The sequence below is a fragment of the Mesorhizobium sp. W067 genome, from assembly GCF_054719525.1.
On the sequence record NZ_JBTTII010000001.1, the window covers coordinates 1,692,196 to 1,804,754 of the forward strand.

112 protein-coding genes and 2 pseudogenes (2 of these 114 only partly in view) are annotated in these 112,559 nt (G+C 61.6%); 54 read left to right on the top strand and 60 right to left on the bottom strand.

Features of this window, described 5'->3' with window-relative positions:
- The 10 genes from frr to lpxB all read left to right on the top strand — a co-directional run.
- Nucleotides 1–275: the end of a ribosome recycling factor gene (gene frr, locus ACYG97_RS08330; protein ID WP_023671027.1), read on the top strand. 280 nt of this gene lie to the left of the window's left edge; the window shows 275 of its 555 coding nt (coding positions 281–555); its start codon lies beyond the left edge, outside the window; it ends in the stop codon at nt 273–275.
- Between the two features lie 31 nt (nt 276–306).
- Entirely contained in the window at nt 307–1,029 is a 723-nt protein-coding gene (locus ACYG97_RS08335) for an isoprenyl transferase (protein ID WP_023748403.1), read from the top strand.
- Nucleotides 1,030–1,040: 11 nt separating this feature from the next.
- On the top strand, nt 1,041–1,856 hold the full coding sequence (locus tag ACYG97_RS08340; protein ID WP_023696555.1) for a phosphatidate cytidylyltransferase: 816 nt from the start codon (nt 1,041–1,043) through the stop codon (nt 1,854–1,856).
- A 103-nt stretch (nt 1,857–1,959) separates the two neighbouring features.
- Nucleotides 1,960–3,102 carry an RIP metalloprotease RseP gene (gene rseP / locus ACYG97_RS08345; RefSeq protein WP_023734355.1) on the top strand — a complete coding sequence of 381 codons (1,143 nt, stop codon included), beginning with the start codon at nt 1,960–1,962 and terminating at the stop codon, nt 3,100–3,102.
- Nucleotides 3,103–3,319: 217 nt separating this feature from the next.
- Nucleotides 3,320–5,686, top strand: a complete 2,367-nt coding sequence (gene bamA, locus ACYG97_RS08350) for an outer membrane protein assembly factor BamA (RefSeq protein ID WP_023734356.1) — start codon at nt 3,320–3,322, stop codon at nt 5,684–5,686.
- 77 nt (nt 5,687–5,763) lie between these two features.
- Complete coding sequence (gene lpxD / locus ACYG97_RS08355) at nt 5,764–6,822, top strand: UDP-3-O-(3-hydroxymyristoyl)glucosamine N-acyltransferase (RefSeq protein ID WP_023671032.1); 1,059 nt, start codon at nt 5,764–5,766, stop codon at nt 6,820–6,822.
- A 1-nt stretch (nt 6,823) separates the two neighbouring features.
- Nucleotides 6,824–7,276, top strand: coding sequence for a 3-hydroxyacyl-ACP dehydratase FabZ (gene fabZ, locus ACYG97_RS08360; RefSeq protein ID WP_023671033.1), 453 nt, complete (start codon nt 6,824–6,826; stop codon nt 7,274–7,276).
- A gap of 15 nt (nt 7,277–7,291) precedes the next feature.
- Nucleotides 7,292–8,125, top strand: a complete 834-nt coding sequence (gene lpxA / locus ACYG97_RS08365; protein ID WP_023734357.1) for an acyl-ACP--UDP-N-acetylglucosamine O-acyltransferase — start codon at nt 7,292–7,294, stop codon at nt 8,123–8,125.
- Nucleotides 8,112–9,014, top strand: a complete 903-nt coding sequence (locus ACYG97_RS08370) for an LpxI family protein (RefSeq protein ID WP_023700726.1) — start codon at nt 8,112–8,114, stop codon at nt 9,012–9,014. Before lpxA ends, ACYG97_RS08370 begins: the two co-directional genes overlap by 14 nt.
- Nucleotides 9,004–10,182 carry a lipid-A-disaccharide synthase gene (gene lpxB, locus ACYG97_RS08375; protein WP_023700725.1) on the top strand — a complete coding sequence of 393 codons (1,179 nt, stop codon included), beginning with the start codon at nt 9,004–9,006 and terminating at the stop codon, nt 10,180–10,182. The genes ACYG97_RS08370 and lpxB overlap by 11 nt, the downstream gene beginning before the upstream one ends.
- A gap of 171 nt (nt 10,183–10,353) precedes the next feature.
- Here the strand turns inward: lpxB and gltA are convergent, their stop codons facing one another.
- Together gltA and gltX are read right to left on the bottom strand one after the other, a co-directional pair.
- A complete protein-coding gene (gltA, locus tag ACYG97_RS08380) occupies nt 10,354–11,685 on the bottom strand; it encodes a citrate synthase (protein ID WP_023671037.1) in 1,332 nt (443 codons plus the stop codon).
- 181 nt (nt 11,686–11,866) lie between these two features.
- Complete coding sequence (gltX, locus tag ACYG97_RS08385; protein ID WP_023734358.1) at nt 11,867–13,291, bottom strand: glutamate--tRNA ligase; 1,425 nt, start codon at nt 13,289–13,291, stop codon at nt 11,867–11,869.
- Between the two features lie 462 nt (nt 13,292–13,753).
- Here gltX and arr point away from each other — a divergent pair, with 462 nt between their 5' ends.
- Entirely contained in the window at nt 13,754–14,170 is a 417-nt protein-coding gene (gene arr, locus ACYG97_RS08390) for an NAD(+)--rifampin ADP-ribosyltransferase (RefSeq protein WP_023696562.1), read from the top strand.
- A 112-nt stretch (nt 14,171–14,282) separates the two neighbouring features.
- Nucleotides 14,283–16,739 carry a ComEC/Rec2 family competence protein gene (locus tag ACYG97_RS08395; RefSeq protein ID WP_023734359.1) on the top strand — a complete coding sequence of 819 codons (2,457 nt, stop codon included), beginning with the start codon at nt 14,283–14,285 and terminating at the stop codon, nt 16,737–16,739.
- On the opposite strand, the gene lexA is transcribed toward ACYG97_RS08395, so the two are convergent.
- Both lexA and ACYG97_RS08405 read right to left on the bottom strand, forming a co-directional pair.
- Nucleotides 16,733–17,515, bottom strand: coding sequence for a transcriptional repressor LexA (gene lexA, locus ACYG97_RS08400; RefSeq protein WP_023715817.1), 783 nt, complete (start codon nt 17,513–17,515; stop codon nt 16,733–16,735). The genes ACYG97_RS08395 and lexA overlap by 7 nt on opposite strands.
- A gap of 205 nt (nt 17,516–17,720) precedes the next feature.
- A complete protein-coding gene (locus ACYG97_RS08405; protein WP_023734360.1) occupies nt 17,721–18,485 on the bottom strand; it encodes a GntR family transcriptional regulator in 765 nt (254 codons plus the stop codon).
- 166 nt (nt 18,486–18,651) lie between these two features.
- Between ACYG97_RS08405 and kynU the strand changes: the two genes are divergently transcribed.
- Complete coding sequence (gene kynU / locus ACYG97_RS08410; RefSeq protein ID WP_023734361.1) at nt 18,652–19,896, top strand: kynureninase; 1,245 nt, start codon at nt 18,652–18,654, stop codon at nt 19,894–19,896.
- Nucleotides 19,897–20,001: 105 nt separating this feature from the next.
- Here kynU and kynA read toward each other — a convergent pair whose 3' ends face one another.
- Together kynA and ACYG97_RS08420 are read right to left on the bottom strand one after the other, a co-directional pair.
- Nucleotides 20,002–20,838 carry a tryptophan 2,3-dioxygenase gene (gene kynA / locus ACYG97_RS08415; RefSeq protein ID WP_031262369.1) on the bottom strand — a complete coding sequence of 279 codons (837 nt, stop codon included), beginning with the start codon at nt 20,836–20,838 and terminating at the stop codon, nt 20,002–20,004.
- Nucleotides 20,835–22,460 (bottom strand): AMP-binding protein, encoded by a 1,626-nt coding sequence (locus ACYG97_RS08420; RefSeq protein ID WP_023734362.1) that lies wholly within the window; start codon nt 22,458–22,460, stop codon nt 20,835–20,837. The genes kynA and ACYG97_RS08420 overlap by 4 nt, the downstream gene beginning before the upstream one ends.
- 166 nt (nt 22,461–22,626) lie before the next feature.
- Here ACYG97_RS08420 and ACYG97_RS08425 point away from each other — a divergent pair, with 166 nt between their 5' ends.
- Nucleotides 22,627–23,457 carry an alpha/beta hydrolase gene (locus ACYG97_RS08425; RefSeq protein ID WP_023734363.1) on the top strand — a complete coding sequence of 277 codons (831 nt, stop codon included), beginning with the start codon at nt 22,627–22,629 and terminating at the stop codon, nt 23,455–23,457.
- 45 nt (nt 23,458–23,502) lie between these two features.
- Here ACYG97_RS08425 and ACYG97_RS08430 read toward each other — a convergent pair whose 3' ends face one another.
- From ACYG97_RS08430 to ACYG97_RS08450, 5 genes are read right to left on the bottom strand one after another with little or no spacing between them, the layout of a single operon-like run.
- Nucleotides 23,503–24,708 carry a molybdopterin molybdotransferase MoeA gene (locus tag ACYG97_RS08430; protein WP_023693454.1) on the bottom strand — a complete coding sequence of 402 codons (1,206 nt, stop codon included), beginning with the start codon at nt 24,706–24,708 and terminating at the stop codon, nt 23,503–23,505.
- Entirely contained in the window at nt 24,709–25,191 is a 483-nt protein-coding gene (moaC, locus tag ACYG97_RS08435; protein WP_023684710.1) for a cyclic pyranopterin monophosphate synthase MoaC, read from the bottom strand.
- A gap of 2 nt (nt 25,192–25,193) precedes the next feature.
- Nucleotides 25,194–26,006 (bottom strand): indole-3-glycerol phosphate synthase TrpC, encoded by an 813-nt coding sequence (gene trpC / locus ACYG97_RS08440; RefSeq protein ID WP_023684711.1) that lies wholly within the window; start codon nt 26,004–26,006, stop codon nt 25,194–25,196.
- A 3-nt stretch (nt 26,007–26,009) separates the two neighbouring features.
- Nucleotides 26,010–27,020, bottom strand: coding sequence for an anthranilate phosphoribosyltransferase (gene trpD, locus ACYG97_RS08445; RefSeq protein ID WP_023706241.1), 1,011 nt, complete (start codon nt 27,018–27,020; stop codon nt 26,010–26,012).
- A 31-nt stretch (nt 27,021–27,051) separates the two neighbouring features.
- Nucleotides 27,052–28,947 carry a peptidylprolyl isomerase gene (locus ACYG97_RS08450; RefSeq protein ID WP_023688560.1) on the bottom strand — a complete coding sequence of 632 codons (1,896 nt, stop codon included), beginning with the start codon at nt 28,945–28,947 and terminating at the stop codon, nt 27,052–27,054.
- 147 nt (nt 28,948–29,094) lie between these two features.
- Here ACYG97_RS08450 and tpiA point away from each other — a divergent pair, with 147 nt between their 5' ends.
- The 5 genes from tpiA to ACYG97_RS08475 all read left to right on the top strand — a co-directional run bounded on the left by tpiA (nt 29,095) and on the right by ACYG97_RS08475 (nt 34,223).
- On the top strand, nt 29,095–29,865 hold the full coding sequence (gene tpiA / locus ACYG97_RS08455) for a triose-phosphate isomerase (protein WP_023688559.1): 771 nt from the start codon (nt 29,095–29,097) through the stop codon (nt 29,863–29,865).
- A gap of 196 nt (nt 29,866–30,061) precedes the next feature.
- On the top strand, nt 30,062–30,550 hold the full coding sequence (secG, locus tag ACYG97_RS08460; RefSeq protein ID WP_023693455.1) for a preprotein translocase subunit SecG: 489 nt from the start codon (nt 30,062–30,064) through the stop codon (nt 30,548–30,550).
- A gap of 201 nt (nt 30,551–30,751) precedes the next feature.
- On the top strand, nt 30,752–31,870 hold the full coding sequence (locus ACYG97_RS08465) for a L,D-transpeptidase (protein ID WP_023724398.1): 1,119 nt from the start codon (nt 30,752–30,754) through the stop codon (nt 31,868–31,870).
- Nucleotides 31,871–32,024: 154 nt separating this feature from the next.
- A complete protein-coding gene (locus ACYG97_RS08470; protein ID WP_081725397.1) occupies nt 32,025–33,662 on the top strand; it encodes a CTP synthase in 1,638 nt (545 codons plus the stop codon).
- Between the two features lie 24 nt (nt 33,663–33,686).
- A complete protein-coding gene (locus tag ACYG97_RS08475; protein WP_023702848.1) occupies nt 33,687–34,223 on the top strand; it encodes a DUF1697 domain-containing protein in 537 nt (178 codons plus the stop codon).
- A gap of 116 nt (nt 34,224–34,339) precedes the next feature.
- Here ACYG97_RS08475 and ACYG97_RS08480 read toward each other — a convergent pair whose 3' ends face one another.
- The 5 genes from ACYG97_RS08480 to ACYG97_RS08500 all read right to left on the bottom strand — a co-directional run bounded on the left by ACYG97_RS08480 (nt 34,340) and on the right by ACYG97_RS08500 (nt 41,976).
- Nucleotides 34,340–35,797: an NCS1 family nucleobase:cation symporter-1 gene (locus tag ACYG97_RS08480; protein ID WP_023693457.1), complete on the bottom strand. Its 1,458-nt coding sequence runs from the start codon at nt 35,795–35,797 to the stop codon at nt 34,340–34,342.
- 200 nt (nt 35,798–35,997) lie between these two features.
- The gene (gene otsB / locus ACYG97_RS08485; protein ID WP_023672690.1) at nt 35,998–36,786 is read right to left on the bottom strand and encodes a trehalose-phosphatase; all 789 of its coding nucleotides are present in this window, start codon (nt 36,784–36,786) and stop codon (nt 35,998–36,000) included.
- The gene (locus tag ACYG97_RS08490; RefSeq protein ID WP_023734364.1) at nt 36,783–38,564 is read right to left on the bottom strand and encodes an alpha,alpha-trehalose-phosphate synthase (UDP-forming); all 1,782 of its coding nucleotides are present in this window, start codon (nt 38,562–38,564) and stop codon (nt 36,783–36,785) included. The genes otsB and ACYG97_RS08490 overlap by 4 nt, the downstream gene beginning before the upstream one ends.
- Nucleotides 38,565–38,708: 144 nt before the next feature.
- Nucleotides 38,709–40,871: an amylo-alpha-1,6-glucosidase gene (locus ACYG97_RS08495; protein ID WP_023688553.1), complete on the bottom strand. Its 2,163-nt coding sequence runs from the start codon at nt 40,869–40,871 to the stop codon at nt 38,709–38,711.
- A gap of 43 nt (nt 40,872–40,914) precedes the next feature.
- Nucleotides 40,915–41,976, bottom strand: a complete 1,062-nt coding sequence (locus ACYG97_RS08500) for a glycosyltransferase family 4 protein (protein WP_023672687.1) — start codon at nt 41,974–41,976, stop codon at nt 40,915–40,917.
- Nucleotides 41,977–42,165: 189 nt separating this feature from the next.
- On the opposite strand from ACYG97_RS08500, the gene ACYG97_RS08505 reads away from it, so the two are divergent.
- Nucleotides 42,166–42,468, top strand: a complete 303-nt coding sequence (locus ACYG97_RS08505) for a DUF982 domain-containing protein (RefSeq protein ID WP_023688551.1) — start codon at nt 42,166–42,168, stop codon at nt 42,466–42,468.
- A gap of 185 nt (nt 42,469–42,653) precedes the next feature.
- Nucleotides 42,654–42,812 carry a hypothetical protein gene (locus tag ACYG97_RS08510; protein ID WP_023672685.1) on the top strand — a complete coding sequence of 53 codons (159 nt, stop codon included), beginning with the start codon at nt 42,654–42,656 and terminating at the stop codon, nt 42,810–42,812.
- A gap of 601 nt (nt 42,813–43,413) precedes the next feature.
- Here the strand turns inward: ACYG97_RS08510 and ACYG97_RS08515 are convergent.
- From ACYG97_RS08515 to ACYG97_RS08535, 5 genes are all read right to left on the bottom strand, one after another.
- Nucleotides 43,414–43,614 carry a hypothetical protein gene (locus ACYG97_RS08515; protein ID WP_081726098.1) on the bottom strand — a complete coding sequence of 67 codons (201 nt, stop codon included), beginning with the start codon at nt 43,612–43,614 and terminating at the stop codon, nt 43,414–43,416.
- Between the two features lie 2 nt (nt 43,615–43,616).
- Nucleotides 43,617–43,802, bottom strand: coding sequence for a hypothetical protein (locus tag ACYG97_RS08520; protein WP_023682450.1), 186 nt, complete (start codon nt 43,800–43,802; stop codon nt 43,617–43,619).
- 657 nt (nt 43,803–44,459) lie between these two features.
- A complete protein-coding gene (locus tag ACYG97_RS08525; RefSeq protein WP_023734365.1) occupies nt 44,460–45,974 on the bottom strand; it encodes a protein adenylyltransferase SelO in 1,515 nt (504 codons plus the stop codon).
- Nucleotides 45,975–46,217: 243 nt separating this feature from the next.
- On the bottom strand, nt 46,218–47,594 hold the full coding sequence (locus ACYG97_RS08530) for an NAD(P)/FAD-dependent oxidoreductase (protein WP_023734366.1): 1,377 nt from the start codon (nt 47,592–47,594) through the stop codon (nt 46,218–46,220).
- 30 nt (nt 47,595–47,624) lie between these two features.
- The gene (locus tag ACYG97_RS08535) at nt 47,625–48,452 is read right to left on the bottom strand and encodes a DUF2243 domain-containing protein (RefSeq protein ID WP_023734367.1); all 828 of its coding nucleotides are present in this window, start codon (nt 48,450–48,452) and stop codon (nt 47,625–47,627) included.
- A 311-nt stretch (nt 48,453–48,763) separates the two neighbouring features.
- Between ACYG97_RS08535 and ctaD the strand changes: the two genes are divergently transcribed.
- Nucleotides 48,764–50,422 (top strand): cytochrome c oxidase subunit I, encoded by a 1,659-nt coding sequence (gene ctaD / locus ACYG97_RS08540; protein ID WP_023734368.1) that lies wholly within the window; start codon nt 48,764–48,766, stop codon nt 50,420–50,422.
- 103 nt (nt 50,423–50,525) lie between these two features.
- On the opposite strand, the gene sdhD is transcribed toward ctaD, so the two are convergent.
- Complete coding sequence (gene sdhD, locus ACYG97_RS08545; protein ID WP_027050929.1) at nt 50,526–50,915, bottom strand: succinate dehydrogenase, hydrophobic membrane anchor protein; 390 nt, start codon at nt 50,913–50,915, stop codon at nt 50,526–50,528.
- A 658-nt stretch (nt 50,916–51,573) separates the two neighbouring features.
- Here sdhD and cphA point away from each other — a divergent pair.
- Genes cphA through ACYG97_RS08560 form a run of 3 tightly spaced genes read left to right on the top strand, consistent with a single transcriptional unit; the run spans nt 51,574 to nt 56,071 of the window.
- Nucleotides 51,574–54,351, top strand: coding sequence for a cyanophycin synthetase (gene cphA / locus ACYG97_RS08550; protein ID WP_050586853.1), 2,778 nt, complete (start codon nt 51,574–51,576; stop codon nt 54,349–54,351).
- The gene (locus ACYG97_RS08555) at nt 54,351–55,250 is read left to right on the top strand and encodes an isoaspartyl peptidase/L-asparaginase family protein (RefSeq protein ID WP_023734369.1); all 900 of its coding nucleotides are present in this window, start codon (nt 54,351–54,353) and stop codon (nt 55,248–55,250) included. The genes cphA and ACYG97_RS08555 overlap by 1 nt, the downstream gene beginning before the upstream one ends.
- On the top strand, nt 55,247–56,071 hold the full coding sequence (locus tag ACYG97_RS08560; RefSeq protein WP_023682457.1) for a cyanophycinase: 825 nt from the start codon (nt 55,247–55,249) through the stop codon (nt 56,069–56,071). Before ACYG97_RS08555 ends, ACYG97_RS08560 begins: the two co-directional genes overlap by 4 nt.
- A 197-nt stretch (nt 56,072–56,268) precedes the next feature.
- On the opposite strand, the gene ACYG97_RS08565 is transcribed toward ACYG97_RS08560, so the two are convergent.
- The gene (locus ACYG97_RS08565; protein WP_023682458.1) at nt 56,269–56,766 is read right to left on the bottom strand and encodes a hydrolase; all 498 of its coding nucleotides are present in this window, start codon (nt 56,764–56,766) and stop codon (nt 56,269–56,271) included.
- Between the two features lie 39 nt (nt 56,767–56,805).
- Nucleotides 56,806–56,976, bottom strand: a complete 171-nt coding sequence (locus ACYG97_RS08570; protein ID WP_023672674.1) for a hypothetical protein — start codon at nt 56,974–56,976, stop codon at nt 56,806–56,808.
- A 935-nt stretch (nt 56,977–57,911) separates the two neighbouring features.
- On the opposite strand from ACYG97_RS08570, the gene ACYG97_RS08575 reads away from it, so the two are divergent.
- Complete coding sequence (locus tag ACYG97_RS08575) at nt 57,912–58,736, top strand: SIR2 family NAD-dependent protein deacylase (RefSeq protein ID WP_023682459.1); 825 nt, start codon at nt 57,912–57,914, stop codon at nt 58,734–58,736.
- Nucleotides 58,737–58,865: 129 nt separating this feature from the next.
- On the opposite strand, the gene ACYG97_RS08580 is transcribed toward ACYG97_RS08575, so the two are convergent.
- The 3 genes from ACYG97_RS08580 to ACYG97_RS08590 all read right to left on the bottom strand — a co-directional run bounded on the left by ACYG97_RS08580 (nt 58,866) and on the right by ACYG97_RS08590 (nt 61,089).
- Nucleotides 58,866–59,933, bottom strand: a complete 1,068-nt coding sequence (locus ACYG97_RS08580; protein WP_023682460.1) for a M42 family metallopeptidase — start codon at nt 59,931–59,933, stop codon at nt 58,866–58,868.
- Nucleotides 59,934–59,979: 46 nt separating this feature from the next.
- Nucleotides 59,980–60,408, bottom strand: a complete 429-nt coding sequence (locus ACYG97_RS08585) for a GFA family protein (protein ID WP_050485925.1) — start codon at nt 60,406–60,408, stop codon at nt 59,980–59,982.
- Between the two features lie 69 nt (nt 60,409–60,477).
- On the bottom strand, nt 60,478–61,089 hold the full coding sequence (locus tag ACYG97_RS08590) for an ATP-dependent Clp protease proteolytic subunit (RefSeq protein ID WP_023682462.1): 612 nt from the start codon (nt 61,087–61,089) through the stop codon (nt 60,478–60,480).
- Between the two features lie 481 nt (nt 61,090–61,570).
- On the opposite strand from ACYG97_RS08590, the gene ACYG97_RS08595 reads away from it, so the two are divergent.
- Nucleotides 61,571–62,935 (top strand): Do family serine endopeptidase, encoded by a 1,365-nt coding sequence (locus ACYG97_RS08595; protein WP_245260862.1) that lies wholly within the window; start codon nt 61,571–61,573, stop codon nt 62,933–62,935.
- A 193-nt stretch (nt 62,936–63,128) separates the two neighbouring features.
- Here ACYG97_RS08595 and ACYG97_RS08600 read toward each other — a convergent pair whose 3' ends face one another.
- The 6 genes from ACYG97_RS08600 to ACYG97_RS08625 all read right to left on the bottom strand — a co-directional run bounded on the left by ACYG97_RS08600 (nt 63,129) and on the right by ACYG97_RS08625 (nt 70,154).
- On the bottom strand, nt 63,129–64,094 hold the full coding sequence (locus tag ACYG97_RS08600; RefSeq protein ID WP_023672667.1) for an ABC transporter permease: 966 nt from the start codon (nt 64,092–64,094) through the stop codon (nt 63,129–63,131).
- Nucleotides 64,095–64,097: 3 nt separating this feature from the next.
- Nucleotides 64,098–65,102: an ABC transporter permease gene (locus tag ACYG97_RS08605; RefSeq protein WP_023726632.1), complete on the bottom strand. Its 1,005-nt coding sequence runs from the start codon at nt 65,100–65,102 to the stop codon at nt 64,098–64,100.
- On the bottom strand, nt 65,099–66,643 hold the full coding sequence (locus ACYG97_RS08610; RefSeq protein ID WP_023734371.1) for a sugar ABC transporter ATP-binding protein: 1,545 nt from the start codon (nt 66,641–66,643) through the stop codon (nt 65,099–65,101). The genes ACYG97_RS08605 and ACYG97_RS08610 overlap by 4 nt, the downstream gene beginning before the upstream one ends.
- A gap of 60 nt (nt 66,644–66,703) precedes the next feature.
- Complete coding sequence (locus ACYG97_RS08615; RefSeq protein WP_023672664.1) at nt 66,704–67,684, bottom strand: ABC transporter substrate-binding protein; 981 nt, start codon at nt 67,682–67,684, stop codon at nt 66,704–66,706.
- Nucleotides 67,685–67,788: 104 nt separating this feature from the next.
- Nucleotides 67,789–69,408 carry a GMC family oxidoreductase gene (locus ACYG97_RS08620; protein WP_023714229.1) on the bottom strand — a complete coding sequence of 540 codons (1,620 nt, stop codon included), beginning with the start codon at nt 69,406–69,408 and terminating at the stop codon, nt 67,789–67,791.
- Complete coding sequence (locus ACYG97_RS08625) at nt 69,405–70,154, bottom strand: FCD domain-containing protein (RefSeq protein ID WP_023682469.1); 750 nt, start codon at nt 70,152–70,154, stop codon at nt 69,405–69,407. The genes ACYG97_RS08620 and ACYG97_RS08625 overlap by 4 nt, the downstream gene beginning before the upstream one ends.
- Nucleotides 70,155–70,342: 188 nt before the next feature.
- Between ACYG97_RS08625 and ACYG97_RS08630 the strand changes: the two genes are divergently transcribed.
- The gene (locus tag ACYG97_RS08630; RefSeq protein ID WP_023734372.1) at nt 70,343–71,437 is read left to right on the top strand and encodes a mandelate racemase/muconate lactonizing enzyme family protein; all 1,095 of its coding nucleotides are present in this window, start codon (nt 70,343–70,345) and stop codon (nt 71,435–71,437) included.
- A gap of 293 nt (nt 71,438–71,730) precedes the next feature.
- Nucleotides 71,731–72,141, top strand: a complete 411-nt coding sequence (locus tag ACYG97_RS08635) for a hypothetical protein (RefSeq protein WP_023734373.1) — start codon at nt 71,731–71,733, stop codon at nt 72,139–72,141.
- Nucleotides 72,142–72,760: 619 nt separating this feature from the next.
- Here the strand turns inward: ACYG97_RS08635 and ACYG97_RS08640 are convergent.
- From ACYG97_RS08640 to ACYG97_RS08660, 5 genes are all read right to left on the bottom strand, one after another.
- Entirely contained in the window at nt 72,761–73,498 is a 738-nt protein-coding gene (locus ACYG97_RS08640) for an SDR family oxidoreductase (protein WP_245260863.1), read from the bottom strand.
- Nucleotides 73,499–73,568: 70 nt separating this feature from the next.
- The gene (locus ACYG97_RS08645) at nt 73,569–74,066 is read right to left on the bottom strand and encodes a 2,4'-dihydroxyacetophenone dioxygenase family protein (protein ID WP_155923557.1); all 498 of its coding nucleotides are present in this window, start codon (nt 74,064–74,066) and stop codon (nt 73,569–73,571) included.
- A gap of 204 nt (nt 74,067–74,270) precedes the next feature.
- Nucleotides 74,271–74,909, bottom strand: coding sequence for an NADH dehydrogenase ubiquinone Fe-S protein 4 (locus tag ACYG97_RS08650; protein WP_348528162.1), 639 nt, complete (start codon nt 74,907–74,909; stop codon nt 74,271–74,273).
- Between the two features lie 202 nt (nt 74,910–75,111).
- Nucleotides 75,112–75,621 carry an Hsp20/alpha crystallin family protein gene (locus tag ACYG97_RS08655; protein WP_023682476.1) on the bottom strand — a complete coding sequence of 170 codons (510 nt, stop codon included), beginning with the start codon at nt 75,619–75,621 and terminating at the stop codon, nt 75,112–75,114.
- Nucleotides 75,622–75,695: 74 nt separating this feature from the next.
- Nucleotides 75,696–76,166, bottom strand: coding sequence for an Hsp20 family protein (locus ACYG97_RS08660; RefSeq protein WP_023734376.1), 471 nt, complete (start codon nt 76,164–76,166; stop codon nt 75,696–75,698).
- Between the two features lie 2,095 nt (nt 76,167–78,261).
- Between ACYG97_RS08660 and ACYG97_RS08665 the strand changes: the two genes are divergently transcribed.
- The gene (locus tag ACYG97_RS08665) at nt 78,262–78,435 is read left to right on the top strand and encodes a hypothetical protein (RefSeq protein WP_023672650.1); all 174 of its coding nucleotides are present in this window, start codon (nt 78,262–78,264) and stop codon (nt 78,433–78,435) included.
- A 57-nt stretch (nt 78,436–78,492) separates the two neighbouring features.
- On the opposite strand, the gene ACYG97_RS08670 is transcribed toward ACYG97_RS08665, so the two are convergent.
- The 5 genes from ACYG97_RS08670 to ACYG97_RS08690 all read right to left on the bottom strand — a co-directional run bounded on the left by ACYG97_RS08670 (nt 78,493) and on the right by ACYG97_RS08690 (nt 82,225).
- Nucleotides 78,493–78,924, bottom strand: a complete 432-nt coding sequence (locus tag ACYG97_RS08670) for a hypothetical protein (protein ID WP_198029725.1) — start codon at nt 78,922–78,924, stop codon at nt 78,493–78,495.
- A gap of 261 nt (nt 78,925–79,185) precedes the next feature.
- Nucleotides 79,186–80,382 carry an IS256 family transposase gene (locus tag ACYG97_RS08675; RefSeq protein WP_286456782.1) on the bottom strand — a complete coding sequence of 399 codons (1,197 nt, stop codon included), beginning with the start codon at nt 80,380–80,382 and terminating at the stop codon, nt 79,186–79,188.
- 302 nt (nt 80,383–80,684) lie between these two features.
- Nucleotides 80,685–80,933, bottom strand: coding sequence for a hypothetical protein (locus ACYG97_RS08680; RefSeq protein ID WP_023672647.1), 249 nt, complete (start codon nt 80,931–80,933; stop codon nt 80,685–80,687).
- Nucleotides 80,934–81,173: 240 nt separating this feature from the next.
- Nucleotides 81,174–81,707, bottom strand: coding sequence for a J domain-containing protein (locus tag ACYG97_RS08685; protein WP_023672646.1), 534 nt, complete (start codon nt 81,705–81,707; stop codon nt 81,174–81,176).
- 284 nt (nt 81,708–81,991) lie between these two features.
- Nucleotides 81,992–82,225 carry a hypothetical protein gene (locus ACYG97_RS08690; protein WP_032894393.1) on the bottom strand — a complete coding sequence of 78 codons (234 nt, stop codon included), beginning with the start codon at nt 82,223–82,225 and terminating at the stop codon, nt 81,992–81,994.
- An 80-nt stretch (nt 82,226–82,305) separates the two neighbouring features.
- Between ACYG97_RS08690 and ACYG97_RS08695 the strand changes: the two genes are divergently transcribed.
- Entirely contained in the window at nt 82,306–82,518 is a 213-nt protein-coding gene (locus tag ACYG97_RS08695; protein WP_023672644.1) for a hypothetical protein, read from the top strand.
- An 11-nt stretch (nt 82,519–82,529) separates the two neighbouring features.
- Here ACYG97_RS08695 and ACYG97_RS08700 read toward each other — a convergent pair whose 3' ends face one another.
- Entirely contained in the window at nt 82,530–82,793 is a 264-nt protein-coding gene (locus ACYG97_RS08700) for a hypothetical protein (protein WP_031262500.1), read from the bottom strand.
- Between the two features lie 73 nt (nt 82,794–82,866).
- On the opposite strand from ACYG97_RS08700, the gene ACYG97_RS08705 reads away from it, so the two are divergent.
- Both ACYG97_RS08705 and ACYG97_RS08710 read left to right on the top strand, forming a co-directional pair.
- Nucleotides 82,867–83,052, top strand: coding sequence for a DUF768 domain-containing protein (locus tag ACYG97_RS08705; RefSeq protein WP_023734666.1), 186 nt, complete (start codon nt 82,867–82,869; stop codon nt 83,050–83,052).
- Between the two features lie 105 nt (nt 83,053–83,157).
- Nucleotides 83,158–83,388 (top strand): hypothetical protein, encoded by a 231-nt coding sequence (locus tag ACYG97_RS08710; protein ID WP_156937237.1) that lies wholly within the window; start codon nt 83,158–83,160, stop codon nt 83,386–83,388.
- A gap of 199 nt (nt 83,389–83,587) precedes the next feature.
- On the opposite strand, the gene ACYG97_RS08715 is transcribed toward ACYG97_RS08710, so the two are convergent.
- Both ACYG97_RS08715 and ACYG97_RS08720 read right to left on the bottom strand, forming a co-directional pair.
- A complete protein-coding gene (locus ACYG97_RS08715) occupies nt 83,588–83,770 on the bottom strand; it encodes a DUF3606 domain-containing protein (RefSeq protein ID WP_023734668.1) in 183 nt (60 codons plus the stop codon).
- An 845-nt stretch (nt 83,771–84,615) separates the two neighbouring features.
- The gene (locus ACYG97_RS08720; RefSeq protein WP_023734669.1) at nt 84,616–84,957 is read right to left on the bottom strand and encodes a hypothetical protein; all 342 of its coding nucleotides are present in this window, start codon (nt 84,955–84,957) and stop codon (nt 84,616–84,618) included.
- Nucleotides 84,958–85,043: 86 nt separating this feature from the next.
- Here ACYG97_RS08720 and ACYG97_RS08725 point away from each other — a divergent pair, with 86 nt between their 5' ends.
- Nucleotides 85,044–85,241, top strand: a complete 198-nt coding sequence (locus tag ACYG97_RS08725; protein ID WP_023707506.1) for a hypothetical protein — start codon at nt 85,044–85,046, stop codon at nt 85,239–85,241.
- A gap of 189 nt (nt 85,242–85,430) precedes the next feature.
- On the opposite strand, the gene ACYG97_RS08730 is transcribed toward ACYG97_RS08725, so the two are convergent.
- Nucleotides 85,431–85,835 (bottom strand): hypothetical protein, encoded by a 405-nt coding sequence (locus ACYG97_RS08730; RefSeq protein ID WP_156937238.1) that lies wholly within the window; start codon nt 85,833–85,835, stop codon nt 85,431–85,433.
- 1,018 nt (nt 85,836–86,853) lie between these two features.
- On the opposite strand from ACYG97_RS08730, the gene ACYG97_RS08735 reads away from it, so the two are divergent.
- On the top strand, nt 86,854–87,408 hold the full coding sequence (locus ACYG97_RS08735; protein WP_156937239.1) for a hypothetical protein: 555 nt from the start codon (nt 86,854–86,856) through the stop codon (nt 87,406–87,408).
- Nucleotides 87,409–87,678: 270 nt separating this feature from the next.
- On the opposite strand, the gene ACYG97_RS08740 is transcribed toward ACYG97_RS08735, so the two are convergent.
- Nucleotides 87,679–87,897 carry a hypothetical protein gene (locus tag ACYG97_RS08740; RefSeq protein WP_156937240.1) on the bottom strand — a complete coding sequence of 73 codons (219 nt, stop codon included), beginning with the start codon at nt 87,895–87,897 and terminating at the stop codon, nt 87,679–87,681.
- An 887-nt stretch (nt 87,898–88,784) separates the two neighbouring features.
- On the opposite strand from ACYG97_RS08740, the gene ACYG97_RS08745 reads away from it, so the two are divergent.
- Together ACYG97_RS08745 and ACYG97_RS08750 are read left to right on the top strand one after the other, a co-directional pair.
- Complete coding sequence (locus tag ACYG97_RS08745; RefSeq protein ID WP_023738764.1) at nt 88,785–88,919, top strand: DUF768 domain-containing protein; 135 nt, start codon at nt 88,785–88,787, stop codon at nt 88,917–88,919.
- Nucleotides 88,920–89,005: 86 nt separating this feature from the next.
- Complete coding sequence (locus ACYG97_RS08750) at nt 89,006–89,311, top strand: hypothetical protein (RefSeq protein WP_156937241.1); 306 nt, start codon at nt 89,006–89,008, stop codon at nt 89,309–89,311.
- Between the two features lie 25 nt (nt 89,312–89,336).
- Here ACYG97_RS08750 and ACYG97_RS08755 read toward each other — a convergent pair whose 3' ends face one another.
- Nucleotides 89,337–89,576, bottom strand: coding sequence for a hypothetical protein (locus ACYG97_RS08755; RefSeq protein ID WP_023734678.1), 240 nt, complete (start codon nt 89,574–89,576; stop codon nt 89,337–89,339).
- Nucleotides 89,577–90,429: 853 nt separating this feature from the next.
- Between ACYG97_RS08755 and ACYG97_RS08760 the strand changes: the two are divergent.
- Nucleotides 90,430–90,642, top strand: a pseudogene (locus ACYG97_RS08760) (winged helix-turn-helix domain-containing protein); the annotation flags it as partial.
- A 277-nt stretch (nt 90,643–90,919) separates the two neighbouring features.
- Here the strand turns inward: ACYG97_RS08760 and ACYG97_RS08765 are convergent.
- The 5 genes from ACYG97_RS08765 to ACYG97_RS08785 are packed head-to-tail and all read right to left on the bottom strand — an operon-like array spanning nt 90,920 to nt 95,388.
- Nucleotides 90,920–91,459, bottom strand: a complete 540-nt coding sequence (locus ACYG97_RS08765) for a prepilin peptidase (RefSeq protein WP_023734680.1) — start codon at nt 91,457–91,459, stop codon at nt 90,920–90,922.
- Between the two features lie 9 nt (nt 91,460–91,468).
- On the bottom strand, nt 91,469–92,008 hold the full coding sequence (locus ACYG97_RS08770; protein WP_023734681.1) for a tetratricopeptide repeat protein: 540 nt from the start codon (nt 92,006–92,008) through the stop codon (nt 91,469–91,471).
- Between the two features lie 53 nt (nt 92,009–92,061).
- Nucleotides 92,062–93,012 carry a type II secretion system F family protein gene (locus tag ACYG97_RS08775; protein WP_023734682.1) on the bottom strand — a complete coding sequence of 317 codons (951 nt, stop codon included), beginning with the start codon at nt 93,010–93,012 and terminating at the stop codon, nt 92,062–92,064.
- A 19-nt stretch (nt 93,013–93,031) separates the two neighbouring features.
- Nucleotides 93,032–94,000: a type II secretion system F family protein gene (locus ACYG97_RS08780; RefSeq protein WP_023734683.1), complete on the bottom strand. Its 969-nt coding sequence runs from the start codon at nt 93,998–94,000 to the stop codon at nt 93,032–93,034.
- Nucleotides 94,000–95,388 carry a CpaF family protein gene (locus tag ACYG97_RS08785; RefSeq protein WP_023734684.1) on the bottom strand — a complete coding sequence of 463 codons (1,389 nt, stop codon included), beginning with the start codon at nt 95,386–95,388 and terminating at the stop codon, nt 94,000–94,002. The genes ACYG97_RS08780 and ACYG97_RS08785 overlap by 1 nt, the downstream gene beginning before the upstream one ends.
- Before the next feature lie 529 nt (nt 95,389–95,917).
- Here ACYG97_RS08785 and ACYG97_RS08790 point away from each other — a divergent pair.
- The 10 genes from ACYG97_RS08790 to ACYG97_RS08835 all read left to right on the top strand — a co-directional run bounded on the left by ACYG97_RS08790 (nt 95,918) and on the right by ACYG97_RS08835 (nt 104,094).
- Entirely contained in the window at nt 95,918–96,136 is a 219-nt protein-coding gene (locus ACYG97_RS08790) for a Flp family type IVb pilin (RefSeq protein ID WP_023734685.1), read from the top strand.
- A gap of 95 nt (nt 96,137–96,231) precedes the next feature.
- Nucleotides 96,232–97,266 carry a Flp pilus assembly protein CpaB gene (gene cpaB / locus ACYG97_RS08795; protein ID WP_023734686.1) on the top strand — a complete coding sequence of 345 codons (1,035 nt, stop codon included), beginning with the start codon at nt 96,232–96,234 and terminating at the stop codon, nt 97,264–97,266.
- A 52-nt stretch (nt 97,267–97,318) separates the two neighbouring features.
- Complete coding sequence (locus tag ACYG97_RS08800) at nt 97,319–98,764, top strand: type II and III secretion system protein family protein (protein ID WP_023734687.1); 1,446 nt, start codon at nt 97,319–97,321, stop codon at nt 98,762–98,764.
- 4 nt (nt 98,765–98,768) lie between these two features.
- On the top strand, nt 98,769–99,050 hold the full coding sequence (locus ACYG97_RS08805) for a hypothetical protein (protein ID WP_245260893.1): 282 nt from the start codon (nt 98,769–98,771) through the stop codon (nt 99,048–99,050).
- 72 nt (nt 99,051–99,122) lie between these two features.
- Nucleotides 99,123–100,583 (top strand): pilus assembly protein TadG-related protein, encoded by a 1,461-nt coding sequence (locus tag ACYG97_RS08810; protein WP_023734689.1) that lies wholly within the window; start codon nt 99,123–99,125, stop codon nt 100,581–100,583.
- Nucleotides 100,584–100,587: 4 nt separating this feature from the next.
- A complete protein-coding gene (locus ACYG97_RS08815; protein ID WP_023734690.1) occupies nt 100,588–101,115 on the top strand; it encodes a TadE/TadG family type IV pilus assembly protein in 528 nt (175 codons plus the stop codon).
- A gap of 1 nt (nt 101,116) precedes the next feature.
- Complete coding sequence (locus tag ACYG97_RS08820) at nt 101,117–101,761, top strand: TadE/TadG family type IV pilus assembly protein (protein WP_023734691.1); 645 nt, start codon at nt 101,117–101,119, stop codon at nt 101,759–101,761.
- Nucleotides 101,758–102,921, top strand: coding sequence for an AAA family ATPase (locus ACYG97_RS08825; RefSeq protein ID WP_023734692.1), 1,164 nt, complete (start codon nt 101,758–101,760; stop codon nt 102,919–102,921). The genes ACYG97_RS08820 and ACYG97_RS08825 overlap by 4 nt, the downstream gene beginning before the upstream one ends.
- The gene (locus ACYG97_RS08830; protein ID WP_023734693.1) at nt 102,905–103,504 is read left to right on the top strand and encodes a L,D-transpeptidase; all 600 of its coding nucleotides are present in this window, start codon (nt 102,905–102,907) and stop codon (nt 103,502–103,504) included. The genes ACYG97_RS08825 and ACYG97_RS08830 overlap by 17 nt, the downstream gene beginning before the upstream one ends.
- Complete coding sequence (locus ACYG97_RS08835) at nt 103,501–104,094, top strand: hypothetical protein (protein WP_023734694.1); 594 nt, start codon at nt 103,501–103,503, stop codon at nt 104,092–104,094. Before ACYG97_RS08830 ends, ACYG97_RS08835 begins: the two co-directional genes overlap by 4 nt.
- A 23-nt stretch (nt 104,095–104,117) precedes the next feature.
- On the opposite strand, the gene ACYG97_RS08840 is transcribed toward ACYG97_RS08835, so the two are convergent.
- From ACYG97_RS08840 to ACYG97_RS08850, 3 genes are all read right to left on the bottom strand, one after another.
- Nucleotides 104,118–104,657, bottom strand: a complete 540-nt coding sequence (locus ACYG97_RS08840) for a hypothetical protein (protein ID WP_023714719.1) — start codon at nt 104,655–104,657, stop codon at nt 104,118–104,120.
- Between the two features lie 129 nt (nt 104,658–104,786).
- Nucleotides 104,787–104,975: a hypothetical protein gene (locus ACYG97_RS08845; protein WP_156931615.1), complete on the bottom strand. Its 189-nt coding sequence runs from the start codon at nt 104,973–104,975 to the stop codon at nt 104,787–104,789.
- A 365-nt stretch (nt 104,976–105,340) separates the two neighbouring features.
- Nucleotides 105,341–105,688 (bottom strand): DUF1294 domain-containing protein, encoded by a 348-nt coding sequence (locus tag ACYG97_RS08850; RefSeq protein ID WP_023734695.1) that lies wholly within the window; start codon nt 105,686–105,688, stop codon nt 105,341–105,343.
- Nucleotides 105,689–105,780: 92 nt separating this feature from the next.
- Between ACYG97_RS08850 and ACYG97_RS08855 the strand changes: the two genes are divergently transcribed.
- Together ACYG97_RS08855 and dusA are read left to right on the top strand one after the other, a co-directional pair.
- Complete coding sequence (locus ACYG97_RS08855; protein ID WP_156937242.1) at nt 105,781–106,212, top strand: hypothetical protein; 432 nt, start codon at nt 105,781–105,783, stop codon at nt 106,210–106,212.
- 249 nt (nt 106,213–106,461) lie between these two features.
- On the top strand, nt 106,462–107,457 hold the full coding sequence (gene dusA / locus ACYG97_RS08860) for a tRNA dihydrouridine(20/20a) synthase DusA (protein ID WP_023734697.1): 996 nt from the start codon (nt 106,462–106,464) through the stop codon (nt 107,455–107,457).
- Nucleotides 107,458–107,462: 5 nt separating this feature from the next.
- Here the strand turns inward: dusA and ACYG97_RS08865 are convergent, their stop codons facing one another.
- Together ACYG97_RS08865 and ACYG97_RS08870 are read right to left on the bottom strand one after the other, a co-directional pair.
- Nucleotides 107,463–108,167: a TIGR02281 family clan AA aspartic protease gene (locus tag ACYG97_RS08865; protein WP_023734698.1), complete on the bottom strand. Its 705-nt coding sequence runs from the start codon at nt 108,165–108,167 to the stop codon at nt 107,463–107,465.
- A gap of 13 nt (nt 108,168–108,180) precedes the next feature.
- Nucleotides 108,181–108,414 carry a DUF1289 domain-containing protein gene (locus ACYG97_RS08870; protein ID WP_023824914.1) on the bottom strand — a complete coding sequence of 78 codons (234 nt, stop codon included), beginning with the start codon at nt 108,412–108,414 and terminating at the stop codon, nt 108,181–108,183.
- A 187-nt stretch (nt 108,415–108,601) separates the two neighbouring features.
- Here ACYG97_RS08870 and ACYG97_RS08875 point away from each other — a divergent pair, with 187 nt between their 5' ends.
- The gene (locus tag ACYG97_RS08875) at nt 108,602–109,600 is read left to right on the top strand and encodes a nicotinate-nucleotide--dimethylbenzimidazole phosphoribosyltransferase (protein WP_023690731.1); all 999 of its coding nucleotides are present in this window, start codon (nt 108,602–108,604) and stop codon (nt 109,598–109,600) included.
- Between the two features lie 9 nt (nt 109,601–109,609).
- Here the strand turns inward: ACYG97_RS08875 and ACYG97_RS08880 are convergent, their stop codons facing one another.
- Nucleotides 109,610–111,133: a sensor histidine kinase gene (locus ACYG97_RS08880; RefSeq protein ID WP_023734699.1), complete on the bottom strand. Its 1,524-nt coding sequence runs from the start codon at nt 111,131–111,133 to the stop codon at nt 109,610–109,612.
- A gap of 75 nt (nt 111,134–111,208) precedes the next feature.
- Between ACYG97_RS08880 and ACYG97_RS08885 the strand changes: the two are divergent.
- From ACYG97_RS08885 to ACYG97_RS08895, 3 genes and pseudogenes are all read left to right on the top strand, one after another.
- Nucleotides 111,209–111,831, top strand: a pseudogene (locus ACYG97_RS08885) (thermonuclease family protein).
- Nucleotides 111,832–111,869: 38 nt separating this feature from the next.
- Complete coding sequence (locus ACYG97_RS08890) at nt 111,870–112,481, top strand: glutathione S-transferase (protein WP_023708349.1); 612 nt, start codon at nt 111,870–111,872, stop codon at nt 112,479–112,481.
- Nucleotides 112,481–112,559, top strand: partial view of a uracil-DNA glycosylase family protein gene (locus tag ACYG97_RS08895; protein WP_023688514.1) — the start only. The gene runs 539 nt beyond the window's last position; only the first 79 of its 618 coding nucleotides appear in the window; its start codon is at nt 112,481–112,483; its stop codon lies off the right edge, out of view. The genes ACYG97_RS08890 and ACYG97_RS08895 overlap by 1 nt, the downstream gene beginning before the upstream one ends.

Genomic DNA, 112,559 nt, shown 5'->3' on the forward strand with positions numbered 1-112,559 from the left:
GCACCAATCTCAGAATTCCGCTGCCCGAGCTCAACGAGCAGCGCCGCAAGGAACTGGTCAAGATTTCGCATGGCTACGCCGAGAACGCCCGCGTTGCGGTGCGCCATGTCCGTCGCGACGGCATGGACTTCTTGAAGAAGGCGGAAAAGGACGGCGACATCAGCGAGGACGATCAGCGCAAGCGCTCCGATCAGGTCCAGAAGCTGACCGACGAAACGATCAGCACCATCGATCACCTGCTTTCCGATAAGGAAGCTGAAATCATGCAGGTCTAGGGTCGGCCCACACCGGCCCGAAAGCGAGACAATGGCAACGCCCGCGCATGTCGCGATCATCATGGATGGAAACGGACGCTGGGCCAAAGCGCGCGGCATGCCGCGGCTTGCCGGCCATCGCGCCGGCGTCGAAGCGCTGCGCAAGACGGTGCGCGCCGCGCCCGGTCTCGGCATTTCCTTCCTGACCGTCTACGCCTTTTCGTCGGAAAACTGGTCGCGGCCCAAGGCCGAAGTGAGCGACCTGATGGGGCTTTTGAAGCTGTTCATCCGCCGCGATCTGGCCGAACTGCACCAGAACGGCGTGCGCGTCAGGATCATCGGTGACAGGGCGGGGCTGCAGCCGGACATCAGGGGCCTGCTCGAAGAGGCCGAATCGCTGACTGCGCGCAATGAATCGCTGACCTTGGTCATCGCCTTCAACTATGGCGGGCGCGACGAGATCGTGCGCACGGCACGCAAGCTCGCAGCCGCAGTGGCGCGCGGCGAGATCGACGCAGAGGCGATCACGGCAGACACTTTTGCCGGCGCCCTCGACACCGCAGGCATTCCCGATCCGGAGCTGGTCATCCGCACCAGTGGCGAGCTTCGGCTGTCGAACTTCCTTCTGTGGCAGGCAGCCTACAGCGAACTGGTTTTTCTGCCTTGCTACTGGCCTGACTTCAGCCGCGAACACCTGGCCGACGCATTGCGCGATTTTGCTGGCCGCGAGCGCCGTTTTGGCGGGCTTGCCGCTCAAGATGTCGCTGCCTCGTGATCGGCGGCGGGATGAACAATCTTCAGCTTCGCATCGTCTCGGCGCTGGTGCTGGCCGCAATAGCGCTTGGCCTGACCTGGTTGGGAGGGCTGTGGTTCCGCCTGCTTTGCGCCGGGATATCGGCGGTCATCTTCTATGAATGGGCGCGCATGTCGCGCCCCTTGGCCGGTGCGACCCTCGGCTTCATTCCCGAAGCGCTGCTTCTGGTTTTCGTCGTCGCCCTGGTTGCAGGCGTGCCGGCATCGTGGCTTCTGTCTCTTGTCCTGGCCATGGTTGTGGTCGCTGCTGTCGGCGCCCGTATGCGTGGAGCGGCGCAATGGGATGCAGCCGGTCTTGCCTACGCGGCTTTGTCCGGCTTATCGCTGGCGCTGCTGCGCGGCGGCGACCATCCCGGCCTGGTCGCAATCCTGTTTCTGTTCGCCGTGGTCTGGGCGACCGACATCTTCGCCTATTTCGTCGGCCGCTCCGTCGGTGGGCCCAAGCTCGCGCCATCTATATCCCCCGGCAAGACGCAGAGCGGCGCGCTTGGCGGCGCTGTCGGCGGCGTGGCCGCCGGCGTGCTTCTGGCTGCCGCCGCCGGGGCCGGCAATCTTGGCGTCCTCGCCTTGGTTGCGCTGGTGCTGTCGATTGTTGCCCAGGCTGGCGATCTCTTCGAATCCTGGGTCAAGCGCCGCCACGGCCGCAAGGATTCAAGCGCGTTGATACCCGGGCATGGCGGTGTCATGGACAGGGTGGACGGGCTTGTCGCGGCGGCTTTTGCCCTATACGTGATCGGCTGGATTTCGGCGGGCGCCGATCATCCAGCGCAGGGGCTGTTTCCGGCTTGAGTGATATTTCACGGCGAAGAAATGGCGCACGCCACGGATTCGCCTGGATTGATGTCACAGTCGCGGCGACACCTTTTGCCGCGGGTGAATTTGAGGGCACGACTTGAACGAAATTCTTCACGCGTTTTTCAGCACGGAAGGCTTTGTCCTCGGCACGCTGGTGCCGTTTCTGTTCGTGCTGACCGTGGTCGTCTTCATTCACGAAATGGGACATTACCTGGTCGGCCGCTGGTGCGGCATTGGCGTGAAGGCCTTTTCGATCGGCTTCGGCCCCGAACTTCTCGGCTTCAACGACAGCCACGGCACGCGCTGGAAGCTCTGCGCCATACCGCTCGGCGGTTATGTCAAATTCGTCGGCGACATGAGCGCCACGTCGAGCCAGCCGAGTTCGGAAGATCTGGAAACGCTGACTGACGCTGAACGCAAGGTCGCCTTCCACACGCAGCCGATCTGGAAACGCGCCGCCACGGTGGTGGCCGGACCGCTGTTCAACTTCCTTTTGACCATTGCCGTCTTTGCCGTGCTGTTTTCCCTCTATGGCCGCCCTGTGTTTGAGCCGATGGTGGCGGCGGTCACCGCCGGCAGTCCAGCCGAAAGGGCCGGCATTTTGCCAGGCGACCGATTCGTCGCCGTCGACGGCAGCAAGGTTGAGACCTTCGCCGACGTCCAACGCCTGGTCTCAGGCCGCGGCGGCGACGCCATCACCTTCACCATGTTGCGCGACGGCAAGGAGGTCACGGTCGTCGCGACGCCGGAGCCGATTGAGCAGCTGGACGCACTGGGCAACAAGGTCAAGGTGGCCGTCATCGGCGTCGTCAACAACAAGGATGTCGGCCAGCCCAGGCTGATCACCTACAGCCCTGTCGGAGCAGTCGGCGCCGCGGTCGAGGAGACGGGGCACGTCATTCAGCGCACCGGCCAATTCCTGCAGCGATTCGTTGTCGGCCGCGAAGACAAATGCCAGCTGGGCGGCCCGATCAAGATCGCCAAGATGTCGGGGCAGGCGGCAAAGCTGGGCTTCCTATGGCTGGTGCAACTCGTCGCCGGCCTGTCGGTCGGGATCGGAATTCTGAACCTTTTGCCGATTCCCCCCCTCGACGGCGGCCATCTCCTGTTCTACGCACTCGAAGCCGTTTTCCGGCGTCCGGTATCGGAGCGGATGATGGAAATGGGATACCGGGCCGGCCTCTTTCTGGTGCTGGGATTTATGGGCTTCGTCTTCTGGAACGATCTGTTTGGGTGCTGAAATCATGAAGAAATTTGGCTTCAGCACCGGCAATGTTGAGACGCCGTTTACCATGCACGGGGGTATGCGTGACGCGAAAGCCACGCATCAGGGTTAAGTAATTACAAATTAACCAGAAGCCTTGCGTGTAGGGAAAATCCGGTTAATACGGTAGGAGAAATTACCGCACGTCCGGTTTTCTCGCCGTGGGGACTTCGAGAAAAGGTACAAAAGCCCGATGAAGGCAGCATCCAAATTTTTGAGCGCCGCGTCCGCGGTGGCTATGTCCGCCGCTCTGGTTGTACCAGGTGCGCTCGCCGTGCAGTTCGTTGCCACATCTGCGGCGCAGGCAGCCGTTGTCTCGAGAGTCGAGGTCAGCGGCAACCAGCGTGTCGACGACGACACCATCCGCAACTACATCACGATCAAGCCGGGCAAGGCGTTTTCCAGCGCCGATATCGACGATGCGGTCAAGGCGCTGTTCGGCACCGGGCTGTTCTCGGACGTGCAGATCAATCAGGTCGGTTCGACGCTGGTAGTCAAGGTTGCCGAATACCAGGTCGTCAACCAGGTTCTGTTCCAGGGCAACAAGAAGCTCAAGGACAACGCGCTGGCAGTCGCCGTGCAGTTGAAGCCGCGCGGGACGTTCTCGCAGGCAACGCTGGACTCCGATGTCGAGGCGGTAAAGGCTGCCTACAGGCGAATTGGCCGGGATGACGCCGCTGTCACGACGCAGATCATGGATCTCGGCGACAACCGCGTGAACGTGGTCTTCAACATCAACGAAGGCGGCCGCACCAAGATCGCCGCTGTCAATTTCGTCGGCAACAGCGCCTATTCGAGCCGCCGCCTGTCCGACGTCATCGCAACCAAGCGCTCGAGCTTCTTGTCCTTCGTGCTGCGTGACGACGTCTATGACGAGGACAAGCTCCGCGCCGACCAGGAATCGCTGCGCCGCTTCTATTACAATCACGGCTATGCCGACTTCCAGGTGGTCTCAGCCGTCGGCGAGCTCGACGACACGACCAACCAGTACACCGTTACCATTACCGTGCAGGAAGGCGACCGCTATACGTTCGGCGACGTCAGCGTCGAGAGCACCATTCCCGAAGTCGACTCGAAGGCGCTGGAATCGGTGGTTCAGACCCACAAGGGCGACGTCTACAACGCCAAGGATGTCGAAGACACCATCATCGCGCTGACCGAAAAGGTCGCGGGTTCGGGCTATGCCTTCGCCCAGGTGACGCCGCGCGGCGATCGCAACTTCGAGAACCACACCATTTCGGTCGTCTATACGATCGACCAGGGCACCAAGGCCTATATCGAGCGCATCGAAATCCGCGGCAACGACCGCACGCGCGACTATGTCATTCGTCGTGAGTTCGATGTGAGCGAAGGCGACGCCTTCAACCAGGTTCTCATCCAGCGCGCGAAGAAGCGGCTGGAAAAGCTGGATTACTTTGAGAAAGTCGACGTTTCGACTGTCCCGGGTTCTGAGCCAGACCAGGTCGTGCTCGTGGTTGACGTAGTCGAGAAATCGACCGGCGAGTTCTCGGTTGGCGCAGGATATTCGACCGGTGGCGACACTGCCGGTCCGTCCGTCGAAGGTTCGGTCGCGGAGCGCAACTTCCTCGGTCGTGGCCAGTACATCAAGGTTTCGGCCGGTGGCGGCAAGAATTCGCGCGACTACAGCCTGTCCTTCACCGAACCCTATTTCCTCGGGCGCCGTATCGCTGCCGGCTTCGACATCTTCCAGCAGACGCGCAACTACGACCACTATGACAGCGAGACGCTGGGTGCGACGGTGCGCTTCGGCCTGCCGATCACCGACAATATCTCGACGCAGCTGGCGTATAATATCGCCCAGGAGAAGTACAAGTTCGACGACGACTGCGATGACAACGACGACGGCACGCTGGGCGATTGCGACGTCTCGGAAGCGATTAAGCAAGGTATTGCGGAGAGCCCGTGGATCAAGTCGTCCGTCAGTCTTGGCTTGGTCTACAACACCATCGACGACATGAAGAGCCCGCATGAAGGCATTTACGCCACCACGACTGTGGAAGTGGCCGGCCTTGGTGGTGATGCCAAATTCGTCAAGGTTACCGGTCGTGGCACTGTCTATCAGACCTTGTCCGAACAGTTGGATCTGGTCGGCCTGATCTCGGGCGGCGCCGGCCACATCCAGGGCTTCGGCGGTGACGGCTTGCGTATCTTCGATCAGTTCCAGAGCAGCGACCGCATGATCCGCGGCTTCGAGTATGGTGGCATTGGCCCTGTGGACCTCAACACAGGTGACCACCTCGGCGGAACCACCTATTTCAATGCGTCGGCGGAAGCCCAGTTCCCGATACCGGTCATTCCGGAAAGCTTTGGTGTGCGCGGCGCCGTGTTTGCCGATGCCGCAACGCTGTATGGCAGCAAGATTAACACTCCTTTGGTCAATCAGGGGTCAGTCGACTTGGAACTGCGCGCTTCGGTTGGTGTCGGCTTGTTGTGGTCATCGCCTTTTGGCCCGATCCGCATTGACTACGCGATGCCCGTCAAGAAGGAAAAGACCGACGACGTGCAGGAATTCAACTTCGGCATGTCGAGCCGCTTCTGATCTTGCGGTAACGATGCTTCCGGGCCGTTGGGGTCCGGAAGAGAATTGATCCGACCTAGCTGGATATTGCTTCTGGAATGACCGATCCGGTGTTCTTCGCGCCATCACGCCGGTATACGGCCGGCGAAGTCGCGAATCTGACCGGCGCATCGCTCGTCGATTCCGATCTTGCCCACATATCGATCGACGCTTTGGCGCCAGCCAATGAAGGCGGCGAGGGTGCGCTCGTCTTCGTCGACGGCAAGCGCAATTTCGCGCTGATGCAGTCGCTGAAGGCGGCGGCCGTGTTTTGTCCCGCCGAGTTCGCCGGCAAGGCGCCGGCCGGCATTGCGGTTCTGGTGCATCCGCGCCCGCAGCAGGCCTTCGCCATGATCGGCCGGCTGCTGTTCCCGACGGCGGCGACGCCGGGACCGATGACCAGCGAAACCGGGGTCTCGCCGCAAGCTCATGTCGATACCACGGCGCATATCGAGGCAGGCGCGATCATCGAGGCCGGAGCCGTCGTCGGCCCGCGTGCTTCCATCGGCAGCGGAACGGTCATTGCCCCCCACGCCGTTATCGGTCCGTCATGCCAGATCGGCCGCGACGGCTATATCGGACCAGGTGTCAGCGTCCAGTACGCGCTGATCGGCAACCGCGTCATCATTCATGGCGGCGCCAGGATCGGCCAGGACGGCTTCGGCTTTGTCGGCGGCGCCAAAGGCCCTGAGCGTGTGCCGCAGGTCGGCCGCGTTATCATTCAGGACGATGTCGAAATCGGCTCGAACACGACCGTCGATCGCGGCGCCATGTCGGATACGGTCATCGGTCAGGGGACCAAGATCGACAATCTGGTGCAGATCGCCCATAACGTTCGCATCGGCCGCAATTGCATTATTGCCGGGCTCTCTGGTATTTCCGGCTCCGTCACCGTCGGCGACGGTGTCACCATGGGGGGCGGCGTTGGCCTTGCCGATCATTTGACCATCGGATCAGGGGCCAAGCTTGCTGCAAGAAGCGGGTTCATGAGCAACGTGCCGGCGGGCGAGATCTGGGGAGGCTATCCGGCGCAGCCGATGGCGGAAGCCATGCGTGAGATCGCCATGCTGAGGAAGCTTGCCAGGACGCGCAAGCAGGGCGAAGGGGGAAGTAGCTGAGATGGTGCCGGCGACGCTCGAAGCGGTCGATATATTGGGGTTGATGAAGCTTTTGCCGCATCGCTATCCCTTCCTGATGATCGACCGCATCATCGATATCGACGGCAATGATTCTGCCATCGGCATCAAGAACGTGACCATCAATGAGCCGCATTTCCAGGGCCATTTCCCGGATCAGCCGGTGATGCCGGGCGTGCTCATCGTCGAGGCTATGGCGCAGACGGCCGGCGCGATCTGCATCCGTAACCTCAACACGGAAAAGCCGTCGCTGGTCTATTTCCTGACCATCGACAACGCGAAATTCCGCAAACCGGTCGTCCCGGGCGACCAGTTGAAGATCCACGTCAAGAAAATCAAGATGCGCGGCAACCTGCTCAAATTCGCCTGCGAGGCCATGGTGGAGGGCACAAAGGCCGCCGAAGCCGAGATCTCGGCAATGATGGTTACCGGCTGACGGTTCGAAATGCTCATGAAAATACAGACTTCAATCCACCCCTCGGCCGTCATCGAGGCCGGCGCGCAGATCGGCGAAGGCGCCTCCATAGGACCTTTCTGCTACGTCGGCGCTGACGCCGTGATCGGTGACCGCGTCGAACTGGTCAGCCATGTCTCGGTGCTGGGCGCGACAACCATTGGCGCCGCGACCAAGGTCTATCCGATGGCGACACTGGGCGGACCGCCGCAGAACACCAAGCACAAGGGCGGCCGCACCACTTTGGTCATCGGCCAGAACTGCACGATCCGCGAAGGCGTGACCATGCATCTCGGCACCGATTCCAGCCGCGGCGAGACGACCGTCGGCGACAACGGCAATTTCCTTGCCTATGCCCACATTGCCCATGATTGCGTCGTCGGTAAAAACGCCACCTTCGCCAATGGCGCGACCCTGGGCGGCCATTGCGAGGTCGGTGACAGCGTTTATATTGGCGGCCTCAGCGCCGTTCATCAGTTCGTGCGTGTTGGTGACAACGCCTTTCTCGGCGGCTGCTCGGCTTTCGTCGGCGATGTCATTCCCTACGCCATTGCGGTGGGCAATCGCGCCAGCCTGCGTGGACTCAACATCATCGGCCTGAAGCGCGCCGGGTTGCCGCGCGCCGAAATCTACCTGCTGCGCAAGGCTTACAAGACCATCTTCGACCGCTCCCGCACTGTCGGCGAGAACATCGAATTCGCCAAGGCCGAGTTTGCGTCGTCGCCGACGGCCATGAAAATCATCGATTTCATCACCAGTCGCGGCAAGCGGCATTTTGCCGTCCCGTCGCTTAAGGGTGGCGACGGCGACGATGCCGATGACGAAGGCTGAGGCCACTTCAACGGGCCTCGATCTTGCGCCGGACGCCAGGGTCGGCATCATTGCCGGCGGCGGTAGCTTGCCGGTCGAAGTTGCCGCCGGCCTGGCGGAGGCCGGACATCCGCCCGTCATCATCCTGGTCGAAGGTCAGGCCGACCGTCAGTCCGACCTCACAATCTATGAGCATGAAAGCCTTGCGCTGGAAGACATCGGCTCGCTGGTTGCGTTGCTGAGGCGCCGGCGGATCACCCATCTTGTGCTTGCCGGCGAGATCAGGCGCAGGCCGCGGTTGGTCGACATGCGTCCGAACCTTGGGCTACTGGCACTTATACCCTCGCTCGCCATGGCGCTTGCCCGCGGCGATGACGGGCTGTTGAAGATATTGACCCGCGGCCTGGAGGCACGGGGCGTCAAGGTTGTCGGTGCGCATGAAGTCGTGCCCCGGCTCGTCGCGGCCGAAGGGCCGCTGACCAAAGCAGTGCCGCGAAAGTCCGACTGGCGCGATATCGAGGCGGCACATGCGGCGGCAAAGGCCATCGGCGCGCTCGACATTGGTCAGGCGGCAATTGCCATCGGTGGCCGCACTGTTGCCCTGGAAGGCGTCGAGGGCACCCACGGACTGCTCGAGCGGACGCAGCAGTTGCGCGGCCATGGCAGGCTGGCCGGCAAGACGCGCGGTGTCCTGGTCAAATGCGCCAAGCCTGGCCAGGAATTGCGTGCCGATCTGCCATCTATCGGCCCCCGGACCGTCGAGGCGGCGCATGCCGCGGGGCTCGCCGGCATTGCCGTCGAAGCCGGCCGTTCGCTCATCCTCGAAGGCCCCGCCGTTGTCGCGCGCGCCAATGCGCTCGGCCTGTTCGTGTTCGGCCTGCCGGCTGCGGAGTCTGTCCATGGCAGCTGAGAAGCCGCTGAAGATTGCCATCGTCGCCGGCGAAGAATCCGGCGACCTGCTGGGCGCCGACATCGTGCAGGCGCTAAAGCGCATAACCGGGCGCGAGGTGCAACTCGTCGGCACTGGCGGGCGGCATCTGCAGGCGCTCGGACTGGCGCCGCTGTTCGACGGCGCCGAGATCGCGCTGATGGGGCTCAGCGCCATCCTGCGTGACTTGCCGCGCCTGATGCGGCGGATCAGCCAGACGGCAAGTGCTGTCGCCGCCGAAAAACCCGACTGTCTGATCACCATCGACAGCCCCGATTTCTCGCTGCGCGTCGCCAAAAAGATCCGCGCCGCCGATCCGTCGATCCCGATCGTCCATTATGTCTGCCCGAGCGTCTGGGCGTGGCGGCCGGGTAGGGCGGCCGCGATGAAGCCCTATGTCGACCACATACTGTGCATCCTGCCTTTCGAGGTAAAGGAGCTCAGCCGTCTCGGCGGCCCGCCCGGCACTTACGTCGGACATCGCCTCACGCATGATCCAGGCGTGCAGGGCGCGGCCAGGGCGCAAGCCCAGCCACGCGATCTCTCTGCCGATCACGTCAAGACGCTGCTCGTCCTGCCAGGGTCGCGGCGCGGCGAGGTGAGCCGGCTTATCGGTCCGTTCGGCGAGACGGTGTCGGCGCTGCGCGCGCGTGGCCACCGGCTGCGGCTGTTGCTGCCGACGGTGCCGCATGTCGCCGAACTGGTCAAAACATCGGTGGCGCGCTGGGATCAGGAGCCGGAAATTATCCTCGATCCCGAGCGCAAATGGCAGGCCTTCGGCAAGGCCGATGCGGCGCTGATCGCGTCTGGAACGGTGTCACTGGAACTGGCGATGTCGGGTGTACCGATGGTCTCTTGCTACAAGTTCGATCCGATCATGCTGATGGCGCAGAGCCTGATCACGGTGTGGAGCGCTGCTTTGCCCAACCTTATTGCCGACCGGCCGGTCGTGCCGGAAAGCTACAACCAGTATGTGCGGCCGCACTATCTGGCGCGGCAGCTCGAGGCACTGTTCTCAGACACCGCCTACCGCGCTTGGCAAAAGGACGGCTTTGGCGAGGTTGCCAGACGCATGGCCACCGACAGGCCCTCCGGCGACATCGCCGCCGATGTCGTTCTTCGCCACATCGGGAGAGCGAATAGGGCTTAGTAAGGAGTGAACGATGAATAGTGAATAGCGAATAGTGAATAGCGAATAGCGAATAGTGAATAGTGAATAGTGAATAGTGATTAATGCGCTCTCGCTATAATCAAGCTGCTACTTACTACCTGCTACTTACTACATGCTATTCACTACTTACCATTCACCATTCACTCTCTTTCACCTTTTCGCAATCGGCACGTAGTCGCGTTCCGGGGCGCCGGTATAGAGCTGGCGCGGGCGGCCGATCTTCTGGTGCGGGTCCTCGATCATTTCCTTCCACTGCGCGATCCAGCCGACGGTGCGGGCGACCGCGAACAGCACGGTGAACATGGTGGTGGGGAAGCCCAGCGCCTTCAGCGTGATGCCGGAATAGAAATCGACGTTCGGATAGAGCTTCTTTTCGATGAAGTAGGAATCGGTCAGCGCGATCTTTTCCAGCTCCATGGCGATGTCGAGTAGCGGATCGTCCTTGATGCCGAGTTCGCCGAGTACCTCATGCGCCGTCTTCTGCATGATTTTCGCACGAGGATCGTAGTTCTTGTAGACGCGATGGCCGAAGCCCATCAGCCGGAACGGATCGTTCTTGTCCTTGGCGCGGGCGATGAATTCCGGGATGTGGTCGACATGGCCGATTTCTCCCAACATGTTGAGCGCCGCCTCATTGGCGCCGCCATGCGCCGGGCCCCACAGGCAGGCGATGCCGGCGGCGATGCAGGCGAACGGATTGGCGCCCGACGAGCCTGCAAGCCGCACGGTCGAGGTCGAGGCGTTCTGCTCGTGGTCGGCATGCAGGATGAAGATCCGCTCCATGGCGCGCGCCAGCACCGGATTGATCTTGTATTCCTCGCACGGAACCGCAAAGCACATATGCAGGAAGTTGGCGGCGAAGTTCAGCTCGTTCTTCGGGTAAATGAAGGGCTGGCCGATATGGTATTTGTAGGCCATGGCCGCAATCGTCGGCATCTTGGCGATCAGCCGCATCGAGGCGACCATGCGCTGATACGGGTCCGAAATGTCGGTGGAGTCGTGATAGAAGGCCGACAGCGCGCCGACCACGCCGCACATCACAGCCATCGGATGCGCGTCGCGGCGGAAGCCGGTGAAGAAGCGCGACATCTGCTCGTGCACCATGGTGTGGCGCGTCACCCGGTAGTCGAAATCGTCCTTCTGTGCCTTGGTCGGCAGTTCGCCGTAGAGCAGGAGGTAGCAGACTTCGAGGAAGTCGCCATGCTCGGCCAGCTGGTCGATGGGATAGCCGCGGTGAAGCAGGATGCCGGCATCGCCGTCGATGAAGGTTATCGCCGACTCGCAGCTCGCCGTCGAAGTGAAGCCGGGATCGTAGGTGAAGGCGCCGGTGGTGTTGTAGAGCGCACCGATGTCGATGACGTCGGGCCCGACCGACCCGCTTCGCACCTTGAATTCATGCGTCTTGCCGGCCAGTTCGAGCGTGGCAGTCGACGGGTGCGTCGTCTTGCTGCCGGTTTCCAGTCTCGTCGCAGCTTCGCTCATTCTCAAACTCCTTCATGTTCCTCATGCCGGCAAGGCAATTCCTGCAAACGACACGTCGAAATCACCGGAATGCGCGAACTCGCCACCGCATTTTGGGAGGTGCGTGCCTGATTGGGCCAAGGCCTAATGTTGCACTGCGAAACCCGCCTTTCAATGCCAATCTTTTTGGGCCAGCTCGCTCCTAATCGATTTGATCCGCAATCCGCGCCAGGCTTTCCTCGCGGCCAAGCACGGCAAGCACGTCGAACACGCCGGGCGAGGTGCTACGGCCGGTAAGGGCCGCCCGGAGCGGTTGGGCCACGGCGCCGAGCTTGTGGCCGCCGGCCGCTGCGAACTCGCGCACTGCGGCTTCAGCCGCGGCAGCCGACCAATCGCCCGAAACAGTCTGCAAAGCGGCATGTGCGCCGCGCAGGATCGCGCGCGCGTCGGCACTGAGCAGTGCTGCCGCCTTCTCGTCGATCGGCAGCGGCCGCTCGACGAACAGGAAGGCCGCGCCATCGGCCAGTTCCACCAGCGTCTTGGCGCGCTCTTTCAGGCCCGGCAAGGCGGCCAGCAGCTGCGCCTTCCTGGCGTCGTCGAGACGGGCGGCGATAGCAGATCCGCCTTCGAGGTATGGCAGAGTGGCGACGAAAATGTCGAACAGCTCGGTATCGGCCATCTTGCGCATATGCGCGCCGTTGATTGACTCGAGCTTGGCGAAGTCGAAACGCGCCGCACCCTTGTTGACATCGCCGATGTCGAACCACGAAATCATGTCCTTGATCGACATGATCTCGTCGTCGCCATGGCTCCAGCCGAGCCGCGCCAGATAGTTGAGCAGTGCCTCGGGCAGATAGCCCATGGCGCGATAAGCCTCGACACCGAGTGCGCCGTGCCGCTTCGACAGCTTGGCGCCGTCGGCGCCGTGGATCAGCGGGATATGCGACATCGACGGGACGTCCCAGCCCATCGCGTTGTAGATCACCGTCTGGCGCGCGGCGTTGGTCAGATGGTCGTCGCCACGGATGATGTGGGTGACGCCCATGTCATGGTCGTCGACGACGACGGCATGCATGTAGGTCGGATTGCCGTCCGAGCGCAGGATGATGAAATCGTCGAGGTCCTTGTTGGGGAAGCGCACCTCGCCCTGCACACGGTCGTGCACCACGGTTTCGCCCTCGGTCGGCGCCTTGATGCGGATGGCGCCCTTGACGCCGGGAGGCGCCTCCGAGGGGGCACGATCGCGCCACGCGCCATTGTAGCGCGGCGGCAAGCCCTTGGCGCGTGCGGCCTCGCGCATCGCCTCGAGCTCGGCAGGGGTCTCGTAGCTGTAATAGGCCTTGCCCAGGCGCACCAGCTCCTCGGCCACCTCACGGTGGCGTGGCGCGCGCTCGAACTGCGATATGGCCTCACCGTCCCAGGAAAGGCCGAGCCAGGTCAGCCCATCCAGAATGGCCTGTGTCGCCGCCTCGTTGAAGCGTTCGCGGTCGGTGTCCTCGATGCGCAGCACCATCGTGCCGCCGGTGTGCTTGGCGTACAGCCAGTTGAACAGTGCGGTGCGCGCGCCGCCTATATGCAGATAGCCGGTGGGCGAGGGGGCAAAACGGGTGACGACCGTGTAGGACATGGAACTCTCGGGAACCTTGGAAAGCGGGGCGTGATCGCGCGGGCTTTCGCGCTTTGCGCGTTCATGTAGCATAGGAGGTCTGGGGCGCAAGGGGCAGACCCGATGGCTGGATGAGGCCGGGGCACGTCGCCAATTATCGGTTGCGTCAACGGGCGCCGGAGCCTTGTAGCACAAAATCTGTTCGCACCTCCGCGCAACCTCATTTGGCAGCAGCGTCAATGTCTGGGTTTCATTCGGCTGCAGCGTCCGTCACAGTGCCTGGAACATCGCTGCGACGGTGGTAGTCTCCTCTGACGAGCGGACATTTCTTCACGGAGGCGGCACTGCCCGACTACAAAGCCGCCGTGACAGCGTTGGCTTGGTCACGCATATTGACCTTTCTGCAATCATTATCGTGAACACCGCAACTGTGTGCAGTCCGGTCTCGCCACTAAGGAAGCATGATTGAAAGAAGGACTACCGATGACCAGAAACGCTGACCATACGGAGGGTGATCCGTTCTACCATGGCACCCGGGCGGATTTGAAACCCGGGGATCTGCTGAGCGTCGGCCACCCTTCCAATTTCAGAGGTAAACCACTGTCATGGATCTATTTCACCCAGACACTGGAAGCCGCCATCTGGGGAGCAGAGCTTGCAACGGGTGACGGTCGTCAAAGGATTTACATCGTAAAGCCGACGGGGTTTTTCATGGATGACCCTAACCTGACCGATAAAAAATTTCCCGGTAATCCGACGAAATCCTACCGCTCCCGTGATCCGTTACTCATCCTGGGGGAGCTCGCTGAATGGCAGGGTCATACACCCGAACAATTGAAGGCAATGCACGATGGGCTTGCTCGCCTGAGGGCGGAGGGCCGGGATATGATTGAGGATTGAGCGTCCTTGGCGAGTGATGGTCAATTCCGGCGCGGTGGACGCGACCGCACGGACTTTCGCGCTTTGCGCGTTCATGTAGCATAGGAGGTCTGGGGCGCAAGGGGCAGACCCGATGGCTGGACGTGGCCGGGGCACGAAGGAAGGCGAAGGCGCCGAGGCAAGCGTCAGCGAACGCTCGCTGTTTGCCGATAGTCCCTATGCCGAGCCGCTGCCCCTCGCGCTGCCTGAGCCGCATCCCGGCGTCGCGCCTGCGCTGCCCGGTCACGCCTTGCCGGCGCAAGTCACAGCGCCCGGATCTATCGCCCGCCTGCGCAGACGGCTTCGCCGTCCGTCATGGCCCGCGCTCCGCCGCAGCCTTGCCGCGGCCGCCAACACGGAGCTCGACCGGGGCGTCGCCTTCCTGCTGGTGCCGGTTTTCCTGGCGGCCGGCGTCATCATTTATTTCTCGCTGGCCGGCGAGCCCGGCTTTGCGCAGCCAATCGCCATTGTGGTGCTGGCGACATGTTGCGCTGTCGCCACGCGACCTCGGCCGAGGACGCATCTGTTCTGCATGGCCGCGATGCTGTGCGCGCTCGGCGTCGTCGCCGCCAAGGTCGAGACCTGGCGCGCCGGAACGCAGATGCTCGGCTCCGAGATCCAGACACGGCTGACCGGCCGCGTCGTCAGTCTCGAACAGATGGAGAGCGGGCGCATCAGGCTGACGCTTGACGTGGTTTCGACCGCTTACCCCGAGTTGCGCTACGCCCCGAAGCGGGTCAGGCTCTCGGCGCGGACCGTTCCCGCCGATATGACCGCCGGCTCCCTGATCACCGGCTATGCCAGGCTGTTGCCGCCGACCGGTCCGGTGCGGCCGGAGAGCTACGATTTCTCCTTCGACAGCTATTTCACCGGTATCGGCGGCAGCGGCTTCTTTCTCGGCAATCCGAAAACCATTGCTACGCAGGGACCGCCGCCGCTGGCCGCGCGGCTCTCCTCGGCAATCGAGAACGCGCGCGAAAACATTGCCGACCATATCAGGGGCAAGATCGGCGGCGCCGAAGGCGAGATTGCCGCGGCGTTGATTGTCGGGGTGCGCGCCGGCATCCCGGACGAGGTCAACGAAGCGATGCGGCGCACCGGCATCTACCACATCATCTCCATCTCCGGCCTGCACATGGCGCTGGTTGCCGGCACCATCATGGCGTTGCTGCGTGGCGCCTTTGCGCTGTTTCCCGATTTCTCATCGCGCCGGCCGGTGAAGAAATATGCGGCCGCGGCAGCGCTTGTCTCGATCGCCGCCTATCTCGTTATTTCAGGCGTCGTGGTTGCCGCCGAGCGCAGCTTCATCATGCTGGCGGTCATGCTTGTCGCCGTGCTGTTTGATCGCGCCGCACTCACCATGCGCAATCTGGCGATCTCCGCCATTGCCGTCATCCTGGTGTCGCCGCACGAGGTGGTCGGTCCCAGCTTCCAGATGTCGTTTGCCGCCACCGCCGCCCTTGTCGGCGCCTATGCCGGCTGGGCCGATTACCGCGCCGACAAGGTGAGAACGCCGCCGGCAAAGCGCTCCTTCGTCGGCTTCCTGTCGCGAAAATTCGCGCTGGCCATGGGCGGCCTCGCCATGACCTCGATCATCGCCGGCAGTGCAACCTTGCTGTTCGCCATTTGGCATTTTCAGCGTGTGTCGCCGCTCAGCCTGATCGCCAATCTGGCCGTGATGCCGATTGTTTCGTTGATCGTCATGCCCTTTGCCGTGCTCAGCGCACTGGCGATGCCGTTCGGCGCCGACGGGCCGTTCCTCTATGTGATGGGCAAGGGTCTGATGGCGATGATCGCTATATCGGCCTGGATTTCCGAGCGCTCGCCGGTCGACGCCGTCGGGCTGATCTCCATCCGCTCGGTGCTGTTGGTGGCGGTCGCCCTCGTCATCGCCACCATGGCCACCACCTGGCTCAGGCTGGCGGCCGTGCCTTTCGCGCTGGCCGGCCTGTTGACGGTGCCGCAGGTGCTTACGCCCGACGTGCTCATATCCGAGGATGCGCATCTGGTGGCCATGCCGATCGGTGGCGGCGAACTCGCCCTCAACCGCGAAGGCTCCAACGAATTCACCACGGACAATTGGAAACGGGCGCTGCGGGCCGAAACCATTATCCCGCCCGAGATTTTCGAGGCAACAGATACGCGGTTCGATCTCGATCCGCTCGATCTGCCGCCCGGGTCGCCCTTCTATTGCATGGGCGATCTCTGTATCGCCCGACACCCTTCCGGAGCCATTGTAGCCCTTGCCAAAGACCGCAAGACGGCGCGGCCGGCCTGTGCCTTCGCTAGCCTGATCGTCATCGATGACGCCACGGCCTACAATCCGTGCCGCGACCCGCTGGTGCTGGTCGTGACGAAGAAACAGCTGGCCCGCGACGGCAGCGCCGCCGTCTTCTTCGATCCGCAATCGGCAGCTGCAGCGCCAACCATCCGCTTCGCCGTCGACAAGCCGTATCGCCCCTGGCACGAGCAGCGCCGCTTCTCCCGCGAAGCGCGCGGCCTGCCGCCTTACAACCAGCGTGAAAAGTACAAACCCAAGCCGGCTCAGTAGCGCCGGATCAATCCGACAAGCTTGCCCTGCACCTTCACCCTGTCCGGTCCAAAAATGCGGGTCTCGTAGGCCGGGTTGGCGGCTTCCAGGGCGATCGAGGCGCCCTTGCGGCGGAAGCGTTTCAGGGTCGCTTCCTCATCGTCGACCAGCGCCACCACGATCTCGCCGGGGCTGGCTGTGTCGGCATTGCGGATGATGACCGTGTCGCCATCGAAAATGCCGGCCTCGATCATCGAATCGCCCTTGACCTCGAGCGCGTAGTGTTCGCCGCCCATGATCATGTCGGGCGGCACCGAGATCGAATGGGTCTGATGCTGGATGGCGTCGATCGGCACGCCGGCGGCGATGCGTCCCATCACCGGGATTGAAATCGAGGAAACGGCATCGTCATTGCCGGCAGACATCGAACGCGACGGCGAGCCCGGCTTGATCTGGCGGCCGAGACCGCCTTGGCCCATCCCGCCTTGTCCCTGGCCGCCTTGCCCTTGGCCGGCTTGACCAAGACTGCCCTGAATGACGCTCGGCGAAAACTTCCTCGCCGCGTTGAGGCCTGGTGCGATCGAGTCGGGTAGCCGCAGCACTTCCAGCGCGCGCGCCCGGTTCGGCAGCCGGCGAATGAAACCGCGCTCCTCAAGCGCTGTGATCAGTCGGTGGATGCCGGACTTGGAGGCGAGGTCGAGCGCTTCCTTCATCTCGTCGAAGGACGGCGGGATTCCGCTCTCCTTCAGGCGTTCATGGATGAACATCAGAAGCTCATGTTGTTTGCGCGTCAGCATCGCGGCCCCCAAGGGTTCTGAAACCAGAATCGGAAAAAACAAACCCAGAACAAACACTATCTGTTCCAGTTGTGTTCCGCAACCTTTTAAAGTTTAATGAATGTGTTGACGTTATGTTCAGCGTAACGTTCGGCGCTGCGAGCGCCGCCTGCGCCCAGTTGCCAGCAACGGGGTGAAACGAAGACAAAGTGCCCTGCGTCGTCGGTTACGATCGCCGCTTCCCTTTCGGACGGGGCTGCGCAGCATCCGCGCCGGGTTCGCTCTGGGCATAGACCTGCAGCGTGGAGCCGATGTGAGCGGTCATCAGAGTTTTCGCACGTTCGACGTCGCGATCGAGGGCCGCTTCCATCAGGGCGGTATGGTGTTCGATCGCCACGGCGTCGCGCAGGGCCGCCACGGCCTTCCGGTGCCCATCCGTGCGGCCGGCGGCGGCGCGCAGCGTGGGGGCCAGACCCAGAAAGCGGTGATGGCGATGCAATTGGTCGGAAATCGTTGCATTGAAGCGCAGCAGCCAGCTGGATGTCGCGGCACTGAGCAGCGCCGCATGGAAGGCATCGTGTTTTTCGTACCACGCGTCGACCGCATCATCCGATGGATCGTCGAGAACAGACCCGCACCGTGAGAGACGATAGTGGGCGGCAACGACCGCGTCTTCCCACTCGCGGTCGCCCTTCTCGACCGATTCCACCAGCAGGGGCAGTTCGACCACGAGCCGCGCACGCGCCAAATCCTCGAGCTCCGCCAGAGAGACGGGAGCGACCGCAAACCCGCGGTTGCTGATGGCGGTCACAAGCCGTTCCGCCTCCAGCCGCGACAGCGCCTCGCGCAACGGCGTCCAGCCGATGCCGTAGGTGTTGCGCAGCGTGCTCAGCTTCAACGGCGCGGCAGGCGCCAGCCGGGTCGCAAGAATATCGCGCCTGAGCAGGCGATAGGCCACTTCCGTCTTCGAGGTCTGCTCGTCATCCAGCATCGTGATCCATCAGACAAAACGCTCGGCTGAGCATTATATATCAAAGCCTTTCAATGGGTGAATTATATATAATGTTGACAGTTCAAGGGCGACCACTCAAAGTCGACGGCATGTTTGGGCGGGCAGGCTCCGCCGCGCGCGTTTGTCCATGGAGGGGCGCCGGATCATGATGACACCCGATCTCGCTGCAATCGAAGCAATGGATGCCGCCGATCCGCTGCGCCCCATGCGCGAACGCTTTGTCTTGCCGCAAGGCGTGATTTATCTCGACGGCAATTCCCTGGGCGCCGCGTCAGCGGTCGTCTTCAGCGAACTGCAGCAGGCCGCCACGCAGGAATGGGCGCACGACCTCATTCGCGCCTGGAACACCGCCGGCTGGTTCAACATGCCGGTGGAACTCGGAGATCAGCTCGGGCGACTGATCGGCGCGGCTGATGGGCAGACGGTGGTCTGCGACACAACCTCTATCAACATCTACAAGCTGCTGCACGCAGCGCTCGGCATGCGGCCGGATCGGTCGGTCATCGTTGCCGAGGGCGACAGTTTCCCGACCGACCTCTACATGGCCGAAGGCGTCGCCTCGACCCGGCCGGGAACGCGGCTGCGGCTGGAGGGCGTCGACGCGGCCGCAATCGAGGACCTGATCGACGACAGCGTTGCCGTCATCCTGGTCAACCATGTCAACTACAAATCCGGCCAGTTGCGCGACATGGCGGCGCTGACGCGCAAGGCACATGACGCCGGCGCGCTGATCATCTGGGATCTCTGCCACACCGCCGGTGCCTTGCCGGTCGAACTCGACCGTGCCAATGCCGATTTCGCTGTCGGCTGCACCTACAAATACCTCAATGGCGGCCCGGGCTCGCCGGCCTTCATCTACGCGGCCGAGCGCCACCATGGAGATATCAGCCAGCCGCTCAGCGGCTGGTGGGGCCATGCGCGGCCGTTTGCCTTCGAGCAGGGCTTTGCCGTTGGCAGCGGGATCCGCCGCTTCCTGTGCGGAACGCAGCCGGTGCTGTCGATGCGGGCGCTCAAAGGCGCGCTCGATATCTGGAACGACGTCGACATGGCGGCGGTGCGCAGAAAAAGCATCGCGCTGACCGACCTGTTTATCCAGCTCGTCGAAGCCAGATGCGGCGCCTACGGGCTTGAACTGGAAAGTCCTCGCGACGGCAGCCAGCGCGGCAGCCAGGTGTCGTTCCTCCATCCGCATGGCTATCAGGTGATGCGCGCGCTGATCGAGCGCGGCGTGATCGGCGATTTCCGGGCGCCGTCGACCATCCGTTTCGGCTTCACGCCGCTCTATGTCGGTTATGGCGATGTCTGGCAGGCGGTCGAAGCGCTGGAGGATATTTTGCGCACCGGCGCCTGGCAGGACGCCCGCTTCGCGGTGAAGACCGCGGTTACGTGAGAAACTAGAGCAATTTCAGGAAAAGTGTGAAGCGGTTTTCCGTCCGAAATTGCGTCAATCAAAGAGCTAGAGCATTTCGCCGTTTACGTTAAACGGTGAAATGGTCTAGAGCCGGGTGCGGACCGTCCAGAGCTCCGGAAACAGCACGACCTCCAGCATCTTCTTCAGATAGGAGGCGCCTGAGGTGCCGCCCGTGCCGCGCTTCAAGCCGATGATGCGCTCGACCGTGGTGACGTGGTTGAAGCGCCAGCGGCGGAAATAATCCTCGAAGTCGACCAGCTTCTCGGCCAGTTCGTAGAGCATCCAGTAGCGCTGCGGGTCGCGGTAGACGGTTTGCCAGGCAGCCAGCACTTCTTCGTTCTCGACGCGCGTCTCGCGCCAGTCCGTGCGACTGGCGTCGGCGCCGATGTCGAAGCCATTGCGCGCCAAAAGCAGAAGCGCCTCATCATAGAGCGACGGCGTGGCCAGGATGGCTTCCAGCCTGTCCGTAAGGTCGGGCCGGTGCTTGTGCGGCCCGAGCATGGCAAGGTTGCGGTTGCCGGCCATGAACTCGATGGCGCGGTATTGCCAGGACTGGAAGCCCGAGGATTGGCCGAGCGCGTCGCGAAACTCGGTGTATTCGCTTGGCGTCATCGTGCGCAGCACGTCCCAGGCATTGTTGAGCTGCTCGAAGATGCGCGCGACGCGAGACAGCATCTTAAAGCTCGGTTCGAGGCGGTCGGCGCGGATCGAGCGGATCGCGGCGCCGATCTCGTGGAGGGCCAGTTTCATCCACAATTCGGATGTCTGATGCTGGATGATGAACAGCATCTCGTCATGGGCAGAAGACAGCGGCGCCTGCGCATCGAGCACCTTGTCCAGCTGCAGATAGTCGCTGTAGGACATCCGCTCCTTGAACGACATCTGCGCGCCATCGGACGCTGGATCGTTCGGCTTAATCAATTGATCTTCTCCGCGCGCAACCGGAAGCGCTGGATCTTGCCGGTCTGGGTTTTGGGCAGGGCGTCGATGAACTTCACCGAACGCGGATATTTGTAGGGCGCGATCGTTGCCTTGACGTGGTCCTGCAGGCGTTTGACGGTCAATGCGTCCGGCGAAACACCTTGCACAAGCACGATATGCGCCTCGACGATCTGGCCGCGTTCACCGTCCTCGGCGCCGGTCACCGCGCATTCGGCGACGTCGGGATGCGAGAGCAGCGCCGCTTCGACCTCGGGGCCGGCGATGTTGTAGCCGGCGCTGACGATCATGTCGTCGGAACGCGCGGCGAAGTGGAAGAAGCCATCCTCGTCCTGCGTGAACGTATCGCCGGTGAGATTCCAGCCGTCGCGGACATAGTCCTTTTGCCTGGCATTGGCCATGTAGCGGCAGCCGGTCGGGCCGCGCACCGCCAGCCGGCCAGTAGAGCCGCGCGGCAACTCCCGCATCTCGTCATCGACGATGCGTGCCTGATAGCCGCCGACGGGTTTGCCGGTGGAGGCCGGCTTCATGTCGTCGAAGCGGTTGGAGATGAAGATATGCAGCATCTCGGTGGCGCCGATCCCATCGAGGATCGGCTTGCCGGTCTTCTCAGTCCATTCCTCGAAGACAGGCGCCGGCAGCGTCTCGCCCGCCGAAACCGCGACGCGCAGCGAGGACAAGTCAGCGCCTTGATCCATGGCCTTGAGCATGGCCCGATAGGCGGTTGGAGCGGTGAAGGAAATGGTCGCTTTGTAGGTCTCGATGATGTGGATCATGTTGGGTGGCGTCGCCTGTTCCAGCAGCGTCGCCGCGGCGCCGAAGCGCAGCGGGAAGATGGCGAGCCCGCCAAGACCGAAGGTAAAGGCAAGGGGCGGGGAGCCGACGAAGATGTCGTCGGGCGTCACCTCCAGGATTTCGCGGGCATAGGCGTCGGCGATGATCAGCAGGTCGCGGTGGAAATGCATCGTCGCCTTCGGCACGCCGGTGGTGCCGGAGGTGAAGCCGAGCAGGGCGACATCGTCGCGGCCGGTGTTGACGGCAGTGAAGGTGACCGGCTTGTCGAGGGCGGCGCGGTCGAGTTCCGCGTCATGGTTGGCCGTGCCGTCGAAGCCAATGACCTGCTTGAGATACGCACTGCCCTTGGCGCAGGCGGTCATCTCGTCCATCAGCCTTGTATCGCAAAGCGCAACCGTGATTTCCGCCTTGTCGACGATCTTGGCGAGTTCGCCGGCGCGCAGCATCGGCATGGTGTTGACGACCACCGCGCCAACCTTGGTGGCGGCCAGCCAGCAGGCGACCATGGCCGGGTTGTTGGCCGAGCGGATCAGCACCCGGTTGCCCGGCTTGACGCCATAATTCTCGACCAGGGCATGGGCGAGCCTGTTGGTCCAGTCGGACAGTTCCTTGTAGGTGCGGCGGCGGCCATTGCCGATCAGCGCGGTGTGGTCGCCGAACCCTTTTTCGACCAGCCTGTCGGTCAATTCGACGCCGGCATTTATGTGGTCGGGATAGTCGAAGCCGTCGAGCAAAAACTCCGGCCATTGCTCCGGCGGCGGCAGGTTGTCGCGCGTGAATGTGTCGATATGCGCTGATGGCCCAAGCATTTTCGGCTGCCCCTGTCTGCCTCGCGCCCATGGCTGAACAAGGCGCAGGATCGCACCAGTCGAAATTTGTTTCAAGCCTAAAATGTTTTTAGATCGCAGCATTGACGCCGCCCTGTTCGGCGGCCATTCCTGCCGACTGAACTGAAGCCATCCGGGAGGGATGCAGATGCTCGAACATCGTGTTGACGATTGGGACAATGCCTACGCCAACGGCGACAACATTGCCGGCAGCAATCGCTGGCCGGCCGCGTGGGACACACCGGCACAGGCTTTTCGCGACACAATGTCGGCGTCCGGTCGGGCCAAGCTCGACATCGCCTATGGCGACAGCCCGCGCAACAGGCTCGATCTGTTCCTTCCCGATGTCATGCCCAAAGGGCTCGTCGTCTTCATCCATGGCGGTTACTGGAAGGCGTTCGACAACAAGCCATGGTCGCATCTGGCCAACGGCGCGGTTGCCAATGGCTTTGCCGTGGCAATGCCGACTTACACGCTTTGTCCCGACATACGCATTTCCGGCATCGTCAGGGAAATCGCGGCGGCGATCGGCAAGGCGGCGACGATGGTCGGCGGGCCGGTGATCCTGACCGGGCATTCCGCCGGCGGCCATCTCGCCTCCAGGATGGTGACGACAACGACGCCTCTGGCCGCCGATGTGGCCGGCCGCATACGCAATGTCGTCTCGATCTCCGGGGTTCATGATCTGCGGCCGATCATGCGGACGGGGATGAACGCGACACTGGCCATCGATGAAGCGGAAGCACTGGCCGAAAGCCCGGTTCTGCTGCGCCCCATGCAGGGCGCGCGCATCACCTGCTGGGCCGGCGGCGGCGAGCGGGCGGAGTTCCTGCGCCAGAATGCGCTGCTTGCCAACATCTGGATCGGCCTCGGCGCCACGACCAGCACAGTGGTCGAGCCGGACCGGCATCATTTCAGCATCGTCGACGGGCTTGCCGATCCGACACATCCGCTGACGCGGACATTGCTGGCGGAGTAACAACCAGTCTTATCTCTTGGAATTAACGGCTTGGATCCGCGACCTTCAGCGCAACATCAGAACGCTGCAAGCAGCGCCTGCTTCTGCCGCCGGAGCGAAGGGCTCGCGCACGATCAGGCCGGTGGCGTCGGCCAGCATTCTCAGCATCGAGGAATCCTGGATGCCGAACGGCGTCGCCACCAATGCGCCGGCTTCTTCCCGGACCACGGCGCGCACATAGTCTTGCCTTAGATCATTGGCCGGCATCGCGGCGCCAAGCTGAGCCTGGCGGATGTCCTGCCGGTGGGGACGGCCGCCGAGCTGCGCCAATAACGGCTTCAGGAACAATTGCGAGCAGACCAGGCTCGCCACCGGATTGCCGGGCAGGCCGATGCACCTGATATCGCCCAGCCGCCCGAACATCAGCGGCTTGCCCGGGCGCATGGCGAGCTTCCAGAAGTCGAGGTTCATGCCTTCGCCGGTCAGCACGTCATGGACGAGATCATGGTCGCCGACCGAGGCGCCGCCGAGCGTGACGATGACGTCGGCTTTCGCATCGACCGCCTTTTTCACCAGCGCCGCGATCGCTTCCTTGCGATCGGCCGCTATACCGAGATCGAGCGCGCGAGCGCCGACCGACTGCGCCACAGCAGCGACGCCATAGGCGTTGGACGAGATGATCTGGTCGGGGCCAGGTTCGCTACCCGGTGGCAGCAATTCGTCGCCGGTGGCGATGATGGCGACCAGCGGCCGTTGCACCACGTTCAACCGGGGATGATTGGCCGACGCCGCCAGCGACAATGCAGCCGGATCGAGCACGCGGCCTTTCTCCAGCAGCACGTCGCCTTGGGCAAAATCCAGTCCAAGGCGGCGGATGTTACGGTTCTTCGCCGTCGGTTCGGTGACCTCGATCCGGCCACCGCCGAGATCGCGGACATTCTCCTGGATGACGATGGTGTCTGCGCCTTCCGGCAGCGGCGCGCCGGTGAAGATGCGCACAGCTTCCGCCTTACCTACAGCGCCGTCAAAGCCTCGCCCTGCAGGCGCCTTGCCGATCACCGAAAGCCTCGCCGGGAGGGTCGCCACATCCCGCGCCCGTGCGGCATAGCCGTCCATGGCAGATGCATTGAAAGGCGGCTGGGTACGCAGCGCCACGACCGGCTCCGCCAGCACCCGGCCGGCCGAATCCGCCAGCGCGACGCTTTCACCGGGCAACGCCACAGCGCCGTCGAGTAGGCGTTGAAGCGCCTCGGCGACCGGAACCAGCGCCATTTACGAACCCGCCTTGTAGTCGCCGGACTTGCCGCCGGTCTTTTCCACCAGCTTTATACCGGAAATCACCATGGCGCGGTCGACCGCCTTGGCCATGTCGTAAATGGTCAGGCACGCGACAGATGCCGCGGTCAGCGCCTCCATCTCGACCCCGGTCTTGCCGGTGACGCGGGCGAGCGCGGTGACCCTGAGGCCGGGCAGCGTGGTGTCCGGTTCGATGTCGACCGACACCTTGGTCAAAAGCAGCGGATGGCAGAGTGGGATCAGCTCATGCGTTTTCTTGGCAGCCATGATGCCGGCAATGCGCGCGGTACCCAGCACATCGCCCTTCTTGGCGTCGCCGTCGAGGATCATCTTCAGGGTTTCGGCCCGCATCGAGACAAAGCCCTCGGCGACCGCCGTGCGCGTCGTCTCCGCCTTCTCGCCGACATCGACCATGTTGGCCTCGCCCTTGGCGCCGAGATGGGTGAGGGCGGCTGCCATCCTCAGATGGCCTCTGCTTTCGCCTTGCCTGTCAAAAGCAGCCGCGTTGCCGCAGCGACATCCTCTTGCCGCATCAGGCTCTCGCCGACGAGGAAGGTGCTGATGCCGGTCTTTTGCATCCTGAAGCAATCGTCGTGGGTGAAAATTCCGCTCTCGCTGACCAGCAATCGGCCGCCCGGCACCATCGATGCCAGCCGTTCCGAGGTCTCGAGGCTGGTCTCGAATGTTCTGAGATTGCGGTTGTTGATGCCGATCAGCTGCGACGAGAGTTTTACCGCGCGCTGCGTCTCGGCCTCGTCATGCACCTCGATCAGCGCGTCCATGCCGAGTTCGAACGCGGTCGCTTCCAATTCGCTCGCCAAGGCATCATCGACGCTGGCCATGATGATCAGGATGGCATCGGCGCCCCATGCGCGAGCCTCGTAGACCTGGTAAGGGTCGAACAGGAAATCCTTGCGCAGCGCGGGCAGGGACACTGCCTTCCGTGCATTGGTGAGAAATTCCGGCGCGCCCTGGAAGGATGGCGCATCGGTCAGCACCGAAAGACAGGCGGCACCGCCTTTCTCATAGGCCTGCGCCAGTGCGGGCGGGTCGAAATCGGCACGGATCAAGCCTTTGGATGGGCTTGCCTTTTTGATCTCGGCGATCAGGCCGAAGCTGCCCGATCTGCGCTTCGCCTCAAGCGCCCTCCGAAAGCCACGCGGTGCGTCGGCATCCTTGGCTCGCGCCTTGATCTCGGCCAACGGTATCCGCGCCTTCGCCGCCGCGATCTCGTCGCGCTTGTAGGCCTCGATCTTGCGCAGAATGTCAGCCACGGCTCATCCGTTCGAAATCTCGACCAGCCTGTCGAGCACGCCCAGCGCCCGGCCGCTGTCGATGGCCTGTGTGGCCGCGGCCATGCCGTCGGCAAGCGTCGTCGCCTTGCCGGCCACCACCATGCCGGCGCCGGCGTTCATCAGCACCGTATCGCGATAGGCCCCGGCAGCACCTCTCAGCATGTCGCGCAACGCCGTGGCATTGTAGGCGGCGTCGCCGCCGCGCAACTCGTCCTTGGTGTGGCGCTGCAGGCCGACGGCTTCCGGGGTGAGCCTGAAATGGCGGATCTCGCCGCCGGCCAGTTCCGCCACCTGCGTTTCGCCGGTGGTGGTGATTTCGTCATAGCCATCCCCATGGACCACCCAGGCATGCTCGGTGCCCAACGCCTTCAATGTCTCGGCCACCGGCACGATCCATTCCGGCAGGAACACGCCGACCATCTGCCTGCTGACGCCAGCCGGATTGGACAGCGGTCCGAGCAGGTTGAAGATGGTACGCGTGCCGAGCTCGACGCGGGTCGGGCCGACATGCTTCATCGCAGGGTGGTGCGCCGGCGCGAACATGAAGCCGACGCCGGCCTCCTGGATGCAGCGGCCGATCACCTCTGGCAGGATATCGATCTTGACGCCGAGCGCGACCAGCACATCGGCAGCGCCCGTCAGCGACGACAGGCCGCGATTGCCGTGCTTGGCGACCGGCACGCCGCAGCCGGCAATGACGAAGGCCGAAGCGGTCGAGATGTTGACTGAATGCGAATTGTCGCCGCCCGTGCCGACAATGTCGATGGCGCCCTCAGGAGCTTCGACGCGCAGCATCTTGGCACGCATGGTGGCGACGGCGCCGGAAATCTCGCTCACGGTCTCCCCGCGCACGCGCAACGCCATCAGGAAGCCGCCGATCTGGCCCGGCGTCGCGTCGCCAGACATGATGATGTCGAAAGCTTCGCGCGCTTCCTCGAAGGTAAGCCCGGTTCCCGTGGCGACCTTGGCGATATGGGTCTTCAGGGCGCTCATTGGGCCAAGACGTTCATTGGGCTAAGGCCATTCATTGGGCGAGGGCTTGGGAAACGGCGGCCTGGTCGACGCTGACGGCGTACTGCGTCTGCAACTGCGCCACCAGCTGGTCGAGCAGATCGTCGGACATGCCTTGCGTGAAGGATTTTTGCGCATCGTCGGGTACCGAGCTGGCGTCGGCTCCGGCCGGCTCGAACACTTCGGCGACCTTGAACAGGATCTGGCCGTCGCCGGTGGGCGAGGGGATCAGCCCGGTGCCGCCTTCGCCGACCCCGAACATCGCAGCAGCACCCTCCTTGCCGAAATCGACATCGTCGGCCTCGCGCTTCACGCCGCGCTTGGTCTGCTTTTCAAGCTTCAGTTCGCCGGCGATGACGTCGAGTGTGGTGCCAGCCTTGAGGCGCTTGTCGAGTTCGTCTGCTTTCGCGGTCAGCCGCTTGGTCGTTTCCTCTGTCGTCCAGTCCGCCACCACGCGCTGGCGGACTTCGTCCAGCGTGCGGTCGCGAGCCGGCGTGATCGATGTCAGTTCATAGAACACGAAGCCGTTGTTAGGCGTGGTCAGGGCTTGATTCTCGGTGTTGGGCTCGGCCTCGAACACCGCCTTGATCAGGTCCGGCGATGCCGGCAGGTCCTTGATGATGGTGCCGTCCGGCTTGAGGCCGGTGCGGTCTATGGCCTCGACGGTGACGTCCTTGAGCTTCAGTTTGGCGGCGGCTTCGGCCAGCGTGCTGCCGGCGGCGCGGGTGTCTTCGTAGTTGTCGTGCACGTCGAGCAGGATGCGGCTTGCTTCGCCGAGCGCCAGATCCTTTCGGATCTGGTCTGACACTTCCGCCAGCGGCTTCACCGTTTCCGGTTTGATCTCGGTGACGCGCAAAAGCACCGGACCGAACGCGCCCTGGACGACCGGGCTGACTTCGTTGACGGCAAGCGCGAATGCGGCATCGGCGACCGCCTTGTCGGTGATCTTATCCTTGGAGAGCGTGCCGAGCAGCGTGTCGGCCGGGGTCTTGCCCTGCGCGGTGACGATCTTGTCGAAAGTGGCGCCCGTCTTCAGCGAATCGGATGCCGCCTTGGCGGCGTCCGCGGAAGGGAACACCAGCTGTTCGATGGTGCGCATTTCCGGCGTGGTGTAGCGGCCCTTGTTCTTGTTGTAGTCGTCGCTGACCTGCTGGTCCGTTACGGCGCTGACATCCATGATGTCTTCGGGCTCGAGCCGGACATAGGAGAATTTGCGGTATTCTGGCGCCGCGTAGGTTTTCTTGTTGGCCTCGAAATAAGCCTGAAGCACGCTGTCGGATGGCGCCTCGATGGGCTCCACCAACGCCTTTGGCAAGATCAGATAGTCGATGGTGCGGTCTTCGCCCCGATAGAGCGCAACTGCCTTGAAGAAGGTGTCCGGAGCCTTGAGGCCGTCCGAAACCGCTTCGACGATCTGCTGGCGCACCGCCACCTGAGCCCGGTTCTTCAGATAATCCTCCGGCCGCATTCCCAGTTCGCGCAGCCGGGATTCGAACAGCCGGCGGTCGAACTGGCCATTCGGGCCTTGGAAGGCGGGTTCCTGCCGCGTCAGTTCGGCCAGCCTGTCCTTGGAGAAGCCAAGCCCGAGCTTGCGCGCCTGTTCGTCAAGGACGGCGCCGGACACCAACTGAGCCAGCACCTGGTTGTCGATGCCATAGGCCTTGGCCTGGTCGCGGCTGATGCGCTGGCCGATCTGCTGCTGCAGCATGGCGATCTGGCGATCGTAGGCGAGGCGGTACTCGGTGATCGACACGGTGGTGCTGCCGGCGGTGATCACCGCATGATGGCCAGCCAGGAAGCCGCCCGTCATCCGCGTGGTGACGCCCCAGGCAAGGAAACTCAACACCAGCAGCGACAGCAGGGCTTTCGCGACCCAGGTCCCTGCCGCGCTTCTCAATATACCAAGCATTGTTACTTCCGATTTTTGCGCAGTTTTGCGTGCGCCCGAGTCTGAAACAAGCGCAATAGCGCCCTTCCGGCTCACTGTCGATTGCTTTGTGGCCTGATTTTGATAGGGAGGGCGAGACCCCAATGTCGCCCGGAGAACCAGATCCCCATGACGCCAGGAATTCGACCGCTCGTTGCCGGCAACTGGAAAATGAACGGCACCAGCGCTTCGCTGAACGAGCTCAGGATGATCGGCAACGGCTTCATGAGCGGGCTCGACGCAGAGACCGAAGCATTGGTCTGCGTGCCGGCGACCTTACTGTCGCGCGCCGTCGAAATCCTGTCGCGCACGCCGGTGCGGGCCGGTGGCGAGGACTGCCACATCAAGGAAAGCGGCGCCTTCACCGGCTGCGTCTCAGCCGAGATGCTGAAGGATGCGGGCGCCAGCCACGTCATTGTCGGCCATTCCGAGTGCCGCGAACAGCGCAGCGAGGACGATGCCATCGTCCTCGCCAAGGCCTCGGCGGCGTGGCGGGCAGGGCTCGTCGCCATCATCTGCATCGGCGAGACCAAGGCCGAGCGCGAAGCGGGCACAGCACTCGACGTGTTATCGCGCCAGGTCGCCGGCTCGGTGCCACCGAGCGCAACGCCCGCCAACACCGTTATCGCCTACGAGCCGGTATGGGCTATCGGCACCGGCCTGACGCCGACCGCCGAAGACGTGGCGGAGGCGCACGCGCATATCCGCCAAAAACTGGCGGAAGCGCTCGGCGCAGCCGTGGCCGGCAAGATGCGCATCCTCTATGGCGGCTCGGTCAAGGCGTCCAACGCTGTCGAACTGCTAGGCGTCAAAAACGTCGATGGCGCGCTGGTTGGCGGCGCCAGCCTGAAGGCGTCCGACTTTCTCGCCATCGCCGAGGCATACCAGAATATCTCGTAGGCCCCGGAATTTCGTTGCCGACCAGTTCGGTCATAGACTTATGAACGCAGCAGTTCGGCGGAAATCGTTGCAAAGGGCGCATTGCTTCCCATATTCCGGCCACGGGCTTGGAAATGCCGTTAAAGCATTGTATGGAGCCGCCTCCAAATCACCGGCCCTGATCGCCAGGGAGCGGCAGGGCTTGCCAGGATAAAATATGGAAACCGTACTGATCGTCATCCACCTCATGGTCGTGCTCGCCCTTGTCGGCGTGGTGCTGCTGCAACGCTCCGAAGGCGGTGGTCTCGGCATTGGCGGCGGTTCCGGTTTCATGACCGCGCGTGGCGCCGCCAATGCGCTGACGCGGGCGACGGCGATCCTGGCCGCGGCCTTCTTCGTGACGTCGCTGACACTCTCGATCGTTGCCCGCTATGGCGAAAAACCGATCGACATTCTCGACCGCGTGCCGGCCGACAGCGGCAACGGCGTGCTCAATCAGTTGCCCGGCACGACGGCGCCGACGCCGCCTTCGGGCAACACCGCACCGGCCGCGCCCGCGGCCAACGGCGCCGCCACCACGCCGCCCGCCACCACGGCCCCGGCGACGGCTCCATCTCCGGCGACGCCACCTGCAACCGATTCGGCTACGCCGCCGGCTACCAATGGCGTTACCTTGCCGGTCACGCCGCAGGTTCCGAACCAGTAGTCGGTAGGGTCGGATGCCGCGATCTGTTGTTGTTTCAACACAGTCGCGGCAAATGGCACACGATCACGAAGATTCGACCGCACCCCGTGCTTGAGGCCCGTACGCCACTTCGATTATAGATTGCCGGCGGCACTTTCTGCGCCCTTGGGGGGCGCCGGGCGACGCCGTGGGCAACAAGCATTGAACGATCGGATCTTCGCCATGCAGCTTCGCAGCTTCATTTTCATGGGGTTTTGTGCCGTATTCGGCATGAGCTCCGCGGCCTTCGCCGGCACTCCGGCAATGACCTCACCGCAGGCGGTTGGCAAAACCGCTGTCATCAACGTCGCCGCCAAGAGCGATGCGACGCAGCTGAAGCTTCTCAAGAAGAAGAAAAACCCGAGCCCGGACGATCTGGCTCAGATCAGCAAGCTCGAAGACAAGATCGCCGCCGACAGGGATCTCGCCCGCGTCAAGGCGCTCGAGGCCCGCAAGCTGGCGATGCGCGATGCGGCGAAAGCCAGGGCCGATGCCCAGCGCCAGGCGTTCCTGGCCAGCAAGGGCAAGCCGGTGGTGATCGCTGACGCCAAGCCAGGCAAGAAGATCACCAAGATCATCGCTCCGGTTGACCCGATCGCGCCGGTCGAGCCGATCGAATCGGCTGAACCGCTTCCGGCCGAAGCGATGAATATCGCGCTGACCGGCAACAATGGCGAATTGCGCAGCGAGGCCCCGGGCCAGAAGCCGACGAGTGGCGGACTGTTCGCCGGCCTGTTCGGCGGCACGTCCTCTGCCTCGTCGATTGCCTATCTCCCCGAAACGCGCGCGCTCGACCAGGCTCTCGCCAAGCGGCAAGCCAAGAAGCAGTTCAAGGTGAAGCCGGAATTCGTGCCGCAGGACGTCGAATTCAGCGGCTATGAGCCGGGTACGATCGTCATCGATACCAGCGCGCGCCGCCTCTACCTCGTCGAATCGGCTTTCACCGCCCGCCGCTATGCGATCGCGGTCGGCCGCGAAGGCCTGCAGTTCAAGGGCAAGGTTGCCGTTGGCGACAAGCAGGAATGGCCGCGCTGGATCCCGACGCTCGACATGCAGAAGCGCGAACCCAAGCATTATGGCCAGTACAAGGACGGCATGCCCGGCGGCGGCCAGAACCCGCTCGGCGCCCGCGCCATCTATCTCTACGACGGCAAGAAGGACACGCATCTGCGCATCCACGGCACCATCGCGCCGCAGTCGATCGGAACCAGCGCTTCCAATGGCTGCTTCCGCATGATCAACGAGCACGTCATGGACCTCTACAGCCGCGTCAGGGTCGGCACCAAGGTCGTCATCATCTGACGCTTTCACAAACCTGCCGAAAGGGCCGGCTTTTGCCGGCCCTTTTGTTTTGACCAAAACACCAGTCTCGAACCTCGGGACTATCGCGCCTTCTCTGGAAAAAGCCTCAGCGGCGGTTTTTTCTCTGGCGGAATCAATTCGGCCGCGTTAAGCGATGACTCCCATGGCGCGATATGTATTCATCACAGGCGGCGTGGTTTCCTCACTTGGAAAAGGCATCGCTGCAGCGGCCCTTGGGGCTCTCTTGCAGGCGCGAGGCTATCGCGCACGCATCAAAAAGCTCGATCCCTATCTCAATGTCGATCCCGGAACGATGTCGCCTTACCAGCATGGCGAGGTTTTCGTCACCGATGACGGCGCCGAGACCGATCTCGATCTTGGCCATTACGAGCGCTTCACCGGCCGCTCGGCCAACCAGCAAGACAACATCACCACCGGCCGCATCTACAAGAACATCATCGAGCGCGAACGGCGCGGCGACTATCTCGGCGCCACCGTGCAGGTCATTCCGCATGTCACCGATGAGATCAAGAATTTCGTGCTCGACGGCAATGACGACTATGATTTCGTGCTGTGCGAGATCGGCGGTACGGTTGGCGATATCGAGGCGATGCCGTTTCTCGAGGCTATCCGCCAGCTCGGCAACGATCTGCCGCGCAACAACGCCGTCTATGTCCACCTGACCTTGATGCCTTACATCCCCACGGCCGGCGAGTTGAAGACCAAGCCGACCCAGCATTCGGTCAAGGAACTGCGCGGCATCGGCATCGCGCCCGATATCCTGCTGGTCCGCGCCGACCGCGCCATCCCCAAGGAAGAGCGCAGAAAACTGTCGCTGTTCTGCAATGTGCGCGAGAGCGCCGTCATCCAGGCGCTCGACGTGCCCCACATCTATGACGTGCCGATGGCTTACCACAAGGAAGGGCTCGATTCGGAAGTGCTGGCCGCCTTCGGTATCGATCCGGCGCCGAAGCCGCGCATGGAGCCCTGGCAGGCCGTGTCCAACCGCATCCACAATCCGGAAGGCGAGGTAACGATCGCCATTGTCGGCAAATACACCGGCCTCAAGGATGCCTACAAATCGCTGATCGAGGCTTTGTCGCATGGCGGCATGGCCAACCGCGTCAAGGTCAAGCTCGACTGGATCGAGAGCGAGATTTTCGAGAAGGAAGACCCGACGCCGTGGCTGGAAAAGGTGCATGGCATCCTGGTGCCCGGCGGCTTCGGCGAGCGCGGCTCGGAAGGCAAGATCCTGGCGGCGAAATTCGCCCGCGAGCGCAAGGTGCCGTATTTCGGCATCTGCTTCGGCATGCAGATGGCCTGCATCGAGGCAGCGCGCTCGCTGGCCGGCGTCGAACACGCCTCGTCGACCGAATTCGGTCCGACCGACGAGCCGGTCGTCGGCCTGATGACCGAATGGCTGAAAGGCAACATGCTGGAGAAGCGCCGCGAAACGGGCGATCTCGGCGGCACCATGCGGCTTGGCGCCTATCAGGCTGAACTCGCCAAGGGTTCGAAGATCGCCGACATCTATGGCGACACCCAGATTTCCGAGCGCCATCGCCACCGCTACGAGGTCAATATCGACTACAAGGAGCGGCTAGAAGATTGCGGCCTGGTGTTTGCCGGCATGTCGCCCGACGGTGTGCTGCCGGAAACCGTCGAATATCCCGACCATCCCTGGTTTATCGGCGTCCAGTACCATCCGGAGCTGAAGAGCCGGCCGCTTGAGCCGCATCCCCTGTTCGCCAGCTTCATCTCGGCCGCGGTGGACCAGTCGCGACTGGTCTAGGGCCACGGTGAGGTTTCGCAGCTGATGCAGACCTATGTTGCGCTGCTCTACAGCATTATCCTCGGCGAAGGCCGCCGGGTCGTCATGGCCGACCTCAAGGCGATGGCTGAACAGCTTGGGCTGAAGAACCCGCGCACCCTGGTGGCGACCGGCAATCTGGTCTTCGAGACACGGGCGACCGGCATCGCCAAGCTGGAACAGCGGCTGGAAACGGCCTTCGAAAAAACCTTCGGCCGCAACGTCGTCATCATCGTGCGCACTGCCGAGGATTGGCTGAAACTTGCCGCCGGCAACCCATTCCCGGCCGACTCTGCCGAGGCAGGCGATCAGGTGGCTGTGCGGGTGATGCGCAAGCCAGCGCCAGCGGATGGTGTGGCCGCGCTCCAGGCCTATGCCGCCGAGGACGAGAAGGTGGCTTCGGTCGATGGCGACATCTGGGTCGTCTTTTCGCGCGAGCGGCCAAGCTCGCGGCTGCTCGCTGCCATGAACCACAAGCGCATGGGCATCGGCACCGCACGCAACTGGAACACGGTGCGGAGATTGGCTGAGATGGTGGAGTAGGGAGTAGGGAGTAGGGAGTAGGGAGTAGGGAGTAGGGAGTAGGGAGTAGGGAGTAGGGGTATTATTCCCTACTGACTACTGACTACTGACTACTGACTACTCCCTATCCCTCAATTTCACGCCTTCGCCGTCCTGGCCCCTGCGCCAAGGGCGGCGGTGCGAAGGACGTAGTAGATGACCCCTGCAATGCCGACGCCGAAAAACCAGCCATAAACGCCCCACCATGCCGGCAGCAAATTGGTGAAGTTCGGCAGGACCGAGGAGAAGATGGCGCCGATGCCGGCGGCTATGAAGGCGTTGATGTGCCAGCCGCCCTGGAAGCGGAACTCGCCATCTTCGCGGTACAGTGCCTCGACGTCGACCTCGCCCTTCCGGATCAGATAGTAGTCGACCATCATCACCCCGAAGATCGGCCCCATCGTCGCGCCGATGACGTTGACGAAAGACGCCGCACTGCCTTCCCACGGCGCGAAGGGATAGAGCACCAGCGCGATTACGGCCGCGATATAGCCGCCCTTCTTGAAGTCGATCTGCCGCGGAAAGACGTTGGAGAAGTCGAAGGCCGGCGAGACGAAGTTTGCCACCACATTGATGCCGAGCGTCGCCACGGCAAAGGTCAGGGCTGCAAGCGCTGCCAGGAACCAGCTGTCGAATTTCGCCGAGATCTGGTCGGGATGCAGAAGCACTTCGCCATAGACGTCGAAGGCAGCGATGGTGGTCACGCCGGCGACCAGCGAGAACAGGATGAGATTGATCGGCAGGCCCCAGATGTTGCCCTTGCGCAGCGATGCCTTGTCTGGGGCATAGCGGGCGAAATCGCAGAAATTGAGATAGAGCGCCGAGAAATAGGTGACCCAGATCGCCGCCACCGCAAACAGCGACGTCCAGGAGCCAGGGGTTCCGGGTACGCCGGCATCCTTTGTCTTGTCGAGCAGCACATCCATCGGGATGTCGCTGGTAAAGGCAAATCTCCCGGATTTTACACAGAGATAGATCGCCAGGATCAACATCATCACCCACACCGCCGGGCCGGCCCAATCCTGGAAGCGGCGCACCGTTTCCATGCCGTTCTGGATGATCAGCAATTGCAGTGCCCAGATGACCACAAAACAGATCACTTCCAGACCCGTATGGCCGAGGAAATGCGTGTTGGCGTTGAAATCGGCGAACCATTGCGAGCGGATCAGCAACGCCACGATCGCGCCCGATGCCGCTGCCGTCTGCGCGCCGTACCAGAAGCAGGCGACGATGGCGCGCACCAGGGCCGGAATGTTGGCGCCCCAGATGCCGAAGGACGCGCGCGCCAGCACGGGGTAGGGCACGCCGGTCTTCACGCCGGCATAGCCGACCATGTTCATCAGCGCGTAGATGATCAGCGAACCGATGCCGATGGCGATGATGAAATTGACGAAGCCGCCGCAAAACAGGAACAGGCTTGCGGCGAGATAATAGCCCCAGAGGCTGTGGACGTCCGACGTCCAGACGTTGAAAATCGAGAACGGCCCCCAGTTTCGGACTTTGGCCGGAGCCAGATCCTCATTGTATAGATCGGGTGATGCGCCTTGTATGGTCACTGCGATGTCCTCCCCTTGATGCCGCACGCGCCCTCACGCGTCGACTGCGCAGGTTATGCCTGACGCAGGGGAACCGGCAAGCAATCCATTTGCCGGCTTTGGCCTTAAAGATATTCAATGAGAACAGCGCTTATCGATCGGCTTTTGGCGAAGGTCGGCGCAATCACGGCGATCTTGATTCGACCCGCAGACGGCAGGGATCAGGACGCTTTGCGGTTGAGGGCCGGTGATGCGTCGAAATTGGCGGCAAGCCAAGCTATCGCGCAGGTGACATCATCGAGCCTGTATTGGGCCACGGTCGGCCCACGCGGCTTGACCCGGATCGAGATGCCGCCGGCCTCGTTGATCGCCTCGAAACCGTTTTCGTCGGCGGTGTCGTCGCCGAGAAAGACCGGCCGCCGTCCGGCAAAGGGCGGGATTGCCATGAAACGCCGCACGGCAGCGCCCTTGGCTGCTTCGAGCGGCATGAGTTCGACGCCGGCGTTGCCCGGGATAACCCGATAGCCCTTGGGAAGCTCGGTCAATGCCTGTTCGGCAAGATGCGTTGCCCTGGCCAGCAGATGCGGCGCCGCACGCGTATGGATGGCGAGGATCGGACCCTTGCGCTCGATATGAACAAGGCCGTCATCCAGTTCGGCCTCGATGGCGTCGGCAAGGGCAGCGATATCGGCGGGAGCATCGGCGGTAACGACCGGGCCGTCCGGCGTCAGCCGGTGTTCCAGCCCATAGAGACCGGCAACACGCAGCTTCAACGGATGAAACAGGCGGTCGGCGCCTTCGACCGAGCGGCCGGTGATAAAGGCGACAGCGCCGTCCAGCCGTTCATCGACGACGCCGAGGAGGTTGCGCAGTTCGTCGCTTACGGACACGGCGTCGGGGTGCGCCGCGTGCTCCAGCAACGTGCCGTCGATATCGAGGAAAAGCGCCCATTGTCCTTCCGGCAGGTCGGGTGCGGTTGGCAGGCCCGGTGCTTTTGACAGGCTATTCATGACGCCACCTTCCGCATGCGGTCGAACAGCGAGACGATGTTGGTGTCGGTGTTTGCGGGCCGCTCGGCGACACTAGTCGCTCTTTCGAGGTCGCCGCGTTTGCGCAGGCGCGCCGCATCGAGCAGCATGCTGCCGGCCCAGCGAAAGACATTGTTGTCGCGCACTATTTCCCGCATCGGGCGCATGCGCTCGCGCTGTTCGTCCGGTGACATGGTCAGCGCCTGCAGCAGCACCTGGCTCATCATCGCCGCGTCGTAAGGATTTACGATCAGTGCTTCCAGCAGTTCGCGCGACGCGCCGGCAAATGTGCTGAGCAACAGCACGCCCTGTTCGTCGTCACGCGCGGCGACGAATTCCTTGGCTACGAGGTTCATGCCGTCATGCAGGCTGGTGACCATGCAGATGTCGGCGGCGCGATAGATCTCATAGACCTGTTGCTGCGAATGGTGCTCAGCCACCATGACCACGGGCTTGTACCCGTCATGACCGTAGCGCTGGTTGAGTTCGTTGGCATAGCGCATGCATTCATCGTGCAGTTGCTGGTAGGCCGGCAGCGTGCCGCGGCTTGGGGCAGCAATCTGCAGGAACACTACCTTGCCGATCCACTCGGGGTGGCGCGTAAACAATTCGTCCAGCGCATGGAAGCGGTCGAGGATGCCCTTGGTGTAGTCCAGGCGCTCGACGCCGACGCACAGCTTGACGTCCGCCGACAGGCCGAACCGCTCACGCAGGCGGGCGCGGCTTTCCTCGACCGGTGGCAGTTTGGCCAGGAGTTCGGCCGGCCATTCGATGGAGATGGGATAGGCGTGCACCAGGGTCGTCCGCCCGCCATACGAGATCGCGGCGTCGGCGCGCTCGATGCGGCTTTCCAGGAACCGGTCTACGCTTTCAGTGAAATTATTGGCATGAAACTGGGTGTGAAAGCCGATGATCGAGCTCCCGAGCAGTCCATCAAGAACGCGTTCGCGCCATGGGCAGATGCTGAACACTTCGGAGTTCGGCCACGGGATGTGCCAGAAGGTGATGATGATCGCCTCCGGCAGGCGCTCGCGGATCATGCGCGGCAGGAGCGCGAAATGGTAATCCTGAACCAGCACGATCGGCCGCTCATTGCGCGCCTCGGCAACCACCATATCGGCGAATTTGCGGTTGACGGCCTCATAGGCCTCCCAGTCCGAGGCACGGAAGACCGGCCGGGTGAAGGCGATATGGCAGAGCGGCCAAAGCCCTTCATTGGCAAAGCCGAGATAGTAGCCCTGATATTCGTCGTCGCTCAGCCACACGCGGCGCAGCGTATACGACGGATTATCCGGCGGCACCTGAACCCGATCGTTGCTATCGACCGTCAGACGATCCGCCGTTCCGCCGCCATAGGCGATCCAGGTGCCGCTGCAGGCGCGGGTGATAGGCTCAAGCGCCGACACCAGGCCGCTGGCCGGCACCAGAAGCTCGACGCCGTCGTCCTTGATGTTGTGGATATAGGGTTCTCGGTTCGAGACGACGATGACCTGCGCGTCCGGCAGGTCGTCGGCAAGTATCTTGCGCAAGGTGTCGGGCGACCAGTTCACCAGCGCCGCGTCGGGAGATTGTCCGTTCTTCTCGAACTCCCGCAAGACCTTGCGCGTCGCTTCCGATGCGACGTCCTCGCCGGCAGTCGGTGCAACCGTCAAGCTATGGCTACGACGTTGCCTGGAGATCGATAACATAACGGCTAGAATCGAAAGGCCAAGGCTTGCAACGATCAAGACCCAGAGCAGGGCCATGCCATAATCAGTCATTCCAATTCCAACTCAATTTTGGCCGCCAGGGCCTTTTTCTTCATGGTTCGATTTGAGTGTTCGCAGCCGACGATCGCCCGTGAGAACCTGTGTTTTTCGCAACGCACAAACCCTGGGTTCGGTTCCCGTTGAAGGCCGTTCAGATCATGTCCGCACGATCAGCGGAACCAGCCCTTCATGGCGGTCGGCGAGAAAGGCGACGACGCGGTCGCCGACGCGCTGGAAGGTAAGATCGACCCTCTTTTCGCCGACACCCAGATGCCTGAGCGTCAGCGTATCGATGCCGATCGGCAAACGGGGTCGAGTGACGTGGATTTCGCCGTTCCAGCCGTCGATTTCCAGACCGAGGCACGCCTGCATCAGCATGAAGGCCGAGCCTGCCGACCACGCTTGCGGCAGGCAGGCGACGGGGTAGGCGATCGGCGCTTCGCCCGGCGAGCGGGTGAAACCGCAGAACAGTTCCGGCAGTCGCATGTTGAAATGCACTGCCGATTCGAACGTACCGCTCATCAGCCGCACCACGCTGTCACGCTCGCCGAACCGCGCCAGGCCGGCGCCGCACATCGCCGTGTCATGCGGCCAGATGGAACCATTGTGGTACGACATCGGGTTGAACAGCACAGCGTCGTCGGAAAGCGTTCGCACCCCCCAGCCGGAGTGGAAGGAAGCCGAAAGCAACTGGTCGGCGACCATCTTAGCCCGCGCCGGTTCGGGCAGGCCGACATAGAGCAGGTGTCCGGCATTCGAGGTGCGCACCTTGCACGGCTCTCCGGCGCCGTCGATCGCCAGCGCATAGAAGCCGAGATCGTCCAGCCAGAAATCACGCTCGACGGCGATCCGCATCTCTTCGGCGCGATTTTCCCAGTGCTCGGCCTGCGCGAACTCGCCCCGGCGGCGGGCGAGAGCGGCAAGGCCCCTGAAGGCGGCGAAGACATAACCCTGCACTTCGACCAGCGCGATCGGCCCCTTGGGAATGCGCCCGTCGGCGTGGAAGACGGAGTCGAAGCTGTCCTTCCAGCCCTGGTTCGCAAGGCCGGATTCGGCAGCGCGCTGATAGGTGACGAAGCCGGTTGCGCGGCTCGCCTCTTCCGTCCACTTGGCGGCGGCGCAGAGAGACGGCCACAGGCTGGCGATGAAGTCCATGTCGCCGGTGCGTTCGGCATAGGCGCAGGCGAGGTGGATGTAGAGCGGCGTGGTATCGACGCCGCCATAGTAGCGGCCGAAAGGCAGTTCCTGCAGCGCCACCATCTCGCCCTTGCGCGTCTCGTGCATGATCTTGCCGGGCTGCGAGTCGCTGAAAGGCGATGTCTCGGTCGCCTGGTGCTGGGCGAGGAAGGCAAGCACGCCGCGCGCCAGGCCGGGGTTGAGCCATAGCATCTGCAGCGCCGAGATGACGCCGTCACGGCCGAAGGCCGTCGAAAACCAGGGGATGCCGGCATAGGGGTAGGGGCCGGTCGACAACTCGGTGGTCAGCAAGGCGACATCCGCGCGGGCGCGTTCGACCCAATCGTTGAAGACGCGACCCGAACTGTGCACCGTCGCGCCATGGCGGCGCTTGGCCCGCATGCCGAAACGGGCGCGCGCCGCGGCCGCCCGGAAGCGGTCGCGGTCGGGCGTTTCGGTCAGTTCCGCGCCGACCTCGACGTAAAGCATCTTGCTGCTGCGCTTGGTCACTGCGATGAGGAAATCCGCGCGCTCGGCGCTCAACTGGTCTGGCGGCTGCGAGAACGAGATCGCCGACACCCGCGCCAGCCCGTCCAGTCCGTCATAGCGCAGCAGCACCGAGGCAGGCTCGATCTCCGCTGCATGCGCCATTCCGCGCTTCGGCCGGGTCGAACCGCGGACCTCGAACATGTCCCGGAAATCGGCGGCAAAATGCAGCGAGACGCGGATTGCCGAATGCTCCTGGCTGTAGTTGGAAAGGGTGATGCGCTCGAACAGCCGGTCCTGCCACAACAGCCTGACGCGCTCGATATGGATGGCGCCCTGCGGGATGTCGCGGCCACCGACGCTTTGCATCGGCAAATTGGTCATATTGCTGGTGAACAGCACATTGTCCTGGCTGAGCGAGGCGCCGAGCAGCGATGTCTGCCGGCCGCCGACGGTGAGCCTGAACTCCGACAGCACCCGGGTGTCGTCACGGAAGAAACCGTCGCCCGCACCCCTGATATCGCCGTAGGCATCGGCCACGGCAAAACAGTCGCCTTGCTTTAGGGCAAACAGCCGGTGCGGCTCGCGCGGCGCGGTTTCGTCCAGGGAGGCAAGGGCCACGGCAGGGTCGAGCTTGCGCTCGTCAAGTTCGGTCATCAGTCACAAATCTCTGTTTCGGGCTCGGAACGTCCGCCGTCGTTCACGACGCTTTCGATTCAGCCGGGGCGCCGATGAGACGCGCATAGGCAGTGAGATAGTCGCGCGCCATCCTGTTGGCGGAGAACCGACTTTCGAAGACGGCGCGCACCTTTCGCCGGTCGAGTTGCAGCAAGGCCGGCACCGCGGCGACCGCGGCGTCGAGAGAATCGACGACAAATCCGGTAACGCCATGGTCGATGACTTCCGGCAACGCACCGCAGTTCCAGCCGATGGTTGGCGTACCGCACGCCATCGCCTCGATCGCGGCAAGGCCGAACGGCTCGGGCCAGTCTATCGGAAACAGCAGACCAGCGGCATTGCCGAGGAATTCAGTCTTCTCACTCTCGGCGATCTCGCCGACATAGTCGATGCGGTCGCCATCGATCAACGGCTCGATCGTCTCATGGAAATAGGCGCGATCATCGTCGCCGATCTTGGCCGCCAGCTTGAGTTTCATGCCCGAGCGCAAGGCGATGTCGATGGCCCGGTCCGGCCGCTTGTCGCGCGAAAGCCGGCCGAGAAAGGCGAGGTATGGTTCGCCTGCCGCCGTCTCGAAGGTCGGCTGATAGAGACCCGTCGGCAGCCCGTGATGGATGGTGGCCAGCCAATTGGCATTCGCAAGCCCGGTCTTCTGGCTATGCGAGATCGAGATCAGCGGAAAGCGCGGAAAACGCTCATAGGCTGGCGCCAGATCGACATAATCGAGCCGGCCATGAGGCGTCGTCACCGTCTTGTCCGGCATGGTCTCGAAGAACGAGAAATGCAGGAAATGACTGAGGTGAAAATGAATGATATCAAAGTCGTGGGCTCGGTTCCTCACATCGGCAAGCATCGCAAGATGCGCCGCCGTGTCCGATTTCAGCGGGCGCGGATCGAGGCGTAGCGCGCGTTCGCGACCTGGTATCAGTCTGGCCGACGTCCGGCTGTCGCCGCTGGCGAACAGCGTCACCTCATGGCCGAGTTCGACCAGCCCTTCGGTCAGATAGGAAACGATGCGCTCGGTGCCGCCATAGAGAAGGGGTGGCACCGATTCGTGCAAAGGGGCGACATGGGCTATGCGCATGGTTTGAACGTGTCCCTCAAGGCAATCACGAGAGCGAAATGCATCAGCCGGCCTAACGTTCCGGACAAAAGCGGGCGTCGGCAACCCAAGCCCACCAGCGCAGATTTTTTTGCAATAAGCGGAACAAACGCGCCATCCGCGAATTTAGTAGGGTTGGTTCGCGCTGCGGCCGACCAGGGAGAGAACAAAATGGACCGCTTGCATTTCTTTACGCCCGTGCGCATTGCGCGCGGGCAGGGACACCCCGTCGAGGAAGTCGATAGCGTTGCCGAAGCGATGGTCTTTTTGCAGAAATGGCCATTGGGACGGCGTGGGCCTGTGTATCAGTGCGCCGTGAATTGCTGCTCCGCGGCCCTGTCGGGCAGAATGTCGGCCGAAGCAGCCAGGAAGGCGTTTACGGGCTTTGCCCGCATCACCCGGCTGCTCGATGATGACATGGCCCTGCCGATGGGCGGCGAAAGCATGGCGGAAGTCCACGCGCTGAGGCGCTAGGCGCCGGTCCAGCCATTTGGCTATTGAACACCCGGGCTTTGGCGGCGCGGGCATCATCTTTTCCGCACCGGAGTATTCCGGCGCGGCCCTTCACCTCATGGGCCACACTGTGCTTTCATGCGGCGTTTCGCATGACCGGTGGGTGACGACCATCCACAGGCGGCCCGAACGTGGAGGGGTAGACAATGCCGAGACTGATCCTGGGAACACTCGGCGCTATCGTCATCGCCCTCATCTGGGCGGTCTTTGCCAGTTTGATGGGCGCGCCATCGATCGTGATCACGGTCGGCGCGGTCGCCATTGGGGCCGGCGTCTACACCTACGTCGACCGACGCTCGACTTGACGCGTCCCCGGTCTGCCGCGCGCTCGACCAATTGCACGCCGGTGTTTGACGCGCGCGGCAGCCGCGGCGGGCATTCTTCAAGGACGAGCTTGCTGGCCGCATAGAGAGCCAAGGCGCAGACAGGGCGCCACACGTCGGACCGGGCTCCGCGAGAACTTGGGAGAGATCGTCAAAGATCTTTCAATCCGGCCAATGTAGATCGAAACGGCGAATCTGTGGATTTCCGGTGGAACATCGTCGCCTCGAAACACTTCGGGCGTTGCACTGCCCCATCAGTGCACGTTCCCTTGTTCTGTTGGAACTGGCCGGCTGCCGAAAGGTGGCCGGCTTTTTTGTATATAAGCGGAACCTGAAATTACGGGGCTTGTTCTGCATGCGGCAGCGAGCCCCTCGCTGCTGGTCGAGGGCCGTAACCCTTGGCCGGGCCCGCATCGCTCCGCCAGTGGTGCGGGCCCACGGCCTCCGGTTTTTCCGGGCGTCTCGACTCGCTGATCCTCACCCTGGTCCGGCTAATGCATGTCACTCAAAAAAAGGCTCGGTTGTGAGACAATGACATGCACACGCGGCGCGCTTTAGCACAATCATTCACAAAGCCGTGGGTTCAACTGTTGCTACCCTTCTTGGCTGGATTGTGCGAATGATGACTGTCCTTTTCACCGCCACCCCCTGAAACTCGGCTTTTGGATCGACGGTCTTCATCCGCCGGGGGCTTGTTGATCTGTAAGGGTTTTCTGGCGTTCTCGTGCGATGCGCCTGGCCCGCCCTGCCGGATCGTGTTCGGGTGTTTCTTCGATGTGGACATGATCACCGATCCTGCTGACGGCCCTGATGAGTGGTGTTGACCTTGGTGTTGGCTTGCTGCCCTTGGCGCTCCGGATCCGGCGCTCCGTGAGTGCCGTGCTGGGCATCATCGTGGCTAATCTGTCGCCCTTCTCCTCGACCCTTCTGGCTCTGGTTCTCAGGCGGCACGGGCGGCATTTTGCTCGACATCTGCATCTCCTTGGTTGGTCTCGTGACTCCAAACCGTGATCGTGGGGGGAAGTTCCGTCTGCTTCGTCAGCACCTGTGCTTTTCGGTGCCGACGGAATCTGACTCCCAACGCGGATTTCAAGGAACGGCAGCGGCCCGCCCGCGTCGCCCCGCCAGTGGTGCGGGCCTGCAATATAAATCCTAAGCCTGGGCTGCTATCGCAGTTTATTGCGAGCTTCCGGCGACTTGCGTAGCGGGCTGCAGTGGCTTTCAGGAGAGCAGCGTGTTGTACCCGGTCAATTGGAGCGACCGAAATACAGTGCTTGACCACGTTGCTGACATGATCGGTGACGAGCGTGGTGTCGCGCCTGGATCGCCGCAGCAGCCTCTGGTCCGATCTGCCTGCAGCTGATGGCAGCTAAAACGACGTCAAAAGACCTAAGTCTCTTTTATCGCCCTCGCTGCTCGCACGAGCGATGACCAGTCAGCTCCCATGGCTGCGACAAGATCTCGAGCATCTTCGTCTGATATTCCGGTACGGTCTACGAGCTTCCGTGCCAGCAATTCGAATGCCAATTCTATGATCGTCATAGCTCAGCCCTTACGAGAGTACCCGTGACGATAGCTTGCAAATGGGTCTTCCGCATTTGCACATGTTAAGCGACCATCACGAATGTCTCAGGTACCGCAGAATGTCTGCAGGACGCGCTCATCCGGGCGTGGCGGCTCAGCATAGCGTTCCATTCCCGGCTGCTCATCGAAGGGACGGCTGACGACCGTCAGGATCTCCTCGAACGGTGTGAAGTCGCCGCCCAACGCCGCCTGGATCATCGCCTCGATGCGATGATTGCGGGGGATGAATTTGGGATTGACGGATTGCATGGCTGCCCGGCGCGTGGCCGTGTCGGCTGCTTCGCTTGCGATGCGCTGTCGCCACCGCGCCGACCAGGCATCGAATGCACCTGGATCCTTAAACAACTGCCGCGCCGTGCCTTGGCCGTCCGCAGCGTCGAGGTCATCGCCCAGGCGCCGGAAGCCGAGCGTAAAATCCGCTTCGCCGCGAGCCAGCACATCCAGAAAGTCGGCAGCGAGCTGCAAGTCGCCTTCCGCTTCGGTCAGCAGTCCGAGTTTTCTGCGGAAGCCGCGCTGCAACACAGCCTCATAGGAGGCCTGGAACGACCTCAGCACCTCTTCCGCTTCAGACACTGCTTCATTCTCGTCCGTGCTCATGAGCGGCAGCAGGGTCTCGGCAAAGCGCGCAAGGTTCCATGTGGCGACACGAGGCTGGTTGGCATAGGCATAGCGGCCGGCGCGGTCTATCGAACTGAACACCGCGCTGGGGTCATAGGCGTCCATAAAGGCGCATGGACCATAGTCGATCGTCTCGCCCGAGATCGACATATTGTCGGTGTTCATGACGCCATGGATGAAGCCGACCAGCATCCAGCGCGCCACCAGGTCCGCCTGTGCGGCGACAACGGCCTCCAGCAAAGCCCGGTACGGCCGTGCTTCCCCCGCCAGCTGTGGGAAGTGACGCTGAATGGCATAGTCGGCCAGTATCTTGAGCGCCTCGGTGTCGTGGCGCGCGGCGAAATATTGGAACGTGCCGATCCTGATATGGCTTGCCGCCACCCGTGTCAGGACGGCGCCGGGCAGCCGGACCTCGCGATAGACCGGGTCGCCGGTGAGCACCGCCGCAAGGCTTCGCGTCGTCGGAATGCCGAGCGCCCCCATCGCTTCGCTGACGACATATTCGCGCAGGACAGGGCCGAGTGCGGCGCGGCCGTCGCCGTTGCGCGAGAACCGCGTTGGTCCCGATCCTTTCAGCTGGATGTCACGGCGAACGCCGTTGACGTCCACCACTTCGCCAAGCAGCAGGGCGCGCCCGTCGCCAAGCTGAGGCACGAAGTTTCCGAACTGGTGGCCCGCATAGGCCAGGGCGATTGCTTGCAACCCTTCCGGAAATCTGTTGCCGGCAAGCATCGCCACTCCATCCGGGCTGGTAAGCTGGTCGGCATCGAGCCCGAGTTCCTCCGCGAGGTGCCGGTTGAACCGGATCAGCCGCGGTTCGGACACCGGCTTCGGATCTGTTTGCGCGAAGAAGCGCTCCGGCAATTGCGCATAGCTGTTGCTCAGGGCGGGAAGCCCCGTCTGAATGACCGGGGGTTGTTCAGCAGTCGCAGGTGACGTCATGACGAGCTGTCTCTGAAGAGGAGGGGTTCAACAGATCCCGTTTCGAGGAGCCTGTGTTCATTTGTTCATATAGGGACGCAACGTCGTTGGTGCCATCCGGATCCATCAGGCCGGCACCGGATACAAGCTGGGAACCACCCGCCTCAACTATCGAGGTTCGGGCTGCCGTGGGACGACGGGCCGTGGCGGAATCCAGAGCTGACGCCCGCATCGCCACTGTCTCCGAACTGAGCACCCGGCAATCTAGTCAGTGCGGGCGGGCAATGCCGGGGCAGGGTCTGCCTTGGGTGGCAGCGGCTCTCTCGGGACCGCTCCCGGCGACGATGTTGAACCCGGTTCGACTCGTTCCTCGGCGATAAGCCGGGCGCCACGCTCATAGGTCAGGTAGCGCCAGAGCCACTGGATCGAGACCTGAACGCGGTGCTGAAAACCGACGAGCAGGTAGACATGGATGAGCGCCCAGGCAGACCAGGCGATCCAGCCTTTCAGTTTCAGCCTGCCCGATTCGAACACGGCAGCGTGGCGGCCGACAATGGCCGTGTTGCCTCGATTGCTGAAGGCAAAAGCCGGCAGCGTGTCGCCAGTATCTATCCGGCGTGCCAGTGCCATGCCGAGGTGCTCGCCCTGCTGCTTGGCGACCTGGGCAAGACCTGGCAATGGCTGGCCGTTCCCATCGAGGACCAGTGCGACGTCGCCAAGCGCGAAGACATCGGGGTGGCCGACGACCTGCAGGTCGGATTCGACCTTCACCCGACCGCCGCGGTCGAGCCCGACACCGAGCTGGGCGACCAGCGGAGAAGCCGCCACCCCAGCGGCCCAGAGCGTCAAGGCCACCGGGATCACCTGGCCGCCGACGGTGATCTGATGCGCTTCGATCGCCTCGACCCGGTTGCCGAGCGCGACCTCGACGCCCAGGCTTTCAAGGCGCATACGTGCATATCTGGAAAGCTCCGGGGCGAATCCGGCAAGCAGACGCTCGCCGGCTTCTACCAGTATGATCCTTGTCTTCTCGGGCCGGATGTTGCGGAAGTCGCGCGCCAGTGTGTGCCGGCTGAGTTCGGCGATCGAGCCCGCCAGTTCGACACCCGTCGGGCCGCCGCCGATAATGGCGATCGTCATCAGCCGGGATTGCTCGACTGGATTGGTGGTCCGTTCCGCGTGCTCGAACGATAGCAGCAGCCGTGACCGGATCGTGCGCGCGTCCTCGATGGTCTTCAAGCCGGGACAAACCCGAGCCCAGCTCTCCTGGCCGAAATAGAATGGCTGCGAACCGGTGGCCAAGACCAGGATGTCGTAGGGGACCGTGGTCCCATCGGCCAGCACCAGTATCCTGGCCTCGGTGACGATCTCGGTGACATCGCCGAAGAGGACCTGAACCGAGGGATAGCGGCCCAGGATCTTGCGGATTGGCTCGGCGATGTCAGGCGCCGACAAGGCGGCGGTTGCAACCTGATAGAGCAAGGGCTGGAACAGGTGGTGATTGTGGCGGTCGATGATCGTCACCCCGATTTCCGCCTTGCCGAGCGCCTTGGCAACCTCCAGACCGGCAAAGCCTCCGCCGACCACGACGATGCGCGGTGTCAGGCTCCGGCCGTGGCTGCTCTCGGTGGCGAATTGCATGCTTGATACTCCCCTATCCCTGTCCGGAAGTCATAGCCTGGCAGGAGTGCCACGCTGCTGGCTGGAGCTACTGCTCACTCCGGCGGCATCGGTCCAGGCAAGGCATCCGGCAATGACAGGCGTCGTGCTGACCACCAAGGCGCCGCGCGCGTGAAGGGCTACCAACCCGCGCCATGAGACGCGGTCGACCGCCCAGATGGTGCCGCTGGCGTCGACCCATTTGAGATGGGCGTCGGCGACTTCAACGGCCCGCATCATCGCCGCCGGTTCCATCCCGACACGAAAGACGATGATGGAATTGGCGGCGCCGTTGAAGAACGGGCCGGCGCCGGCTGCCAATCCCGCGAGCAGGACGATGCTGGTAAGCGCTGCCGAAGCACCGCGTGCCGGTCCGCCGCGGTTGGGCAGCACCAGCACCAACACAAGCGGCACGATGCCGAAGATGACCAGCCACGCAATATCCCAGGCGAGCGGCAAGTCGCTGTTCATCTTGATCCGGTGCAGACCCAGCAGCCAGTGAAACACGACGGCATCAACGACATGCCAGACGCCGAACCCGGCGAAGGCGAGCCGCAGGATCTCCGTGGTGGTCCCGGGCCGCGCGCCGGCCGCCCTCGCGGCCACCAGCAGCACCGTGCCGGCGACGGCGAGCACATACATGAAAAGATGGAAGAGGCCGTCGGCCATGATCTGGAAGCGCAGGTCGGAACCCGCCGGATCGGCGACGCCCGAGAGAAGATGATGCCATTGCAGGATCTGATGCAGGACGATGCCGTCGAAGAAACCGCCGAGCGCGAAGCCGAGCAGCAGCCAGCCGGCTCGCGTCCTCGGGTCGAGTGTCGCGGTGATCGCGTCCATGTCAGGACCACCGGCTCCAGGCCGGGGCGTTCAGTTGCCTGGGCACCGACATGTCCGGCGGCGTGGGGTCATGGAGACCATGACGCGCCTCGAGCCAGAAGGCGGATATCAGCCCACCAACCACCGTCGTCAGAACCAGGGTCGCAGCAATTATCGCCAGCATGGACGTCGATCCTCAGCCGCGCAGGGTCGGCCGCGCGGAACCTAACAGCGACTTCCGTGGAATGTTCCTACCGCCGGTTCGGTGGAGGGAACAATCAAGTTCCAGCACGGTTCGATGCTGGCGACGGACGGCTCAAGCGGAGAAGGTCATGAACGAATATACGGCGGCAGATCCGGACGGTCTCGACAGCCACCAGCCGACCGGCATCACCCGATGGCTGTTTTCGACCAACCACAAGGACATCGGCTCACTCTATCTGGTCTTCGCTTTCATCGCGGGGGTGATCGGCATGCTCTTGTCGGTGAGCATGCGAATCGAGCTGCAGCAACCCGGGATCCAGTTTTTCCCCGGACTGGCGTCGATGATCTACGGTTACCAGGGCGACGCGGCGATCGACGCCGGCAAGCAGCTTTACAACGTCTTCACCACGGCCCACGCGCTGATCATGATCTTCTACACTGTGATGCCCGCCCTGATCGGCGGCTTCGCCAACTGGATGGTTCCGATCATGATCGGCGCCCCCGACATGGCCTTCCCGCGCATGAACAACATCTCGTTCTGGCTGCTGCCGCCGGCATTGATGCTGCTTTTATTGTCGATCTTCATGCCCAGCGTCCCCGGCGGCTATGGCCCTGGGACCGGCTGGTTCCTGTACCCGCCGCTGTCGACCTCCGGCCATCCCGGTCCCGCCGTGGATCTGGTCATCCTGTCTCTGCACATTGCGGGCGCCTCTTCGATCCTGGGAGCCATCAATTTCATCACCACCATCTTCAACATGCGCGCGCCGGGGATGACCCTGCACAAGATGCCCCTGTTTGTGTGGTCGATCCTCATCACCGCCTTCCTGCTGCTGCTGGCTCTGCCGGTGCTGGCCGGCGCCATCACCATGCTCCTGACCGACCGCAATTTCGGAACCACGTTCTTCGCGCCGGACGGCGGAGGCGACCCGCTGCTGTACCAGCATCTCTTCTGGTTCTTCGGCCACCCGGAAGTCTACATCATGATCCTGCCGGCGTTCGGCATCGTCAGCCAGGTGATCTCGACCTTCTCGCGAAAGCCGATCTTCGGGTATCTCGGGATGGTCTACGCAATCGTGGCGATCGGGGTGATCGGCTTCGTCGTCTGGGCCCACCATATGTACACCAGCGGGATAGGCCTCGACACGCAGCGCTACTTCACCTTCGCCACGATGGTGATCGCAGTGCCGACCGGGATAAAAGTGTTCTCCTGGATTGCAACCATGTGGGGCGGTTCGGTCAGCCTGCGGACGCCGATGCTCTGGGCCCTCGGCTTCATATTCCTGTTCACCGTAGGCGGGGTGACGGGCGTTCAACTCGCAAATGCCGGCCTCGACCGTGAACTGCACGACACATACTTCGTCGTCGCGCATTTCCACTACATACTTTCACTGGGAGCGATCTTCGGCATCTTCGCGGGCTGGTATTACTGGTTTCCGAAAATGACGGGATATCTCTACAACCCGCTTCTGGCTGGGGTCCATTTCTGGACGACCTTCGTCGGCGTGAACCTCGTCTTCTTCCCCCATCACTTCCTTGGATTGGCTGGCATGCCGCGTCGTTATGTCGACTATCCCGACGCATTCGCCGGCTGGAACATGGTGTCCTCGTATGGATCGTACCTGTCGGCCGCGAGTGTCGTGATTTTCCTCTTCGGCATCTTGGAAGCTTTCTACCGGCAAAGAGCCGCCGGCATGAACCCATGGGGGCCAGGAGCTACCACATTGGAGTGGGAGCTGACCTCTCCACCCCCTTTCCATCAATGGGACAGGCTGCCGCAAATCAGATGAGGCCGGGTTGTCGAACTCCTTTGCGCAAGCCAGCCCGGTTCGCCGCTGAGGCGAACTTCAGCCTGCTGGTGGCAGACGTTGGCTGCAGCTGAGAACCGGATCGCTATCTGAAGCTGATTAACAGCACAGCGAACAAGCTTGCGAGCGCGACTGCCCAGCAGAATAACCAATTGGCGATCAGAAGAAGCGATTTGAGCACGGTGGCATGGCAGTAATCTTCGATGATCGATTGCATTCCAAGCCGCATGTGAACGCAGCTTACGAGAATGAAGCCAATAAGGGCTGGCGCGACATAGATCGATCCTACGACGCTGAGGACGGCGTCTCGAGGCTCACCGACCAGCATTATAACGACCGCGACGATGTAAATGACAAGGATCAACAGGGCAGCAGATGTCAGCCGCTCCAGCATGAACGTTTCGGTTCCGTGTTTCGCCGATCCAAGGCCCCGCACTCGAGCTAGCGGAGTTCTGATTGAGGGTCTGTCAGCCATGGCGTTTCCCCAAAACTACTTGGTTGCCTTGCGCGCAACTCAAGCTGTTGCTGTTTCGATGCCCGGGCCGTCGGTGCCGACGGATAGTGGGCAAGCACGGTCTCCAGTCGAACAAGGCGGGCTTTGTGGGCGTTCAGTTCGTATCCTGAACGCCATCCAATTTGCCTGGGTCTGCCATCTCTGCATAGCTCGCTTTCAAGCAGCGAGATACGAAGGCGGACCGCGTCGATCTCCTTGACGAGCGCGGCCTTCACCGATTTTCGACTCTGCATGGCTGTAGTTCCGGTGCAAGGATGGTTCCAAACCTGACGCGTCTGGAAATGTTCCCGGGTGCCGAAGGCGTGCTGAAGATTAATGCCTCAGTGCTGGACCCGCACAATGGGTCGCCATGAGCTAAAGCCGGGCACTAGCTCAACGGGCGCGATGTGCCCGGCGAATGCTTGTGAAAACGAGCGAATGCCTGGCCCGCCTCGTCCCGAGAGATAAGTAGCCCTCAGAACAGCGACCGCACGTGGCCGAGATGACCAGAGGGTGTTCTTGGGCCAACATATGTTAACGGCCACTTTTGTTTCTCTCTCCTGCAAAAATATTTGGGCTGAAAGAGCCGGGAACTAACCGATCCTCCGGATGTTGCGGAGTTAGTCAGGAGAAACGGACTATGTCGGACAAAGAAATTCATCGGGGCGCCTCGCGTTTTCGCCCTATCCGCGTCGTGGACGCCCGCGTGTTTCGCGGGCCGCACCTCTATAGTATGACGCCAATGGTCCAGATTCGGATCGACCTCGGAGCCCTTGAGGCGTTCCCGACAGACAAACTGCCCGGGTTTTCCGAACAAATCGTCCGACTGTTGCCCGGCCTTGCGGGCCATGGCTGCAGCTATGGCGCCGCCGGCGGCTTCGTCCGCCGCATGCAGGAAGGAACCTGGCTCGGCCACGTCGTCGAGCATGTCGCCCTGGAACTGCAGAGCATGCTCGGTCACCGGGTGACACGAGGAAAGACACGGTCGGTCAAAGGCAGTCCCGGCACTTATAACGTCATGTTCGCCTACAAGGATGAGCTTGTCGGGCTGCTCGCCGGACGCGTCGCGCTCGAACTGGTGGACAGCCTGCTGCCGGCCAATCTGCATGGTGTCGAGGGGCTCGGCGACATTGCGGAAACGCAGGGGCCATTCGAGTTCGCAGCCAGGCTGCAGCAGCTCAAGCGTCTGGCCGCCGAGCGTGCCTTGGGGCCTACGACTGCTTCCTTGGTGCGCGAGGCCGAGAGGCGGGGCATACCCGCCGCGCGGATCGACGACAGCAGCCTCGTGCTGTTTGGTCACGGAAAGCATCAGAAGCGGATCCGCGCCAGTTGCAGCGACCTCACTTCCGAGATTGCGACCGAGATCGCCTCGGACAAGGACCTGACCAAATTCCTGCTGCAACAGGCCGGCCTGCCGGTGCCACGCGGGGAGCTGGTGCGATCGGCGCAGGACGCAGTCGCGGCGGCAGCACGGCTGGGCTACCCCGTGGTCACCAAACCACTCGATGGCAATCATGGAAGCGGCGTCAACATCGGTCTGGCAACAGAAGACGAGGTCCGCTGGGGCTTCGAACAGGCGCGAGAACACAGCCGTAGCGTTATAGTCGAGCAGCATTTCGTCGGCTCGGACCACAGGATCCTGGTGATCGGCGGAAAGGTGGTGGCGCTCGCCGAGAGGGTTCCGGCCCATGTGGTCGGCGATGGCCGGAGTTCTGTCGCCGAGCTCGTCGAGGAGACGAACCGCGACCCACGAAGGGGAGAGGGCCATTCCTCGGTATTGACCCGCATCGAGATCGACGAATGTGTCGAGCATTTCCTGTCAAAATCGCAGCTCACCCTGGCGAGCGTTCCAGCGCCGGGTCAAATGGTGCTCTTGCGGCCCACCGCCAATCTCTCCACCGGTGGGACCGCGATCGACCGAACGGAAGAAATCCATCCCGAAAACGCGCTGATCGCCAGGCGGGCGGCACAGATCGTCGGCCTCGACATTGCCGGGATCGACTTCGTCTGTCCCGACATCTCACGGCCGGTGAGCGAAACCGGCGGCGGCATCATAGAGGTGAATGCCGGTCCTGGCTTTCGCATGCATCTCGAACCCTCGTCGGGGCGCGCCCGCAACGTCGCACGGCCCGTGCTCGATCTTCTCTTCAAAGGCGGCAAGGACGGCCGGATTCCGATCTTCGCGATCACCGGGACCAACGGCAAGTCGACCACTGCCAGAATGCTGGCGCACATCCTGCAGGCGAATGGCGCAACCGTCGGGCTCACCTCGACCACCGGCGTGTACCTGAACGGCGAACGAATCATCACAGGCGATTGCTCAGGCCCGCAGAGCGCCAGGATCGTGCTGCGCGAGCCGGGTGTCGATGTCGCGGTGCTGGAATGTGCACGCGGCGGCATCCTGCGCGAAGGGCTTGCCTTCGATGCATGCGATGTTGGCGCGGTGCTGAACGTCCACGGCGATCATCTCGGGCTGAGGGGCATCGACACAATCGAGGACCTGGCGGAGGTGAAATCGGTCGTGGTCGAGTCCGTCCGCCGCGGCGGATGGAGCATTCTCAATGCCGACGACGTCCATACGTCCGCAATGTCGCGCGATGCCGGCGGCAGGATCTGCTACTTCTCGCTGGCGAGCAGGAGCGAGTGGCCCGGTTTCTTGCGCAGCCACCTGGCGGAAGGCGGCCGCGCCGTGACGCGGGAGCCCAGCAGCGACGGCTGGGACATTTTCATCCATGAGGATGGGGAATCGATGTTCCTGATGAGCGTCGACGAAATTCCCGCGACCTTCGAGGGTTCTGCCGAATTCAACGTTGCCAACAGCCTGGCAGCCGTCGCCATGGCGCATTGCCACGACGTTCCGGCGGCAACGATCCGGGCGGCGCTGGCCGAGTTTGGCACCTCGTTCGAGCAATCTCCCGGTCGCCTCAACGTCTTCGACGGGCATGGTTTCCGCACGATCGTCGACTATGCGCACAATCCGGAAGGGCTGAAGGCGCTCGGAAAGCTCGTTTCCCACATGAGGCGCGGCTATCAGCGCACGATCGGCTTGGTCGCCATACCCGGTGACCGCCGCGATTGTGATATACGCGAGATGGGCGCGATCGCTTCGCGGATATTCGACGTCATCGTCTTCAAGGAGGATGAGCAGGAGCTGCGCGGCCGAGCCCCCGGAGCGATCGCCGGCTTGCTGCGGGAAGGTGCCTTGAACGCCGGCTGCGCCCCAGGCCGCATTCACGCCGTCTGTCCCGAGAAGGAGGCCGTCGACGTGTGTCTCAGGCTTGCACGGGAAAACGACCTTGTCGTGCTGACCGTCGACGACGTTGAAGCCGTGTGGCGGCAGGTAACCGGCTTCGGAGGCGCGACGCCTTCGAGGGGAGGGCCCGATCAGACCCATATTCGCCATCTGAGGGCTGGCTGATGTGGTCGCTGATCCTGCACGGCGGCGCCAAGAAGATCGATCCGCAAGAGGAGGAGGCGCATCGCAACGGATGCATCGAGGCGCTCGAGGCAGGTCGGGCCGTCCTGGCCGGCGGCGGAACGGCGGTCGATGCGGTGGAAGCGGCCGGTCGCATCCTCGAGGCGGACCCGACGTTCAATGCGGGATATGGAAGTGCCCTCAATTCGGACGGCGAGGTCGAGATGTGCGCTGGCCTGATGGAGGGCAGGGACTTCAATGTGGGTGCCGTCGCAGTGATCAAGGGCGTGCGCCATCCAATCAGTGTCGCGAAGGCCATGCTGCATGAGGAGCCGATCCTGCTGGCGTCGGAGGGGGCCCGGCGTTTCGCCGCCGAGAAGCAGCTGGAGCTTTGCGATCCGGCGGATTTGATCACGCCGCAGCAGCGCGACGCCTCCAGCAAGTCGGAGGCGAAGGATACGATCGGTGTGGTTGCCCTGGATCAGTACGGGGACATCGCCGTCGGCACTTCGACCGGCGGACTGGACGGCAGTGCTCCGGGTCGTGTGGGGGATTCTCCGCAACCCGGTTGCGGCTACTATGCCGACAACCGGTTGGGAGCCGTCGCCTTCTCGGGAGACGGTGAGCATATTGCGCGAAAGGCTCTCGCGGCCCGTGTCATGCAGTCACTCTCGGCGCGGCAGGCATTGTCCTCGGGACAGGCTGAAGGCGGCCTGGAGCAGGTGCTGAATCCCGCGCTCAAGGAAGTCGAGGCGATCGGCGGCGAAGCCGGAGCCATCGTGCTTACCGCGACCGGCGTGTCTGGATGGGCGCATAACAGCAGGGAGTTCGCAGTCGCTTTCATGACCAGCGAGGACAACCACCCGCACGTTTTCCTGCGCAAGAAAGACGTGGGCAAATGACCGACAAGAAGAAAAAACGATCCTCGAACGGTAAAGCTGGAACGCTCGTCATCATCGGCGGCCACGAGGACCATGATGGCGATCGTGTCATCTTGAAGGAGGTAGCGAGCCTGGTTCCGAACGGCCGCCTGGTGCTTGCCACCATCGCGTCTCATGAGCCGGATGGCTATCTCGAGAAGTATCAGAGGTCCTTCGGTGAGCTGGGCATCAAGGATGTCATCGAACTCTACGTCAACGACCGCCTCGAGGCAGCTCATGAAAAGAAAATAAGTGCGCTCGCAAACGTGAGCGCGGTGTTCTTCTCCGGCGGCGACCAACTCCGGATCACCAGCCAGATCGGCGACACGCCCATCGACGAGCGGGTGCACGAAATCTATGAAGCCGGCGGCGTCATTGCCGGCACCTCCGCGGGCGCGTCGGTCATGAGCGACACGATGATGGTGAAGGGGCCGAACGCAGCCTCCTTTCGGATCGGCCACATTCGGATGGCGCCGGGACTGGGCCTGCTGCCGAATGTAATTATCGACCAGCACTTTGCGGAACGGGGCCGCATTGGGCGGCTCATCGGGGCGGTGTCGCAGAACCCGCGCGTCCTCGGCATCGGCATCGATGAAGACACCGCGATCGTGGTGAAGGGCGAGATGTTCAAGGTCATCGGCAGCGGCGCTGTCTATCTGGTCGATGCAGCCGGCGTGACGCATTCCAACATCGCGGAAGGTGAGCCTGATGCCGCCCTTTCCATCCATGATCTTAGGGTTCACGTGCTGAGCTCAGGCGACGGGTTCGATCTCGCGCTGCGACGGCCGGTAGGGCTTCCGTAAGACTTCGCCACACTCAAGCTGATGGTGCGGCGCGGTCCGCGTACCGCGAAAACCGCATATATGAAGCAGTTCTCCTATTTGAAGTCGCCCAACCAGAATTGTCGCATTGTTGCGGGTCCGGCAGGATTACAGACGGCCTCTCGTCGGCTCCAATCCCGCTAAGCTGAAGACCTTCGCTCGCCCGGCGTTCTGTCGGGCTAACCCCGCCGGCGACTGGCCTGAATGGCAGCAAAGGTTACCGGACGAAACCCCCATGCGTCGACGCCGACATCATGCTGGCGCGTCATCGGCTTCAGACGACCGTGCGAATGACCGTGCAGGTTTACCGACCTCTTGCCGATCTGGTTCCAGGTGCGAAAAGGATAGTGGCACAGAACCAGCAAGCTGCCCTCGACAAGAAGCTCCATGTAGTGGTGCACGCTCGCCCAGGCCGGGTCGCCAATGGTGGCGGCGCCATCATTGTTGCCAATTATCAGGTGCTTGGACCCGTTAAGAGACGACAGCAGTGAAGACACGGTCTCGGCTGGACCCTTGGCGAAATCGCCGAGGTGCCAGACCTCGTCGTTCGGGCCAACCGTTTCGTTCCAAAACGCAACCAGCGCCTGGTCATGATCGACCAACGAGGCGAAGGGACGCCGGTCGAGGCGCAGAATGCGCGGATCGTTGAAATGCGTATCGGAAGTGAAGAAGATCATGCGCCGCGGCCGGCTGCGACGCGCGACCGGCGATCGCGTCTAACTGCCGGAGCGCTCTTCGGCTTCATCATCGATCCCGATCGGGGCTTCCCTAAGCATCTTGAGTGCCTCTTCCTTCGTAAGGCCGCACTTGCGCGCGAAGTAGAGCGCCTCGATCGCCTTTTCGCGATCCGCCGTGGATTTTGCGTGCTGTTTGGGCTTTTTGCCCATCGTTCTCTGCCACCTTCCGAGGCCACCAAACCATCACAGTGCCGCGTTGTTCCCGTGCATCGGCTGACCTGCCGGACTGCGCGAATGCCGATGTCGCCGGCATCCCGCGAGCCCCGGACAGCGCGTATATCAGCCGGCTCGCGACAACGGCGGAGCGACTCCAACCCCGACAGCGTGAATTCAAACGAAAGCCCGCGCCGTGGGAGGGGCCGGCGCGGGCGATCGGGCTACCGATCTTGCAGCGCGGGGGTCGACCGCTGCATGGCTCGAACTGTGCAAGCGAGCATTTGTTCCGGGCCGCATGCAAAGCATCGGCGTTTCATTGCAATTCTGGGGGACACAACCAGCATTTCGCTTCAGTCCGCCGCCGATGTGGGAGGATGAATACCGCCTTGCGCTAATTCGTCCGCCCTGGACACGAAACCAACCGCGCATTGAGCGCGTAGCTTCGGCGATTTAAAAACACCTGCACTGGAATATTTCCGGGCGCATGGAACATCTCCGGCCGCTGATGTTTAGGGCGGAATGACGATGATCTCTGTTCTTACAATGATTTACTCTCTCGCCATCTTTATCGGCGCGAAGCGGCGCAACCTCTTGGTGAATGCGAAACTCGATAGAGTTTTGCGCAATATGGCTGGCGCAGAACTGAATCAACGTGGCCAGTAAACCGCAACACCGCCGGTTCCAGTTCACAGCCAGTGTCCTCGCGGCCGCTACCTCGGTTCGGGTGGCAAGCGGCTCGGCAGGACTGCAAGGGCCGCCCCCTCTGGGCTGGCTGGTGCGTGGTCGATCCGATTTCGTCGATGAGGGCGGAGCACGATGCTCCCGCAGTGCGCCGTGCTGGCTCGAATTGCGGGGCCGCGTCCACGATCCGCTCACGGGGCACGCACCTTTAGGTCCGGCCCACGCGAGTGGCTTCGGAGGACCTATCCATGAACGATGATGATCCTATAAATTCGCTCGCCAATGCAATTCGTCATCGCAGCGCAATTTTGTTTGTGGGGGCGGGGGTATCGATCAGCGTCGGACTTCCGTCTTGGGAGAAGCTCATCGAGCGAATGGCAAAGGAGCTCGGCGTCGACGATGAATTTTCCACGCGACGCGATCGTTTTCAGACCTTGGCCGAATACTATCGGATCAAGCATGGCAGCATCGGACCACTTCGCAGTTGGATGGACAGAAACTGGTCTGTCGCCAAGGAACGGATCGAGAAATCGGAATTGCACCGTCTCATCGTGACGCTCGATTTTCCCGTCATCTATACGACGAACTATGACCGGAACCTGGAACTCGCTTTTGAAATCCACGGTCGAGAGTACGTGAAAGTGGCCAACGCACGGCACGTTGCGCAGGCCCGTCGAGGCATAACGCACATCGTGAAATTTCACGGCGACTTTGACGAGGACTCTTCCCTTGTCCTCACCGAAACCGACTATCTTGACCGCCTGTCCTTCAATTCTCCCCTTGATGTCCGCTTTCGCTCCGACGCTCTCGGCAGCACGATCCTGTTCATTGGCTATAGCCTCTCCGATCCAAACATCCGGCTGCTGTTGCACCGGCTTTGGCAAACCTGGCACCGGTCTGGATATGAGAAAGATCGTCCCCCTTCGTTCATCTTCATGCCCAGCCGCAACCCTGTGGAGGAGGCCGTGCTTGGGCGCTGGGGTATTTCGGTGCTCGTTGGCGCAGGTGATGATCCTGAAGCCGGTCTGACGGATTTCCTCAGGCGTTTGGTGGAAGCGGTCGCGGTGACCTGAGGCGCGCTCCCCAGTGGACCGTGGTTGGGTTTTCGCAGGTGCGCGGTGACCGACGAACCGGGCGGTGGCCGACAGGCGCCAGATCGGCGACTGTTGGAGCCACGACTTCCACAATCAATCCCGCAGCGATCATCTTGGCGTGAAGTCGATCTCCGGCGTCAATTGCCGGCAATATGCACAAACCAAGTCAATCGTCGTTTGCACATCATCCAAGCAAACAACTTCGGACGGGGTATGCATGTAACGCAAAGGCACGGAGAGCACCCCACTTGCGACGCCGCCGCGGTTCTGCTGCATGACACGCGCGTCGGTAGGGCTTGAGCTGCCCACCGCCTGAAACTGATAAGGCAGGCCCTCTTTCTCGGCCACCGACTTCAGCAGATTGAACACCACCGGGTTGGTGTTCGCGCCTTGAGTGATTGCCGGCCCTTTCCCAAGGTCCAGTTTGCCCTGATCCTCGGCGCGAGCGCGCGGATAGTCCATCGCCACGCCCATATCGATTGCGAGGCCGGTTCGAGGCGCGATATTGAACGCCGAGGTCATCGCGCCTCGGGAACCGATTTCCTCTTGAACCGTACCCAGGATATAGAGCCCCACGCCGGGGTGAACGCCTCCCTCCTCAGAGAGGCAGCGCAGCACCTCGGCGCCGATGAGGAGGCCGACCTTGTTGTCGAACGCTCGTCCGACAGCAAGGTTGCCCTGGAGCGCTGCAAACTCGCCATGGATAGTCACCGCGCTGCCGACCTCTACGACCTTCAACGCTTCCTCTCGCGAACTCGCGCCGATATCGATCCACAGTTCCATCAGCGAGGGTGTTTGAGACGTGTCAGAGGCTTTGAAGGTCTGGATTGCTTTGCGACCCACGACCCCCAGGATCGGCTCTTTGCCGTGCACCCAGACACGCTGGCCGATTTCAGTGGCAACGTCCGTTCCACCTATGGTGCTGAAGAACAGAAAACCGTCATCGTCGATGTAGTGGACGATGAAGCCGACCTCATCCATGTGCCCGGCATACATGAAGCGCATAGACGCCTCAGGATTGATGATCGCTGTGACATTGCCCATGACGTCCGTCGTCAACCTGTGGGCATACGGACGAACATACTCGCGGAAAAGCTCCGCTACAGGTTGCTCAAAGCCGCTCGGCGACGGGGTCGCCACAATTTTCTTCAAGAACTTGAGTGATTCATCGCGCATGAAGCTGACTTTCACAGTTCATGGGTGGAGGGCCATTCGAGCATGGTCATACTCGTCGGGCTTCGCGCCAATTTTGGCCTTCTTCGGTGCGATCGCCCGCGAATTGGTCAGCCCAAGGCAGGTTGTGGAGCCAGGCTTCGCGCCGGGGGGTCCAAAGCTCGTATGCCGGGAGAAGGTCGTTTGGCGCATCATCGAGAGTGCCGATCATGATCTCGGCTTCGTCGTCGCGGAGGTTCACCACGCGCGACCCGCATGCCGGACAAAAACCTCTGCCGTTGAATGCAACAAGCTCGCCCTTGCACTGGTAAGCCGACCGCGGCCACACGGCAAAGGCACTGTAGGTGCTGCCGCTGGTTCTCTTGCAATCCTGGCAATGACACAAGCCAACGCGCAACGGCGCGCCGGTGACAACATACCTCACAGACCCGCAAAGACAGCCGCCGGTCCGCTCTATCTTTTCAACCTTGCCGTTCATGGTCGCCGGAGCCATGAGTGAGGGAAGCGTGTTGGACTCGGCTCTGCCGTTTGCATCCGAGGCGTCAAGTTAATCGGCAATGTCTTCAACAAGGCCCAACTCCAAAGCTCTGGCTGCCATCAGGTAGCAGTTGGTCAAGGCATGGTCGCGCAGCTCTTCCAGCGATGTTCGAGAACCTTGGACGAGATCGGCGAACCCTTCATTCTCGAGTCGCTCTGCCGTTTCCAACAGCGCAAGTTGTTCGCGAACGATCTGAAGACAGCTTCGAATTGGTCCATTCAGAACCAAGTCTTTCTCAAGCCTTCTTTCATGAATCAGCAGGACTGCTTGCGGGCAAAGGAACCTGCAGGCTTTCGGGAAAGCGGCAAGGACCGTTACCCCGGCAGAGTAAACCGTATTCTTGCCAATGATGTAGCCGTTGCGGCCCGAGTGTTTCAGAAAAAGCTTGAACTCTAGAGCTAGACGTCGCGCGCCGTCGGCGTCGCCTCCGGGCGTGTCGATTTCAACGTAGAGATCGTCTTCCCCGGAACGCACGGCTTTCAAATCGTCCAAGGCTTTGGTGACGACAGTGTCATCAATCAAGCCGTGTATACGCAAGTTTGGATCGAACAAAAGCCGGTGAAGGTCTGGAGCGGGCGGCGGGGAGACGGTGTGTTCGGCTGACTGGGGCAACAGATCCATATAGACATCCTCACTATGGGGGCCGAACTTAGTTGGTACCCTTTTGTTCCCTTGAGGGAGTTCGAGCGGCGGTGATCACGACCGCGTCTCTCTGCGGCTGTTGAGCTCCCTCTTGCATTGCAGATCGTTTTCGCACCAGGCCCGGTAGAGGCACCTCAGCCGCTGGGTTGGCTCCATGGGCATATCGGGCATTTGCCGGAGCTGACGCAGTCGCTTTGCTGACTTCTGCCACGTCCGGGACCAGTCCTGTGGACGGTTGAACTCGACGGCCTCAATGGTTCCCGGCTGCTGCCTTCCGGACCCCCGCGGTCGGGCTGTTTTTCCTGGCCGTGCCATTTTTCCGGGGGGCTGAAACAAACAGCTTTGTTGGCAGTTCTAGCGTCCGGAGCACCGGCTCCGCGCGGCGCGGCCGAGCGGCCGGGGCTGTCCGGCAGGAGGTCCAGCAATGTCTCACGATGTGCAAAGACGATTTGCAACGCGCTTGATCGCGGTTGCGCTGATGCTCTCGGCCAGTGGCGTGGCGCCTGTCCTGGCCCAGGATACCCCGACCGACTTCACAGCGATCATCCAGCAGAAATTGCCGGCCGTGGTCGCGATCACGACCCGGGAGGTTGTCCAGGACCAGACGACGGCGGGCGACTTTACAAGTCCGTTCGACGGCCAGGGCCTCGGACCCGTTCAGCCGCAGGTGAGGGAGGCGCTTGGCTCCGGATTTGTGATCAGTGCCGACGGCTACATCGTCACCAACAACCATGTCGTTGCCGATGCGACAGAGATCCATGTCGTATTTTCCGACAAGGAAACGGCGCCGGCGCAATTGGTCGGCCGTGACCCCGCCACCGATATAGCGGTGCTGAAGGTCGACCCGCGGCCCAACATGACCACGACCAAATGGGGTGACTCGGATGCAATGCAGCCGGGCGCATGGACAATCGCGATCGGCAGTCCCTTCGGACTCGGAGGGACAGTCACTGCCGGCGTTCTGTCGGCCCGCTCGCGAGACATTCAAGCCGGGCCGTACGACGATTTTCTCCAGACGGACGCGTCGATCAATCGAGGCAACTCGGGCGGTCCGCTGTTCAACGCACGTGGCGAGGTGATCGGCGTCAACACCGCCATCGTCTCACCGTCGGGCGGCAGCATCGGAATCGGGTTTGCGGTGCCATCGCGCACCGCCCAGAGCATCGCCGACCAGTTGATCCGAACCGGCCGGATCGAGCGTGGCTTCATCGGGGTCCGCCTGCAGGACATCACGCCGTCGCTGGCTGAGGCCCTCGGGATGAAGGATGACAAGGGCGCGCTGGTTGCTTCGGTTGAGCCCGGCAGCCCGGCGGAGAAAGCCGGCTTGAAGCCGGGTGACGTGATCACCCGGTTCAACGGCAAGGGCATTGAGGGTGTCCATGACCTCACGCTTGCGACGGCTAGCCAGAAGCCTGGCAGCAAGGCCACTCTGACACGGAGTAACGGCGGCAAGGACCAGGAGATCGCGCTTGTCATCGGTGAGCGCAAGGATGCGGAGGTGAAGACCGGCGCTGTTCCCGACAAGAAGTCGGCGGCCGAAGGCCTCGGCCTATCCCTCAGCCCGATTCCGGATCAGGCGCGTCAGCAGCTAGGCATCAAATCAGGAACAACCGGCGTCTTCGTCGTGGAAGTGGTTCCCGATGGCCTTGCCGCCCGGAGCGGATTGCAGCCCGGCGATGTCATCATATCGGCCAACAATCGCCGCGTGACGGAGCCTTCGGATATCGTCGAGGAGTGGGCGAACTCTCGCCGGCAGAGCAAGCCCATCCTGTTTCGGCTGGAAAGGCAGGGGCAGTCCGTGTTCGTGGCGGTCGCCGGGAAATGACCAGGACGGCCATGTGACTGCACCAGGATCCGCTTGCGGATCCGCTCCAAAGGCGCCGGAGCCCAGGTGCAACGGGGAAGCATCGCCGCAGAAAGTTTGCGGGATGCGCTCATTGGCCGGGCGCCCAACGCGCATTTATTCTGCAGCGTCAGAGCTCTTTTGAGCTCGTCGTGCTCGAGTGTGCTCGCCATCCTCAGGCAGTTTCGCGCCTTGCCGTAAGCCGTGCCTGGAGAAGGACGACGACGAGCAAAAACAGCCCGCGGATCACCGACTGCCAGTAGGCTGACAGCGAAATCCAACCCATGCCGTTTTCGAAGTTCAGGACGTTGAAAAGGATGCCGAGCAACAGCACGCCGGCCAGCGTGGTCAACACCGAGCCAGAGCCGCCGGTCAGCAGCGTCCCGCCCACGACGACCGCTGCGATGGCAAACAGTTCCCAGCCGACGCCCTCGATCGGTTGGCCTGCGCCGAACTGAGAAGCGAGAACGACGCCGGCGAGCCCGGCCAGGCACCCGCTTGCAACATAGACGAGAAATTTGACGCGGTCCGTGCGCAGCCCCATCAGCCGCGAGGCATCCTCGCCGCCGCCGATGGCCAGCACCGTCCGTCCCGTGCTGGTGTAGTTCAGGACCACTGAGCCGACGGCATAGGCAACCAGGGCGATGACTGCCGGAATCGGGAAAATCCAGAAATTCCCTTGGCCGATGGCGGTGAAACCCGAATCGTAAGACACCGAAACGGTCTGGTTGCCGGCCAGAAGCAGCGCCGAGCCGCTTGCGGCCAGCATGGTGGCAAGCGTGGCGATGAAAGGCATCAGGTTGCCGCGCGTAACCAGGAGCGCGTTGATCAGCCCGGCTGCCAGGCCGGCGCCAACGCCCGCTGCAAGGCCTGCCACGATGCCGTGCGGGCTCGCCAGGGCCGACGCGACGCTGCCCAAGGCGGCGACGGAGCCGACGGACAGGTCTATGCCGCCGGTCATGATCACGAAGCACATGCCGAGCGCGACGAGCGCGAACATCGAGTTGTAGCGCAGAACGCTCATCACGTTGAAGAGGCCGAGGAAGCGGTCGTAGCGCAGGAATCCGAACAGGACGAGGGCTGCAAGCGCGATGACGACACCGTAGGTGCCGATGATGCGAACCAGTCTGGCGCTGTTCATGGATTACACCCGGTGTTGCTGCTGCAGCCAGACGGCGAATGCGATGATGCCGGCCTTGACGACGAGCGCAGCGGCGTCGGGCACGCCATTGGCAAGCAGCGTGTAGCGCACCAACTGGATGGTCAGTGCGCCCAGCAGGGTGCCGATGATTGTGGCCTTTCCGCCACTCAACAGCGTGCCGCCCACCGCGACCGCCGCGATGGCGTCGAGCTCCATGCCCAGCCCCACGAGATTGGCGTCGCTGGAGGAGTTGATCGCAATGACGACGAGACCGGCCAGCCCCGCGCACAGGCCGCTGATCGCATAGACAGCGAGCTTGATCCTCGATACGGCGATACCGGCCAGTTCAGAGGCCTTTTCATTGCCGCCGACCGCCAGGATGCTTCGCCCGAACACCGTGCGGTGAAGGGCCCAAGCGGCCGCCGCAACCAGCACGGCCATGATGATGACCTGCGCGGGAATGCCGAGCGGGCGGGCAAGTCCGATCCACTGGAATTGCGGCACGCGGAAGGTCTGCAGATTGCCGTTGGTCATAACCTGCGCGATCCCGCGCCCCGCGATGAACAGCACGAGCGTTGCGACGATCGGTTGGATGCGGAAGCGCGAGACCAACCAGCCGTTGAACAACCCGAACAGGCCGGCGACGAGGATCGAGGCAACCATCGCGACGGCTACCGCCAGATAGATGTTTCCGACCGGGAAAATCGTGCCCATGAAGATCATCGGCGCCAATGCGCCGGAGATCGCCATCAGCGACCCAACCGACAGGTCGATGCCGCCGGTGGCGATCACCAGGGTCATCCCCACCGCGACGATCACAATCGTGCAGACCTGGGTCAGGTTGACGTTGAGTGTCTGCAGCGTCGCGAAATTGCGCGTATAGGCAAGGTTGAAGACGACCAGCAGCACAAGCGCGATCACCGTGCCGTAGCGCGCCAGGAAACCGAACACATCAAAGCGGCGGTTTCCAGCGTCGTTGGCTGCGGATGGTGTGGCCAGATCGCTCACGCTGCCTCCTTCGCCGCGCCGCCATGCGCCATCGCCGCGAGCACGTCCTCCTCGTTGGCTGCCTGACCTTCCAGTTCGGCCACCCTCACTCCTTCGCGCAGCACGAATATGCGGTCGGCTCCTTCCATCACTTCCTCGAGTTCCGAGGAGATCATCAGCACGCCGAGCCCGTCATCGGCAAGCTTGCGGATTAGGCGCTGGATCTCGGCCTTGGCCCCGACATCGATGCCGCGTGTCGGCTCATCGAGGATGAGTAGCTTCGGGTTCATTGCCAGCCAGCGGGCAAGCAGCACCTTTTGCTGGTTGCCGCCCGACAACTCGCGGACCTTCTGGTTAGGCCCCGAGCATTTGATGTCGAGTTCACGAATGAAGCGCTCGACGATCTCCTTCTGCCGGGCCTCGTTCAGGATGCCATTGCGGCTGATTTTCGGCAGCAGTGCCAGTGTTATGTTCTCCGCGACGGTCATTTCCGGCACGATGCCCTCGGCCTTGCGGTCCTCAGTGCAGAAGCCCATCCCTGCGGCGATGGCATCAGCGGCACGTGCGGGATGGTAGGACGCGCCCTCCATCGTCATCTCGCCTGCGCTCCGGCGGTCGGCGCCGAATACGAGGCGGGCTGTTTCCGTGCGGCCGGCGCCGAGCAAGCCGGCAAAGCCGGCGATCTCGCCGCGGCGCAGGTCGAAGCTCACGTCACGGACCAACTGGCCGGCTGCCAGCCTTTGCGCGGTAAACAGCACATCACCGATCCTCGACCGATCGCGTTCGCCGAACGCGGTCGCGTGGCCTTCGACGGCTGCGACGTCGCGGCCGAGCATGGCCGCGACCAGCTCCAGCTTGCCGATGTCGCTCATCGCCGCGCTTCGCACCGTGCGGCCGTCACGCATGATCGTGACCCGGTCGCAGACCTCGTACAACTCGTCGAGCTTGTGGCTGACGAACAGAACGGAGACGCCGTCGGCCTTGAGCTGACGGATAACGCTGAACAAGACCGAGACTTCACGCTCGTCCAGCGAGGAGGTCGGCTCATCCATGATCACGAGGCGGGCGGAAAAGCCGATGGCGCGGGCGATCGCCACCATCTGCTGCGTGGCGGTGTTGAAATCGCTGAGCGGGCGGCGCACGTCGATGCCGATCGAGAAGCGGCTGAGCAGGCGCTCGGCTTCCGCATGCATCGCGCTCCAGTCGAGCAGGCCGCGGCGGCGCTTCTCGCGTCCAAGGCAGATGTTCTCGGTCACCGAGCGCAGCGGTACGAGATTGATCTCCTGGTAGATGGTGCTGATGCCGCTGACCTGCGCCTGATGCGGAGACCCAACTTCGAACGGCTTCCGTTCGAACAGCACCTGCCCCGCATCCCGGCGGTAATAGCCGGTGAGCACCTTGATAAGTGTCGATTTGCCCGCACCGTTCTGGCCGATGAGTGCGTGGATCTCGCCCGGAAGAACCTGGAGCGAGGCATCGGCCAGGGCAGGGATGCCGGCAAAACGCTTCTGGATGTCACGCATGTCGAGGAGCAGCGGGGCTCGGTCCGGCTGAGCGGTCATCGTCAAACTCCCAAACCCTACCCGCCGGAGCGGGTAGGGCAGCTGGAAAGAGAGTGGATATCAGAACGCAATATCGAAGTCTTTCTTCGCGTTCGTGGCGTCGAAGAAGGCATCCTCGTTCTTGATGAACGGCGGGATCTTCTTGCCGGCCGCATAGTCGGCCATCGTAGCGAAGGCCTTCGGCCCGAACAGCGGGCTGCAAGCGCAGATAGCACCGATCTTGCCGTCAATGATCGCCTGGACGCCTTCCTTCTCGCCGTCGATCGACAAGATCAGCACATCCTTGCCCGGGGTCTTGCCGGCTGCTTCCAAAGCGGCGATGGCGCCCAGCGCCATCTCATCATTATGCGCGTAGATGATATCCGCATCAGGGTGCGCCTGAAGCAGCGTCTCGGCGACCTGCCGGCCCTTGTCACGGGCGAAGTCGCCGGACTGCGACGCCAGGATGGTGAACTGCGAGTGCTTGGCGATGAAATCGTCGAAGCCTTTCTTGCGGTCGGTAGCGGCCGAGGCTCCGGTCGTGCCTTCCAGCTCGATGATCTTCGACTTGCCATTGGCGTTCTTGACCAGCCATTCGCCGACGCGGGTCGCCTCCTCGATGAAATCCGAACCGATGAAGCAGACATAATCCTCGCCCGGCTTGGCCATGGTGTGATCAACGTCGCGGTCGACCAGAAACACCGGTATGCCGGCATCGCGCGCGGCAAGAATGACCGGCACAAGGGGCTTGTCTTCGCGGGGCGGCAGGAAGATTGCGTCGACGCCCTGCGCGATCATCGAGTTCACGTCGGAGGCCTGCTTGGCCGACGAACCGGCGGCATCCGTGTAGACCAGCTGATGGCCAAGCTTGGCGGCTTCGTCCTGCATGCTCTTGGTCTCGGCAAGACGCCACGGATTGTTGCTTTCCGTCTGGGCGAAACCGACCTTGTACTTGTCCTTCTTGGCGAGCGGCGGGAGCGCCGCGAAGGCGCGTGAGCCGAGTGTCAGCGCGACCGCGCCGGCGGCGGAGCCAACCAGTAGTTTTCGACGGGTAATGATCATGCTCTTTCCTCCTTTATCGTCGCTTTCAGCGACTGTGTAATTTCCTCACGATATCGGCCCAGACGGCTTCGGCGATGACGCCGTCGGGAAGCTGGATCAGGGCGCTATGCCGCCTCCAAAATAAAGTCGGCGCAGCGGTCGCCCAGCATCATGGCGGGCGCCGCCGTATTGCCGGCATTGATGTTGGGGCAGGCCGACATGTCGGCAACCCGCAGATTGTCTATTCCGCGCACGCGCAGCGCCGCGTCCAGCACCGCCATCCGGTCGCTGTCCGAGCCCATCCGGCATGTCCCGGCCGGATGGTAGTTGGTCTTCACAAAGCGCTTGCAATGCTTTGTCATGGCTTCGTCGCTGAGATCATCCTGGCTTGGCACGGCAATGGCCTTGACCCGATCGGCGAGCGGCTTGGTCTGAAAAGCCTGCAGGAAATAACGCTGGCCGCAGATCATTTCCCTCATGTCGTCGGGATGTTTAAGGAGGTTCGGCGAAACGATCGGCATGTCCTTCGGATCCGCCGAACGCAGCCTTACGAAACCGCGCGACTTTGGCTTCACCACCACTGTCGTCACGGTAAGCCCATAGGTGTTCTCGACCAAGGTCAGGATATCGCGGTCCAGATAGACGTGCGGCACGCAGAAGGCCTGGATCGTCGGTTCGCCCTCGGGATCGGCCGGATTGACGAAGGCTCCGGCCTCCACCCCCGCTGACAGGATCGTGCCGGTGCCGAAGAGCTTGAAATGCAGGCCGTTCCTGATCATCCTCCAGCCTTGGCCCTGCCTGAAATAGCCGTATGGGCCGTTTGCGGTGGCGATGATCGGCACCTCCGGATGGTCGATCAGGTTTTCGCCGACCCCGGGCAGGTCGGCGACGCAGGAAATGCCGTGCCCGGCAAGCGCCTCGGCGGGGCCGATGCCGGACAGCATGAGCAGTTTCGGCGAGACGAGGGCACCGGACGAGACGATCACGTCGGCATCTGCATGGACGGTATGCTCGGCGCCCGACGCATCCGAATAGACGACGCCGGTGACCCGACCGTTTTCGATCAGCAGCCGGCTGACTGTGCAATTGAGTTTCAGCGTCAGCTTGGGATCATTCGTCAGCGGCTCGATGAAGGCATAGGCGGCGCTGCTTCGCTTTCCCCGCCGGTTCATGAACTGGTAGAAGCCGACCCCGCGCTGCGACGGTCCGTTGAAGTCATGGTTGTACGGCAATCCAAGGCCTTGGACGGCCTGGACGAACCAACGGGAAACATCATCGATGTGGCCTGGATCCGAGACCAGCAGCGGACCTTCGCTTCCATGCAGTTCGCCGCCGAGGCGGTTGTTTCCCTCCATGCCGGTGAAATGCGGCAGCACCGCCTGCCAGTTCCAGCGTACGCCGGCATTGTTGCCGCGCAGCAGCTCGTCCCACTCCTCATAATCGGCCGAGCGGCCTCGCATGTAGACCTGGGCGTTGACCGAGGTGCCGCCGCCCAGCACGTTGCCTTGCGAGATTTCATGGACGCGGCCGTCGAGATGGGCCTGCGGCTCGGTGCGGTGATAGCGCATAAATTTCGAGCCGTTGATCATCTTGAAGATGCCGGGCGGCATGTCGAGCAAGGGGTGATGATGGGAATGGCCGGCCTCCAGCAGCAGGGTTCGCCGTCCCGCTTTGACAAGCCTTGCCGCCGCGACGCAGCCGGCTGCTCCGCCGCCCACCACGATATGGTCGTAGGACTGCGTCATGCTTCCGGCGCCTCACGGCTTTCGAATGTTCCGCGGACATACTCCCAGGCCGCCGAGAGGTGGTTGAGCAGCGCCCGCTCGGCGCCGTCAGGATCTCGCTCAATGATGGCCGTGCAGATTTCACGATGGCTGAGGAAATTCACGCGGTTGCGCTCGGGCGACCGTGGCATGCGCATCCAATGCGGCGACAGCCAGGCGGTAAATGCCTTGTGCACGACAGGCAGCACCGGGTTGCGCGCGATGTCATAGAGCGCTGCGTGGAACGCCACGTCCGTCGCATAGAATTTCTCAGAATCCGGGATGGCTGCCTCGTTCATCGCCAGCGCCGCCCTCAGGGCTGTGACGTCATCCTTGCGGGCATGGATGGCGGCGTTGCGCGCCAGCGACGCCTCGAGGAAGACGCGCATGTCGTAGAGGTTCTTCACGCCCGCCTGGTCGCTCAGCAGATGTCCTACGATGCCGTCGAGGGCGCCGAGCGCGGCATCCAGGCCAGGCCGGCGCGCCACGGGCCGGAACCGCGGACGCGCTTCCACCAGGCCGCGGCTGGCCAGGCGCGCAATCGCCTCACGCACAACGCCCCGGCCCACACCATACTCGATCATCAGTTCGCGCTCGGCCGGCAGGTAGCTGCCGTCGCCAAGCCTTCCGGACGTGATGTCGGCCTCTATGCCGGCCACCATCGCGTCGGCCGCGCGAGCGGCGAGAATAGCCGCGGGCATCTCAGGACGCTCTTCCGTATCCAGCAAGCCTTTTTCCTCCCAGATGGTCCTGTTATTAGAAGGTAAATCGGACCAAAGCACAAGCGGATTGATGCTTTTGTAGGACCAAAAATGACGGATTGGCTTCAGAACCGCTGAAAGATCAGCCACATTGTTGCCAGTCAGCGCTGCCGGTGCAATTATGGTCCGATGAAAAAACGTGAATGGAGCGCAGCATGAGCCGCACCGAAATCAAGGAAGTCGAGACCCGGCTGTTTCGGGTCCCACTGCGTGAGGTGATGACCGATGCCAAGCACGGCGCGCACACGCATTTCGAGCTGGTCACCGTCACGCTGAGGCTTGCCGACGGCACCGAGGGCACAGGCTACACCTACACCGGCGGCAGGGGCGGCTATGCGATCAAGGCAATGATCGATCACGACCTCGCGCCGTTCCTCAAGGCACGCGACGCAACGCAAATCGACACGATCTACGACGGCATGCTCTGGCACATCCACTATGTCGGGCGCGGCGGCATCGCTTCTTTCGCGATCTCGGCGATCGACATCGCATTATGGGACCTCAAGGGCCGGCGTAGCGGCCTGCCGCTTTGGCAGATGGCGGGCGGGGCCGGGAAGAGCGCCAAGGCCTATCGCGGCGGCATCGACCTAAACTTCACCCTCGATCAGCTTTTGGCCAGCATCGATTCCTATCTCAATGCCGGCTTCACCGGGGTGAAGATCAAGGTCGGCAAGGACGACCTTGCCGAGGATGTGGCCCGGGTGAAGGCAGTTCGCGAGCGCATCGGCCCTTATGTCACCTTTATGGTTGACGCCAACTACGCGCTGGACGTCCCGCGAGCGATCGAGGCAGCGAGAGCATTCGCCGCCTACGATCTGCTGTGGTTCGAGGAGCCCATCATACCCGACGACTATGAGGGTTACGCCAGCATTGCCAAGGCGACCGGAATGCCCCTGGCAATGGGAGAAAACCTGCATGTCATCGAGGAGTTCGAGCATGCCTTCGCTTGGTCGAATCTCGCCTACATCCAACCCGACGCCTCCAACTGCGGCGGGGTCACCGGCTGGCTGCGCGTGGCAGCGCTCTCACGCAAGGCTGGCATTCCGGTCTGCAGTCACGGGATGCAGGAACTTCATGTCAGCCTCGTTGCAGGTCAGACAAATGCCGGCTGGGTGGAGGCGCATAGTTTTGATATTGACCATTATACCACTGAGCCGCTGAGGCTTCAGGATGGTTTGGCGATAGCACCCGACGAGCCTGGAGTGGGCGTTGTCTTCGACTGGCGGAAATTGGCGGATTTTCGCCAATAGCGCCCCCTGAACGGCGGCACGGCCGCATGCATTTTGTCCGGATCCTGATTCCTCGTTCCGGCAACGCGGAGAGCGCTTCGCCGAGGAAGACTTCGACCGTCTGAAGAACGAACTCGCCGCCGCCGCAGCCAGCGGGCATACCACTTATCGGATGCCACACTTACATTTGTAATTGCAGCGACGCTTCACCGGCTTTAACTCACGCGATCATAGCAGCGACACGACAAATGCAGGCGGCCGCCCGAACACCGGCAGAAGCTGCAAGCATTGGGTGCGCCTGCAGGGAGGCGGCGATGGTTGCAACGCGTACGGACACTGCGCATGCGGTTATGGAGGACTTCATTCTATCACGGCACCGCTCACCGGTCCGCGAAGTTGGATTTTACGAGGCTATGAGTCAAACCCGACAAGCGATCGCCACATCGCGCGAGGTGCTGAGGCGCTTTCGCGAACGTCAGGGCGACGACACTCCTCGAGCAAAGAATACAGACCGTGGTCCTGTCGCCGTGTCAGCCTTCGATGCCGACATCATACGCGCTGCATGCCGAGATCTGATCGCGGAGATGAACGTGCCCGAGTGTCAATGGCGCGAGCTGGCGCGAAGTCTGGTGCGCGAATTCGTGGCCTGCGAGCAGACCGAAGCCGGTTTGGTGGATTGGATCGTCCGCCGGCCAGCGATGACGGAGACGGACGAGGCCGGCTGACCGGAGCCAACTGGCGAGGCGGCGAATGAGCCAGGAGTCGGTCGACCGCAATTAACGCGAGCAAACAGTCCTCCCGGCGACTTGTTGCGCGGGAACTGCGGTGATCCGAGGATCGGAAACTTTGGCGAGCGGCTTGGACACATCTGATCCTCCTCGTTTTTAGGCGTCCGGCCCCGTGTTCGTATTCGGAGACGAATACGTCCAGCCGACTGTCCAAGGCAGACGGCGACGGCCATGTCGCGTTGCTCCCGGCCTTCGCACACAAAGGAGCCCAAGCCGGATGCTAACTGGCTGCATTAGGCCAATGGGAACAATTTGCGCGGGCCGAGCTTGGGCTAGCGTCGTACAGAGGTGCAAGTATGCAAGATAATTTTGACCGAGCTTCATCCGTCGCCGAGGTTGCGGAATCATTCGTGAGATCCCGGAGGCCGTTCTCTGTCGTATCGACCCGGGATGCGGTCACGATTGTCAGGAAACAGGCAGCTTTTTGCGAGCATACGGATGGCGAGCTTGCGGAGTTGGTGGCGGCAATTGCGGTCAGGCATGGTCGATTGGTCGCCTTCGATCTTGATCTCGACGACACAGGCTTGGAGATCGGTCGCGCAGCATAGCCAACGCCTCACGCAATGAGATAGCCACCGTCAACCGGCAGAATTGCCCCAGTGATGAACCCCGCGAGCGAAGAACACAAGAACAAGGCGGGGCCGGTCAGGTCGCCCGGCGTACCCCAGCGACCCATCGGAGTGCGTTTCATCAATTCCGCGTTGCGAGCTGGATCGGCCCGTGGCGCGGCGGTCATGGCGGTCTCGATCCAGCCAGGCGCCAATGCGTTTACGCGGATGCCATCCCCGGCATAGGCGATGGCGAGCGACTTGGTAAGTTGCACGATGGCGCCCTTGGATGCGGCGTAAGCCGGCGCATGAGCCGCGCCGAAAAACGCGAACATCGAGGCGATGTTGACGATGGCGCCCCCGTTCGAGAGTGCCCCTCGGAACGCGCTCGCACTCCGCATGGAGCCGGTGAGATTGATATCGACCACCGTTTCGAAACCCTGGACAGTGAATTCGGCGGCGCGCAGGTTTACCCCTGCGCAATTTACGAGCGCTGCAACGGATGTGAACTGACTGGAATATCCTTCGACCGCAGTCATGTCCCGGACGTCGAGTACTGAATACGAGACGGCGGTGCCGTATGCACGAGCGGCCGCCACCTCGGCGGCCGTGGCCCCCGTCGCGTGGACGATTGCCCCGGCCCCGGCGAACGCCATGGCGATGCCGTTTCCGATGCCTGTCGTGCCTCCGGTAATGACGACGGTCTTGCCCGCGAAGAAGGGCATGGCCCATATGGAATCGGTCACCAAGATCTCCTCGTTTCGCCTCTGTGGCGGAGCGCGAACTCATCGGCGCGGAAGACAAACGGGCGGATGTCTACCGCACGAACTGATCGACGAAATCCTTACCGAGACCCACGCTCGCATAATGATTTCTGCACATGTCGATCTTGGTGAAAACGTCCTCGAAACCAATCTGCTTGTTATCCTTGTCCAGGTAAACCATGCAGCCGGAAATGTTGAAGAAGGTGATCATCTCGGGCACGTCGCTTGGAACCGTGAGCGTGTGGATTTCACCGGGCGGCTCGAAAACGTAAGATCCGGTCTCTGCCACCCAGTCGTGTTCAAGATAGTGCCAACGCCCCTTGATCACATAGCCATGCACGGGGGCCGGATGCAGATGACGGCTTAATATCCCGGCCCGGCGTACGCGGAGCAGATTGCACCACTGCCCCTGCATTGTGTTGAGCATAAGTGGTCGGAACCACACGCCCTCCGCCTGTGGGACCCAGACACGCTCGTCTTCGGGGACGGCAGCGATCGCGATCTCTTTCGGTGCCAGGGGATGGGCGGAGCCGTTGAAGGATTGATACATAGGAACCTCTGTCGCCATTCATTGGAGCGTCCATATCAGCGCGATCCTAACAACTCGGCCGAGTTCTGCCGAGGCGCAATCGGGCGCCCACGCATTGGGAAAGTTGTCGGCGCTCGCCCGCCCGCTGCCGCGACCGCAAGCGGGAAGAGGTTCAGGATGGTCCGTTGGGCGTCGAAGACGATCCGTGGGTTCCTTCTTGCCTTATCATGCGGCTATCCGGGAGTGCACCGGGCTGGTCCTGGTCTGGAAGCCCCGGTTTCGGACTTCCAAGGCCAGCAAGGCGAGTTCGACCTCGTCCAATCGCGACGGGCGTGCATTTTCCGGCATGCCTTCGGCTGTGGCCAGGTCGATCAGGTACTCGTTCCAGGCCCAGTTCTTGAGCACGGCGCGTTTCTCGTCGGGTGCGAGCACCGGGTCGTCCACGACCTCCATCGGAGAGGCGTAGAATGTCTCGGGCTCCGAAAGCGCCGTCTGTATGTGCGCTGTCTGTGCACCGGCGCCATAGCCGTGACTTGCCTGGAGCCAAGCCAACTGCAGCCGCTGCCAAACCAGGTCGGAAAAGGCCTGTTTTTCCTCCGATACATGTTGTCTCCTGATCTTGGCCGGGGAAGCAGGAGGTGCCGCCTGCACCACGTAATTGAGGCCTTGACGCTCGGCATAACGGATCGCCGCTTCCAGCGTCGGAAAGTTCAGTTCAACCTGGGTCAGGGTGTCCCGGCCACCGGTATAGCCCATCAGCGGCTCGATGAACGGGGCTGTGCGGCGTTCGAAGACCAATCGCCAGTCCCTGTGGGGCTTTGCCGAGGTCATGGCCGAGCGGCAGGGCTGGTAGATCCGCGCCACTGCGCCCTCCGGAAACACTGACCGTCCCATTGACAAAGCCGGCCCGTCTAGACGAGGCCGATTGTCATTGTCCGGCCGGACGGACGTCTTGGTTGGGTTCCTGATGTTGTCGCTGCTTTGAACTGTCTCCATTGCCTGTCCCTCCCGTTATGAAGGGTCGCACGGGCAGCGGCCGTAAGGGCCGCCACCCATACTGCATCCGTCAGTTCTTCCCGTTGATTGCGATCCGCTTGGCCTTCGCCTGCGCCCGCTCGGTCTTGGGCAACGTCACGGTCAGCACCCCGTTCTTGAAGGTGGCGTTGACCTTGTCTTCTTCGACCTCGTAGCCGAGCGGAATGAGGCGCTCGAAGCGACCGTAGAAGCGCTCGGAGAACTGCCGGTCCTTGTCCTCGGTCTCGGAACGCTTCTCGCCTTTAAGCTTGAGCGCCCCATTTTCCAGCAGGACTTCTATGTCGCTCTCGTCCAGGCCAGGTATTTCCGCCGTGACGCGGACTTCCTTGTCCGTGTCGGAGATTTCGACACTCGGCCAACTGGCGGCGAAAGAGGGACCGAAGGCCGGCAGTCTGGCGCCAAAGCTGCGGAAGGCGTCATCGAACAGCCGGTTTACCTCCCGGTGGAGGGAGACGAAGGGGTCTCGATCTCCGTCGGGGAAGAGACTGGGCGCCGAGTTTCCGTTGCCCCGGCCCCATGGGATCAAGTCACGTACGCTCATTGTCTTTCTCCTTTCGTAGGTCTCTGAGTCGGGCGGGACGCCCGGCTCAAGCGAAAGCCTTCATGGTGGATTGCTCAGGCGGCCAGCTTGTCGGTCTCGACCTTGGGCGCCTCGATCTTCGGCATGGGAGCCCCGCTGGAGATTTCGATCTTGCGCGGTTTCATCTCCTCGGGAACCTCGCGCTTGAGATCGATGCTCAGCAGCCCGTTCTCAAGGCTGGCGCCCTGGACTTTGACATGATCGGCCAGTTCGAACCAACGCTCGAAAGCGCGCCCGTTGATGCCGCGGTACAGATGCCGGCCGTTCTCATCGCCGGATTGCGACCCGCTCACAACCAGCATGTTGGGCTGGTGGGTGACGGTCAGCTGGTCCTGCGAGAAACCGGCGACCGCCATCGTGATGCGATACTGATCAACCTTGGCGATATCGTAGGGCGGCCAGTTGTCGAACGAGGCCACACGGCTCGCACTTTCAAGCATGTCGACCATGCGGTCGAAGCCGATGCTGGACCGGTATAGAGGGGTAAAATCGAGGTTTGTCTTCATAGCCACATCCTCCTTTGAGCAACATGGACAAGAAGGCGCCAAGAGCCTTGCCGCCTCCCTGTGTTGCCGGCCCCATTGGGCGGCCGGCGACCATCAATTTAGAATCGCGACGTGCACCTTCAAGAGGAAGAATAGGAAAATTTTCATCGGCAATCTGGGCGAACGCACCGATGCCACACCCCTCCCGCCGGCGGGGTCACTCGCCGACGGGTCCATGGTGCAAGAACAACTACGTCGCCCTTAAATCCGATCGACGAATGGTATGAACGCGGCCACTGCCGCGCTGTCACTGCAGTCAGGACCGGCACGCTCATCCGATTGATCCAACTGTTGCAACGCATCCATGATCGTGTCGAAGCTGACCGGTTCACCCGCTCGCGGCAGCATGCGAAGCGCTGGCACGGATTATACGGCGCAGGCATCCGATGCCCATGGCGAAAGAATGGCGCGCTTCTCCTGATCGTCCAGGGCAACATCGGCCAAAACGTCGTGGGGATGTTTGAAATGCCGCGCCGGATGCAGCAAGCGGTCCAGAAAACGTCAGGGCCCCACGGGTTCAATCGATGCAAAATAGCTCGAAATGGGTCCTTCCATGGATGGTCCTCCGCTTCAGACAATCTCATGCGTGTTTGGCGGCTCTCGCCAGCGGCTGTCGCGATCACGACCAGGCAGATCATCCAGGAACGACGCTCAACGACTTTCCCTAGGTGATGTCGATACCGAGACTCATCGTCCGGCACCCTGGGCGGCTCGATCACGACCGAAGCGAACGAGCCGTTCGCGATCGAGGGTGGCGATGCTGCACTTCCCCAGATGTTCGGAGCATAGCGAGGGCTGCGGCCTTGGAGCGGCGAGGGGACTTGCCTACATCGCACATGTCGTCGATATGGAGGTCGATGAGTTCGCCGAAAGTTTTCAGGCGCGCTATACGGACTTGGTCGGCGTCTCACCGCGATCGACTTGGTGTCGGTGCCCCGGCGCCGCGCAACGTCGCGTTGCAGGGAGGTCTCGCTGACGCAGCGTGTGCGGCAGGTTCTAAGGTTCTGATGTTAAACAGATGCTGAAAAATCAAGAGCATAGACTGACCGTGGCACCTATGATGGATGGGGAAGAAGATTAACAAAATCAGATGTTTATGAGGGTTCGTGTGCAAATACTGCACACGCAAGTTCCGCTTCTCATCTTTTTTCGTTCCTACGAGGGAGCTGCCGAAAGGCCTTTTCGGACCCTCTTTTGCCGACGATACTGTCCGCTCCAATGCGAATAAGCATCAGTGGACGCAGACCACAAACCCTGGCCGACGTTGAAGTCAAAACGTCCGGGGCGGCCTTCTTCTTGTCGGGGTCGATCACCGGCAGTGGCGCAGTCGGCTCATGGAGCGGGGGCGACAGCCCAATTCATGACGAGATTGCTTTGACCAACGATCGGCCTGTTGCGACCGACGCATGGTCGATACCCACAACGGAGAACGATGCGACCAGGGATTTCACAGTCACCCTGTCCGGCTCTATCATCTAGGCCGTGGGCATCTCGTTCCAGTAAGGATCAGCCGGCGATTCGCCATTCCAAGGCCAAGCTAAGGGCACCTAGTGGGCCATATCGCGCAGAGGCTTCTTGCGCTTCGGCGGCACATAGGCCTGCACCAGCCTGACCTTGTCGATGTCGACCGTGACCGGCGGTCCAGTATAATTGTCACCTTGCCGCCTTGCTCGTCGACATAGGTGACGTTGCCGACGAGTTCGATCTGCTGCCCGCGCTTCACCTTCGTCGTGCGATCGAGGATCGAATGGGGGAAGTTGTAGCTGGGTATGCTGACGCTGACGTGGTCCTCGTCGACCCGCCTGCGCACTGTGGCCGTTTATCGCCACCTCGTCGCCGATGCCTATTCCCCGAGCCATGACAGGATTCTGGAGCGGACAGCTTTTTAGTCGAGATGTAGCTAATATACGGCGCAGCCCTTGGTGGACTGACGGGCGCCACGGCCGAATCTGCCTATTTCCCAGCCGGCCAGGCCTGCGTAGGCTGACTACCAAGTTATATACGCTCATGCTAATATGAGGGCACCACACCTTTATGAAGTAGGCAAAGGTGGAGCATGGTCAACGAGTCGGTGACAACCTACGTTGTGAGCGTGTTTGAAGCGCCGAACTGGCGCACGGTGCTTACGACCAACGACAAGGCTAAAGCCTTGGCCTGGGCGAGAGAGATCGGCGAAAACGTGCAGGTCGAGGAGATCACGCCGGAGCCAAAGGGTGCTAGCGCTGAGTAAAACGGCTGGTTGCTGCTGGGCGGCTGGCCGGAAGGACCGTTATCCTGCCGGAATTGATCAAGCGCGACCGTGACGAGTGCTCCCTTGCCTTGCAGGCGGCTCACGTCGCGTTTGCCAAGACAGGGGATCCGGATTGCAAATTGCCACACCTAGGCCGATACCGAGGCCGAGGAACAGCTTACCTGCCGCATCGATGGCGCGTACCAAGCATTCAGCAACAACGCGCCACTGACACTCGGGCACGTCTGCATCCCTGACTAGGTTTTGAAATGCGGAGCGGAGAACGTCGGCATCGAACCCCGATATGCGCATCGGCGCGAGATCGTCCTCGTCTTCGAGCACCTGGGCCATATCTTCGCGGTAGCGTTGGCGAAGGCGCTTGAGCAGTTCGCGCGACTCTTGGATGGCTTGCCGGGTGTGGTCCATGTGGCTGCGGAACGCAGCTGTTCCGGTCATCGACCGGCTCTGCAACTGAAAGCTGGTTTCCATCACCGCACGTGCGGTTTCTAAATGCTTATTAGATCCATCGCGGCCTCCCTTCCGGCGAAGGGAGTTATTTACTCTCTTTTTAGCGAAGGAGGTTCAAAGGTACGGTTTCGTACAGGGGAGGCCCCGGCCTAATCAGCCAACATTGAGCGTGGTCGGCGCTGTCGGGGGCAACGTTACAGTTGGGTGACGTGACGGTGCCGACCACACTGGAGAGTGGTTGTGTGCGTCAAGTTCTGCAAAATGGGGCGGCCATGATGCTGGTCATGCGGCTTGGCGCAGAGCGAGCTTCTTGTGCTCGCGCAGGTCGTCCATGTTGATGTATCGGTTGGCCTCCATCCAGTTTTCGTTGGTCTCGACGGCCAAGGCCCTGACCAGGCGCAGGCAGCTTTCGGTGTTGGGGAAGATGCGCACGACATAGGTGCGCCGGCGGATTTCCTCGTTGAGCCGCTCCAGCATGTTGGTGGACTTGAGGTGCTTGTGATGCTGACGCGGCAGCCGGAAGAAGGTCAGGGTTTGTTCGATGGCATCCTCGGCCCAGCCTGTCAGGCGCGGATAGCGTGCCGACCATTTGGCAAGCCATGCGGCAAGATCAGCCCTGGCCTCTGCGAGATCGCGCCGGTCGTAGAGCCAGCGCAATTCCTGCAGGCAGTCGTCGCCGTGCTTCCTCGGCAGATGATCGAGCGCGTTCCTGAGGAAGTGCACGTAGCAGCGTTGCCAGGCGGCTTCGGGGATCACCTCGCCGATCGCTGCCACCAGGCCGGCGTGATCGTCGGACACAACCAACTCGACGCCCTTGAGGCCGCGCGCCTTGAGGCCGACGAGGAAGTCCCTCCAGGCCGAGCGGCTCTCGCGATTGGCCATCTCCACGGCCAGGATCTGGCGCCTTCCGTCCCAGTCGATACCGACCGCGATCAGCACCGCCTGGCTCATGACAACACCGGCTTCACGCACCTTCTCGTAGCGCGCATCGAGGATGAGGTAAGGAAACGGCTCTTGAAGGGGGCGCCTGGCAAAGGCAGCGAGGCTCTCGTCCAGCCGCTTGTTGATGGCCGAGATCGACGAGGCCGAGAAGGCATGGCCGCACAGTTCTTCCGTGATCGCCTTCACCTTGCGGGTCGACACGCCCTGCACATACATCTCCGCCAGTGTCGCCACCAAGGCCCGCTCGGAACGCTGGTAGCGCTCGAACAGCTCGGTGGAGAAGCGGCCGGCCCGGTCCTGCGGAACCCGCAGCTCGAGCTTGCCGACCCGCGTCACAAGGGTACGGCCGTAATAGCCCGAGCGATAGCCAAGCCGTTCGGGCGTGCGCTCGCTCTTCGAGGCACCCAGCGCCTCGTCCATCTCGGCCTCAAGCACCTCCTGCATCACCGCACGGAGCACTTCGTGCAATCCATCCGGGTTCGAAAGCAAAATGTCTTTGACGGCAGCGCTGGCGGTCTTAACTTCAGTCTTGGTCATGGTGGCGTTCCTTCGCGGGAATCAGGTGACGTGAACAATCACCAGCCTGCCATGACCGCCCCCTCTCAGCGAATTTGCAGAACTCTCAGCACACTACCTGGAGAGTGGCATTAACCACACCCCGATCCTACCCGCAGAATGACAGCGCAGCAATTAAGCCTGATGGTCTAATCCGCGCTGCAACCATAACCCGATTTAAACTCGGTCCCTTCCCGAGTGCCCGTATGAGTTTGAGCTGTGAAGCACCTGCGCGGCGAGGAGGACCTCCGCCACGCCTCACTGCAGGACTTCCGCGAGGAGAACTAGCCCGGAGGCTTCTCCCGCGGCTGTGCCGGTCCTGTCATGTTCGGCTGGATGAATGGCGCCCTCTTGCCGGTAATGGTCTCAATCGACTTCAACAGCGGTCGATGGACCTCACGTAGAGCTTGGTAGTGCTCGCTGTGATACGCCAGGAGCGGCCCGACGATGCTCTTGTGCAGCGCTTCGGCTGCCGCGATGAAGCGCTCGATTTCAGCCCGGGAAAGCTGTTCGGAAGGTTTGGTTCTGGCCATTGGCGATCTCCGCTTGAGGGGGGTCGCCGCAACGAGGACTACAATCCTACATGCCGGACTGCCTCACAATAGGGCTCGCTGGCCTACTCGAGGGAAGCGATAGGACCAGCGTCAGCATGATCCTCATTGCCCCCGTCCGCAAGCGGCCACCGAAGACCCTATTCCTCAGCCTATCTGGTCTCGGCAAAATGACGCGCGAAGCTCCCCTGGAGCCTTGCGGAACTTGGGCAGATACCCTCTCTAGTCTCTACTCAGGAGCCGAATGCTGGTATCGCGACGCAGTTCGGAATCGGCGCGATCGACGCCTTCAACCGTGATCGCGATTGTCCCGTTCTCAATTCTTGCAATCCATCCCTTTGCCTTCATGTACCAGAGATGAAACTCCAGATGCTCTGGTGGACAGCCTAACAACCGTTCGATTTCGACGTCGCCAATGCCCGGATTGCCGACATCCTGGCGGCGCTTCACATAGAGCAGCGAAAGCAGTTTGGCCTGGACCAAAGCATCTTTCTCGACCCCTTTGGGGTCGCTTGCCTCCTCGACCAATTTAAGCCGCTCACCGGCATGCTCTCGATAGGAGATATCGTACTGGGCGCGCTTAACGGGATCCCTCAAGACGTTGTGTGCTTCTACTATTTCGCTGAAGCGGGCTTCGTTTCCAGTTTGCTGATTGTCGGGATGATAGCGCATCGCAAAGTAGCGGAATATTCGCTCAAGTGTCTCCGAGTTGGCGTTTGGGCTGATCTCCAAGAGTTCGTAGTAATCGACGAACAATGCGCTGCTCCCTCAAACATCGCTCGACAGCCGCGGGGGCCGACCGCCTACATGGCGATGCAGTGCCCTCACTCGTCGAGTTCATATACGGACAATACATTGCGCCCGGGGTCAAGATGAGCGGGAGCTAGTGGACGTCAGCCAAGGCGGCTCCCGCGCGGGGTGCAACGAAAATGGCCGGGGCCGCAGTGGGAGATTGCCTGATCAGCGCCGGCCGAAGTTCGGGGTAGAACTCAATGCCGAAGCCGCCTGCGCAGCCAAGGTTGGGGTTTGACCGCGCCGTCCTATAATGGGACAGCGCGGTCAGGCGGTTTCGTCATCACGCGCAATTGCATCTGGTCGATCGTTGCGACGATGGCAGCCGCCAGCGCTTCCGCCTCATCCATGAGCCCCGGCCCATAGAGACCGTTCACCGCTTCCTCGCTAGGCAGCACGCCGGGCGGGCAGTGGTCCTCGATTGTGCGCCGGATGAGCGTCAACGCTGCCCGGCATTCGTCGGCTTCGATCTTCATAACCATTGAAACATGCGTTTGAGCTAAAATGTTCCGGAACCGATTTCGGGCTCGCGGCTTGAGACGGTGAGGGAAGAACACTAGTCATGCCCATCAGACGAAAAGCCGTGGATGCCGGGATCCTTAAGCCTGCCGAATTGGCCTTGCTAGGGCGCGTTTTCGAGCAGCTTAAACTCGTCGACGACCAATCACCCGATGCGCAGGGCCGGTTGGCCTCTCGGATCATTGCCAACTACATGGCCGGGATAAAAGATGAGGCCGAACTTCTCTCCCTTTCGAAGCAGCCGTTAGGGCGGTAAGGTCGGGAAAGCTAGAGCTTCACCAGCCGCACAACATCAAGCGCGACCGTCACCACCGGGCCACCCAGGCTGACCGTTACGGCGTCCTTCTCGACCCGTGTGACGCTGCCGATCAGTTCGATGGTCTGACCTTTGACCACCTTCGTGGTGCTATCCCGAACGGAATGCGGAAATCCGTAGGTCGGTATCGACACGCTGATCCTGTCGTCAGTGACGCGTCGAATAGTGGTGGCGTCGATCGCCACCTCATCGCCGATCTTGAGACCATTAGCCATGCACTGGAGTCTGGTGCGGCCGTCTCAGGGGTCAAGTAGCGGAACCTAATATGCGCTTTGAACTTATCGGCTGATGAGCACACGCGGCATCAACTTTCTCGATCGGTGGATGGCAGAGCACCTGCCCAACGCAATGACTGATGATCCAGTGGCGGTAACCGCGTTCCAAACATTGCTTGACACCAACGAAACGAGCCGGTGGCACCGTGATGAAATGATGACGGCGCTGACCTTCCTCGAACTGCAGCGCGTGTCATGAGCGCCCTTCGCGTTCTAAAAGCCCATGGGATGCCCGCAGGGAACCGACGCGCGCATATGGCGCCAGTCCGTAGAAAAGCGCCTGAACGACCTCCTAGACCGTGCCGTGAGCCTGATAACGGCACTGGATCTCATGCAGGCTGATTGCGATCTGGAGGAAACGGCAGACGATGAGCCGTCGCTTGGCTGCCTTGATGATCTAGAGCTGGACAACGTCGACGAGGAAGGCGCGGACGCAGAGCCATGCCCGGACACCCACGGTGAAACCGTGATTTGGGGCGAGGATCTGAAATCTCAGGAAGTGCTGGTGGAGAGCGGCCCTAAGATGAAATACTAGGACACCATGTAGCCCTCGACAGGCTGGTCCTTAAAATTGTCTGGAACAAGGAGCCGCCTCTGCGGGTTTATGTCGTGCGCGGTCTTCTCCGGAAAGTGGCCGCTCTATTCAAGGTGAAGAAACCCGCCGCCCTCGGCCCCCTCTCAGCGGCGGGTTTCTCTATTCCGGCGGGTTTTTTCTGTTGTCATGTCGCGTTTCTTTACCTGAGCTTTTCAGCGGCGGCGTTTGCCTTGTCCCTGTTGCCCTTGGTTTCCTTGATTATTTTCAAGGCCATATCCTTTGTGATTGCGTGCTTCCGGGCGAAGTAGTTCACCTCGTAAGGCTCGCTGGTGGACACCCTGGCCCGATCTTGCTTTCCCCGATTTGATTTGTTGTCAGCCATAGCTCTCTCCATGTCGCTTCCAAGTCCACGGACCTGCCGATAGTTGCAGGAAAGAATTGGCGCCGCAATCGGCTATGGGTGGCGCGCGCCTTCATTGGCGAACATGACGGGAACAATCCGCCTTTCCGTGTTGCAGTCATGTTGCAATGACAACAAGGTACAGGACGGGACATGCCCGGTATACAAGGGTTTGCGCGTTACAGCGGGAAACCGATGTAACACGGTTCGGTCGCGGCCTTGTTCGCTAACTTCGTGATTTGCCTGATCAATTGTTTGGCTGGGGTTTCCTGGAAGCTTGTCGAACTTTCTGCGTCGCGGGTCAGCCCGAATTGCGCTTGCTTATGGACTCGTTAAGCCTGTGGTCGGGAGGCTCGGACCGCACCGGCCCACGATATCGCGTCGGCGGCGCCGCACCTATTAGATCGCTTATGGCTGGCTGCTGCTCAACAGGGCGAACGTCTACGACGCCCGCCTTCCGCATGAGCCAGGCAGGACACAGTTCCTTCAGTACCGATTTGAGATAGTCGACCATGCAAAGGCAACGCGCGTTGCCGCCTGCCGGTTCCGCCGCCGACTTGGCGCTCACATACCGAGCGTTTGAGTGCTTCCGACAGGTCGAGCCGCCTCAGCGAACAACTCAGCCGCTGCTTGCACCTTATCGGCAGCCTCTTCGACCCGATCGAAGCGCGTCAACACACGACATTGGAGCATCGACAACCGCGCCGCATGGTAAAGCTCGCTGCGCTTGTGACCGTCCAAGTCCAAGGATTGAAACAACATCGTCATGGCGAAACCCCTCCCTCCGGTGCCCGGCTCTCGTCGAAGGCCGGGCCGTTAGACTGCGATCAATAGTCGGTGTCATAATCGTTGTTGTCGTCCTGCTGAATGACGACGTGACGGCGGTGATGCATCGGACGGTTGATCGATCCGGTGACCACAAAGTCGCTGGACCGGTGATGATGCCGGCGCCAGGCGCGCTCGCCATTGTCGTAAAACGCCTGCTCGCCATGATGGCGGCGATGGAGACGGTGTCCGTTCCGATAGATGACCACACGGTCGTTATTGTTGTCGTCCCAATAATGGCGGTGGTGATGTCGCTGGGTCTGGACGACGATGCCTTCTTCTGCGGACGCGACCGCAGGCGCAGCCAAGCAAAGCGCCAATGCGCCAAGGATGATGGTCTTCATTTCGAGTTCTCCAAAAACCTAAAACGCCCTTCGGTAAGGAAACTTTGCTCAACGACTTTGGTTCCGGCATCGATCGAGACGTGCCCATGAGCACCGTGCGCAAACTCGCAGCGATCAGACGCCAACTCGCGCAAATAGCGGCGCTCGTCGCTGAGATCGAAACGGAGTTCGAGGATCGGAGTTCTGGAGATTGGGTCGAGACGGCGGTTGCCGCCGAGGCTCTCGGCCAGAAGATCGGAAAGGTTTCGGCCGGCGCGTCGGCGGCAGATGGAAAGCCGAGGTAGCGGCTAGGCGGGAATATTTTCGGCAAACGTGACAAACGCGACGGGACGCATCGCGTTTGCGATGGACATAATGGCAATGAACATCGCTGCCAAGATATCTCGCTCTTCGAAAACGGCCAGCGCCGCTTACTTCAGATCAGCACTGAAGCTCCCGAGACCGACCTCGGAATTCGTCGCGGCGGAAAATGCCTACCGCAAAGAACCGACGCTCGGCGGAGTCTGAGCGGCAGGCTCGAAGCACTGAAGATCGAAGCCAACATCGACAACCCTTCCACGGCGAAGATTCCGACGCCCGGCACCGATTCCTTCAAGGACCAGACCGGCGGCGGCCGGCACTTCGAGAAGATTGGGGTCACCAGTGCGCAGCCGGCCGTTACAACTGCAGGTCCAATCAGCCGGACATGCGCCGATTTCAACGGCATCACCAGCCAACTGATAGGCGCGAGCATCTCCAATTTCGTGAGGCTGTCGTCCGGCTTTGTGATCTGTTCGGGCTACATCGATGCCATCAACACCAACAACACCAACAACACTGGCGCAGGCAACGCCGCTAACAATGACATCCTGTGGGGTGACGACGCTGGTTATTTGCAAATGGCACTTCTATCCCGGGGCCCATTGGCCAAGGATCGAATTTCGTGTCGTACCCTTGGCAGGTTCCCAGTACTGCCATTTCGACCGGCGTGCCTGTGGTGACGACATGGCGCCACGAAGGCGGGAGCCTCTATTCTCCGTCAATGGCGGCATCGAGGCGTCCGTTGCGTCGGGTAATACCATCAACGATTTGACGACGCGCAAGATGTGCCTCGGCAAATCGGTTGGCGGCTATCTCGACCGCAAGATTTTGAGCTTGCAACGTTCTCGACGGTACCGAGCGCACCCGAGAGGGACACCGTCATTGCCGATCTCATGGCCCACATCGGTGCAGTCTGATGGTTGCGGCAACCTTCTGGCCATGATGTGCAACCAATCGCGATGCGCTAGTTTATGAGTTTGAAGCCTGCGACTAGACCCACGCTGCGTTCAATCTGGGCAGTGTACAGCCCTTTGTTCGCCACGTTGTCCCAGATGTAGAACACGGCGACAGCGGCAAGGATCAACAGAAATATTCGCATGAACTGCGCCTCGGCAACGTGGTTTGCCCACGGCGCTTAGGCGAGTTGAAGGTTTCGGCCCGAGTCCGCGCGCATCCTCAACACCAGCAGGCGCGTCGCTGCGAATGGCGTCAAAACAATAAGCGCCATCGCGGTGTTGACTAAGAGCGACAGCAAACAGATCGAGCTTTGGGCGTAGCAAACGGATTCCATGACGTTCCCCTTTTCCATCGTTACTGGTGGCCTCCGTGCGGCAAGAATGATCCTGGTTCACGGGAAATACAAGCAGTTGCTAATACGTTGATATTTCCCCTAGGGTTGGGCAACGATGCGAAATCGACGCCGGTCAGTTGTTTGGATAGCGATTGCCCTTGTCCTGGCGGCGTTGGCGATCACGGCGGCGATCATTGGCTTTCAGAATTTACGGCGCGCGTCACCGATCATGGTCTCGGCTGTGTCGTCCTTTAATACTGGCGGGCTCGTCCCTGGCCCGACGGTTAAGGCGCCCTCGAAAAACCTTGGTGCTGTTGCTGCCGGTCGGGATATCTGGCTCGAAGTCTCATGGAAGTTCTTCGGGGGAGTTGCGGACGCTGGATACCGTAACTGTCGGCGACCTTCAGGCAAGGCGCCTGGTGCGCAGTCATGATGTGCCCTCAAGCGCCAATTCCGAGATCTGGTTCATATCAGCCGGCAGCGGCGACATATTGGAAAACACAACGTCGACCGACATCGCGTTCACTTTTGATGGCGGCAACCCGTCTGTCACGGCGCAGATTTACAGAGTGGTTGGAGCTTCCGAGATACCTGCCGCCACAGCTGCAGAAAGCGGCGACAGGATTACCATCACCATTCCAGCCGATGGCATCGCTTTTATCTCGCTCATCGCTTCCGGCACCACCTCCGGCTCCCTGAGCAATGTCACCGAAGATTTTAGTGCCCTTTGTGGAAAGGATTTCCTTGGCATCCATGCATCAACAAGTTCGACCTCCGCTGAATCAGCGACTGCTACGTTTTCGGGAAACTCAACGGCAGATTTTGCTGCTGTCGCACTTCAGCCGGCCGCAGCGAGATAGCTAACCAGCCGCGCCATTCCAAAGCCAACGCCTAGGCCGACAGCGAGGCCAAGGAACAGCTTGGCGGCAAGATCGAGGGCGCGAAGCGCGGACTGGGCGCCACACGTCTGAGCGGGGCTCTCTGAGGGCGTTGGCGATATCATCAAACACCGTTTCCATGGAATGATTCTAGATCGGAACTCCGGAAATGTGAATCCCCTGTTTGTTCCACTGTCGCCCCATTGGGCAACCTGCACGGTTCGCCCGAAACCGTGCAGCAGCAAAGGTGGCTTAACGCACCACTCTGAAGCCACTCGACTTCAGCGACGCTAGTGCCGTCTCTGCAAAGGTCGAGCAATTGTCCGAAAGATCATTGTTTTCATAGAGCGTGGCTTGATAGGCTCCTGCTATGCCTTCAAAAATGGCGGCTAGAACTTGGTCGCGGCCTCTGGCGGCGTCAGCGGCCGGTTCAACAGTCATCTTTGGTGTTTCTGGGTGTTTGCCTTCCATGAGGAAATCGAGGAGCGCCGACCCAGCCACTCGGCGCTGTCCTTGTCCAGGGTCCCGCAAGACTCGGCCGGGCTCGCGTCACCTCGCCGGGCGGTGCGAGCCCACAATCGCGGGCCATCTGGTCCGCTGCTTCAGCTTGGGCTTCATCAGAATGAAGGGCGACATGGTTCATCCGAATGTAGAAATTTGCGTTGGGGGAGGTGAGAATGAGGCTACCAGGAAATGTGTTGGCTGGGAGAACGCCGAGGTGCAGTGCGGTCCGCGAAAGCGATCAATGAGGTTGAATGCACAGAACGTGCCGCCAAGACAGCCAGGTTGAAATCGCTACGCTTGGCTCAGATCTTGCCAGAGGCCGACCCGCACTTTTCGTTCAACGAGGAACTCGACTGCTCGGTACTTGTCGCCGTGCTGGCTCGGGAACCGCATAATAATCCAAAGCGGCCCGAATCCCATTCTTTCCGGCGGCTGCCCCTGCGACGAGGCCTTTGATCTCCTCAAGCAGCGCCGTTAGGCTTTGTCGACAATCGGCTTTTTTCGCCGTGGCGACCCCACATGGCTCTCAACAACGCGCACGTGCTCGGCGTCGACAGTCACCAGTGGCCGCAGGCTGACGGTTACCTTGTCGCCGTCGATGCGCGTGACCGGGCCGACTAATTCCATATCTGGCCGATCACGGCCTTCGAAGTCGAATCGACAACCGCATGCGGGAAGTCATAGGAGGGAATCGTCACGCTTATGCGATCGGGTGTCACCCGGCCGCGGGCGGGTGCAGTGTCAAGGATGAGAGGTTGCTAACAAATGAGCGTCCGTGGCCTGAGGTTTCTCGATAAGTGGGTAGCCAACAACTGCCCATTGTGGCGCGGGGAGACCCCATCTCGGTTGGCGACTTGAAAGACCAGTTGATGACAGCTGCCGAGAAGGCCGGGATTCCTGCCGACGAGATCAACGGCGAGCTTGAAAGCGTCTTCGAATTGATTATCGAAGTGAATCGTCGTGTCGCCGAAAGGGTGGACTTAGCCTGAGGCTTCCCCGACGTGCCGGTCATGTCCTACATGCCGTACTGCCTGACAAGGGGCTCGCCAGCAAGTGGGCCTACAACGTGTTTGCGGTGACAGACACCTACCCCGAGCTTCGGGCTGAAAGCCTTATCATTGATCCAGACGCGGAACTGGAGGACGGGTGCGTTGTGGTCGCCATGTTTGGAGGCGGTCATCCGCAAACCATGAGCTGGCGCAACAATCACGGGCGAGGCTATGGGGGCCGCTTTGCCGCCAAGGGAAGTCTGCACGAGACGTTCCTTCTCGATTCCCTGGTGTGCGGACGAGGGCCATCTTCTTGCATTCGCATCCTCGGCCGGGTGTTCGGCTACCGGCCGCGCTTCCCGCGCTACAGAACCTGGAACGATCCAGTTTAATTCTTGAATAATTTGGCTCGCAGCCTCACGGTGGCGGGCTTTTTTGTTGCTCAGCCCAACGTCTCGACGCCGGGCTGCGGAACGCAAACGTCGTGATCTCGTCACGGGAAATCCCGATGTCGCTGAGCATGTCGTCTGGTGACGCGCTCAACTCGTCCGTCGCCTTCAACAGCGCCTTCTGCTCGGCTCGATGACGGACCCAATCGGCAAGGGGACCAACTGCGACAAGACGAAGATTCACAAGCATAGGAAGGTTCACAAGCATCGGGACCACTCCCTTTACCCCTGCAGGAAACTGCACGTAGCCTACGCCGATACGTCGATGCGTCCGTGACAAACCTCACAGATCGATCCGAACGGGCAAAAACTGCCCGGACGCCTGACGGTGGCGGGCCTTTTATATATTAGCAATGCATAAAATTCGAGAAGGTTCATGGCATGGTTGTTAGCAAACTCGCTGCTATCGTGCGACGCAGGGCTCGGTGGATGGTGTGCTGGAATGCGCGGGGCTGGATGGATCAGGGGTCTGATGGAAGCTGACGCTCGCGATCTGCGGAGCGAGATCAGTCGGCTACAAATAGACTTGATCGCTGCCGCCAACTCTCAGGGTAAATCCAGGCTGCATGACGTCGCGCACACACTGCGATGCCAGAAGGCGCGGCTGGAACGTCTGGAAGAGTGCCTCGCTTCAATGACGTCGAATGTCCGGCCAGAGGCATCCGCAACCCCGCCCCATGAAGGCCGGCCGTAAAAGGCAGCTCATCATTTCCGAAAGAGAACCCGCTGCCTCGCGGTGGCGGGCTTTTTATTGCTCAGCCCCTTGCCGGCAGCGGCTTGTCCGTGTTGCGGCGGAAGGTCATGCGAAGCCGGAAATTTTTTTGCCAGGAATGGTCGCCTCCGCGCCGATCGCCGGCTCCCGAGGCAGATCACCACCAGGCGACTCCTGCAAAAGCAGATAATTTGGGAGACTGTGTGCAGAGAGCGCACAGATTCTTCTTCTCTTCCTTTTTTCGATCTGGAACCTGCCATTGAAGCGATCTTCGATGATCGTGCCAATGTCGTTAGGAGCGCTGGGGAACGCATGGCACGCTGTCCAGGCGCGAACTGAGGCGGGGTGGCGGGCGCGCGGCCGCGAGCAGGAGACCCTGGCGGTCTTCGCCGCACGGGTCGGCGAAAACCATGCGGCGTTATGAACTCGCCGGTGACGATTCCGAAGTCGGCGAGCGCACCATCGACTCCAGATCAACCCCCTGCACCGCAAGATCGAGCGCGATCCGTCCAATCCGGTCTGGCTGCAGACGGTGCGCGGTATTGGGGACAGGCACCACTGATCGCTATGTACGGCGCCATTTTCGGACGAACGTCTTTTTGATGATTGGGAGCGGTGGCGGTTCGGCGCTGAGAATTGTTGGTGTCGCCGGTTTGTTGACAACAGCCGCAAACGGGAACGCCACGGCACCAACAATCAATCCAGCCGCCAACCAGGCAACTGTCGACCGGTAATCCTGTATCATAGCGCACCCTCAATAGGCAAATAGACTGCCAGTTCGGCATTAAGCAAAGGTTACGTCGGCGCGCGCTTCGTGCAGCAGAGCGGACTGCCGAGGTTCAATTAAGCTGATCCAGGATTCCGGAGCTGCTCGCCACCACCCAACTCCCGTAAATCTGGAAACCGATAGCGCCAATCGCAGCTGCCGAAATCGGCACGCCAAAAGGAACGACGCCCTTCCTGTCCATATGCTGGACATAGACGCGAAACGCGCCCGCCGGCAGCAGGAACGGGTTTTTCATGACCGCCACCGTGGCGACGGCGAAAACCAATAGCAGCACCGAGAAAATGGCGAGACCGCTTCCACCGGTCAGAAACGGGACGACCGCAATCAGCTTGACGTCTCCGGCTCCGACCTTGCGCAAAATCCAGAACGGGAAGAGCGCGACGAACAGCAAAATTCCGGCGATCACGCTCAATCCCATATCCCACCACGATCGGCTTGCTATGGAAACAAGCTGAAGCGATCCCAGCCCGAGACACAAAAGCAGCAGCACATGACGGTTGGATATCTTCTGGGACGAGAAGTCTATCCAGGCGACCCATGCCAGCAGAGGGATCGCAAACGCCTTCAGCAGCAGCGAAGCGGCAAACAACATACAGGCGCTCTACCGTTCGACGTTCTGCACGCTGGACGATAGCAGCTTCAGATTGTTGACCACGGTCGGATCATTGGGCGCCAGTTCGTAGGCCTTGAGGAAATTGCTGCGCGCGTCCTGCAGCTTGCCGCGCAGCAGATAGGAATAGCCGATATTGTTGTAATATTCGGGCGTCGCACCCAACAGCTTGAAGGCCCGGCCATAGGCCCGATCGGCAAGGTCGAAGCGATGGATCCGGTCGCAGGAGGCGGCCAGTCCCATCCAGGCGCCACCATCATTGCGGGCAAGCTGCGTCGCCTTGAAGAACAGGGCGCCGGCATTGCCGTAATTTTCCGCGCGGAACTGGTTCTTGGCCTCGGCAACAGCCTGATCCGAGGCATAATATTCGACGTCACCAACTGTCTTCAATCCGTCGAAAGCGTCGCCAAAAGACGTCAAGTCGCCTTTCGACGGCTCGTTGGTTCGAACGACACCGTCCGCCCCGTTCGTCTGGCAGCCGGCAAGTGCCGCCATGAACAGGCAGGCCACGACTGCAATTGGCCTTTTCATACAATCTCCCCGTGAGTCCCCCGACCCATATTAGGACCAAAGCATGTGCGCAACTAGAAGAAAATCCCCTTCATGCGAATGACCACCGGCAGCATGATTACCATCATCACCACAGGAAAGATGCAGAGTCCCAGTGGGATCATCATTTTGACAGGCAAGGAATTGGCGCGCTCTTCCGCCTGCAGAATCCTCTGGCTGCGCATCTCCGCGCTGTAGACGCGCAGGGCGTCGGTAAGGCTGGTGCCGAGTTCTTCCGATTGACGGAACAGGACAGCCAGTGCCCGCGCCTCGTCAAGTCCGATGCGATCGGAGAGTTCGCGTAGCGCTTCCCGCAAGGGTTTGCCGGCGCGCAGTTGCAAATTCATGATCGACAGCTGTATTCCCAGCCATTTGTGGGTGGCGGCCATTTCATGGCTGACGCGTTCGACCGCCCCCTCCAGGCTCATGCCGGCATCGGCGCAGGTGATCATCATATCCATGAAGTCGGGGAAGGCTCGACGATAGATCTGTTTCTGGCTGTTCTCGAAACGGTCGAGCAGAATGGCGGGAATTACCATGCAGGCCAGGCCGAAGAGGGCAGAGCCAGCAAGGGTGATAAAACCTGGCAGGTGCGGCGGCAGAACCCGTGACAGGAGTGCATACATTGCCAGAAAACCGACGCAGACTGCGACAAGACGGGATAGCGTATAAATCAGCGGCGCGCTTGATTGGTAAAAGCCGGCGCGAAACAGCTTCGCTTCCAAGGCGTTTGGCTCTTCCCGCTCCCTCTCGATCGATTTGAAGTAGGCATCGACCGGCCGTTGCGCCGCAAGCTTGGCAAGCTGGTCTTGTCCGAGCATCGATCGGCGGTCTGTAATCCTTTCGCCCATCAGGCTCTGCGCAACGAGCTTTCGTGTCTGCAGAGCCGGCAAGAAGACAAGCGCACCGAACAGGAAGAAGGACACCGCCGCCACAAAGACGGCAATAGACACCAAGAAGCCCAGGTCCTGAATGTTCGAAAACAATTTCTTTCGTCGCCCCCAGTCAAAAATCGAAAGTAACCATCCGGTACATGATGAAGTCGCCAAGCAGCGCCCACAACCCAAAAAGCAGGAATACCGGGAAGATGAGCGGGTCGCCCCAGACGGCGCCGTAATAGGCTGGGGAAAGGATTTGAAGCGTGAAGAACATCACAATAGGAAACAAGGAGATGATCCACGCGGAGACACGACCTTCGGCCGAAAGCGCCCTGATTTTCATTCGCAATTTCTGCCGTTCACGCATAACCGAGGAAAGATTGGCCAGAATTTCAGTAAGATTGCCACCCGTCTTGGCCTGGATCGACAGCGATACCGACAGCAGCTGAAGGCCCTCGAAGCCCACACGCTGCGAAAGCTTTCGCACGGCCTGCTCGATGCTGAGACCAAAGGTGATCTCGTCGGAGACGATGCCGAACTCGGTGCCGAGCGGATCGGGCATTTCGCGCGCGACCAGACCGATCGCGACCGAAGCAGGGTGTCCGGCCCGCAGCGAGCGAACAATCATGTCGAGCGCATCCGGCAGCTGTTTAGCGAACTTCCGGATTCGTTTGTTGCGGGCACGCCGGAGGACGAGAAGCGGCAGGACAAGCCCTATGACCAGAAAGATAATGAGCGATGCCAAGGCGGAAAAATTGAAGAGAACCAGCAGCAACGCCATCGCCAGCCCTGCAAGCAGAAATGTTGCGGCGAAGGTCAACGGATTTCCGGTAATGCCGGACTGGGTATAGAGCCTGTTCAGCCAGACCATTCCAAAAAGAAAGTCGCCGGATTCAGTGAGACCGCGCTCTCGCAGCAACCCCTGTAGCGTTTGTTCGGCCGGAACGTCGCCAGCGAGTCGCTTCAGCCGGCGATTGACTGCCATAGACCGGGAGCGGCGGCCGGCAAAGGAAAGATAAAGGGCTTCACCGGCGAGAATGACCGAGGCCGCCGCCAGCATATAGATGAAATACAGCAGAGCTTGACCCGTTAGCATCAGAGGGCAACCTGCGGGTTGAAGGCGTCCTTGGCAAAATGGTGCCCCAGGGTTGCGGCCTCCGGAGCGAACCGCGGGCGGACGCCGGTTGCGCGAAAGTCTCCGATGACCTTGCCCTCGGCTGTGACCTCACGGCGGACGAAATGATAGATTTCCTGAAGCTGGACGACATTACCCTCCATGCCAGTCAGCTCCGATATGGAGGTGACACGCCGGCCGCCGTCCGAAAGACGCTGTGTCTGGACGATGATGTCAATGGCGGAGGCAATCTGCGCCCGGATTGAATCATGCGTCATCGGCATGCCGGCCATGCCGACCATCTGTTCAAGCCGCGAGATCGCGTCGCGCGGCGTGTTGGCATGGATGGTGGTCATCGACCCCTCATGGCCGGTGTTCATCGCCTGCAGCATGTCGAAGGCTTCCTCGCCGCGCACCTCGCCGACGATGATGCGGTCCGGCCGCATGCGCAACGCGTTCTTCAGCAATTCGCGCTGGCGCACCTCGCCCTTGCCCTCGACATTGGGGGGGCGCGTCTCCAGCCGGCCGACATGCGGCTGCTGCAGCTGCAACTCGGCCGCATCCTCGATGGTGATCAGTCGTTCCTTCGATGGTATGTAACTCGACAGCGCATTGAGCAAGGTGGTCTTGCCGCTGCCGGTGCCGCCCGAAACCAGGATCGATTTGCGCGCCTGGACGGCGATCCGTAGCAGCTCGATCATCGGCGGCCGGATCGAATTAAATGCCATCAAACGCTCGAGCGAATAAGGGTTCTTGGAGAATTTGCGGATCGATACCAGCGGACCGTCCACCGAGATCGGCCGCACCGCGATGTTGACGCGCGAGCCGTCCGCCAGGCGGGCGTCAACCATCGGCGACGATTCATCGACACGCCTGCCGATAGCCGAAACGATCTTGTTGATGACGCGCAGCAGATGCGCCTCGTCACGAAACCGGATGGCCGTCTCTTCAACCAGGCCACGCCGCTCAATGAAGACACGCTTGTGGGTATTGATCAGGATGTCGGTAATGGAGTCGTCCTTGAGCAGCGGCTCGATCGGCCCGAGCCCGAGCATCTCGTCGGCCGTGTCACTGGTCAACTGGTCGAGTTCACGCGCATTCAGCGGCACACTTCGGCCGCGCACGAATTCGCGCACAATCGGCCGAATTTCGTTCAGGATCTCATCTTTCGATGCCGTTTCAAGCGCGGCAAGATTGAACCGGTCGATCAGGTGACTGTGGATCTCGACCTTGAGCGTCAGGAAATCGTCGCCGCGGGATTCAACATCAGCGGCCGGCGAAAGGGCCGGAGCGGCAGGCAGCACCGTCGGCTGCTCCGCCCTTACCGCGGCCTGCTGCTCGCTTGGTCCCTTGATAAACCGCCCCAGCATAATCCCTTATACCCCGCTAGCCCTTATTAGCGGAAACTAACCGTTAACCAAGCGAGGCACAAGCGCTGGAGGGTCTCACGTGAGGCCAATGCTTTCAACATAGTTAAGGAGGACGCCAGAAAAATATCGTTTTATTTCGACGCCGCGCGCTTAGCCCTCTCCCAAACTTCCGGCTCACGGGACCTTTCATACCGCAACAAATGAGATGCGGGGTGAAAAATGTCGGTAACCCCTTAGATATAAAGGAATATGCATCTTTGCTGATGCGACTGTCGTTTTGCCTTGACTGCGGCCAAATTGTGAACGAATGGTTAAAGACGGTTGAAAATTCAACTGAATCAAGCTCTTGTCAGAATTCAAATCCCTGTCGAGTTCGCAAGTTCAGGTATTGGAAGGTTAAGGAAACGTTAATCCGTTTGACTCTGCTTTTTCGTGGGACCTAGGATTGAGGTGACGGGGGATGCTTGGGTATGGGGTTCATCCTTGGCTCTGTCTCGTCGGGTTCAAACCTCCAGAGGGAGAAATTGACATGAAGAAGCTCATGACGATGACCCGGCAGTTCCGCGACGATGAAAACGGCGCTGCTATGGTCGAATATTCCATTCTTATCGGCATCATTGCCGTTGCATCGATCCTAACTGTCCTCGCCATCGGCGGCTGGGTAAACGGTCGTTTCTCGGCACTCTGCACCGCCCTCGACGGGCATCCGACCGGCACGTGCAATGCCGGCGCCGGCACCGGCAGCTGATCGCCTGACTACTACATTCAGGCCCGGATCGTTCGAGCCGGGCCTGAATCCGATCGCAGCGGGCGAATCCCGCATTGGGGCTTGGGGCTTTGGGCATGCGCGCCAATACGCTTATCATGATCGTTCTCGCCGGCGTGTTCGGCGTTCTGGCAGTTGTGCTGGTCAATATCTGGCTGGCCGGCCAGCGTAGCGCCATGGCGCAAACCGGCCTCGTTCAAGGCAGCACAGTCGTCGTAGCGGCAATGCCGCTGAAGTTCGGCGACGCGCTCACCGCAGATAAATTGCGCGAAGTCGCATGGCCGGCGGGAGCGGTCCCAGCCGGGGCGTTCAAGTCAACTAAGGACCTGTTAGCTGGTGACGGTGCCAAGCAGGCACTGCAAGCGATCGGCGTCAATGAGCCGATTCTTGCTACCAAGATTACTGGCCCAGGCCAACGCGCCACACTATCGGCAGTGCTTGGCGAAGGCATGAAGGCCGTTTCGATCCGCGTCAATGACGTGCTCGGCGTCGCCGGCTTCGTTTTCCCGGGCGATCGAGTCGATATTCTACTCACCCGCACGGCGCGCGGCGATGATGGCACGGATAAGAGTTTCGTCGACGTGCTGCTGCAGAGCATGAAGGTGCTCGCCATCGACCAGGTCGCCGATGAGAGCAAGGATAGCCCGACAGTTGTGAAGTCGGTGACGCTCGAGGCCAGCACCAAGGATGCGCAGAAGTTGACCTTGGCCGCCGGCGCCGGCCAATTGTCGCTGGCGCTTCGCCAGGCCGCGGCCAGCAAGGGCGAGAAGACCGAACGCGTGACGCTTTCGGATCTGACCGGCGAAACGCCGGACGATGTTGCCAAAAGGCAGGCCGAACTGGATAAGCAGGCAGCCGCCGAAGCGGAGGCCGCAGCTGAGCGCAAGCGCGCCGACGACAAGATTGCCGGATTGACCCAGGCGGTGGACCGAGTGGGAAGCCGCCTCGACGAGTTGGGCAAAGTGAAGCCGGCTGTGGCATCTGCGCCGCAAGTGCAGGAAATCGTCAAGGAAGTTGTCAAATACGTACAACCGGAACCGCCGAAGAATGTTACAGTGGGCGTCTTTCGCGGCGTGAAGCTCGAATCCTATGACGTGCCGCGACAACCATAAAAGGGACGCGGCGAAGCGGGGGCTGCAGGCGGCAGCAGTTTGGGAGATGGGGATGCAGGGGTTTTGGATGAGGGTAGCGGCGGCCGCGTTGTCCTGTTTGGCTGCGCTGCTGACGTCGAGCCTTGGGGCTGAAGCAGCCGACCGCTTCATCGACGTATCGAACCCCAGCGTCCATCGCGTCTTCCTGCCAATGTCACAGTCGGTGACGCTCCAGGTGAGCGCCAATCTCGGCGATATCGTTGTCGGCGACGAGAAGATCGCCGATGCCCAGCCGATGACCGACCGCACGCTTTATGTCATCGGCAAGAACGCCGGCACCACAACGGTCAATCTCTTCTCCCCGGAAAAGCGCTCGCTGGGCGTCATCCAGATCGAAGTCGGCGTTGACGTCAGCGACATGGCGCAGGCGATCCGCCAGGTGGCGCCTAGGTCACGCATCGAGATCGGTTCGATCAACGGCAAGGTCAGGCTTGGCGGCCATGTCAAGGATGGCGCCACGCTGGCATCGATCCTGGAGGTGGCGCAGCAATATGGCCCCGACGCCATCATAAATTCCGTCATCGTCGACGACAGCCAGCAGGTGAATCTCGAGGTCCGGGTGCTCGAGGCCAAGCGCAATACCGGGCGCGACCTCGGCGTCTCGATCAGGAGCACAAATGGTAGCGGCACGTCGCGCACCGGAACCGGCATTGCCGCCGTCGACGAAGACGATGTGGTGCTTGGACCGGGCGGTCTGCTTACCGGTCTACTGTCGAACAGTAGTCCTTTCGCGGCGCTGATCACCCGCGTCATCGACAGCAACATCAAGGTCGACCTGATCATTGAAGCGCTTGAGGCCAAGGGGGCTGTGCGCACGCTGGCTGAGCCCAATCTCACCACGCTGTCCGGTGAGCCGGCCAGCTTCAACGCCGGCGGCGAAGTGCCTATCCGTGTCATCGGCACCGATGGCGAGGTAACCATCACGTACAAGCAATTCGGCGTCAATCTGCTGTTCACGCCGGTCGTCCTCGACGACGGCAAGATCCATATGAAGCTGGCGCCGGAAGTGAGTGACCTCACCGGTTTCACCACTGCCGGCGACCCGATCTTCACCAACCGCAAGCTGGCAACCGTCGTCGAACTGCGCGACGGCCAGAGTTTCGCTGTCGGCGGGTTGTTGTCCAGCAAGACCACCAAGCTGCAGAACCAGGTGCCGTGGCTCGGCCAGGTTCCGGTCATCGGCGCGCTGTTCCGCAATTCGAGCAACCAGAAGGAAGAGACCGAACTGGTGGTCATCGTCACGCCGCACATCGTGCGACCGGTCAAGCCTGGCGAACAACTGGCGACGCCGTTCGACAAGACACGGCCGGCCAACGATCCGGAATTCTTCATCCTCGGTCAGCTCGAAGTGAACAAGGACATGATCCGAAAATATGAAACGGGAGACGGTGTGACTGGCCCCTATGGCCACATGCTGGACTTCAAATCGAAGGACAAGTTGCTCTATGTCAAGAAATAGCGCCTTGATCCTCATTCTGTGCGCCGGTGCACTATCGGGCTGCGCCGCCGACTATCTCAACCACTACGATTCGGTGACGCTCGCCGCCGGCGATACGCAGAAATACAATTCGCTGGCGCAGACGGTCGATCCGTTCAATCCGAACGCGAAGAACACACATATCGAAGGCGACGGCACGCGGGCTGTCGCTGTTGCCCAGAGCTATAAATTTCCACCGCCACCACCACCACCGCCTGCGATGACGGTCAATGTCGGCGGGTCGGGTGTGACTAACGGAGCGAATTGAAAACAGAAGGATGCGGTCGCATTGCGCCGGGTGAGCGAGGGGCCTGGTGCAAGGAAGCTAGAGAGTAAGGTCATGTTGGGGACCATTAGGGCGTTCTGGAACGATCAACGCGGCATAGCGATGATCCTCGTCGCCATCATGCTGCCGGTAATCATCGGCTTTGCTCTGCTGGTCATCGATATGTCCCGAGCCAATAGCCTACATAACGACCTTCAGAAGGGGGCCGATGCATTTGCGCTTGCCACGGCAGCGGAGCTTGACGGCAAGCCGGACGCGATCACCCGCGGCAATAACGCCCTCGCAACGCTTGTCTTCAACACGTACCGTTTCGCTGAGCCAGTTGCCGGCGATCCGCCTGGCGCAGAAGCGCTAGCAGCAGCTGGAGTGACATGGCGCTACCTGAGTAGCCTCCCAACTAATGACAGCGATCCCATCGTTGCCGCGAATGTGACTACCGATCCGACCGCAGCCAAATTCGTTGAGGTGACCGTCACACCGGTTGGTTTCGCGACAATGTTCCCCGCCACTTTTGTCGGTAGCGCAACAAACAGCTTCGATATCGGTGCGGTTTCGGTCGCAGGGTTCAAGAGTGCCGTTTGCCACTTCACCCCAGTATTTATGTGCAACCCGTACGAACTCGCACCGGGCGGCGTAACCCTGCAGCAAGCCGCAGCCGATCCGAACCTGCGCCGCCGACTAATCGAACTCCGCAAAGTCGGGAATGGCGCCGCCGCCGGGCCGGGCAATTTCGGTTTCCTGGAGCCTCCCCAAGGCATCGGCAACGGTGCGCAGGCGCTCGCCCAAACCATTGCGACATCAAATCCGGTAGGCTGCTACGGAAACAACAACGTCACCACCAAAACCGGGCAGAACGCTGGCCCAGTACAGGACGCATTCAACGTCCGGTTTGGCATAAGGACGACCGGCGGTCACTTCAACACTGCAGAATACGGTCCTGCCGCCAACGTCCGAAAGGGCGCCCTAAAGACTCAGGGAGGCGCGGGCCAGTGCCCCAGCTTTAACCAGTTGACCTTCAATCTGCCCGGCACTCAGGGGCTGCCTCGGGATGCCGGGCAGATCAATTCTCGGCTAGGTGACGGGAACTGGGATCTAGACACTTACTGGAGCACCAATTTCGGAGCCGCCGCCAAGCCGGCCAGTTGGGCGACAACCAAGCCGACACGCTATGAGGTCTATCGCTACGAGATTTCGGCAGGCCTTGTTGGAACACCATCGACCGGAGGGGAGAGCGGAACGCCTGTGAATTCGTGTCAAGCCCCGGTAACGACAGTCGACCGCAGGTTAATCTATGGGGCAATTCTCAACTGCCTAGCTCTTTCAGCATTGGGCAATGACCTTTCTGGCCATAGCGAGAATCTTCCCGTCGAATCGTTCGCCAGCTTCTTCCTGACCGAGCCTGTCCTATCGGCATCGGACGATGCCTCCGTCATGGTCGAGTTGGTCGATATCGCCGCAGGCGGACAGGGAACGCTCGACAATTTCGTGCGTGACGAACCGCAGCTTTACAGGTGATGTGATGCTGACTGCGCTGAGGTCTATTTTACGCAGTTTTGGCCTTGAGGAGCGAGGCACGGTTCTCGTCGAAATGACCTTGATTACGCCGTTGATGATCAGCCTTTCGGCGGGTGTCTTCGAGTTCGGCAATCTTCTCCATCAAAAGCTGCTAATCGAAGCTGGCCTCAATGACGGGGCTCGCTACGCCGCACGCTGCAATCAGACGTTTAACACGGCGCTCAACTGTGTCACCTATGCGCGGAACATCGCCGCCACAGGATCGTACAACTGTGGTGGAAATTGCAATGTTGCAAGCCGGGTCACCGGTTGGCTGCCGGCGGCTGTCACGGTCGATCTCAATCACCTCGTCATACCGGTGACTATCGACCCCAATACTGGCCTGGCTAACTACCACAGCGCGACAGCCAATGTCCGGGTAGTCCGACTTGAGACCTCTTTCACATATACCGGCGCCTCCCTTCTCACTTTTCTCGGCCTGGGGCCGGTTACCTTTTCCGCCGCCCACGAAGAACGTTACAACGGGTGGTGAAATGCGCGCATTAGCCCTGTTCAGGAAAGATGAGGCTGGCGCTGTGATGGTGGAGTTCGCCATCAGCATGACCCTGCTCCTGACACTTACCCTCGGCTTCGTAGACTTTGGATATGCATGGTACCAATGGAATGCCGCGACCAAAGCCGTGGAGATCGGCGCACGCCTAGCGTCGATTTCGACGCCGATTGCGCCAACGATTGCGGCAGCAGGAACCGCGACGACGCCAGGCGATCCGATTCCCGTCGGCAACTACGACTACACGTGCAATGGCGCCACCGGCGTGTGCAGTTGCTCCGGTTCGGGATGCGTGGCCGGAACTTTTACTGCCGCCAACTTCAATCGCATTTTTCGAGGCGACGCGACGGGTGCGGGCACCTGCCCGCCGCTTAGTGCGGGACAACGGCCGGGCATGTGTCATTTCTTTCCGATGCTCCAGCCAGCCAATGTGATCGTCAGATATACGGCCACCGGGCTTGGTTACCAGACCCGCCCGGGCGGACCGGTACCGACGATCACCGTCAGCTTGCAGAACGTGACCTTCCAGTTCTTCTTCCTGGGCGGACTGCTCGGTTTCGACAACATCACCATGCCCTCCATGCTGAGTACGGTAACGGGCGAAGATTTGAAGAGTACCGCGTCATGAATGCCATCAACACCAAGGTTACACCAACCAAGCGAAAGCAGGTGGCGCTGTTCTCGTCGGATGCGAATTTCAAGCGCGATGTGGCGACGCGGCTCGACGCGCTGGCGATCTACGACGTCAGGGTTTCCGAGACCGGCGACTTCCTTAGGGGTCCGCCCGCGGACACGCGCCCCGGCATCGTCATCCTCGACCTTGGCAATGGCGAGTTGCTCGGCCAGCCCGGCATCGTCGAGGCGCGCTCCAAATGGGCAACCGTGCCGCTGATCGCGGTCTCCGACGAGCTGTCGTCGGAGCAGACGCGTGTGCTGGTGCGCATGAACGCTTCGGACTGGCTGCACAAGCCGCTCGACGGCAAGGAACTGCTGAACGCGGTGACCTTCCACGACACCGGCAACCAGGGAACGAAAAGCCGCATCATCACTTTCATCAGCGCCAGCGGCGGCGCCGGCGCGACGACGCTCGCTTTGTCGGCGGCCGAACACCTGGCATCGAAATCGACAGAACGCGGGGCTTCCACCTGCCTGGTCGACCTCGATTTCCAGAGCGCCAATTGCGGCGCCTATCTCAACCAGTTCAACCAGTTCGACCTCGGCGGCATCATCGGCCAGCCGGAGAGGCTCGACGTCGAGCTGATGGATGTCATCAAGCTCTCGCGCCCGTCCGGGCTGACGCTCTATTCCTTCGAGAGGCCGCAATTGCCTTTCGAGCCGCAGGGCGCCGATTTCGTGTTTCGGCTGCTGGACCTCGTCGCCTACCGGTTCGACGACATCGTCATCGACCTGCCGAACATCGAGACGCCCTGGCACAATTCCGTGCTGTCGACGAGCGATGAGATCTTCATCGTCTTCGAACTCAACGTCGCCTCGCTGCGGCAAGGCAAGCGGCTCTACAAGAAGATCCGTGAGTTGCGTGGCAATGCTGTCAGCATCACCCTGGTCGCCAACAAGCACAAGCGCAAATGGTTCGGGAACCACTTTTCGCGCAGCGAGCTGGAAAAGATTTTCAAGGCGCCGCACATCAAGTCGGTCGCGCTGGACAATGCGCTTCTGACCGATGCCTTGAACCGTGCTATCCTGCCTGCCGAGGTGGATGGGCGTGCGCGCTTCAACAAGGACCTGAAGCGGATGTTCAAAGAGCGGCTCGATGACGCTGCCAAATAGGGGGCGGCCAAGTAGGTATCGGATTGGCCCGGGATTGGCCTGCGTCATGAGCATTGCGCTGATGATGCTGGTCCAGGATTTCGCCAGCGCACGATCGGCACTTTCGGATCGGCCGCCGCTGCCGGCAATGGGCCCCAGCCTGCGCAAGACAGTTGCCTTCGAGACGACAGAACAGCCCGGAACAATCGTTATCCGCAAGGACGAGAAAGCGCTTTACCTGGTGACCCGACAAGGCCAGGCGCTTCGCTATCAGATCAGCGTCGGACGCGACGGATTTGGCTGGACCGGAGTGGTCGAGGTGGGGGCGAAGACCGAATGGCCGGAATGGCGCCCACCCCGCGAGATGCGCGCCCGCCAGCCGGACCTGCCGCAAATGGTGCCTGCCGGTCCTTACAATCCACTTGGCGCCAGGGCGCTCTATCTGCTTCGGAACGGGCGTGACACGCTCTATCGGATACACGGAACCAACGATCCGTCCGGGGTTGGCTTTGATGGAACATCGGGGTGTTTTCGCCTTACCAACACCGATGTGATCGATCTCTTCAGGCGCGTCGCGATCGGCGCAAAGGTGGTGGTTCAATGACGATGATCAGCGAACCGGACATGCCGGCAATCGAGATTGGGACAGCAACCCACATTGGAGAGCAAGCTGCCGTTGTGAAACCGAGCGACAGAAGCATTGTCGGCGCCGTCATCATCGGCACGTCCCTGCTCACCTTGGTGAACATAATAGCCGCAGTCTATCTCTACCGCGGCATCAGCGATATGCGCTTTCTGGAAGGGCGCCTGGAACAACTCGGGACGTTTGAACAACGAATCGGCAGCCAGTTGGATACGGTCAACAACGGTTTTCAGAGCCGATTTGAAAAACTGGACAGTCAACTGCAGAGCAGCTTTGGCGAAATCAACCGGAGCATGGCCCGGCTGGCACAGAACCAGCCTCTTGCACGTGACGAAGTCATGTCGAGCCCAACGGAACCTTCGATGGTCGCGACCGGCAGCATGGCGGAGGCGCCTGCTGTTCTCGATGGTGAAGACGCGACCGAGCCCAGCGTCGTCGATACACCGCGTCCGCCCAAAAGGAGGATTGCAGCTGCAGCGCCTGCCCCAAGCCCCGACTACCAGCGCATAGAGCAGGCCGACGGCAAGGTTTACTACCGGAAGATCAACTAACGCCGGAAAAAGGTGGGGCTATCCTAGAGATCTCGCTGCAGAGCAACGAGCCTAGCGGCCAGCGCTTCGGACCGCTGTCGGGTTTCGCTGAGGAAGATGACATGGCAGTAGGCGCATGCCGTCACGCCCAGAAACAGCACAAGACTGTTGTTCAAGGTGAAATCGACCGTAAGTTGGAACGGAAGGCCGCCGGGTACCGTGAAAGAGGCGATCGTGCTGGCTGTTTCGGAATGGCTGGTGACAGCGATCATCAACCCGGCGAAAAGCAGGGCGACGTGGTTGGCAAGGAAGAAGAACGCGGCCGACCTTCTTGTGCGGCACGCCATCCAGCAAACCATCGACGCGGCGGCCAGCATCAAGGCATCAAGGACCATCGACGACCCGAGATAAAGATCGACCTGTTGCCAGAACATCGTCGACAGCGGCCTTAGTTCAAGCCAGATCCGCCACATTGCGGGACTGGCCGGATATGCTCCCAGCAAGAAAGTCGCCATGCGCTCCCCTGCCAAGATCAGCAGGATCAGAGCTGGGAAGGCAAAGAGCATTATCGACTTGCGCTTCATGTCACCCTCGACAAACTGGCAACAAGATAGCTTGCAGAGATTGAGCGAGGCTTAACGGAGCGTTGGTGGTGCCGCGGCAGCGCAGCCGGCGGCGCATGGCAGCTGCATATCAGAAAGCGCCATGCGCCATTAGTTGTTTTGGGTGAGCACGAGCGTCACCACCTTCGGCTCGACTCGTTGCAGACATCGTTCCGGAATATTGGGCCACATCGCCTTGGCGCATCCCTCTTCGCCTGGCGCCGGCGCCAGCGAGAGTTCTGAGCTACGGGCTTCCTCGGCGGTCGACAGGAATACCTGTGTAGCCAGCGCGGTCGCCATGGATACCTGGACGAGGATAAGAGCGTAAGCGAAACTTCTGATCATCCGCTCGCAACGCCGAATTCGCGAACTGGTTCCAATGGCCTGGCTACCGGGTAACCACGATCGCGATTCTTGGCTCCTCGCAGTGAATTTTGCCATTCAATACCGGCGGATGTTGAACGAAGTACGCGTCTTGTCCTTGGCCGCCTTTCCAGAATACGACGCGTACTCGCGAAAGGTGCCGATGCTCGTCCCTTTTTCGCGAAGGTTGACGCTAGCCGCGCATTGATGGCCAGCAGTCGGGGTCGGTTCCGGTAGGGCGCGCGCCGGCATTCATCGCTGATCCGGTGCCGCTTGAACGTCCGCTCTTGACACCCTTGAAACTAGAGGCCCCCGAATTCGCCTCCGAATGTCAGTAATTGCGAGAGCGCTTCGGGCAATCCCGGAAAGAGCAATCCCACTTCAATCGCGATTACCGCGAGGACTTGGAGAAGGACGATGCGAGCCAGGCTGGAGCGGAACGGCTCCTTGCGCGTCTTGTGCCGGATCGTCTTTTGCGCGATCACAGTCCCGATGCTACCGCCAATGATGGCGAGTGTAAGAAGCGTCGACTCTGGAATGCGTTGGGCACCGTTTTTGGCCATAGCCTTGTCGAACGAGATGGTGGCGTAAGCCAGCAAGTTTACCGCGACAGCGTAGCCGATGACCCCGATTGCAAACTGCCCCGGCATGCGCTCCTCCACCTTCGGGCCAGTATAACCTAAGCCCGCTAAATCATCGGATGGCAACGGGTCCATCTAAATGGGCTATCTGAAACGTCGTCATGGTGACACGAAGTGACCGACCAGCCTGTCGAGTTCATCCTGCGTGGGGCGCCTGTCGCGCTGATGCCCTTTCCAACCACGCGAAGCCTCTTCAGGGCAATACGCGCGAGATCAACCGGTTCGACCTTGACGGGCAGATCGTGCACCGCAGCGGCATGAGCCAGAATGAGTTTTACAAAGCCAATGTCGATGCCGAGCGTCATCGGTCCGGCACCTTGGGCGGCCCGGTCGCGACCAAAACGAATGAGCCGTTCGCGATCAAGGGCAGCTATGTTGCACTTCCCCAGATGTCTTTGGAGCATATCGAGGGCTGCGGCCTTGGAGCGGCGAGGGGACTTGCCTACATCGCACATGTCGTCGATATGAAGGTCGATGGGTTCGCCGAAAGTTTTCAGGCGCGCTATACGGACTTGGTCGGCGTCTCACCGTGATCGACTTGGCGCTCGGTTTAGGTTGCCCAGCGCCTGGCGTCGTCTCGGCGCAGAAAGGTCTCGCTAACGTAGCGACCCTTGCGACGGACTTGGACACGCCATGAACCGGACGAGAGTTTTGTGTAGGTGGCCATTTTCTCGTGTGCGCTCCGTGTGCACTGAGAGATCGAAACGTGGCGAAAAGGGTCGTATTCTGGCGTAAATTCGCGTGCACTCGGGCTGCTCTAACGATTTGATGTTAAAGAAAAAATGCTGAAAAATCAAGATCATAGACTGGCTATTGCACCCATGATGGATTGGACGGACCGGCATTGCCGGTTCTTCCACCGCCAGTTGACGCAGCGTGCGCTGCTCTACACCGAAATGGTGGTGGCGGACGCTGTCATCCATGGTGCGCGCGAGCGGCTGCTTGGTTTTGACGAGACCGAACATCCGGTGGCACTGCAACTCGGTGGCTCCGATGCGCAAAAGCTGGCCGAGGCGGCGCGCATCGGCGAGGCGTTCGGTTACGACGAAATCAATCTCAATGTCGGCTGTCCGTCCGACCGGGTCCAATCCGGCACGTTCGGCGCCTGCCTGATGAAAGTGCCTGACCTCGTCGCCGATTGTGTGGAGGCGATGAAGGCGGCGGTGAAAATCCCGGTGACGGTTAAATGCCGCATCGGCGTCGACGAGCAGGATCCGGAGCCCGCGCTCGACGCGCTGGCCGACGGCGTTTTCGCGGCCGGCGCCGACGCGCTGTGGGTGCATGCGCGCAAGGCTTGGCTGGAGGGTCTGAGCCCGAAGGAAAATCGCGACATCCCGCCGCTCGACTATGACAGGGTCTATCGCCTCAAGGCTAGAAAATCGAACAAATTCATTGGCATCAATGGAGGCGTTCAATCGCTAGAAGAGGCGGCTCGCCACCTCGATCATGTCGATGGCGCCATGCTTGGCCGCGCCGCCTACCACACGCCAGGCATCCTGGCCGGCGTCGACGCGGCATTCTACGGCGACAAGGCCGGCGCCTACGATTTTGCCGCGCTGATCGACACGATGGCCGACTACGCCGCGCGGCATATCGAGCAGAGCGGGCGGCTCGGCCACGTCACCCGCCACATGGTCGGGCTGTTCCACGGCCTGCCGGGCGCGCGCCGCTTCCGGCAGATACTGTCCACCGACGCGACGAAACCCGGCGCCGGACCGGATGTGCTGAAGGCAGCGTTCGCTGCCGTCGATTTCGACCGTGTTGAAAAGGCCGCTTAAGCAGTTCAGTCGCGCAGAATCATCCGGTCGCCGCGCACGTCGAAACCCGACAGGGAACCGATGAAGTTCATGCCGAGCAGGCTCTGGCTGAGCGCGCCGGGCGCGGCGACCATCACCTGCATGTTCTTGCGCACGATGCCGCCGATCGCCAGTTCGTCGGTGCGCACCGAAGCGGCGCGTGCCATGCCATTGGCGGTCGAGACCGGGACGGTGAAGCTCAGCGCGGCCGGATTGAAGCCGGCCGCCTGCGCGTCTTCGGCGGTGAGCACTGTACTGGTCGCGCCGGTATCGACGACGGTGAGGATCGGCGCGCCGTTGATCGTGATGCGGGCCTCGAAATGGCCGCTGTCGGCCTTGTCCAGGGTCACGGTGGCATGGCCGTCCTCGACGCCGAGCGCCAGCGGGCTGCCGGGAACCAGGCCCGCCGTCACCCGGCTGGCGAAATCCTGCAACTCGTAGCGGTACTGGTAGCCGGCGACGAGCGCCAGCACGATCAGGGCCCACGTGCCGAGATTGCGGGCCATGACGCCGAGCGGCCTGCCGGACCGGACAAGGCCGGCGCTGACCAGCAAGCCGATCGCCCCCAGCCAGACCAGACGGCTGAAATCGTAATTCTCGATGCCGAACGTGCTGCCGGCGTCGTTGTTGATCATCAGCAGCACCAGCCCGAGGCCGATTGCCGCCATCACGATCCAGAACAGCCGGTTCATTGGACCTGCCGTTTCAAGAGAGGACGTCGCGCTCGCGCGCCATGCGGCTGCGGCGTGTTTCCCGGCGCGGCCGGCGCTCGACCGTTTCCAATCGGGCCGGCAACTCGGCCATGACGCTGCGGCGTACCTCCGGCGTCATCCCCATCCAGGCGCCGATTTCATCGCGCGTGCGGCCACAGCCGAAGCAGAAGCCGGTTTTCATGTCGATCGAACAGACCAGGATGCACGGGGATTCGATGGCCGTCATGACTTTCTCTTGAAGGTTCCGTCCGGAATCCCTCGTTCCATCTCCACATGGTGCAACGGCAAAGCCAATGCAAGCCCTTCGGAATGCGGCGCGGGCAACCGCTTTCGCGCCAATGTCGAGGGGAGTTGTGCTGGCCGGGCAAGGCGGTTATGCCGCTGATCAACCACAGGGAATGATCAGGACCGACATGACCAGCGCGCTGCCCTTCGACGACTTTCGCAATCTGCTGGCGAGCCTGCCGCCTGCCGACACAGTCGCGGAAAACAGGGTGCGCACCCTGTTTTCCAAGGCCGACAAGCCGAAAGCCTCGCTTGGCCGCATCGAGGACATCGCCGCCTGGCTTGCTGCCTGGAGCGGGCGCGCCCCGCCGGCGGTGAACCGGCCCCTGGTGGCGATCTTCGCCGGTAACCATGGCGTGACCCGCCACGGCATCTCGCCGCGCCCTGTCGCTGAGACCGCAAACGCCGTTGAGCTGTGCGCCGCCGGCGGTGCGGCAATCAACCAGATTTGCGTCGCCAACAATCTTGGCCTCAAGGTGTTCGATCTGGCGCTGCACATTGCGACCGCCGACATCACCGAGGACGCCGCCCTCGACGAACGCGGCTGCGCCGCCACCATGGCCTTCGGCATGGAAGCCATTGCCGGTGGCTCCGATCTGATTTGCCTCGGCGATCTCGGCGTCGGCAACTCCACCGTTGCGGCGGCTTTGTGCGCCGCCCTGTTCGGTGGCAGCGGCGCCGACTGGGTCGGCCCCGGCTCCGGTGCCGACGCGGCCATGCAGGCGCGCAAGGCTGATGTAGTCGATGCAGCCGTCGCCTTCCATGGTGCGGCTCTGAAGGACCCGTTGGAAGCACTGCGCCGGGTCGGTGGCCGCGAGTTTGCCGCCATTGCCGGCGCCATCCTCGCCGCCCGGATGCAAAAAATCCCGGTGCTGCTCGACGGCTTCGCCGCGACCGCTGCCGCTGCCGTGCTGCATGCCGCCAACCCGGGTGCGCTCGACCATTGCCTGCTGGCCAGCCAGTCGCCTGAACCCGGCCAAAGGCTTGCCGCCGAGCGGCTCGGCCTCAGGCCGCTGTTCGATCTCGGCATCAGCCACGGCGAAGGGGTAGGGGCCGCCCTTGCCGCCGGTCTGGTCAAGGCGGCGGCGCTTACCAGTTCGGGCATGGCGGCGGCGGTCAAAGCCTAGAACAAGCTTTCAACGTCGGCGGGCCGCCGCCACGGTCTTGGTTGGCAGCGCCGGCAGTTCCTCCATCACTCGGGCGAGCGGGAAGATGGCGATTGCCTCGGTGCCTTCGCGCAATTTCGACTGAAGTTCGAATTCGCCGCCATGCATGGCGAGCAGGCCCTGCACAATCGGCAGTCCGAGCCCGGTGCCCTGTTCGGCGCTCTTGATGGCGATCGAGCCCTGGCCGAAGGCGGACAGCACGATCGGGATTTCGTCTTCCGGTATGCCCGGCCCATTGTCCTTGACCGAAATGTACTGGCCGCCGCCCGCCGTCCAGCCGACGCGCACGCGAACTTCGCCGCCGGTGGCGGTGAATTTGATGGCGTTGGACAGGAGGTTGAGCGTGATCTGCCGCACCGCGCGCTCGTCGGCGAACAGCCGCGGCAGGGCACTTTCGAAATCCTGGACGATGCGGATGTCCTTGTTGCGCGCCTTCAATTCCATCATGTGGCAGCAATCTTCGGCGATGTTGAGCAGCATCACCGGCTCTTCGTTGAGCTGATAGCGGCCGGCCTCGATGCGCGACAGATCGAGGATTTCGTTGATCAGGTCGAGCAGATGCTGGCCGGAATCGTGCACGTCGCGGGCGTAGTCGCGATAGGTCGGGTTGCTCATCGGCCCGAGCACCTCATTGGCCATCACCTCGGAAAAACCGAGAATGGCGTTGAGGGGCGTCCTGAGCTCATGGCTCATCGAAGCAAGGAAGCGCGACTTCGCCAGATTGGCGTCTTCGGCCCGCCGACGAGCTTCGTCCGACATCGATTTCGCGGTCTCCACCTCGGCGAGCAGCGCATCCTTTTCGGAGCGGAAGGACAGAAGTATCAGCGACGAGCGGTTGAGATGGCGCGCGATGTAGGCAAAGAACGGCAATGCCGCGACCAGCAGGGCGACCATGATCGTCCCGACCGGCACCCAAAATTGCGTTTCGGCATAGGCATAGACCGCCACCGGAACGACGAAGGTGGCAAGCAGCGAGCCGCGCAAGGACGACGCCATGATAGCGGTCGTCGCCATGGCCAGCAGCAGCACCACCGCCTTGGCCACCTGGAACTGGTCGATCTGGCAGGTGGCGCAGCCGAGCCAGGCGAACCACGCCCAGCCGAGGCCGCACAGCGAATGGCCGATCAGAAAATCCCTGCGGGTGCGAACAGGGTTGAGCTCGGCAGCTTCGGTGCGGCCGACGCGCCGCGCCATGAAGGCGACGATCGAATAGCAGATCAGGGTGAACAGCGCCCAGACGCTGATCTGTTTGTCCACACCGGCCAGCAGCCCGGCCGCCGCGACCGCCAACACCAGCAGTGGGATGACGGCTGCGCCGCCCACCATGGTCCCGGCGTGCAGCTTCAGCAGCTCGCGGTCGAAGTCGAGATTGCCGACCTGCTGCGAAAGACGGTCGCGCGTCTTGCGCACCGCGCGCGCCACATCGCTGTTGCGGTGCGGTTTCCGGCGGTCCACAATGAATTTATCCGCTGTGTTCGAGCGTAGCAGAGGCATGGAAACTTCGATTTATGCGCGCAGCGATCTCAATTCGTTAAGCTACGTTCGAATGATTAAGAGACTGTTTGCCATATGAGCCGTTCGTGGTCGCCAAGGCCGCCCCGGCGATACTATCCGCCGCCGCCGCGAAGCCTGTGGCGCAAGCTGCTGGATTACGCGCTGACGGTCATTCTGCTCGGCCTGCTGATCCTGCTCGCCGCACGCCTTGACCGTTTCGAGACGCGCAAGGCGGAAGGGGTGGCGATCGTCAACGATGGCGATTCACTCACTCTTGGCACCGAACGTATCCGCATGCGCGGCATCGACGCTCCGGAATACCAGCAGATCTGCCGTAGGGATGGCGCAGACTACGCCTGCGGCAGGCTGGCGCGCCAGGCGCTGGTGCGGCTGATATCAGGAAATCCGGTGACCTGCAGCGGCTGGCAGCGCGAGCGCTACGGCCGCCTGCTCGGCGATTGCAAGGCCGGTGGAAAGGATCTCAACCGGGCCCAGGTTGAGGCCGGCTGGGCAATTGCCTATGGCGATTTCGACACCGAGCAGGCCATTGCCCGCGCCGGCAAGGTTGGCATCTGGGCGGCACCTTCGATGCGCCGCAAGACTGGCGCGAAAGCCACCACGGCGGCCCGCTCGAAAGAAAGCACGGCACGCTGGCTTCGGTCGGTGACGCCTTGCGAGAGATGTTTCGCGTCTGGTGACGAGCACTATAGTTGAAGGACCATATCGGGAGGAAAGCATGAAACTGTTCGATGGCGGCCGCGCCCCCAATCCGCGGCGCGTGCGGGTTTTCCTGGCCGAGAAGGGCATCGCAGTGCCACTGGTGCCGGTCGATATGGGTGCGATGGGGCACAAGCAGGAGCCGGTCAGGTCGCGCAACCCGCTGCAGCGGCTGCCGGTGCTGGAGCTCGACGACGGCACCATCCTCACCGAATCCGTCGCCATCTGCCGCTATTTCGAGGAACTGCATCCCGAACCGGCGCTGTTCGGGCAAGGCGCGCTCGGCAAGGCCAAGGTCGAGATGTGGCAAAGGCGCATGGAGTTCAATCTGCTCAGCTGCGTCGCCCAGGCTTTTCGCCACATCCATCCGGCGATGAAGGAATGGGAAATTCCGCAGATCCCCGAATGGGGCGAGGCCAACAAGGCGAAAGCGGTCGAATTCCTGAAACTGCTCGACCCCGAACTGGCAAACCGCGAATTCGCCGCCGGTGACGCCTATTCGATCGCCGATATCACCGGCATGATCGCCATGGATTTCATGAAACCAGCGCGCATCAAAGTGCCGGACGAGTGCACAAACGTGCTGCGCTGGTACAGCGCCGTCTCCAGCCGTCCGAGCGCTTCCGCCTGATGGAGGCGGAACTCGAACGCTTGACGGCAAAGGTCCGCGCCTGCCGCATCTGCGTCGACACTCCGGTCGGCAGGCCAC

Coding starts and splice junctions, on each gene's coding strand:
- ACYG97_RS08755 (WP_023734678.1), bottom strand. CDS start 89,576: ATGCTTGTGAACCTTCCTATGCTTGTGAATCTTCGTCTTGTCGCAGTT.
- ACYG97_RS08560 (WP_023682457.1), top strand. CDS start 55,247: ATGACCGACAAGAAGAAAAAACGATCCTCGAACGGTAAAGCTGGAACG.
- fabZ (WP_023671033.1), top strand. CDS start 6,824: ATGGTGCCGGCGACGCTCGAAGCGGTCGATATATTGGGGTTGATGAAG.
- lpxD (WP_023671032.1), top strand. CDS start 5,764: ATGACCGATCCGGTGTTCTTCGCGCCATCACGCCGGTATACGGCCGGC.
- ACYG97_RS08525 (WP_023734365.1), bottom strand. CDS start 45,974: ATGACGTCACCTGCGACTGCTGAACAACCCCCGGTCATTCAGACGGGG.
- ACYG97_RS08850 (WP_023734695.1), bottom strand. CDS start 105,688: ATGCCGGGGCAGTTTGCAATCGGGGTCATCGGCTACGCTGTCGCGGTA.
- arr (WP_023696562.1), top strand. CDS start 13,754: ATGACCAGAAACGCTGACCATACGGAGGGTGATCCGTTCTACCATGGC.
- ACYG97_RS08810 (WP_023734689.1), top strand. CDS start 99,123: ATGTTGGGGACCATTAGGGCGTTCTGGAACGATCAACGCGGCATAGCG.
- ACYG97_RS08870 (WP_023824914.1), bottom strand. CDS start 108,414: ATGACGGCCATCGAATCCCCGTGCATCCTGGTCTGTTCGATCGACATG.
- ACYG97_RS08725 (WP_023707506.1), top strand. CDS start 85,044: ATGAGCACCGTGCGCAAACTCGCAGCGATCAGACGCCAACTCGCGCAA.
- ACYG97_RS08830 (WP_023734693.1), top strand. CDS start 102,905: ATGACGCTGCCAAATAGGGGGCGGCCAAGTAGGTATCGGATTGGCCCG.
- ACYG97_RS08505 (WP_023688551.1), top strand. CDS start 42,166: ATGGACCGCTTGCATTTCTTTACGCCCGTGCGCATTGCGCGCGGGCAG.
- cphA (WP_050586853.1), top strand. CDS start 51,574: ATGTCGGACAAAGAAATTCATCGGGGCGCCTCGCGTTTTCGCCCTATC.
- ACYG97_RS08490 (WP_023734364.1), bottom strand. CDS start 38,564: ATGACTGATTATGGCATGGCCCTGCTCTGGGTCTTGATCGTTGCAAGC.
- ACYG97_RS08515 (WP_081726098.1), bottom strand. CDS start 43,614: ATGTCCACATCGAAGAAACACCCGAACACGATCCGGCAGGGCGGGCCA.
- ACYG97_RS08645 (WP_155923557.1), bottom strand. CDS start 74,066: ATGTATCAATCCTTCAACGGCTCCGCCCATCCCCTGGCACCGAAAGAG.
- ACYG97_RS08880 (WP_023734699.1), bottom strand. CDS start 111,133: ATGCCTCTGCTACGCTCGAACACAGCGGATAAATTCATTGTGGACCGC.
- ACYG97_RS08815 (WP_023734690.1), top strand. CDS start 100,588: ATGCTGACTGCGCTGAGGTCTATTTTACGCAGTTTTGGCCTTGAGGAG.
- kynU (WP_023734361.1), top strand. CDS start 18,652: ATGATGACACCCGATCTCGCTGCAATCGAAGCAATGGATGCCGCCGAT.
- gltA (WP_023671037.1), bottom strand. CDS start 11,685: ATGAGCGAAGCTGCGACGAGACTGGAAACCGGCAGCAAGACGACGCAC.
- ACYG97_RS08510 (WP_023672685.1), top strand. CDS start 42,654: ATGCCGAGACTGATCCTGGGAACACTCGGCGCTATCGTCATCGCCCTC.
- ACYG97_RS08370 (WP_023700726.1), top strand. CDS start 8,112: ATGACGAAGGCTGAGGCCACTTCAACGGGCCTCGATCTTGCGCCGGAC.
- ACYG97_RS08890 (WP_023708349.1), top strand. CDS start 111,870: ATGAAACTGTTCGATGGCGGCCGCGCCCCCAATCCGCGGCGCGTGCGG.
- ACYG97_RS08430 (WP_023693454.1), bottom strand. CDS start 24,708: ATGGCGCTGGTTCCGGTCGCCGAGGCGCTTCAACGCCTACTCGACGGC.
- ACYG97_RS08340 (WP_023696555.1), top strand. CDS start 1,041: ATGAACAATCTTCAGCTTCGCATCGTCTCGGCGCTGGTGCTGGCCGCA.
- ACYG97_RS08875 (WP_023690731.1), top strand. CDS start 108,602: ATGACCAGCGCGCTGCCCTTCGACGACTTTCGCAATCTGCTGGCGAGC.
- ACYG97_RS08845 (WP_156931615.1), bottom strand. CDS start 104,975: ATGGCGACCGCGCTGGCTACACAGGTATTCCTGTCGACCGCCGAGGAA.
- ACYG97_RS08585 (WP_050485925.1), bottom strand. CDS start 60,408: ATGAACGGCAAGGTTGAAAAGATAGAGCGGACCGGCGGCTGTCTTTGC.
- ACYG97_RS08470 (WP_081725397.1), top strand. CDS start 32,025: ATGACTCCCATGGCGCGATATGTATTCATCACAGGCGGCGTGGTTTCC.
- ACYG97_RS08855 (WP_156937242.1), top strand. CDS start 105,781: ATGGTGACACGAAGTGACCGACCAGCCTGTCGAGTTCATCCTGCGTGG.
- ACYG97_RS08715 (WP_023734668.1), bottom strand. CDS start 83,770: ATGGCTGACAACAAATCAAATCGGGGAAAGCAAGATCGGGCCAGGGTG.
- ACYG97_RS08665 (WP_023672650.1), top strand. CDS start 78,262: ATGGTCAACGAGTCGGTGACAACCTACGTTGTGAGCGTGTTTGAAGCG.
- ACYG97_RS08800 (WP_023734687.1), top strand. CDS start 97,319: ATGCAGGGGTTTTGGATGAGGGTAGCGGCGGCCGCGTTGTCCTGTTTG.
- lpxA (WP_023734357.1), top strand. CDS start 7,292: ATGAAAATACAGACTTCAATCCACCCCTCGGCCGTCATCGAGGCCGGC.
- ACYG97_RS08495 (WP_023688553.1), bottom strand. CDS start 40,871: ATGACCGAACTTGACGAGCGCAAGCTCGACCCTGCCGTGGCCCTTGCC.
- ACYG97_RS08425 (WP_023734363.1), top strand. CDS start 22,627: ATGCTCGAACATCGTGTTGACGATTGGGACAATGCCTACGCCAACGGC.
- ACYG97_RS08420 (WP_023734362.1), bottom strand. CDS start 22,460: ATGCTTGGGCCATCAGCGCATATCGACACATTCACGCGCGACAACCTG.
- ACYG97_RS08630 (WP_023734372.1), top strand. CDS start 70,343: ATGAGCCGCACCGAAATCAAGGAAGTCGAGACCCGGCTGTTTCGGGTC.
- ACYG97_RS08770 (WP_023734681.1), bottom strand. CDS start 92,008: ATGAAAAGGCCAATTGCAGTCGTGGCCTGCCTGTTCATGGCGGCACTT.
- ACYG97_RS08835 (WP_023734694.1), top strand. CDS start 103,501: ATGACGATGATCAGCGAACCGGACATGCCGGCAATCGAGATTGGGACA.
- ACYG97_RS08825 (WP_023734692.1), top strand. CDS start 101,758: ATGAATGCCATCAACACCAAGGTTACACCAACCAAGCGAAAGCAGGTG.
- ACYG97_RS08840 (WP_023714719.1), bottom strand. CDS start 104,657: ATGAAGCGCAAGTCGATAATGCTCTTTGCCTTCCCAGCTCTGATCCTG.
- ACYG97_RS08450 (WP_023688560.1), bottom strand. CDS start 28,947: ATGCTTGGTATATTGAGAAGCGCGGCAGGGACCTGGGTCGCGAAAGCC.
- ACYG97_RS08765 (WP_023734680.1), bottom strand. CDS start 91,459: ATGTTGTTTGCCGCTTCGCTGCTGCTGAAGGCGTTTGCGATCCCTCTG.
- ACYG97_RS08395 (WP_023734359.1), top strand. CDS start 14,283: ATGGCTGGACGTGGCCGGGGCACGAAGGAAGGCGAAGGCGCCGAGGCA.
- ACYG97_RS08500 (WP_023672687.1), bottom strand. CDS start 41,976: ATGCGCATAGCCCATGTCGCCCCTTTGCACGAATCGGTGCCACCCCTT.
- ACYG97_RS08705 (WP_023734666.1), top strand. CDS start 82,867: ATGAGCACACGCGGCATCAACTTTCTCGATCGGTGGATGGCAGAGCAC.
- ACYG97_RS08720 (WP_023734669.1), bottom strand. CDS start 84,957: ATGAAGACCATCATCCTTGGCGCATTGGCGCTTTGCTTGGCTGCGCCT.
- otsB (WP_023672690.1), bottom strand. CDS start 36,786: ATGAATAGCCTGTCAAAAGCACCGGGCCTGCCAACCGCACCCGACCTG.
- ACYG97_RS08785 (WP_023734684.1), bottom strand. CDS start 95,388: ATGCTGGGGCGGTTTATCAAGGGACCAAGCGAGCAGCAGGCCGCGGTA.
- ACYG97_RS08600 (WP_023672667.1), bottom strand. CDS start 64,094: ATGAACAGCGCCAGACTGGTTCGCATCATCGGCACCTACGGTGTCGTC.
- ACYG97_RS08820 (WP_023734691.1), top strand. CDS start 101,117: ATGCGCGCATTAGCCCTGTTCAGGAAAGATGAGGCTGGCGCTGTGATG.
- secG (WP_023693455.1), top strand. CDS start 30,062: ATGGAAACCGTACTGATCGTCATCCACCTCATGGTCGTGCTCGCCCTT.
- gltX (WP_023734358.1), bottom strand. CDS start 13,291: ATGTCCTACACGGTCGTCACCCGTTTTGCCCCCTCGCCCACCGGCTAT.
- ACYG97_RS08620 (WP_023714229.1), bottom strand. CDS start 69,408: ATGACGCAGTCCTACGACCATATCGTGGTGGGCGGCGGAGCAGCCGGC.
- ACYG97_RS08610 (WP_023734371.1), bottom strand. CDS start 66,643: ATGACCGCTCAGCCGGACCGAGCCCCGCTGCTCCTCGACATGCGTGAC.
- ctaD (WP_023734368.1), top strand. CDS start 48,764: ATGAACGAATATACGGCGGCAGATCCGGACGGTCTCGACAGCCACCAG.
- ACYG97_RS08535 (WP_023734367.1), bottom strand. CDS start 48,452: ATGGACGCGATCACCGCGACACTCGACCCGAGGACGCGAGCCGGCTGG.
- moaC (WP_023684710.1), bottom strand. CDS start 25,191: ATGGCAGCCGCCCTCACCCATCTCGGCGCCAAGGGCGAGGCCAACATG.
- ACYG97_RS08740 (WP_156937240.1), bottom strand. CDS start 87,897: ATGGAAGGCAAACACCCAGAAACACCAAAGATGACTGTTGAACCGGCC.
- ACYG97_RS08790 (WP_023734685.1), top strand. CDS start 95,918: ATGAAGAAGCTCATGACGATGACCCGGCAGTTCCGCGACGATGAAAAC.
- tpiA (WP_023688559.1), top strand. CDS start 29,095: ATGACGCCAGGAATTCGACCGCTCGTTGCCGGCAACTGGAAAATGAAC.
- lpxB (WP_023700725.1), top strand. CDS start 9,004: ATGGCAGCTGAGAAGCCGCTGAAGATTGCCATCGTCGCCGGCGAAGAA.
- ACYG97_RS08565 (WP_023682458.1), bottom strand. CDS start 56,766: ATGATCTTCTTCACTTCCGATACGCATTTCAACGATCCGCGCATTCTG.
- ACYG97_RS08475 (WP_023702848.1), top strand. CDS start 33,687: ATGCAGACCTATGTTGCGCTGCTCTACAGCATTATCCTCGGCGAAGGC.
- ACYG97_RS08655 (WP_023682476.1), bottom strand. CDS start 75,621: ATGAGCGTACGTGACTTGATCCCATGGGGCCGGGGCAACGGAAACTCG.
- ACYG97_RS08465 (WP_023724398.1), top strand. CDS start 30,752: ATGCAGCTTCGCAGCTTCATTTTCATGGGGTTTTGTGCCGTATTCGGC.
- ACYG97_RS08780 (WP_023734683.1), bottom strand. CDS start 94,000: ATGCTAACGGGTCAAGCTCTGCTGTATTTCATCTATATGCTGGCGGCG.
- cpaB (WP_023734686.1), top strand. CDS start 96,232: ATGCGCGCCAATACGCTTATCATGATCGTTCTCGCCGGCGTGTTCGGC.
- dusA (WP_023734697.1), top strand. CDS start 106,462: ATGCTGAAAAATCAAGATCATAGACTGGCTATTGCACCCATGATGGAT.
- ACYG97_RS08670 (WP_198029725.1), bottom strand. CDS start 78,924: ATGGAAACCAGCTTTCAGTTGCAGAGCCGGTCGATGACCGGAACAGCT.
- trpD (WP_023706241.1), bottom strand. CDS start 27,020: ATGAGCGCCCTGAAGACCCATATCGCCAAGGTCGCCACGGGAACCGGG.
- ACYG97_RS08335 (WP_023748403.1), top strand. CDS start 307: ATGGCAACGCCCGCGCATGTCGCGATCATCATGGATGGAAACGGACGC.
- ACYG97_RS08575 (WP_023682459.1), top strand. CDS start 57,912: ATGAACGATGATGATCCTATAAATTCGCTCGCCAATGCAATTCGTCAT.
- ACYG97_RS08520 (WP_023682450.1), bottom strand. CDS start 43,802: ATGTCGAGCAAAATGCCGCCCGTGCCGCCTGAGAACCAGAGCCAGAAG.
- ACYG97_RS08660 (WP_023734376.1), bottom strand. CDS start 76,166: ATGAAGACAAACCTCGATTTTACCCCTCTATACCGGTCCAGCATCGGC.
- ACYG97_RS08530 (WP_023734366.1), bottom strand. CDS start 47,594: ATGCAATTCGCCACCGAGAGCAGCCACGGCCGGAGCCTGACACCGCGC.
- ACYG97_RS08570 (WP_023672674.1), bottom strand. CDS start 56,976: ATGGGCAAAAAGCCCAAACAGCACGCAAAATCCACGGCGGATCGCGAA.
- ACYG97_RS08555 (WP_023734369.1), top strand. CDS start 54,351: ATGTGGTCGCTGATCCTGCACGGCGGCGCCAAGAAGATCGATCCGCAA.
- ACYG97_RS08680 (WP_023672647.1), bottom strand. CDS start 80,933: ATGGCCAGAACCAAACCTTCCGAACAGCTTTCCCGGGCTGAAATCGAG.
- ACYG97_RS08695 (WP_023672644.1), top strand. CDS start 82,306: ATGCCCATCAGACGAAAAGCCGTGGATGCCGGGATCCTTAAGCCTGCC.
- ACYG97_RS08580 (WP_023682460.1), bottom strand. CDS start 59,933: ATGCGCGATGAATCACTCAAGTTCTTGAAGAAAATTGTGGCGACCCCG.
- ACYG97_RS08865 (WP_023734698.1), bottom strand. CDS start 108,167: ATGAACCGGCTGTTCTGGATCGTGATGGCGGCAATCGGCCTCGGGCTG.
- ACYG97_RS08590 (WP_023682462.1), bottom strand. CDS start 61,089: ATGGATCTGTTGCCCCAGTCAGCCGAACACACCGTCTCCCCGCCGCCC.
- bamA (WP_023734356.1), top strand. CDS start 3,320: ATGAAGGCAGCATCCAAATTTTTGAGCGCCGCGTCCGCGGTGGCTATG.
- lexA (WP_023715817.1), bottom strand. CDS start 17,515: ATGCTGACGCGCAAACAACATGAGCTTCTGATGTTCATCCATGAACGC.
- ACYG97_RS08675 (WP_286456782.1), bottom strand. CDS start 80,382: ATGACCAAGACTGAAGTTAAGACCGCCAGCGCTGCCGTCAAAGACATT.
- sdhD (WP_027050929.1), bottom strand. CDS start 50,915: ATGGCTGACAGACCCTCAATCAGAACTCCGCTAGCTCGAGTGCGGGGC.
- ACYG97_RS08615 (WP_023672664.1), bottom strand. CDS start 67,684: ATGATCATTACCCGTCGAAAACTACTGGTTGGCTCCGCCGCCGGCGCG.
- ACYG97_RS08635 (WP_023734373.1), top strand. CDS start 71,731: ATGGTTGCAACGCGTACGGACACTGCGCATGCGGTTATGGAGGACTTC.
- ACYG97_RS08700 (WP_031262500.1), bottom strand. CDS start 82,793: ATGGCTAATGGTCTCAAGATCGGCGATGAGGTGGCGATCGACGCCACC.
- ACYG97_RS08690 (WP_032894393.1), bottom strand. CDS start 82,225: ATGGTTATGAAGATCGAAGCCGACGAATGCCGGGCAGCGTTGACGCTC.
- ACYG97_RS08405 (WP_023734360.1), bottom strand. CDS start 18,485: ATGCTGGATGACGAGCAGACCTCGAAGACGGAAGTGGCCTATCGCCTG.